Below are 115,343 nucleotides of genomic sequence, written 5' to 3'. Positions count from 1 at the left end.
CGTACGACGCCGCCGACCTGCTCGTGCTCCCGTCGCGTTTCGAGACGTACGGCATGGTGGTCACCGAGGCCCTCGCGCGCGGGATCCCGGTGCTCGGCACGGCGACGGGCGGGCTGCCCGAGGCGCTGGGTCGGGCGCCGGACGGCGAGCTGCCGGGGCTGCTCGTACCGCCCGAGGACCCGCCGGCGCTGGCCGGCGCGCTGCGGCGCTGGCTGGGCGACGCGGCCCTGCGCGACCGGCTCGCCCGCGCCGCCCGGGACCGGCGCGCCACGCTCGTCACCTGGTCGGACACGGCGACCCGGGTGGCCACGGTGCTGGCGGGGGTGGCCGCGTGAGCACCGACGTCCTGCTGCCCTTCGCGGCCTGGCTCGGGCTGCGGGAGGCCGCCGACGCGGCGGCCCGCGACACCGCCCTGGTCGACGCGGTCCGCGAGCGGCTGCCGGCCGGCGGACCCCTCGCGATCCACGACCTGGGCACCGGCACCGGGTCGCTGCTGCGCTGGCTCGCCCCGCGCCTGCCCGGGCCGCAGCACTGGGTCCTGTACGACCGTGATCCGGAGCTGCTCGCCCGGGCCGCCGCCGGCGCCGTCACCTCGGCCGACGGTCTCCCGGTCACCGTGGTGACCCGGTGCACGGACCTCACCCGGCTCACCCCCGCCGACCTGGCCGGCGCGGACCTCGTGACGGCCTCGGCGCTGCTCGACATGCTCACCGCCGAGGAGGTCGACCGGGTCGTGGCGGCCTGCGCCGGCCGTCCGACGCTGTTCATGATCTCGGTGACCGGGCGGGTACGGCTCACCCCGGGCGACCCGCTGGACGCGGAGGTCGCCGCGGCGTTCAACGACCACCAGCGCCGCACGGTCGACGGCCGCCGCCTGCTCGGGCCGGACGCGGTGGACGCGGCAGCGGCCGCCTTCGCCGCGCACGGGGTGCCCGTGCGGGCGGGACGCAGCCCGTGGCGGCTCGGCCCGGAGCAGGCCGAGCTTGCCGCCGAGTGGTTCCGCGGGTGGCTCGGCGCGGCCTGCGAGCAGCGGCCCGACCTGGCCGACCGGACGGCCGGGTACGCGCGGCGCCGGCTCGCCGAGGCGGCGGCCGGCCGGCTCCGGGTGCTCGTCGACCACCGGGACCTGCTCGCCGGGTGAACCGTTCGGGCCCGCCGCCCGTGCCTACGGAGAGAGAACGATCTTTTCGACGGGAGGCCGGGCGGATGGTCTGGGCGTGGGCGCGGGCGCTCGGCGGGATCGGGCTGCTCGGCGTGCTGCTGTGGCAGCTGGGCAGCGGCCCGTTCCTCTCGGGGCTGGCGCTGATCGACGGCCGTGTGGTCGCCGCGGCGCTCGCCATCGGCGCGCTCACCACCGTGTGCGGCGCGTGGCGGTGGAGCCTGGTCGCCGGTGGGCTCGGGGTGCGGCTGCCACTGGGAACGGCGGTGGCGCACTGCTACCGGGCCGTGTTCCTCAACGCGACGCTCCCCGGCGGGGTGCTCGGCGACGTGCACCGGGCGGTGCGGCACGGGCGTGACGCGGGGGACGTCGGTCGGGGCGTCCGGGCGGTGGTGTGGGAGCGCGGCGCCGGTCAGGTCGTGCAGGTGCTCCTCGCGCTGGTGCTGCTCGCGGCGTTCCCGTCGCCGGTGCGGCCGTACCTGCCGGTCGCGGCACTCGTGCTCGTGGCCGTCGGCCTCGGCGCGGCGCTGCTGGCCCGCGCGGTGCCCGACGCCGGCCGGTCCCGCGGGGCGCGGGCGGCGCGGGCGGTGGTGGCCGACGTACGCGCCGGCCTGCTCGCCCGGCGCACCTGGCTGGGCGTCCTGCTCGCCTCGGCCGTGATGGTCGCCGGGCACCTCGCGACGTTCCTGCTCGCGGCGCGTACCGCCGGGGCCACCGCGCCGCTGTCCCGGCTGCTGCCGCTGACCCTGCTCGCCCTGCTGGCGATGGGTCTGCCGCTGAACGTCGCCGGCTTCGGCCCGCGCGAGGGCGTGGCCGCGTGGGCGTTCGGCGCCGCCGGCCTCACCGCCGCGCAGGGGGTGGCGACCGCCACCGTGTACGGCGCGTTGGTGCTCGTGGCGAGCCTGCCGGGCGCCGTCGTGCTGCTCGGTCGGCGGATCCGAGCGCCGCTCGCACGGCGAGAAACGGCCGTGCGTGGTTGAGTGTTCACACGGTGCCGGTACGCGCGGTCGGGCCAGGCCGCGCCGGACGAAGGAGAAGCATGCCCGAAGCACTCCCTGTCGCGACCATCCGCACCCAGGTGACCGTGCCGTTGAAGTTCCCGGACGGGTACGCCACGAGCGCCCGCCTGTTCACCTTCAAGGGGCTGGTGGACGGCCGGGAGCACGTGGCGTTCGGGCTCGGCGACTGGGCCGGCGCGCTCGACCGGTACGCGGCGGGAGGCCCCGCGCCGCTGGTACGCCCGCACAGCGAGTGCCTCACCGGCGACGTCTTCGGCAGCCAGCGCTGCGACTGCGGCCCGCAGTTGCGCGAGGCGGTCGAGCGCATCGCCGAGGCCGGCGGTTTCCTGCTCTACCTGCGGCAGGAGGGCCGGGGGATCGGCCTGTACGCCAAGCTCGACGCGTACGCGCTCCAGGACGCCGGGCTGGACACGTACGAGGCGAACGTGGCACTGGGGCACGGCGAGGACGAGCGGGACTACAGCGCGGCGGCGCAGATGCTCGCCACCCTCGGCGTGACGGGCATCGCGCTGCTCAGCAACAACCCGGAGAAGGCCGTCCAGCTCGACCGGCTGGGCGTGGCGGTGACCGAGCGGGTGCCGACCGGGCTGTATCTCTCCCCGGCCAACGCCGACTACCTGGCCGCCAAGGCCAGCCGCGCGGCGCGTACCCCCGACCTCCCGGCCGTCCGGTGACGGCCCGGCCCGCGCGGCCGTACGTGCTGCTGAGCTGCGCCACCTCCATCGACGGCTACATCGACGACGCCACCGACCAGCGGCTGCTGCTCTCCAACGACGACGACCTCGACCGGATCGACGCCGTACGGGCCAGCTGCGACGCGATCATGGTCGGCGCGGGCACCGTCCGCCGCGACGACCCGCGGCTGCTCGTGCGGTCGGCCCGGCGCCGCGCCGACCGGGCGGAGCGGGGCCTGCCCGCCACGCCCGCGAAGGTGACCATCACGGCCCGCGGCGACCTCGACCCGGCCGCCCGGTTCTTCACGGCGGGGGAGGCGGAGCGGGTCGTGTACTGCGCGACGGGCGCGCTGGAGAAGACCCGGGAGCGGGTCGGCCGCCTGGCCGACGTGGTGGACGCCGGCGAGCCGGTGGACCTCGGCGCCGTGCTGGCCGACCTCGCGGCCCGGGGCGTACGCCGGCTCATGGTGGAGGGCGGCGGGACCGTGCACGCGCAGTTCCTCGCGGCCGGCCTCGCCGACGAGCTGCACCTCGTCGTCGCGCCGTTCTTCGTTGGCGACTGCCGCGCGCCGCGCTTCGTCTCCGACGGCCGGTACCCGTGGCATCCGGGGCGGCGGGCCACCGTCGCGGAGGTCCGCCAGATCGGTGACGTCGTGCTCGTCCGCTACGCCCTCTCCGACCGCTGCGCGGGCTGACCGCCGGGGGCACGCCCTCCTGCCGCGCCACCGGCACGGTGCCCGGTGTCGGACCGGTGTCATAGCCTGTGCGGCGTTGTCCACGGTCGACCGAAGGGTGCCTGCGTGTCCGCCAGCCCGACATTCGTGCCTGATCCGAAGGCCCACCATCCCGCCTGGCCGGCGGCCGGCCCCGCCCCGTCGAGCGGCATCGGGATGGGCCGGAGCGCCCAGGTCGTCACCGGGCTCCTGTTGCTGGTGCCCGCGGTGCTCGCGCTGGTCTGGTCGTACGTGGTGCCGTCGGTCAGCACACTGCTGCACAGCTTCCGCCGCGGTGAGCTGTGGGGCGGCCCGGTCGAGTCGGCCGGCGGCGACAACTACGCGCAGGTGGTGGAGCGGGGTTTCCTCGGCGACCTGGGGTTCGCGCTGCTCCTCGCCCTCGTGCCGCTCCTGCTCGCGCTGCTCGTCGCCCCGCTGCTCGCGCTCGCCGCGCAGCGGGCCGGTCGCGTGCCGCGGCTGGTCGCCCGGGCGCTGCTCGCCCTGCCGCTGGCCGCCTACGCCCCGGTCGCGGTGGGGGTGGCCTGGAGCCTGGACCGGATCGAGGCCGACCGGTCGGCCTGGGAGCAGGCTCCCACGCTGACCGCCGTACGCACGGTCTCGCTGCTGACCGCCGGGCTGGTGATCGCCGTCGGCGCCACCCTCTTCCTGAGCGTGCTGCGCCGCCGCCCGGGTGGCGGCCGCCCGGGCCTGGCGATCCTCTCCGTCGGGGGTGTGCTGGGGCTGGCCGTCGTCGCCACGGCCGTGCAGTCCTGGTCCCTCCAGTGGCCGCTCCTCGCCGGGCGGGACGACCGCAGCGGTCCCGTGGTGCGGATCGTCCGGGAGAGCCTGACGCAGGTGCAGCCCGGGGTCGGCGCCGCGGGCAGCGTGCTGCTGCTGGCTCTGCTGGGGGTGTGCGGCATCCTCGCCGTCCTCCTGCTCGTGGCCACCCGGACCAGGATCGCCTTCACCGGATGGCGCGACCGCGCGGCCGGCGCGGAGGTCGGCGGCCGGAACCCGGTCGCGCTCGGGATGCTGGTGGTGGGGCTGCTGGCGTTCCTCGCCCTGGTGGCCTACGTGTCGGCGCCGTGGTGGCGGACGCTGACGGCCGACGCGCCGCTGCCGTCCGGGGTCAGCACCGGCCGGATCCAGGCCAACACCTGGCTTCCGCCGCTGGTCTCGGCGGTGGTCGGGGTGGCGCTGGCAGCCCTGGCCGGCTTCGCCATCGGTGGCCTGCGCCCGCTGGGCCGGGCCAGCGAGCTGCTCCTGCTGCCGTTCGCGCCGTGGCTGTTCGTCGGTGACGGCCCGCTGGCCGTCGCCCACTTCCTCCGTCTCCGGGACGCCGAGCAGTTCAACACCTTCGCCGGGCTGATCCCGCCGGGCTGGCTCTCCATCCCCGCGCTCGTGGTCTTCACCCTGTTCTTCCGGGGGCAGCGGGAGCGCTGGGAGGCCGGTGGCCGGTTCGCGTCCACCATGCTGCTGCCGGCGTTGCCGATGCTGGCCGGCGCCGGGCTGCTCGGCTGGCTGGTCACGGCGCAGGGCTGGTTGTGGCCTCAGCTGGCCGTCCACGACGTCGCGCACGCGCCGGCGACGTCCCTGGTCGTCCTGCGGGTGACCGCGACCTTCGGCGACGCGGACGCCGCGCGGGGCTTCCTCGCCCAGGTGCTGCCGCTGCCGCTGCTGCTGCTGTTCCTGGCGGCCTTCGTGGCGTTGCAGCTGCTCTACCTGGACCGGCTGGTCGTCCGTGCCGGCGGGGCGGTGGCACCTGGCGCCGCGCCCGACGACCAGCCCGCGCCACGGTGACGTCCGGAGTTCCCGGATACCGGCCGTCCCGGTCGTGCCGGCGGGTGCGCCGCCCGCACGGCCGGCTGGTCAGGGCGACGGCACGACCGCCGGCTGGTCAGGTCGACGCGGCGGCACCGGCCGTCCGCGCGGCCGGCCGTCGGAGCGCGGGTCAGCGCAGCAGCACCGGGCCGGCGTCGATCGGGGTCCGGAACAGGGCGTACGGCTTGCGCCGCCGGTCCTGCCCGCCCTGGTAGGTGGCCTGCCGGTGCAGCTGGTTCGCGGTGACGTAGAGGTGCCGGTCGACGGCGACCGACATGGTGTCCGGCCAGAGCAGCCGAGGGTCGTGCACCAGCGTCTCGAACTGCCCGTCGGGCAGCCGCCGGAAGACGGCGTTGTGCTCGTACGACGTGAGGTAGATCCGCCCGGCGTCGTCGCTCTCCAGGCCGTCGGAGCCGGTGCCCTTGTCGCCCTCGTCGACGACGGAGTCGGCCACCTCCTCGTCGGGCAGCGACGCGTCGGCGAGCGCGTCGGTGGAGACGCTGTACCAGCGGCGGGACGCCAGCGGGCAGTAGTAGAGCCGCGACCCGTCGGCGCTGATGGCGATCCCGTCCGAGCCCATGGCTACCGGCTTCGGCGGGCCGTCCGGCGGCCGTTCCAGCAGGGGCCGTCCCTCGACCATGGGCCGGTACCCGTGCAGTGACTCCGCCTTCGTCGACGGGTGGTCGTGCAGGCGCCGCCAGGAGTGGCCGGAGGCCAGGTCGACGACGATGATGCCGTTCGGGCCGGCGGTGGCCGAGTCGGTGACGTACGCGAGGCCGCCCGTGCCGCGGCGCAGGTCGAACCGCACGTCGTTGAGGTACGTGCTGGGCAGCGCCACCTCCGGCGGGATGGTGATCACCTGCGCGACGTCGTTGGTGTCCAGGTCGACGCGGACCAGCTTCGGCCCGCCCGGTTTCGTGGGCCGGAACATCGGGCTGCCGGTGTCCAGCACCCACAGCCGGTCGGCCGGGTCGACCACCACGGACTGCACCGACACGAACGCCTGCGCGTCGTCGACGCCGCTGGGGGAGTTCCACCGTTCGTCCGGGAACGGCACCTCCCGGCCGTCGCGCAGCTCGACCACGGCGGCCGGCGGCTCGTCACCCCACTGCGGGAAGTTGACGAAGATCCGGCCGCGGTGCGAGACGGTCACGCCGGTGGGCATCGGCCCGGTGAACGTGTGGACCAGTTCCAGCTCGCCGACGGGCTCGTCGCCCACCGGCCCGTTCACACCGCACCGCCACGAGGCCGGACGAGGCTTGCCATGGACGTACCCCCTCGGGTGCTGCCGCGGACCCGGTGGCCGCGACGGACCGCCCGGTGCTTCCCCGCCAGGCCCGCCTGAAACGCCCCCCGTCAGCGGCGGGCGCGCCGCAGCAGCCACAGCAGGGCGCTGAGTAGGAACAGCACCCCGCTGACCGCGAGCCAGCGCAGCAGGAACGGCGTCCGCTCCTGGGCGGTCGCGGCCCGGTAGGTGTCCGCGCCCCAGCCGAGCAGGCCGGGCAGGAAGACCAGGAAGAGCAGCGCGGAGGCGAGCGCCGGCACCCGCACGTGGTTCAGCAGGGCGAGCCGGCGCGGGTCGGGCTCGGTGTCGCCGTCGCCCGCCGGCCGCGTCCGCACGCCCAGCACGCCGCGCAGCGCCCGGTCGGCCGTCGCGTACACCGGGAAGAGCACGAGGTCGTGGACGATCACCGCGCCCACGAACCAGAGCAGCATCCGTCCCCACGTCGCCTCGCCCGACACCCGCAGCGCCACCCAGCCGGTGACGGCGAAGCACAGCAGCAGGACGAGCAGGTGCCGGGGCCCGGCGCCGTACGCGGCCCGCAGCCGGGCGAGCCACCTAGCCATCGGCGCGAAAGTCGATGCCGGACACCCACTTCGTGCAGTGCACGCCGGGCAGCGCCGGGACGATGACCCGGGCTGGGAAGCCGTGGTCGGCCGACAGGTCCGCGCCGTTGACCCGCAGCGCCAGCAGCGAGTCCGGGTCGCGCACCTGGTTGCCCTGGAGCGTGGCCTGCCGGAACAGGCCCGTGCGCTCCAGGGACCGGACGTGCGCCGACGCGGGCTCCGGCACGCCCGCGAGCGCGGCCAGGTCGCGCAGCCGTACGCCGGTCCAGGTCTGCACCGTCGACCAGCCCTCGACGCAGGCGATCGGCAGGCGCGCGGTGTGCTGCGGCATCGCCAGCAGCGCGGCCCGGTCGAGGGTGGCCGTGGTGCCGCCGCCGCGCAGCGTGAGCCGCCAGGCGGCGCCGGTCTCCTCGGGCCGGACTCCGGCCGCCGCCACGCTGCGGTTCACGGGGAAGCCGTTGGGGCCGCCGCCGGGATCCTGTCCGCGCGGCAGCAGCCAGGCGGTGCGGCGCAGCGGGCCGTCGAAGCTCTGCCCGACGGTCAGCGCGGCCAGCAGCAGCGATCCGCCGCCGACCAGGGCGAGAGCGCCGCGCCGGCCGACGGTGGGAGGGCCGGGCCGCGCCGGCACGAGCCCGTCCGGGTCGGGCGGCTCCGGCCGGGTCGCGGCCACGGGGGTACGCAGCTCGGCGCCGGGCGACCGGGACCGCAGCGCCGTGACCAGGCGGGGGAGTTTCAGCACCACGTGGACGACGAGCGCGGCCGTGAACACCCAGGCGCCGAAGTAGTGCGCCGTGTAGAAGTCGAAGCCGAAGACGTACGCGTACTGGATGTTGAGCAGCCCGGTGGCGATCTGGAAGAGGATCCCGCCGACGAGCAGCAGCAGTGAGAGCCGTTCGAGGACCTGTGCCACCGAACGGGCCGGCGGCCAGTCGAAGAGCTTCGGGATCACCGACCAGAGCTTCGCCAGCACCACGGGGACGATCACGATCCCGAGCCCCACGTGCAGCCCCTGGGTGAGTCGGAACAGCCACGCCGGGCGGGTGGGCCAGTCGAAGTACGGCAGGCGCAGCCAGCCGACGTCGGTCGGGAACGCCTGCCCGAACCGGGGCGCGTACGCGGCGTAGTCCAGCAGCCCGGTGACGACGACCAGGGGCAGCGTGACGAGCAGCGCGAGCCCGTACACCGAGGTCAGCCACGGCCCCCGCAGCGGGCTGCGCCATCCCCTGGTGACCGTGTCGGTGCCGGGCGGCCGGTGCCGGTCGAGTGCCCGCCACAGCCGCCGGGGCGCGCCGTAGCGGCCCGTGTCGGCCGGGTCCTGGGTGGACGGGTCGGGCGCGGGCACCGGGTACCTCCTCTGTCGGCCGGCGTCTTCTCGAATCGTGGCCGACCAGGGGCCCCGGCGGCCCGGTTTGCCGCATTACCGAACGCTTACCGCCCCCACCTGGACGATCATGAGGTTGGCGGGGACGGACCGGACGGAACGCCCCGCCAACCTCATGATCGACGGGGCGAGGCGGGGCGAGGCGGGGCGGGGCGCCGGCGGGGCGGAAGCTGTTGCGAACTCCTTACGCGAGGCGCCGTACCGGCTCGGCGGGCGCCCGCGCCGCCTACGGTGACCCGTATGCGGGTACTGGTCACCGGCGCGGCCGGGTTCATCGGATCGCAGGTCGCCGACCTGCTCGCCGACGAGGGGCACGAGGTCGTGGCACTCGACGCGCTGCTGCCGCAGGCGCACGGCGCGGAGCCGCCCGGGTGGGCCCGCCGCCACGACCTGGTCCGCGGGGACGTCCGCGACGCCCGCCTGCTGGACCGACTGCTGCGCGGGGTCGACGCCGTCTGCCACCAGGCCGCCATGGTCGGGCACGGCCTCGACCCGTCCGACGCGCCGGCGTACGCGGGACACAACGACCTCGGCACCGCCGTCCTGCTCGCCGCCATGTACCGGGCCGGCGTGTCCCGCCTCGTGCTCGCCAGCTCGATGGTGGTCTACGGCGAGGGGCGCTACGTCTGCGCCGCTCACGGGGTGGTGCGGCCGTCCCCGCGCCGGGCCGAGGACGTGGCGGCCGGCCGGTACGACCCCACCTGCCCCCGGTGCGGCGACCCGCTCACCCCCGCGCTGGTGCCCGAGGACGCCCCGCTGGAGCCCCGCAGCACGTACGCGGCCACCAAGCTCGCGCAGGAGCACCTGGCCGCCGCGTGGGCCCGGCAGACCGGCGGGGGAGTGTGGGCGCTGCGGTACCACAACGTCTACGGACCACGGATGCCCCGCGACACCCCGTACGCCGGAGTGGCCTCGATCTTCCGGTCCGCGCTCGCCGCGGGCCGGCCGCCCCGGGTGCTGGAGGACGGCCGGCAGCGGCGCGACTTCGTGCACGTCACCGACGTGGCGCGGGCGAACCTGCTGGCCCTCGCGGCGGCCCCGCCCGTGGCGGCGCTGGTGCCCGTGAACGTCTGCTCCGGCGAGCCGCACACCGTCGGCGAGCTGGCGGCGACCCTCGCCGAGGCGATGGGCGGGCCCGCGCCGCTCGTGGTGGGCGGCGCCCGCGCGGCCGACGTGCGGCACGTGGTGGCGGACCCGGGCCGCGCCGCCGACCTGCTCGGCTACACCGCCCGGGTGGCCTTCGCCGACGGCGTGTCGGCCTTCGCCACCGACCCGCTGCGGGAACCCGCGGCGCTCCCCGCCTGACCGCACCGGCCCGCGCGGGCCGGCCCGCGTGCGCCCGGCCCGCGTCCGGGCGACCGGCGTGCCTCCGCCTCGCCGCGGCCGGCGTCCCCGGCCGGGCCGCGCGGCCCGCCCGGCGACCGTCAGGAGACCGTCCAGAGCAGGTGGTTGACGGCGAGCGCCGTGGCCGCCTGCCCGGCCAGCCACCAGCGGCGGGCGCCGGCCGGCAGCAGCGCGGCGGCCACCAGCAGCCAGACGGCGAACGGCAGCCAGATCCGCTCCACCTCCGCCTTGCTGAGCCCGGACAGGTCAGCGCCGGCCACCGCCACGGCGGCGGCCAGCGGCAGCAGGACGACCGGCCCGGCCGCGCGTACCCCGGTGGCCAGCGCCGCCCGGCGCCAGCCGGTGCGCGCCGCGGCCACGACGCCCGACACGGCGCGGCGCAGCGCCGGCCCGAGCACCGGCCCGGCGCAGAGGAGCAGCGCCGCCAGGTTCGCCCAGATCCAGTAGGCGTACGGACGTTCGGCGCCCCAGCCCTGGTAGTAGCGCGCGACGACCAGCTCGTACCCCTCCCACCAGCGGAAGCCGGCGAGCGTGAACGCCGCCGCCACGGCCGCCACCCCGGCCGCGCCGGCCAGCAGCGCCCGCAGCCGGGCCGCCGGGCGCAGCGCGAGCACCGCCAGCGCCAGCACACCGACCAGCACGAACCCGTACGACAGGTAGAGGGCGAAACCGAGCAGCACGCCGCCGAGCAGGGCGGTGACCGGTCCCCGGACGACCAGCAGCGCCAGACCGGCGGCGACCACGCCCGCGAAGATCCCGTCGGCCGACGCGCCCACCCAGACCGCGCCCGGCAGCAGCACCAGGAACGGCACCACCGCCCGGGCGGCGTCCGGCGCGCCGAGGGCCCGCAGGGTGACCGGCACCGACACGGCGACCGTCGCCCCGACCAGCACGCAGGCCAGGCCGGCGACCGTGCCGCCGCCCAGGCCGACCCGGTCCAGCCACACGAACAGCAGCAGCGCGCCGGGCGGGTGGCCGGCCGTGTGGGTGGACCAGGAGTCCGGCTGGAAGTCGAGGATCCGGCCGGTGAACCCGGCCAGCAGCCCCGCGACGTCACCGACCCCCGGCACCTCGTGCAGGTACTCCGCCTGCACGGTCAGGCGTCGGGTGAGGCCCGCCGACCAGCCGTCCACCAGGGCCAGCGACAGGGTCCAGGCGACCGACGCCAGCCAGCCGGCGGCCAGCAGGGCGCCCCACCGGGCGGTGCGTGCCCAGCGGACACCCCACGCGAGCACGACGACCGCGACCAGCAGCGCGGCCGGGGTGCCCCAGCCCGCGTGGGGTCGCCAGGTGGCGTAGAGCGGCGCGGCGTCCGCGTACAGACCCACGCCGCGGGCGTTGAGCACGATCCCGACGCCGACCGCGGCGGCGAGCAGCGCGGCCTCGACCGCGAGCACCACCAGGTCGGCCCGGTCGCGGTGCGCCGGGGTCCGGCCCGGTGCGTCGGCGAGTACGGGTGCGGTGGCCATGACCCTGCGACGGTACGGCGGCACGGGACCCTCCGGTGGGCGAACGGCCACGCCGTCACCGTCCGGTAAGAATCGCCCGTGCGGTAAGCGTTCGGTAAGGACGTTCCGGCCCCGGACGCCCTGGTCGCGTCCTAGCGTCGGCCGTATGCCGACCTGCTTCGACGACGGCGCGCCACCCCGGATCGACGTGGTCCTGCCCTGCCTCGACGAGGCCGCCGCGCTGCCCGGCGTGCTGGCCGCCCTGCCGCCCGGCTACCGGGCCATCGTGGTCGACAACGGCTCCCGGGACGGCTCGCCGGAGGTCGCCGCCCGGCACGGCGCCCGCGTGGTCCACGAACCCCGGCGGGGCTACGGCGCCGCCGTGCACACGGGGCTGGAGGCCGCCCGCACCGACCTGGTCTGCGTGCTCGACGCCGACGGGTCGTTCGACCCGGGCGAGCTGCCGGCGCTGGTGGCGCCGGTGGCGGCGGGGGTCGCCGACCTGGCCGTGGGCCGCCGCCGGCCGGTCGGGGCGGGCGCGTGGCCGTGGCACGCGCGCGCCGGGACCGCCCTGGTCGCCGCACTGCTGCGCCGGCGGGGCGTCCCGCTGCGCGACCTCAGCCCGATCCGGGTGGCCCGCCGCGAGGCGCTGCTCGCCCTCGGCGTCACCGACCGGGCGTTCGGGTACCCGCTGGAACTGCTGGTCCGGGCGGCCGCCGCCGGCTGGCGCATCCACGAGCTCGACGTCCGGTACGCGCCCCGGGCCGCCGGCACCCGCTCGAAGGTCTCCGGGTCCGTCCGGGGCACCCTGCGCGCCACCCGCGACTTCGCCGGCGTGCTGCGCACCGTGGACGGCTCCCGATGACCGTCCTGCTGGTGGCCGCGAAGGCGCCCGTGCCCGGCGCGGTGAAGACCCGGCTCTGCCCGCCGGCCGACCCCGTGCAGGCCGCCCGGATCGCCGCGGCCGCGCTGCGCGACACCCTCGACGCCGTACGGGCCACCCCGGGCGTGACGCCGGTGCTCGCCTGCGCCGGCCGGCTCACCGACGCCGAGGACGCCGCGGGGCTCGTCACGTCCCTGCACGGCTGGACGGTGCTCGCGCAGCGGGGCAGCGGCCTCGGTGACCGGCTCGCCACCGCGTACGCCGAGGTGGCCGCGGCCTTCCCGGACCGCCCCGTGCTCCAGGTCGGCATGGACACGCCACAGGTGACGCCGGCCGCGCTCACCGCCGCCGTACGCCGGCTGGAGCGCGCCGAGGCGGTGCTCGGGGCTGCCCTCGACGGCGGCTGGTGGGCCCTGGGCCTGCGGGACCCGCGCCACGCCGCGGTGCTGCGGACGGTGCCCATGTCGACGCCGCGGACCGGCTGGCTCACCTGGTCGGCCCTGCGTGAGCAGGGGGTGCGCGCCGCGGCGCTGCCGCTGGTGCGCGACGTCGACGAGTGGCCGGACGCGCTCGCCGTGGCCGCCGAGGCGCCCGCGGGACGGTTCGCCCGTCAGGTCGACGCGGTCCGCCGCGCGCTGATCCCCGAGGGGCGGGGGTGAGCGCCGACGGGTTCGCGGCGGCCCTGCTCGGCGGGAGCACCGACGGCCACTGGCTCCTGCACGGCGACGGCGCCCGCCACCGGCTGCCGGTGCGCCGCTGGCACGGCCCGGCCGAGCCGGCCACCGCCGCCGTGGTCGCCCGCTGCACCGGCCCGACCCTCGACCTCGGCTGCGGCCCGGGACGGCTCACCGTGGCCCTGGCCCGCGCCGGGGTCACCGCGGTCGGGGTGGACGTCAGCGCGTACGCCGTCGCCGCCGCCCGCGCCCGCGGCGCCGTGGCGCTGCACCGCGACCTGTTCGACGCCCTGCCGGCGGAGGGGCGCTGGGCGCACGCCGTCCTGCTCGACGGCAACATCGGCATCGGCGGCGACCCGGTGGCCCTGCTCGGCCGCTGCCGGGCGCTGCTGCACGCGGGCGGCACGGTGCTCGTGGAGCTGGAGCCGCCCGGACCGGGGCTGTGGCAGGGACGGGCCCGGGTGGTCTCGCCGCGCCGCCCGGGACGGCCCGCCCTGGGGCCCGCGTTCCGCTGGGCCCGGCTGGACACCCGCGCGGTGCACCCCGTCGCCCACCGGGCCGGGTTCACGGTGCGCGACGTGTTCGGGCGCGACGGCCGCTGGTTCGGCGAACTGGCCGTCGCGGCCACGCCGGCCCCGGCGGCCAGCCGGATCCGGTGACGGCGCCGGCGCACCCGCGCACGCCCCTCGCCCTCACGCCCGTCGACCTCACGCCCCGTCGACCCCGCGCCGGTGCCCGCGTCAGGCGGCGGCCGGCAGGCGCACCACGAAGCGGCAGCCGCCGCCGACGTTCCGCACGTCCACCCGGCCGCCGTGCGCCTCCACCAGCCCCCGGACGATGGCCAGGCCCAGCCCGCCGGAGCCCTCCCCGGTGCGGGGTGTCCGCGCCGGCTCGCCCCGGAAGGCCACGTCGAACAGGTGCGGCAGGTCCTCCTCCGGGATGCCGCCGCAGGTGTCCGCGACGGCCAGCCAGGCGTCGTCCCGGTCCCGGCCCGCGTCGACGTGGACGGTGCCGTCCTCGGGCGTGTAGCGGACGGCGTTGAGCAGCAGGTTGCCCACCACGCGGGCCAGCTCCGGCTCGCTGGCGAGCACGGTCGGCCAGCCCGACTCGGCGGCCACCAGCGTGATGCGGCGGGCGGCGGCCAGCGGCGCGGCGACCGCGAGGGCGTCGGAGACCACCTCGCCGAGCGGCACCGCGGCCGGGGAGAGCCGCAGCGCGCCCGCGTTGATCCGGGACAGCTCGAACAGGTCGTCCACCAGTCGGGTCATCCGGTCGGTCTGCACGCGGATGCGCCGGTGGTACTCGGCGACGGTCGCCGGGTCGTCCACCACCCGGTCCTCCAGGGCCTCGGCCATGGCGCGCAGGCCGGCCAGCGGCGTCCGCAGGTCGTGCGACACCCAGGCGACGAGGTCGCGCCGGCCCTTCTCGATCCGGCGCTCCCGCTCGCGCGCCTGGTCGGCCCAGACCGCGGCGACGGCGAGACGCCGGCCGAAGTACCAGCCGACGGCGAGGCTCACCACGGCCGCGGCGGCCACCGTGAGCAGCACGACCTGGAGGTCGTGCCGGGACAGGAACATGGCCTGGGCGACCACCGCGACGCCCGCCGCCACGGCCGCCACCGTGACCGTCAGCAGCACGCACACGTGGACGGTGATCGACCGGTGCCGCAGCAGCCGCAGCGTGAGCGCGCCGACGGTCCCGACGACGAGCGCGGCCACGAGGGCCATCGCGAAGATCAGCGCGAGGTCACGCATGGCGGGGCTGGTAGCGGTAGCCGACACCCCAGACGGTGAGGATGCGCCGCGGCGCCGCCGGGTCGTCCTCGATCTTCTCCCGGAGGCGCCGCACGTGCACCGTCACCGTGGACTCGTCGCCGAACGTCCAGCCCCACACCCGTTCGAGCAGTTCGGCGCGGCGGAACGCGCGGGCCGGGTGCCGCATCAGGTGGGCCAGCAGGTCGAACTCCCGCAGCGTCAGCGCCAGCTCCCGGCCGTGCAGCCGGGCCACCCGGGGCCCGGTCGCCACCTCCAGGCCGGCGTCGACGAACACCTCCGCCTCCGGTGGCGGCGGCTCGCCGGCCCGGCGCAGCACCGAGCCGACCCGCAGCACCAGCTCCCGCGGCGAGAAGGGTTTGCCGAGGTAGTCGTCGGCGCCCAGTTGCAGGCCGAGCACCCGGTCGGCCTCGTCGCCGCGCGCGGTGAGCATGATGACGGGTACGCCGTCGGGCCGCTCCCGCAGCCGCCGGCACACCTGCAACCCGTCCAGGCCGGGCAGCATCAGGTCCAGCACGACGAGGTGCGGCCGGCGTACGCGCACCGCCTCGAGGGCCGCCAGGCCGTCGCCGACGTGGTCGACCTCGTAGCCGGCGTGCTCCAGGTAGCGGCAGACCACGTCGCTGACCGTCCGGTCGTCGTCCACCACGAGCACCCGCTGACCCACGCGCACCTCCCGGGCCAGCCTAGCGACGCCACCCGCCGGGGGACCGGGGCGAGATGTTGCGGGTTCCTTACGTCCGGCGCCCGGCGGGCGCGTCCCGGGCCGCTGACCGGCCGGTCAGGGCGGCGGTGGCGGCTGCGTACGATGCGGGGTCGGGCATCGTCACGGCGGAGGTATCGGTAGATGGCAGGCCAGCACGAGGGCTTCGCTCTCGGTGTCGACCTCGGTACGTCCAACACGGTGGCGGTGCTCCGCTGGCCCGACGGGCGCACCCGGCCGTTGCTCGTGGACGGTCAGCCGATCCTGCCCTCCGGTGTGTACGCCGACCCGGACGGCGGGCTGCACGCGGGCCTGGACGCCCGGCGGCTCGCCCAGGCCGACCCGGCCCGGTACGAGCCGAACCCGAAGCGGCGCATCGACGAGCCGACCGTACGCCTCGGCGACCGCGACGTCGCGCCCGCGGAGCTGCTCGGTGCGGTGCTGCACGTCGTGGGGCGGGCCGCGGTCGAGGCGGTCGGCTTCCTGCCGCCGGCCGTGGTCACCTGCCCGGCCGCGTGGGACGACTCCCGGCGGCAGGTGCTCGGCGACGCGCTGATGCGCGCCGGCTGGCCGCAGGCCGCCGAGCACACCCTCTCCGGCCCCACACCGCCGGGCACCCGGCTGCTGCGCGAGCCGGTGGCCGCCGCCCGCTACTACACCGAGGTGCTGCGCCGGCCGGTGCCGGTCGGCGGCGCGATCGCCGTGTTCGACTTCGGCGGCGGCACCCTCGACGTCGCCGTGGTCCGCAACGAGGGCGCCGACCCGTGGGGTGACTCCGGCTTCACCGTGATCTCCTGCGGCGGGCTGCCGGACCTCGGTGGCCTCGACGTCGACGCGGCGCTCGTCGCCCGGGTGGGCGAGCTGGTGGCCGACCGGCACCCGCAGCGGTGGGCGCGGCTGACCGCCCCCGCCGACGCGGTGGGGCGCCGCGACGCCATCGCGCTCTGGGAGGCCGTACGCGGCGCGAAGGAGCTGCTCTCGCGCGGCAGCGTGGCGCCGGTGGCGGTGCCCGGGGTGGCCGAGCCGGTGCGGCTGACCCGCGAGGACGTGGAGCACGCCGCCCGGCCCCTGCTGGAACGGGCCGTGTCCGCCGCGCGGGAGGTGATCGCCGAGGCGGGCCTCACGCCCGACCGGCTCGCCGGGCTCTTCCTCGTCGGCGGTTCCTCCCGCATCCCGCTCGTGGCCCGGATGCTCCACGCCGACCTGGGGATCGCGCCCACCGTCCTCGAACAGCCGGAACTTCCGGTGGCCGAGGGCGCGCTGACCGACCTGCCGCTGCGCCGGCGCGACGCGTCACCGTACGCCGTCGCGGCCCCGGCGGCGCCGCCCGGCAGCCCGGCCGCCGGGGCGCAGCAGCCGCCCGGCGCGCCGGCACCGGGCGAGGCGGCACCGGCCGCCGCGCCCGCGCCGGGGACCGCCACGCGGCCGGAGGGCGTCCCGGCGTTCGCCCCGGGCAGCGCCCCGGTGCCCGCCGCCGCGGCCGGTGCGCCCGGCCCGGCCGCCACGCTCCTCGACGCCGGCGTTCCCGGCCCGGGCGCCGGCGTCACCCTGCCGGACGCCGGGACGCCGGGCCGGACCCTCGTCGACGCCGGCCCCACCCTGCCGGGTGCGCCGGCCCCGGCGGGCCCGCCGCCGTCGTACCCGCACGTGGCCCCGCCGCACGCGCCCGCGAGCGCCGCCCCCGGGAGCCCGGCACCGGCGTACGGCCCCGCGAGCGCCGCCCCGGCGAGCCCCGGCCCGGCGTACGCGCCGGCCGGCCCCGCTCCGGCGTACGCGCCGCCGCACGCCCCGGGCGGCCCCCGGCCGGCTTACCCGGGGGCGCGGGCCGGCCGGCGGCGGGCCTGGTGGGTGGCCCTCGGGGCCGTGGTCGCCCTTGCCGGGGTGACCACCGCGGCGGTGCTCTACCTGACCCGGGACCGCTACCCGGGGCTGGAGTTCGACTCGCTCACGGAGGTCGAGCGCCCGGCGGCCGGGGACGAGCGCCCCTCCGGCATGTGGACGGCCGTGCTGAGGGACCGTGCCTACCTGGCGTTCCCCGGCGCCGACCGCCGGCTCGTGGTGACCGCCGTGGAGGCCGGGACGGGAAAGCGGCTGTGGCGCGAGCCGACCGGCGTCACCGCCGCCGACTGGGACCGGCTGGTCGCGGTCCCCGGCGCCGTGGTCGCGTTCGCCGACGCCCCGGGCACCAGCACTCCGCGCGACATGGTGGTGCTGGACGGCGGCTCCGGCACGCAACGCTGGAGCCGTCCCGTCCGCGGCGACGACGAGGTCTACTTCACCGACCGGACGGCGGTCCTGGTGGACCGGACGGAGAAGCGGGTCGTCGGCCTCGACCTGCGCACCGGCCGGGAGGCGTGGAGCCGGCCCAATCCCCGCGACCAGTACGACGGCGCCCGCACCACCGTGCTGCCGGTGCACACCGACGAGGCGGCGGCCGGTCCCGCGTACCTCGACGGTGGGCCGCGCGACCCGTGGCAGGGGGAGGGACGCCGGCTGGTCCAGGTCGGCGCCGACCGCTCCGTGCGGGTGCTCGACATGGACAGCGGGGGGATCGTCGGCCAGCGGGGCAACGTCGCGGACCTCGACGACCTCGTGGTGGCACACGAGGACCGGCTCTACGTGGCCGCCGACGAGGGCGGCTACCAGCTGCTCGCGTACGACCTGACGGCGCTCTCGGCGGAGCCGGTGGTGCTCTACCGCGCCCCCGACGAGCGCCGCCGGCCGAAGGCGCTCGTGGCCTGCGGCGAACACCGGGCCTGCCTGCTGGAGGTGCCCGACGGGAAGGCCGAGGAGACGACCGTGGTGGCGGCGGCCGAGGGGAAGGCCGCGAAGAGCTGGGGCGCGCCGGACGCCACGGTGCTCGTGCCGCTGGGCGAGCGGCTGCTCGTCCGCACCGGCGACTCGTCGGCGACCAGCACCCTGTTCGACGCGACGGGCACGCCGCTGCTGCGCGACCGGCGCGGCGTCGCGGCCCGGCTCGACGCCGGGAACCTGCTGGTCTTCGACAAGCCGCCGAGCACCTTCGAGGACGACCGCAGCCTCGCGGGCGTGTGGGCCGAGAACGGCGAGGTGGCCGCGGAGCTGGGCCAGCTTCCCGGCGTACGCAGCAGCAGCTGCTCCTGGAACACCCGGGTCATCGTCTGCGGCGCCGAGAAGGACTTCGTCATCTACCGTTTCGCACCGGACTGACGCGAGGGCGTGGCCTTTTCGCGCCCGACGTGGCATCGTCACGCCCGGCAGGGGTAGGCGGACGGGTGACGACGGACGCCTTCGAGTTTGTGGATGTGAGTGACCGCGTGAGATGCCCCCTACCGATCCTGGGCGCGGGTCCCGCCGCCGGGAAGGTGACGTTGCCGCCGGAGTCGGTGCGGACGACCGTGGCGACACGGCGGCAGCGCTGGGCGGTGGAGACGATGGCCGTGGCGCCGCACGACCGGGTGCTGGAGATCGGCTGCGGCCGGGGCGCCGCCGTCTCGCTGGTCGCCGAGCGGCTCACGACCGGCACCATCGTCGCGATCGACCGTTCGGCGACGATGGTGCGGCTGGCCACGGAACGCAACGCCGACCACGTCCGCGCCGGCCGGGCCCAGATCCGGCGTGCCGCGTTCGAGTCCGCCGAGCTGCCGGAGCGCCACTTCACCAAGATCTTCGCGGTGAACGTCAACCTGTTCTGGCTGGGCGCGGAGGCCGCGCAGATCGACCGGATGACGACGTTGCTCGCCCCGGGCGGCGCGCTCTACGTGTTCGGCGAGCGCCCCGAGTCCGCGAGCCCGACGGCGATCGTCACCTCGGTCGAGGGCCTGCTGCGCGCGCACGGCTTCGCGACGGCCACCACCGTCGCGCGCAGCGGCGCGGGGCGGGTGCTCACCTGCGTGGCCGGCACGCCGGTGCGGTGACGGGCCGCCCGGCCACCCCGGGCGGGTGGCCGGGCGGGCGCGAGGTCACTCCCGGTCCAGGACGATCAGCTCGGCGTCGTGGTCCGGCGTCCAGGTCACCGGCAGCCCGACGGCGGTGAGGTGGCTGCCGGAGTAGCGGCGCTCGCCGTGTCGGTAGCCCGCGTCGGGGTCGAGGCCGCGCAGGGGCAGCCGTACGGGACGCGACGGCAGGAGCCCCGGGCCGTCGGACCGGCCCGTGTGCCAGGCCAGCACGACGACCCGCCGCCGGTCCGGTGAGGTGTACTGGACGGCGCAGCGGGGCTGGTCCGGCCCGCCGACGAGGTGCACGTCGCCGTGCGTGATGACCTCGCGGACGTCCTTGTAGCGGGCGATCCACCCGGCCGCCTCGGCGCGCTGCTCCGGCGTCCACCGCCGGATGTCCGCGCCGACGCCGAGCACACCGGCCATGGCCAGCACGAACCGGAACGCCAGCGACCGCGGGCGTGGGTCGAACAGCCCCGGCGCGTCGGTCACCCAGGAGCTGAGCAGGTGCGGGGCGTTGGCGTGCAGGAAACCGTACTGGATGGCGAGCCGGTCCAGGGGGCCGGTGTTGTCGCTGGGCCAGAAGATGTCGGCCCGCGCCGCCATGGCCAGGTCGGTGCGGGCGCCGCCGCCGGCGCACGACTCGACGAGCACGTGCGGGTGGTCCCGGCGCAGCCGCTCGTAGATGCGGTGCAGGTTGGTCACGTGCGCCCCGTCGAGGTCGCGCGGCCCGTCCGCGCCGACGCGGCCGGGCTCGGTCCGCGGCCGGTTGAAGTCCCACTTCAGGTACGCGATGTCGTACCGGCGCAGCAGGCCGTCGAGGGTGGAGTGGACGAACTCGGCGACGTCGGGCCGGCCGAGGTCGAGCAGGTACTGGTTGCGGATCGGGGTGAGCGGCCGCCCGTCGACCTGGTACACCCAGTCGGGGTGCTCGGCGTACAGCCGCGACCGGGGGTTGACGCACTCCGGTTCCACCCAGAGCCCGAACCGCAGCCCGAGCGCGCGGATCTCGGCGACGAACGCCTCGAAGCCGTCGGGGAAGCCCGCCGGGTCCGGCGTCCAGTCGCCGAGGCCGGCGGTGTCGTCGTCGCGGCCCACGAACCAGCCGTCGTCGACCACGAACGTCTCCACGCCGAGGTCGGCGGCGATCCGGGCGAGTTCGAGCTGGCTCTTCGCGTCGACCGCGAAGTACGTCGCCTCCCACGAGTTGTAGAGCACCGGCCGCGGGGTGAGCCGGTCCCCGGCGAGGAGCCGCTGGTAGCGGTGCCAGACCCGGGCCAGCCCGTCCAGCCCGTCGGGGCTGTACGCGCCGACCACCTCCGGCAGCGTGAGATCCCCGCCCGGTGGCAGCTCCAGCGGCCCGTCCGGCAGCCGGCGGCCGGCCCGGACCCGGGTCAGCCCGCCCGTGTCGCGCTCCGCGGTGATCTCCCACGAGCCGGTCCACGCGACCGCCACGCTCCACACCGACCCGTCCGGCTCGGCCCGGTCCCGCACGGCCAGCCACGGCACGTGCAGGTGGCCGGGCACCCCCTGGCTGCTGCCGATCGTGAACGCCCCGTGGCCGAGGTCGACGTGGTCGAGCTGGAACTCCTGCGCCCACTGGCCCCACTGGTGGCTGAGCAGCGCGCCGTGCGGCGTCGGCACGCAGAACCCGGCCGAGCCGGCGCGGACCAGCCGCAGCGGCGCCGCGCCGGTGTTGGTGAGCTCCACCCAGCGGCGTACGACGTCGGCGCCGGCCGGCACGGCGTAGCGCAGCACGGCGCGGAGCCCGGTGACCGGATCGTCGAACGTGACGGCGAGCGTTCCGGCGGCCGGGTCGTGCGCCGCGCCGGTGAAGCCGAAGCCCACCCGCCGGTGCCCGGTCGCCGTCTCCACCACCAGGTCGGCGCCGGTGAAGGGGCGGTCGGCGTCGGTGGCGTACTCGACGGGGGCGGCGTCGCCCGCGGTGAGGAACGGCACCGGCCCGTCGTACGCGACGGGGGAGGGCCCGTCGGCGACGCCGTGCGGCCCCCACGCGACGAGTTCCAGCCAGCGCCCGTGCGCCGGCACGGTCACCGTGTACTCGGTGTGCGCGCCGCGCAGCGTCCACCGCCGCGCGTCCCCGCTCACTTGACCGCCCCGATCGCCAGCCCCGAGATGAAGTGCCGCTGGAAGCGCAGGAAGACCGCGACGGTCGGCACCGCCGCGATCACCGTGCCGGCGGCGATCACGTTCCACGAGGAGACGAACTGGCCCTGGAGCGCGAGCAGCGCCGGGGTGACCGGCATCCGGTCGTCGGTGCGCAGCACGGTGATCGCCCACAGCAGGTCGTTGAAGATCCAGGTGAACGACAGCGCCCCGAGGGCGGCCAGCGCCGGCCGGGTCAGCGGCAGCATCACACGGGCGAAGATCTGCGCCGGCCCCGCGCCGTCGATGGTCGCCGCCTCCTGGATCTCGCCGGGCAGGTCCCGCATGAAGCCGTGCAGCACGAACGTGTAGAAGCCGAGCCCGAAGCCGACCTGTACGGCGATCAGCGCCCAGAGCGTGTCGTACAGGCCGGTGAGCTCGCTGAACTTCTGCACGGGGATGAGCAGGATCTGCGGCGGCAGCAGGTTGCCGGCGAGCATCAGCAGCAGGATGGTCCGCCGCCCGGGGATCCGGTAGCGGCTCAGCGCGTACGCGGCGACGGCGGCCAGCCCGAGGCTCAGCAGCACCGACGGGACCGTCACCAGCAGGCTGTTGACCAGCGCGCGCAGCTCGCCGCCGTCGGTCCAGGCCTGCCGGTACGTGTCGAGGGTGAACGAGTGCGGCAGGCTGCCCACGCCGTTGGTGGCGATGTCGTCGAAGCTGCGGACGGACATGACCACGACCCAGAGCACCGGGGCGAGCCAGAGCAGCGAGAGCAGCGTCATCCCGGTGTGGAAGGTGCCGGTGCGCAGCTTGCGGATCACGCTTCCTCCCGGAACGCGCGGACGAGGTAGCCGAGGATGACGGCGAGGGCGAGCACGAAGATCACCACGGCGATGGCCGAGGCGTACCCGAGCCGCAGACTCTGGAAGGCGGCCGAGTACATGTACGTGCTGAGCAGCTCCGACGAGTGGTAGGGGCCGGCACGGGTCAGCGACCACACGATGTCGAACGAGCGCAGCGAGTCGATGACGATGACCGACAGCACGACCGCGTTGACGCCCTTGAGCTGGGGGATCGTCACGCGCCAGAGCCGCTGCCAGCCGTTGGCCCCGTCGACCCGGGCGGCCTCGTGCAGCGCCGGGTCGATGGCCTTGAGCCCGGCCAGGAAGAGCACCATGACGTAGCCGATCTGCCGCCACAGCGCCGGCAGGATCACCGCGTACAGCGCGGTCTGCGGGTCGGCGAGCCAGGCCCGGACGAGGTGCTCCAGTCCGACGGCGCGCAGGATCTGGTCGGCCACGCCGTCGGGCTGGTAGAAGACCCGCCACACCAGCGCGGTCACCACCAGCGAGAAGACGACCGGCGTGAACAGCGCCGCCCGGTAGAAGCCGACCCCGCGCCGTTCGCGTTGCAGCAGCAGCGCCATCCCGAAGCCGCCCACGACGGAGAGTCCGCCGAAGAGCACCAGCCAGATGACCGTGTTGACGAGGGCGCCACGGAAGGTGGCGTCCCCGGCCAGCTCGGCGTAGTTGTCGATGCCGATGAACTCGGGCGGCGTCTGGCCGTCCCAACTGGTCAGCGAGAACCAGAAGCCCTGCAGCGCCGGCCAGAACACCCAGATGCTCTCGACCGCGAAGGGCACCAGCACGAACGCCACCAGCAGCGGCGACAGTCGCTGCGACCGTCGCCGTCGCCGGGGTGTGCCGGCCACCGTGGACGTTTCCGTCCCGGCTGTCTCGGCGATGGTGGACACGCTCACGTCAGCCCTTGAAGACCTTCTCGGCGCCCGCCTGCCACTCGCGCAGGATCGCGTCGATCTGGTCGGGCTTGTCCATGAACTTGGTCAGCGCGGTGTCGGCCGTCGGCTGGAGCGCGTCGCTGGAGTCGCGGTTGAAGAACTGGGTCAGCTCGGCGGCGCTCGCCAGCATCGCCTTGCCCTTGCTCACCAGCGGCGAGTCGGCGGCCTTCGCCTTCGGGTGGACGGGGAGCACGATGCCCGAACTCGACCGGACGTACTCCTCCTGCGCCTCGGCCGTGGTGAAGTACGTGAGCAGCGCCTTCGTGCCGTCGGGGTTGCGGGTCTTGGCGCTGGCGAAGAAGCCGTCGGTGGGCGCCTCCTCGGCGACCGGCACCGCGGGATCGATGATCGGGAAGCGGAAGAAGTCCAGGTCGCCGAGGGCGTCCTTGGGCGCCGCGTCGGCGAAGAACGTGCCGATGAGGAACATGCCGGTCTTGCCGGCCAGCAGCGCGGTGGTCGCCTCCTGGAAGGGGTACGCCTTGCCCTTCGGGTCGAAGTACGGCAGCACCTCGCGCCAGCGGGTGAAGACCGCCTTGACCTTCGGGTCGTCGAAGCGCTGGCGGCCGGCGAGCAGGTCGCGGTGGAACGGGGCGCCGTTGATGCGGATGTTCAGGTAGTCGAACCAGGCGGAGGCCACCCAGGGGGTGTCGCCGAGGCCGATGCCGATCGGGGGGACGCCCTTGCCCTTGAGGGTCTCGCAGAGCGCGAGGAAGTCGGCCCAGGTCTTCGGCTCCTGCACGCCCCACTTCGCGAAGTTGCTCTTGCGGTAGAAGAAGCCCCACCAGTAGTTGGTCATCGGTACGAAGACCTGCTTGCCGGTGGCGTCGGTGGAGAGCGTCCGCAGCGACTGCGGGTACTCGCCGAGCCCCTGCCAGACGTCGGAGACGTCGAGGAGCAGCCCCTTGCTGGCGTAGTCGTTGGCCACCGAGCCCGCGTACCACGTGTACACGTCCGGCGGGTTCGCCGACGTGAGGTAGGTCGGCAGCTGGGTGCGGAAGGTCTCGGAGGCGATGGTGTTGACCGTCGCCGTGCCCTTGCCCTGCTTGTTGAAGGTCTCGATCAGCTTCTCGATCGCCGTCTTGGCCTGCGGCGAGGAGAGGTTGGACTGAAGGGTGACGGCGCCGGAGGAGTCGCCCTTGGCCGGTCCGCTGGCGGAGCTGGCGCACGCGCTCAGAAGCGAACCGGCGCCGAGCGCGCCCAGGCCGGCGAGGCCGAGGTTGCCGAGGAATCGGCGGCGACCGGGATCGAAGTCGGTCACGGGAGGTCCCTTCCTCATCGACACGCCGCCGCGCGGGCTCTGTGTCGGTCCTGTTAACGGTGTGACCAGAAGGTTGCATCCGGCCCGCTCCGGCTGTCAAGATGTATTCGTAATTAATGGTTAAACGACTCCGAGGTGGTCGATGGATCCCCACGCGCGCCGGTTCGACGGCAGGACAGCGGTGGTCACCGGCGCCCACGGGGGGATCGGCGCCGCCGTCGCGCGCCGGCTCGCCGCCGAGGGCGCCCGCGTCGCCCTGCTCGACGTCCGCGATCCCGCGCCGGTCGCCGAGGAGTTGACCGCCGCCGGCGGGCAGGCGCTCGCCGTCGTGGCCGACGTGTCCGACGAGGCGGACTGGGCCGTCGCCGTCGAGGCGGTGCGCGCCCGGCTCGGCCCCGTGGACATCCTCGTCAACAACGCGTACGCCGTCGAGGTGGCGCCCGCGCACCGGACCAGCCGGGCGTCGTGGGACCACCAGCTCGGGGTCAGCCTCACGGGCGCGTTCCTCGGCGTACGGGCCTGTCTGGACGACCTGCTCGCGCGCTCCGGCGCGGTCGTGCTGCTCTCCTCGGTGCACGCGCTGGTCGGGCTGCCGGGCCGGCCGGCGTACGCCGCCGCGAAGGGCGCGCTCGTCGCCCTCGGCCGCCAACTGGCCGTCGAGTACGGGCCGCGGGTGCGGGTCAACAGCGTCCTGCCCGGCCCCATCCTCACCGGCGCCTGGGACGGCATCGGGGAGGAGGACCGCCGCCGCAGCGTCGCCGAGACGGTCGCCAAGCGGTTCGGCACGCCCGAGGAGGTCGCCGCCGCGGTGGCGTTCCTCGCCTCGCCGGACGCCGCGTACGTCACGGGCACGAGCCTCGTGGTGGACGGCGGCTGGACCGCGGTGAAAGCCTCGGCCTGAACAGATCGAGACCGACGAGCGAAGAAGGCGCGAAGAGCATTGGCACAGTACGCAGGCCGTGGCGTCCACGGACAGACCGTCGAGGTGATCGCCCGGCGCATCCTCACCGGCGAGATCGCCGAGGGCGCCACCCTGAACATCGCCGCGCTCCAGGAGGAGCTGGACGTCAGCCTCACGGCCCTCCGCGAGGCGCTCAAGGTGCTCTCCGCGAAGGGCATCGTGGACGCCCGGCAGAAGCGCGGCACCTTCGTACGGCCCCGCGCCGACTGGAACCTGCTCGACGGCGACGTGATCCGCTGGCAGTTCGCCGACGGCGCCGACCCGCTGCTCATCGACCAGCTCCACGAGGTGCGCGGCATCATCGAGCCGGCCGCCGCGCGCCTGGCCGCCGCCCGCGCCACGGCCGAGGACGTGGCGGCCCTCGACGCCGCGCTGGGGGAGATGACCGACGCGCACGGCGATCCGGTCGCCGCCGTCGAGGCCGACCTCGCGTTCCACCGCGCGCTGCTGGCCGCCACCCACAACGAGCTGCTGGTCCGCATGGAGGTGGTGATGAAGACCGGGCTCGCCGAGCGCGACCGGCTGGTCCACGGCCGCGACAGCGACGACGACCCGGTCCCCAGCCACCGCGCCGTGGTCGACGCGATCCGCGCCGGGGACGAGGGCGCGGCCGAGTGCGCCATGCGGGACCTGCTCGCCAAGGCCGTCCGGGACGTGGAGAAGGTCCGCGGCGGGGCGGCGCGGTGAACGCGCGGAGTGAGCTGGCGAGCCCCGCGGTCACCGGCGAAGGCGACGCGGTGCGCGCGCGGACTGCGAGCCCGGCGGTCCCGGACGGGCGGCGGGTCCGGTGAAGATCGCACGGATCGAGACCTTCCTGGTCCCGCCGCGGTGGCTGTTCTGTCGCGTGGAGACGGACACGGGCCTGGTCGGCTGGGGCGAGCCCGTGGTGGAGGGCCGCGCCGAGGTGGTCCGCACGGCGGTCGAGGTGCTCGCCGAGTACCTCCTCGGTGAGGACCCGCTGCGTGTCGAGCAGCACTGGCAGGTGCTCACGAAGGGCGGCTTCTACCGGGGCGGCCCGGTGCTCTCCAGCGCCGTGGCCGGGCTCGACCAGGCACTGTGGGACATCGCCGGGCAGGCGTACGGGGTGCCGGTGCACGCCCTGCTCGGCGGCCCGGTCCGCGACCGGGTCCGCATCTACTCCTGGGTGGGCGGCGACGAGCCCGGTGAGATCGCCGACGCGGCGGCCGCGCAGGTGGCGGCCGGGCTCACCGGGCTGAAGATGAACGCCTCCGGGCAGCTCTCCCCGATCCCCACGCCGGCCGAGATCGACGCGGTGGTCGCCCGGGTGGCCGCCGCCCGGGCGGTGCTCGGCGACGAGCGGGACATCGCGCTGGACTTCCACGGCCGGGCCGGGCTCGCCGCCGTACGCCGCATCCTGCCGGAGCTGGCGCCGCTGCGCCCGTTCTTCGTCGAGGAGCCCCTGCTCCCGGACCAGGCCCACCACCTGCGCGACGTGGTCACCTGCTCGCCGGTGCCGGTCGCCACCGGCGAACGGCTCTACGGCCGGTCGGAGTTCCTCGCGCCGCTGCAGGCCGGCGTGTCGGTGGTGCAGCCGGACCTCTCGCACGCCGGGGGCATCTCCGAGGTACGGCGGATCGCCGCGCTCGCCGAGACGTACGGCGCGCTGCTCGCCCCGCACTGCCCGCTCGGGCCCATCGCGCTCGCGGCGAGCCTCCAGGTGGCCTTCGCGACACCGAACTTCCTCATCCAGGAGCAGAGCATCGGCATCCACTACCACGCCGGCTCGGAGCTGCTGGACTACCTGGTCGACCCGGAGCCGTTCCGGTTCGTGGACGGGCACATCCTCCGGTTCGACCGGCCCGGGCTCGGCATCACCATCGACGAGGCGGCGGTCCGCCGGGCCGGGCAGTCCCCGCACGCCTGGCGCAACCCGGTCTGGCGCCACCCCGACGGCTCCTTCGCCGAATGGTGAGCGCACCGGCGACGCCCGCCGGTGCGGTTCCACCGGGGACGGTGCCGCTGCGGGTGGACGTCGACACGGCGTTGGGCGGGCGCTGGACGAGCCTGCGCGGCGGCGGGAGGGAGTGGCTTTGGCGGGGGCCGGAGCCGGGCCGCGACACCGTGTCGCCGGGCGCGGCGTTCGTGGACGCCGGCGGGCTGGAGGAGTGCGTGCCCACCGTGCGGGGCACGCCCGACCACGGGGACGCCTGGTCCCGGCCGTGGCGCGACACCGGCCCCGGCGAGGCGGTCGTCGAGTGCCCGCGCTTCGCCCTCACCCGCCGGATCGCCGTACGCTCCGGGGCCGTCGTGGCCGACTACCGTCTCGCCGCCGACCCCGGCTACCGGTTCCTCTGGGCGGCGCACGCCCTGCTCGACCTGTCGCCGGCCGCCCGCCTGGACGCGCCCGCCGGCACCCCGACCCGGCTGCACCCGGAGGCCGCCGCGTCGCTGCCGCCCGGGGCGTGGCCGTCGGGACGGCCCTGGCTGACCGGTGACTGGCCGGCGCCGGCCGGGCTGGCGCTGGACGCGCTCGGTCCCGACGACGGCACCGCCGTCGGCGCGGTGCTCGTGGGCTGCTCCCGGGTCCGGGTCGTCGACCCGCCCGACGTGCTGACGTTCGAGCTGGAGTGCGCCGACCAGCCTCGCGGCCTCGGGCTCTGGCGCAACCTGCGGGGCTGGCCCGAGGGCCGCCCCTACCGCAGCGTCGGCGTCGAACCGATGCTCGGCGCGGCCTTCGACCTGGCCGACGCCGGGCCGGACGACGCCGCGACCGTGCCGTCCACCGGGGAGGTCGCCTGGCGGCTGACCGTCTCCGCCCACCGGCCGGCCACCGCACCGGACCGGCCCGCCCCGGGTGTCCCGCCGCGTCACGAGGAGGAGAGATGGAGCTGACCGAGCCGACCGCGTGGAGCGACGACCGGTTGGAGCTGGGCGAGGGAGCCCGCTGGGTGGACGACCGCCTGGTCCTCGTCGACCTGCTCGCCGGGCGGCTGCTCACCACCGACGCCGCGCGCCCCGCGCCGTTGGCCGAGCTGCTGCGGCTGGACGTCCCCCTGGGCGCCGTCGCACCGGTGGCGGGACGGCCGGGGGAGTGGCTCGCCGCGGCCGGCACCGGCGTCGTCCGCCTGACGGCCGACGGTGGGCGGCGGCCGGTCGCCGACCTGGAGGGCGGCCGGAGCGAGCCGGTGCGGATGAACGACGGGGCCGCCGACCCGCGGGGCCGGTTCTGGGTCGGCAGCATGACGTACGCGGGGGTGCCCGGCGGCGGCTCCCTCTACCGGATGGACCCGGGCGCCGCCCCGGTGCCGGTGGTGACCGGGCTGACGATCGCCAACGGTCCCGCGTTCGACGGCGCCGGCGCCACCCTGTACCTCGCCGACACCCCGCGCGGGCACGTCGACCGTTTCACCGTCGACCCCGCCACGGGGGCGCTCGGCGACCGTGCGCCGTTCCTGCGGCTCGACCCCGCCGAGGGCGCACCGGACGGCATGACGGTGGACGCGGAGGACCACCTCTGGGTGGCGCTGTGGGGCGGCGCCGCGGTGCGCCGCTACCGGCCGGACGGCACGCTGGACCGCGAGGTCCGGCTGCCCGCCGCGCAGCCGACGAGCGTCTGCCTCGGCGGGCCGGGCCTGCGCCGGCTGTTCGTGACCACCGCCCGGTACGGCCTGGCCGACCCGGGGCCGCTCGACGGCGCGCTGCTCGCCGTGGACGTGCCGGTCGCCGGACGCCCCGCCGCGCCGGTCGCCGCCGGCTGACCGTGGACGCCCGCGCCGCGTGTCCGGCGGGTGACGCCGCCCCGGGTGACGGCGGTCGCCGCGCCGGCGTCCGCCCGCGGCCGCGACCCGGCCGGACCGTACGATGCGCCCCGTGATTCTTCGGGGTGAGATCCGGGCCGACGCGCCGCTGCTGGTGCTTGCCGTGCAGGAGGAGGCCGCGCATCTCGGCGACGACCTGCCGGTGCTGCTCACCGGCATGGGCAAGGTCAACGCGGCGACCGCGGTGGCGACCGTGCTGGCGTCCGGCCCGAAACCGAGCCTGGTGCTCAACCTCGGCACCGCCGGGGCGCTGCGCCCGGGGTGGGCCGGCCTCCACGAGATCGGCACGGTGCTCCAGCACGACCTCGACACCGAGCTGCTGCGCACCCTCACCGGCCAGGTCTACGGCGCGCCGCTGACCCTCGGCACGCGGACCGCGGTGCTCGCCACCGGCGACACGTTCGTGGCCGACGAGGACGCCCGGGCCCGGCTCGCCCGCCGGGCGGACCTGGTCGACATGGAGGGGTACGCGGTGGCCTGGGCGGCGGCCCGCGCCGGCGTGCCCTGCCGGATGGTCAAGCGGGTCAGCGACGAGGCCGGCGAGGGCGCCGACCGGGCCTGGCGGGACGCCGTCGACGACTGCGCCCGGGACCTCGCCGCCTGGGTGAGACACGAGCTGCCCTGAGCGCCCCGACCCCCGCCACCCCGGCGATCATGAGGTTGGCGGGGGCGACACGCCGGTGCCGCTGCCGCTAACGTCATGATCACGCGGGTGGGAGCCGGGGGTGCGGGCGTGCGGGTACGACGGTTCGGTGGGCGTGGCCTCGCCGACGGGGGACGGGCGCGGTGAGCGGGGGCCGGCTCCTCGCGGTCAGCGACCTGCACGTGCGGTACGCCGACAACCGCGCGATCGTCGACGGGCTGCGCCCCGAGTCCGACGACGACTGGCTGATCGTCGCCGGTGACGTGGCCGAGCGCGTGGCCGACGTCCGCGACACCCTGGCGTCGCTGCGCGACCGGTTCGCCACCGTGGTCTGGGCGCCCGGCAACCACGAGCTGTGGACACTGCGCGACGATCCCGTCCCGCTGCGGGGCGAGGCCCGGTACCGGGCGCTGGTCGACATGTGCCGGGAGGTGGGGGTGCACACTCCCGAGGACGCGTACCCGGTGTGGTCCGGCCCGGGCGGCCCGGTGATCGTGGCACCCCTGTTCGTGCTCTACGACTACTCCTTCCACGCCCCCGGGACGTCCACGAAGGAGGAGTCGCTGCGCCGCGCGTACGACGCCGGGGTGATCTGCACCGACGAGGTGTTGTTGCACCCCGACCCGTACCCGAGCCGGGACGCCTGGTGCGCGGCCCGGGTGGCGTGGACCGAGCGGCGGCTCGCCGCCACCGACCCGACCCTGCCGACCGTGCTGGTCAACCACTTCCCGCTGGTGCGGGAGCCGACCCGGGTGCTGCGCCACCCGGAGTTCGCCCAGTGGTGCGGCACCACGCGCACGGCCGACTGGCACCTGCGCTTCCGCGCGACGGCCGTCGTCTACGGCCACCTGCACATCCCGCGGACGACCTGGCACGACGGCGTCCGCTTCGAGGAGGTGTCGTTGGGCTACCCGCGGGAGTGGCGTCCCCGCGGCACCCCCGCCCTGCCCCGGGTGGTGCTGCCCGCGCCCTGACCGCACCGGGGCTTGTGGACCCCGCCGACCGGGCGGATGCTGGGAACGCATCGACAATCAACGATTGGTAGGAGGTCCGATGCGTCGACTCCCGCTCGTCGTCCTCGTCCTGACCGCCCTGCTCGTCGGCACCCCGGCCGCCGCGCAGGCCCGGCCCGACCCGGCCGCCGCGCAGGCCCGGCCCGACCCGGCCGCCGCGCAGGCCCGGCCCGACCCGGCCGCCGCGGCCCGGATCCTCGCCGAGATCCACACCGCCGGCACGACCTGGGGCCTCGATCCGGCCACCGGCCGCATGACCCTCACCGTCGACGACACCGTCACCGGCCGCGACCTGGCCGCGCTGCGGGACACCGCGGCCCGGGCCGGCGCCGTGCTCCGCCACGAACCCGGGCGCCTCAGCACCCTGATCGCGGGTGGCCAGGCCATCTACGGCGGCGGTGGCCGATGCTCGCTCGGCGCCAACGTACGCAGCGGCACGACCTGGTACTTCGTCACCGCCGGTCACTGCGCCAGCATCGCCGGCACCTGGTACGCCGACCCCGCCGGCGCCACCGTGCTCGGCGTGCGGACCGGCAGCAGCTTCCCCGGCAACGACTACGGCGTGGTGCGCTACACCGGCACCGTCGCCCACCCGAGCGCCGTGTACACCTACCCGGGCCTGCTCACCGTCACCGGCACCGCCAGCGCCACCATCGGCCTGGCGGTCTGCCGCAGCGGGTCCACCACCGGTGTGCGGTGCGGCGTCATCACGGCGTTGAACCAGACCGTCAACTACGCCGAGGGCGCCGTGTACGGCCTCATCCGCACCAACATCTGCGCCGAACCGGGCGACAGCGGCGGCCCGCTCTACGTGGCCGCCACGGGCCGGATCATCGGTCTCCTCTCCGGCGGAAGCGGCAACTGCACCAGCGGCGGCACGAGCTTCTACCAGCCGATCGGCGAGATCCTCGCCGCGTACGGGCTGACCATCCCCTGACGGCGACCGGCCCGGGCGAGCAGGCCCCCTCCCGAGCGGACCCGGTGGAGGGGGCCCTGCCGACGCGGTCGCCTCACGACCCGCCCACGGGCGCCCGGTCGAGGAAGAGCAGCCGCGCGCGCTTGTCCGGCAGGTCGACGAGGGGGCCGAGCCGGAATCCGGTCCGCAGCAGCCGCGCGATCATCTTCTCGTTGCGCGCGTCCGGCTCGGCCACGAGCCGCGACCGGGCCGGGTCGGCCCAGACGAAGTCGAGCAGCGCGCCGAGCAGCCGCCCGGTGAACCCCGGCTCGACCCGCTCCGGCGGGCCCACGAGCAGGTGCAGCCCGAGGTCCCCCGGCCGCACCGGATAGCAGGCGCCGACGGGGTCGGCGGCCGGCTCGTACGTCTGCAGCAGCGCCGCCGGCCGCCCGTCCCGGTGCACGAGGTAGGCGTGGTGCGTCGTGAGCGAGTCCAGGTACGCGTAGATCTCCCGGACCCGCTCCCGGCTGGCGTAGCGCATGCCCCAGAACCGGGCCCGCTCCTGCGTCACCCAGCCGTGCAGCAGGTCGGCGTCGCGGTCCGGGTCGACGGGACGGATGGTGACCCGCCCGAGCCCGGCGACCAGCCGGTCGTCGTGGTGCCGCGCGTCAGCGCCGGCCGGGGTGGCGGCGTCGGCCGGGTCAGTGGACATCGCGCTCCTCGGTGAGCTGGTCCCAGTCGGTGGTCACCGGCAGCAGGTCGCCGGCCAGCCAGGCCGGCGTCTGGTCCCGGTGGTGCGGGTGGCCGGGCACCCCGGCGGCGCCGAACGGCACCACCCAGCGGCTGCGGGAGCGGTCCCCGAGGTCCCACACGAAGCGCGCCGCCGGCCCCCGCAGGCAGTGGTGCGTGACCCCGGGCGTGCTGGAGGTGGCGAGGACGCAGTCGTGGTCACCCGCCAGCGGCGGGCCGGCGCCCTCGTCCGGCCCGGGCAGCGCCCGCCACGGGGCGAGCCGGTGCAGCTCACCCCAGGGCGGCGGACCGTCGGCGTACGCGCCGGCCACCTCCTCGACGGCGGCGCGCACCAGGGCCTCCGGGTCGCCGGCGGGCAGCAGCCCGCAGGCCAGCACCGCCTCCAGCGCGAGGGCCACCCGCGGCGTGAGCGCCAGCCAGGGTTGGAACACCTCGGGGTACGCCGGTGGGTCGGCGAGCGGGGCCAGCGCCGGGTGCGCCGCGACCCGCCGCACCAGGGCGGCCCGGACCAGCGCGTACGCGGCCGCGTCGCGGCTGTCGGCGGCCATCCGGCGATCCCAGCGCAGCAGCCGGTCGCGCAGCGCCGTGGCCGCCGGACCGAGCCCGGTGAGCGCGCCGAGCCGGGCCAGCAGCGGTTCCGCCGCGCCGAGGTGCGTGTCGGTGTGCACCGACGCCATCGCCTCGGCCGTCCAGTCGGATCCGGCGTCGAGCAGCTCGCGGATCCGGTCCGCCCGGTACGGCGGGGCGAACTCGACCCCGAGCGGCGCGGCCAGCTCACGCGCGTTGGCCATCACCGCCCGGCCGCGCACCTCGGCGCGGGGCATCGGGGCGTACCAGCCCCGCCAGGCGTGCTCCCGCACCCAGGCGGGCACCACGCGCAGCCGGTTCGCCGGGTGCCGCAGCGGCACGGCCCCGGCCACCCGGTGCAGCAGCCCACCGGCGGTGTCGGCGGCCTGGAGCACGTTGACCGGCTCGATCCAGTGGTCGACCGCCGCGTCCACGTCGGCCACCGTGCGGGCGCGCAGCAGCGCCGGCAGCGCGGCGAAGCCCAGGTCGGCCCGCACCCGGGGCGGGTGGCGCAGGCTGATTCCCGTCCCGTCGTCCGGGCCGCCGGCGACCACCGGCCCCCGCGCGGTCTCCACGGCCTCGACCTCGACCGGGCCGCCGCCGGCCACCTCCACGACCTCGGTGTGCGCGGCGGCCGGCTCCCAGCCGTCCGGGCCGTACGCCTCCACGGCGCCACCCCGGCGGCGCAACCGCTCGGCGTAGAGGTCCTGGTAGTCGGCCATCGCGTTGGTGATGGCCCAGGCCACGCCGCCGGTGTGCCCGAAGTGGGCGATGCCGGGCACCCCGGGAACGGCCAAGCCGACCACGTCGTACTCGGGGCAGGCCAACCGGATCTGCTGGTACACGCCCGGGTCCTCGATGAACCGGTGCGGGTCACCGGCGAGCAGCGCCGCGCCCGAGGCCGTCCGGTCGCCGGCCAGCAGCCAGCCGTTGCTGCCGGCGGTGGCCGGCGAGTCGGCCTCGAACAGGGAGATCCACCGCTCGCCGAGCCGACCGGCGACGTGCTCCCGCCACAGCTTCGTGGGCACGTTCGCGAAGAGGACGTGGTGGGACAGCCACACGGCCAGCGGCGTCCACGGCTCCCACCGGCCGGGTGCCAGCCCGACGGCGGCGAACTCGGGCGTCCGGGCGGCCCCGGCGGGCAGCCCGGCGTTGACCCCGTCGACGTAGCCGCGTACCCAGGCGGCGGTGGCGGGATCGAGCGCCGCGTAGCAGCGGCGGGCCGTGTCGGCCAACCTCGCCTGCCGCGCGAAGCGGTCCCACCCCACGGCCCCGGCGCCGAGGAACGACGCGCTGGTGCCCTGCGCGCGGTGCCGCTCCACCTCGAGCTGCCACGCCCGGTCGTACGCCGTCACCCGGCCCTGCGCCACCACGAGCGCGTGGGCGTCGGCCGCGCGCAGGTGCGGGACGCCCCACGGGTCGCGGAGGACGCGTACGGTCACGCCGGCCCCGGGGCGAGGGTCGTGGCCCGCCGCCGGGCGGACGGGACGACCAGCGGCGTCCCGGTCTCCGGGTCGTCGATCACCCGGCAGGGCAGCCCGAAGACCTCCGCCACCAGCTCGGCGGTGACCACCTCGCCGGGCGGGCCGGCGGCGACGACCCGGCCGTCGCGCATCGCGATCAGGTGCGTGGCGTACCGGGCGGCGTGGTTCAGGTCGTGCAGCACCGCGACGAGGGTGCGCCCCTGCTCATCGTGCAGCCGGGCGCAGAGGTCGAGGATCTCGATCTGGTGGGCGATGTCGAGGTAGGTGGTCGGCTCGTCGAGCAGCAGCAGCGGCGTCTGCTGGGCCAGGGCCATGGCGAGCCACACCCGCTGGCGCTGCCCACCGGACAGCTCGTCCACCGCCCGGTCGGCGAGGTCGTCGACGCCCGTGGCGGCCATCGACTCCTCGACCACCCGCTCGTCCTCGCGCGACCACTGCCGCAGCAGGCCCTGGTGCGGGTAGCGGCCCCGCGCCACCAGCTCCGACACGGTGATGCCGTCCGGCGCGATGGACGACTGCGGCAGCAACCCGAGCGTGCGGGCCACCTGGCGGGCCGACCGGCGGTGGATGTCCTCGCCGTCGAGCAGCACCGCGCCGGCCGTGGGCTTCAGCATCCGGGACAGCGCCCGCAGCAGCGTCGACTTCCCGCACGCGTTGGGGCCGATGACGACCGTGAACGACCGGTCCGGGACGGCGACGGTCAACCCCTCGGCGATGGTGCGCCGGTCGTAGGCGAGGGTCATCCCGGTGCCGCTCAGGCGGGAGGTGCCGGCCTCCATCAGTGGTGCTCCGTTCTCGTCGTACGTCACCGCGCCGTCGGTGTTCGCGGGGCTCGCAGGCTCACTCCTCGCGCTCACAGCCGCCCGGCCCTTCGTTCCACCGCCAGCAGCCACACCAGGTACGCCCCGCCCACGGCGCCGGTGATCGCGCCCGCCGGGAGCTGGTGGTCGGCGAACACCCGTTGCCCCAGCAGGTCGGCCCCCACGAGCAGGGTGGCGCCCACGCACATCGCGGGGAGCAGGTTCGGCCCGGGGGAGCGGGTGAGTCGCCGGGCGACGTGCGGGGCGGTGAGCGCCACGAACGACACCGGCCCGGCGGCCGCCGCCGCGAAGGCGACCAGCAGCACCGCCGCGCCGAGCAGCACGAGGCGCAGCCGCCGTACGGGGACGCCGAGCGCGGCGGCCGTGTCGTCGCCCATCTCCATCATCCGCAGCGCCGGACCGCAGCCGAGCAGCACCAGCGGGGTGAGCACCGCGAGCACCACGAGCAGCGGGGTGGCGTCGGACCAGCCCCGCCCGTCGAGGCTGCCGGTGAGCCAGAGCACCGCGCGGGCGGCGTCCATCAGCGGGGCCCGGGTGAGCAGGTAGCCGTTGATCCCGGTGAGGATCGCGTTGAGGCCGATGCCGACCAGGACCAGCCGGTAGCCGTGCACGCCGGTGCGGGCGACGAGGGCGTACACGAGCAGGCCGGTGGCCAGCCCGCTGGCCACCGCGGCGCCGGACAGGGCGAGGCTGCTGCCGCCCAGCACGACCACCACGAGCGCGCCGGTCGACGCGCCCTGGGTGAACCCGAGCATGTCGGGGCTGCCCAGCGGGTTGCGCACCAGCGACTGGAAGACCGCGCCGGCCAGCGCCAGGGCCGCGCCGACCAGCAGGGCCGTGACGAGCCGGGGCAGCCGCAGCTCGTGGATGATGAACTCCTCGGCCGGGGTGCCGCCGCCGGTGAGGGTGCGCAGCACGTCGGCCGGGCTCATCGGGTAGTCGCCGCCGGCGACGGCCAGGACGCCGAGGCCGGCGGCGAGCAGGGCGCAGCCGGCGCCGACGACCAGCGCGCGGGGGCGGAACCGCAGGGAGAGCCCGCCCGGGGTACGCAGCACGGTCACGGGCGGGTCACCCTCCTGCGCAGCACCAGCCAGAGGAAGAGCGGGCCACCGAGCACGGCCGTCACCATGCCCACCTGGAGTTCGCCGGGGCGGCCCAGCACCCGGCCCAGCACGTCGGCGCCGAGCAGCAGCACCGGCGACAGCACCGCGCAGTACGGCAGCAGCCAGCGCAGGTCGGGCCCGGTGACGGCGCGCACCAGGTGCGGCACGAGAAGGCCGACGAAGACGATGGGGCCGCAGGCGGCGGTCGCCGCGCCGCAGAGCAGCGTGACCGCCGCGATGACGGCCGCCCGGATCAGCGCCGGACGCGCGCCGAGCGCCCGGGCCGCGTCGTCGCCGAGGGCCAGCGCGTTGAGCGGGCGGGCGGTGGCGAGCGCCACCAGCAGCCCGGCGGCGACGAACGGGGCCACCCGGCGGACGGTCGCCGCGTCGGCGCTGGCCAGCGAGCCGACCGTCCAGAAGCGCAGCCGGTCCAGCGAGGCGGCGTCGAGCAGCATGGCGGCGCTCACGTACGAGTACAGGGTCGCGTTGAGCGCGGCCCCGGCCAGCGCGAGGCGGGCCGGGGTGGCTCCCCGCCCGCCACCGACGGCGTACACGAGCGCGGTGACGGCCGCCGCGCCGAGCAGCGCGAACCACACGTACCCGTTGAGCGCGGTCACGCCGAGCAGCGCCGCCGTGGCCACCGCCGCGGAGGCCCCGGCGTTGATGCCGAGCAGCCCCGGATCGGCGAGGGGGTTGCGGGTGAGCGCCTGCATGACCGCGCCGGCCAGGCCGAGCGCCGTGCCGGCGAGCAGGCCGAGCAGCGTCCGCGGCAGCCGCATCTGGTGGACGACGGCGTACTCGGCCGCGTCGGGGTGCCACAGGCCCGACCAGACGTCGGCGACGGGAAGCTGCTTCGCGCCCACCGCGACGCTGAGCACGGCGACGGCCGCGAGCAGCGCCACCGCGGCGGCGAGGCCGACGCCCCGCAGCGCGGTCCGGCCGCGCCGGGCCGGGGGCGGGGACTCCGCCGCGCCGACACTCGGCGCTGATGACTGGAGGACGGACAGTGTGGGCTCCGGGGTGAGAGAAACGCCGAACGCGACTTGACAGCGATTTAGGTTAGGTTAACCTAACCGCGCTGTCCATGGTCGCTCGACCCCGATGGAAAGACTCCGCCATGCCTGACTCCCTGTCCGCACGTCGCCTCTCCCGTCGTGGCCTCCTGGCCGGCGGGGCCGCCACCTTCGCCCTCCTCATGGCCGGCTGCGGCAGCGACGGCGACTCCGCCAAACCGGACGCGAGCGGAAGCGGGGGGCCCTGGTCGTTCACCGACGACCGCAACGAGAAGGTGAGCGCCGCGAACCGCCCGACCCGCGTCGTCGCCTTCACCGGCACCGCCGCCGCGCTCGTCGACTTCGGACTCGACAAGCAGATCGTCGGCGTGTTCGGGGAGACGAAGCGCGCCGACGGCACGGCCGACCCGCAGGCCGGCGACCTGAACGTGGAGAGCGTGGAGATCCTCGGCAACGTGTGGGGCGAGTTCAGCGTCGAGAAGTACGCGGCCCTGCGCCCCGAGCTGCTCGTCACCCACATGTACGACCCCGGCGCGCTCTGGTACGTGCCGGACGAGAGCAAGGACAAGATCCTTCCGCTGGCGCCCAGCGTGGCGATCACCACGGCCCGCGTGCCGATGACCACGCCGATCGAGCGGTACGCGCAGCTCGCCGAGTCCCTCGGCGCGGACCTGTCGGCGAAGAGGGTCACCGACGCGAGGGCGCGCTTCGAGGCGGCGGCCGAGTCGGTCCGCCAGGCCGTGAAGGCCAACCCGGGCCTCAAGGTGATGGCCGCCTCCGGCAGCCCCGACCTGTTCTACGTCTCCAACCCGAAGGTCAGCACCGACCTCATGTACTTCGCCGAACTCGGCGTCGACATCGTGGTGCCCACCAAGCTCGAGTCGGGCGACTACTTCGAGGCGCTCAGCTGGGAGAACGCCGGCAAGTTCCCCGCCGACCTGATCCTGCTCGACAACCGCAGCACCGCCCTGCAGCCGAAGGACCTCGCCGCCAAGCCCACCTGGGGGCAGCTGCCGGCGGTCAAGGCCAACCAGGTCACGCCGTGGGACGCGGTGCCGCGCTTCTCGTACGCGGGCGCCGCCCCGCTGCTGGAGAACCTGGCGACCGCCATCCGGTCCGCGAAGAAGGTCAGCTGATGGGGACGGCTCTCGCCCTCCAGTACCGCTTCTACACCGCCGAGGTCGCGGGCGTGCGGCGGATCGGCGCCAGCACCATCCGGGTCACCTTCGGCGGACCCGACCTGGCCGGGTTCGCCGGCGGCGGCCGGGACCAGAGCGTCTCGCTGTTCCTGCCGCACCCGGGCCAGGCCGCCCCGGTCGTCCCCGTCGAGGAGGGGGAGGACTGGTTCGGCGCGTACCGCGCGCTCGACCCGGACGTGCGGGCGGTCATGCGCTCGTACACGGTCCGGGCGCAGCGCCCGGAGTCCGCCGAGGTGGACATCGACTTCGTGAGCCACGGCGACACCGGCCCGGCCACCCGCTGGGCCAACCGCGCCCGCCGGGGCGACCGGGTGGTCCTGCTCGGCCCGGCGGTCCCCGAGAACCGCAGCGTCTGCTTCCAGCCGCCGGACGACACCGGGCTGATCCTCCTCGCCGCCGACGAGACCGCGCTGCCGGCGGTCGGCGGCATCCTGGACTGGCTCCCCGCCGGCGCCCGCGTCCGGGCCTTCGTCGAGGTGCCCGACGCCGCCGACATCCAGCGGCTACCCACCGAGGCGCAGGCCGAGGTGAGCTGGATCGTCCGGGGCGCCACCCCGCCCGGCAGCGGCCTGCTGGTCGACGCCGTCCGGGCCGCCCGGCTGCCGGCCGTCCCCACCCCGTACGCCTGGATCGCCGGCGAGTCGTCGATGGTCCGGGCGCTGCGCCGGCACCTCGTGAACGAACGCGGCATCGACCGGCGCCGCGTCACCTTCTCCGGCTACTGGCGCCGCGGCGCCTCGGAGGACGCCCTCCGCGCCGAGGCGTACGCCGTGGCCGCCTGACCACCCCCGCACCGGCCGTGCGGGCAGGCGCCCGCACGGCCACCGTCCCGCCCCGCCGCCGCACCCCGGCGGCCGATGCCGCCTGCCCGGCATCCACCGTCCGCAACCGAGCGTGGAGGACCTGCCCATGAGTCTGTCGGGACGTACCGCCGAGGCCCCGGCGGCCCCACCCGGCCCGTCGGCCGCCCGGGCCCACCTGCTGAACGCCGGAACCGTCGCGCGCTACCGCGCCACCGTCGCCGACGGTGTCGACCGGGTGGCCCGGCGGGTGGCCGGCGCCGACCGGCCGTTCACCGGCGTGGCACCGGGTGAGCTGGCCCCGCGGGTCGCGGGGATCGACCTGGACCGGCCGCTCGGCGACGCCGGCGCGGCCCTCGACGAACTGGAGGACGTCTACCTGCGCGACGCCGTCTGGTTCCACCACCCCCGCTACCTGGCGCACCTGAACTGCCCCGTGGTGATCCCCGCCCTGCTCGGCGAGGCGGTGCTCAGCGCCGTGAACTCGTCGCTGGACACCTGGGACCAGAGCGCCGGCGCCACACTCATCGAGCGGCGGCTCGTCGACTGGACGGCGCAGCGGATCGGGCTCGGCCCCGCCGCCGACGGCGTCTTCACCAGCGGCGGCAGCCAGTCGAACCTCCAGGCGCTGCTGCTGGCCCGGGAGGAGGCCTGCGCGGCCGCGCAGGGCCACGACGCCCGCCGGGACCTGCTGCCCCGGCTGCGCGTGCTCACCTCGACGGCCGGGCACTTCAGCGTCCAGAAGTCGGCGAAGCTGCTCGGGCTGGCGGCGGACGCGGTGGTGACCGTCCCCACCGACGCGCAGCGGCGGATGATCCCGGCCGCGCTGCGCCGCGAACTCGACAGCTGCCGACGCGACGGCTCGGTGGTGATGGCCGTGGTGGCCACCGCCGGCACCACCGACTTCGGCTCGATCGACCCGCTGGACGAGATCGCCGCGATCTGCGCGGCGGCCGGTGTGTGGCTGCACGTCGACGCCGCGTACGGCTGCGGGCTGCTGGTGTCGCCGACCCGCCGGCACCTGCTCGACGGCATCGAGCGGGCCGACTCGGTGACCGTCGACTACCACAAGTCCTTCTTCCAGCCGGTCAGCTCCAGCGCGGTGCTGGTCCGCGACCGGCGGGTGCTGCGCCACGCCACCTACCACGCCGACTACCTCAACCCGGCCCGGATGGTCGAGCAGCGCATCCCCAACCAGGTCGACAAGAGCCTGCAGACCACCCGCCGCTTCGACGCCCTCAAGCTCTGGCTCACCCTGCGCGTCATGGGCCCGGACGCGCTGGGGGCCCTCTTCGACGAGGTGGTGGAGCGGGCCGCCGGCGCCTGGGAGCTGATCAGCGAGGACCCCCGGTTCGAGGTGGTGACCCGCTCGCCGCTGAGCACCGTCGTGTTCCGGTACCTGCCCACCGGCCCGGGCCGGGGCCTGGCCGACGCGGCCAACCTGTACGCGCGGGAGGCGCTGGCCGCCAGCGGCGCCGCGCTGATCGCCGGCACCACCGTGGACGGCCGGCAGTTCCTCAAGTTCACCCTGCTCAACCCCGAGACCACCCTCGACGACGTCGGGCACGTGATCCAGCTCATCGCCGCGCACGCGGGCCGGTACGTGCGCGAGCGGACCGAGCTGGCCTGCCAGGTCGGCTGACCACCGTGATCCCCCGGGAGGGCCGGATGTCCACGCACGACTTCATCGCCATCGGCCTGGGCCCGTACAACCTGGGCCTGGCCTGTCTCACCGCGCCGATCCCCGAACTGGACGGCGTGTTCCTCGAGGCCCGGCCGGGCGTCGACTGGCACCCCGGCATGCTGCTGTCCTCGGCCCGGTTGCAGACGCCGTTCCTGGCCGACCTGGTGAGCCTCGCCGACCCCACCTCGCCGTTCTCGTTCCTCAACTACCTCAAGGAGACCGGCCGGCTCTACCCGTTCTACATCCGGGAGAGCTTCTACCCGCTGCGCAGCGAGTTCAGCGCCTACTGCCGCTGGGCCGCCGCGAAGCTGCCCAACCTGCGGTTCGACCACGAGGTCACGACCGTCGAGTACGACCCGGCGGACGACCGGTACGTCGTGCACGCCCGGGTCGACGGGGGAGAGACGGTCACGTACCGGGCCCGGCACCTGGTGCTCGGCACCGGCACCCCGCCGTACGTCCCGCCCGCCTGCGAGGGGCTGGGCGGCGATCCGGTGCACACGTCGCGCTACCTCGAACACCGGGCGGCGCTGCGGACGAAGCGGAGCATCACGGTGATCGGCAGCGGGCAGAGCGCCGCGGAGATCTACCACGACCTGCTCGGCGACATCGACACGTACGGCTACCAGCTCAACTGGGTGACCCGCTCGCCCCGCTTCTTCCCCCTCGAGTACACCAAGCTCACGCTGGAGATGACCTCACCGGACTACGTGGACTACTTCCACGCGCTGCCGGAGGCGACCCGCTACCGGCTGGAGTCCGAGCAGAAGGGCCTGTTCAAGGGGATCAGCGCCGACCTCGTCGACGACATCTTCGACCTGCTGTACGAGCGCAGCGTGCCCGGCCCCGTGAACACCCGGCTGCTCACCAACACCGAACTGGTCACCGCCGCGCACGACGCGGCCACCGGCACGTACACCCTCGGGCTGCGGCACGTGGAGCAGGAGCGCGACTTCACCCTGCGCACCGAGGCGCTCGTGCTGGCCACCGGCTACCGCTACCGGACCCCGGCGTTCCTGGAGCCGGTGCGGGACCGGATCCGCTGGGACGCGCACGGCCGGTTCGACGTGGCCCGCAACTACAGCATCGACCACACCGGACGGGGCATCTTCCTCCAGAACGCCGGCACCCACACGCACAGCATCACCTCGCCCGACCTGGGCATGGGGCCGTACCGCAACTCGTGGATCATCCGGGAGCTGCTGGGCCGCGAGCACTACCCGATCGAGAAGAGCATCACCTTCCAGGAGTTCGGCGCGCCGGCGGGGGTGGCACCGTGAGCCCGGTCTTCACGAGGCGCGACCCGAGGCTGGGGGAGTTCGCCCTCCGGCCGGTCGACCCGGACGCCGACGCGCGGCTGCTGCACCGGTGGGTGACCCACCCGAAGGCGGTGTTCTGGCTCATGCAGGACGCCGACGTGGCCCAGGTGGCGCGGGAGTACCGCCGCATCGCCGACCACCCGCACCACGACGCGTACCTCGGGCACTGGCGGGGCGAGCCCGCGTTCCTCGCCGAACGCTACGACCCCGCCCACGTCGAACTCGTCGGCCTGTACGAGGCCCGCCCCGGCGACGTGGGCATGCACTTCCTCTGCGCGCCCACCGACGCCCCGGTGCACGGCTTCACCCGCGCCGTGATCACGACGGTCGTGGCCTGGCTCTTCGCCGACCCCGCGACCCGCCGGGTGGTGGTCGAGCCGGACGTCCGCAACACCGCCGTCCACGCGCTGAACGCCGCCGTCGGCTTCGAGGTCGTCGGCACCGTCGCCAAACCCGAGAAGGACGCCCTGTTGAGCATCTGCACCCGCGACCGCTTCCACGCCGCCACCGGCCGCCGCGACCCCGCCGCGCCGGCCTCCCGCACGGACGGAGTGCCCGCGTGAGCACGTTCGACCCCGTCGCCCACCTCACCCCGGCGCACTGGGCGCGCGCCAACCGCCTGCTGGTCCGCAAGGCGCTCGCCGAGTTCGCCCACGAACGGCTGCTCACCCCGCGGCCCGTCGCCGCGCCCGCCGGCGCCGCGCCCGCCGCCGGCGCCCGGTGGTACGCGGTGGCCAGCGACGACGGCGCGGTCACCTACCGCTTCGCGGCCCGGGTGCGGGCCCTCGAACACTGGCAGATCGACGCGGCGAGCATCACCCGCCACCGCGACGGCGGGGAACTCCCGCTGGACGCCGTCGACCTCGTCCTCGACCTGCGCGCGTCGCTCGGGCTCTCCGACCGGGTTCTGCCGGTCTACCTGGAGGAGATCACGTCCACCCTGGCCGGCATCGCCTACAAGCTCGACCGGCCGCCGGTGACCGCGAAGGAACTCGCCGTCGCCGACTTCCAGACCATCGAGACCTTGATGACCGAGGGGCACCCCTGCTTCGTGGCCAACAACGGCCGCCTCGGCTTCGGCATCGACGAGTACCACCGGTACGCGCCGGAGGCGGGCCGGCCGGTGCGGCTCGTCTGGCTCGCGGCCCACCGTGACCACGCGTCGTTCAGCGCCGCCGCGGACCTCGACTACGACACCCTCGTGGCGGGCGAGCTCGGCGCGGAGACCCTGGACCGGTTCGCCGCCGTCATGGCCGGCCTCGGCCTCGACCTCGCCGACTACCTGCTCATCCCCGTCCACCCGTGGCAGTGGCGGCACAAGCTGTCCGTCACCTTCGCCGGCGAGGTGGCCCGACGCCGCCTCGTCCACCTCGGCCCCGGCCCGGACGAGCACCTCGCCCAGCAGTCCGTCCGCACCTTCTTCAACCTCACCGAGCCGCGGCGGCACTACGTCAAGACCGCGCTGTCGGTGCTCAACATGGGCTTCATGCGGGGCCTGTCGGCCGCGTACATGGAGGCGACGCCCGCCATCAACGACTGGCTCGCCGACCTGGTGGCCGGCGACGAGGTGTTCGCCGCCACCGGCATCAGCATCATCCGGGAGCGGGCCGCCGTCGGTTACCGGCACCCGCAGTACGAGGCGGCCACCGACCGCTACTCCCCGTACCGCAAGATGCTCGCCGCGCTGTGGCGGGAGAGCCCCGTGCCGAGCCTGGCGCCGGGCCGGCGGCTGGCCACCATGGCCGCGCTGCTGCACGTCGACCGCGACGGCGGATCCCTCGCCGCGGCCCTGATCGACCGGTCGGGCCTCGCGCCGGAGGTGTGGCTGCGCCGGTACCTGGACGCCTACCTGACTCCGCTGCTGCACGCCTTCTACGCCTACGACCTGGCGCTCATGCCGCACGGCGAGAACGTCATCATGGTGCTCGACGAGCGGGACACGGTCGAGCGGGTCATCTTCAAGGACATCGCCGAGGAGATCGTCGTGATGAGCGCCGACCGCCCGCTGCCCCCGGCGGTCGAGCGGATCCGGGCCGACGTGCCGGAGGAGATGAAGCTGTTGTCCATCTTCACCGACGTGGTGGACTGCTTCCTGCGGCACCTCGCCGCGATCCTCGACGAGGTGGGCACGCTCGGCGAGGAGTCCTTCTGGCGTACGGTGGCCGCCTGCGCGGCCGACTACCTGGCGAGCGTCCCGCACCTGGCCGAGCGCGCCCGCCGGTACGACCTGTTCGCCCCCGAGTTCGCGCTGTCCTGTCTCAACCGTCTCCAGTTGCGCGACAACCAGCAGATGGTGGACCTCGCCGACCCGTCGGCGGCGCTCCAGCTCGTCGGCACGCTGGCCAACCCGCTCGCGCCGTACGCGCCGGGGCGGTGAGGCGGCCGTCCATGATCCACCCAAACGCGGCCCGGTGGCGGCCACCGCGTTGAATGGCGGGCATGATCCTGCTGCGCACCCTGACCCTGATCGCCGCGACGGTGACCACCGGGCTGATGGCCGGCCTGTTCGCCGCCTTCGCCTACTCCGTCATGCCCGGCCTGGCCCGGGCCGACGACCGGACCCTGGTCGTGGCGATGCAGCGCATCAACGAGTCCATCCTGAACGGCTGGTTCTTCGTCTGCTTCTTCGGCGCGTTGGTGTTCACGGGCGCGGCCGCCGCGCTGCACCTGGGCGGCGCGTGGACGCCCGTGCTGCCGTGGATCGTCGCGGCGCTGCTGCTCTACGTGGTCGTCCTGGTGGTCACCATGGCCGTCAACGTGCCGCTCAACGAGGCGCTCGCCCGGGCCGGCGACCCCGACCGGCTCACCGACCTCCCGGCGGTGCGGGACCGGTTCGCCCCCGCCTGGATCCGGTGGAACCTGGTGCGGGCGTTCGCCTCGACGGCCGCGTTCGCGCTGCTCACCTGGGCCCTGGTAGCGCACGGTAGGGTCGCCGGCTGACCGACTCGCCGCCCCGGGCGCCAGCGCCGCCGCCCGGCCCGCCGCCCCCGTCGCCCGGCCCGCCGCCCGCTCCATCGCGGTCGGCCGGCGCCGCCGCACGGCGGCCACCGGCGGCCCGTACGGCGGCGAGGGCGAACGTGACCCGGGTCAGCCCGAGGGCGCCCGCCAGCACGGCGGCGGCCACCGCCGCGTGACCGGCGTCCGGCGCCCACAGCAGCACCGTGCCCAGCCCGCCCAGGTACGCGGGCAGCCCCCACAGCACGGCGCCGGCCAGGGCGGCGCAGCCGACCGCCCAGACGGCGGCCGTGACCAGCGCCCGGACGACCGGTGGCGGCCCGTCGCGGCGCCGGCGCACGCCGCGTACGACGGTCATGGCGATCACGACGAGGAGCAGGCCGGCGACGCCGAACAACGCGGGGGCCACCGCGAGCAGCATGCCGTCCTCCGCCGCCGGCGCGGGTGGCGCGCCGAGCAGGATCCGCACGAGGTCGAAGCCGGCGGAGACGAGCGCCGGGTCGGCCGCCGGATGGTAGAGGTTGGCCAGCACGATCACGGCCAGGTCCGTGCCGGGGACGAGCACCAGGTGCGTGAAGTAGCCGGGGGTGGCGCCCGCGTGCCACACCAGCCGCGTCCCGCCGACGTCGTCCAGCGTGCTCTCCCGCCAGCCGAGGGCGTACCGGCCGCCGCCGGCGGTGACCTGACCCTGGTGCATCCGCGCGACGCCGGCGGGCGACAACACCCGCGCCGACCCGTACCGGCCGTCGTCGAGCTGGGCGATCGCGAAGTGGCCGAGATCGGTGAGGCTGGCGGCCAGGTAGCCGTACGGGACGCCGGAGGTGTCGTACGGCGGGTCGAAGCGTTGCGGCCGGCCGAGGTAGCGGCGGTGCCCGGCGGGTAGCCCCACCCGCTCCGCCTCGTCGGCCGTGGCGGCCGCCTGCCGCATCAGCAACGGGTCGAGCACCGCCCGGTGGAGCTGCTCGGCGAACGTGCGGCCGGTGACCGCCTCGACGATCGCGCCGAGCACCAGGTAGTTCCCGTCGCTGTACCGGTGCTGGCCGCCCGGCGGCCCGGCCAGCGGCACGTCGGCGAGGTCCCGCACCGACCGGGCCAGCCCGCCCGGGCTGTTGTCGAAACGGTCCGTGAGGCCCCTCGTGGCCACCTCGGGGAGCCCGCTCGTGTGGGTGAGCAGGTGCCGGACGGTCACCCGCCCACTCGTCGTCTCGTCACCGAGGCGCAGCCACGGCAGGTACGCGCGGGCCGGTGCGTCGAGGTCGACCGATCCGGCCTCGGCGAGCTGCAGCACCGCGAGCGCGGTGAACGGCTTGCTCACCGACCCGAGCAGGAAGGGGGTCCGCGGTGTCACCGGTGTCCCGTCGCCGGTGACGCCGAGCGTGTGCTCCTGCACGACCCGGTCGCCGCGTACGACGGCCACCGCGGGGCCCGGGATGTGGTTGGCGTCCCGGTAGCGGTCCAGGTACGCGCGCACCCGGGCGGTGTCGTCGGCGGCGGCGTACGCCGGCGGGCCGCCGGCCGGGACCAGGCAGGCGGCCGCGGCGACGAGGGCCGCCGCGCGGCGGAGCCGCTGTGCCGGGCGCCTCACGGCCGCGCTCATCCGATCTGGCTGAGCAGGCGCTCGAGTTCGGTGAGGCGCTCCCGGACCCGGCCGAGTTCGGCCTGGGTGGCCTGGACGTCCGACCGCAGCCCCTTCAGCTCCGCCACGGTCTGCCGGGAGTCCTCGGCCAGCCGGGCCTGCGTCTCGCCGGCCTGCTCGGCGAGACCCCGGTAGTGCGCCTCCCGGGCGGCGGAGTGCCGGGCCCGGTAGACGCCCAGCGCCACGAACGCCGTGATCGCCACCAGGGCGATCACCATCACGGTCGACGTGATGATCCCGACCTGGGCGATGTCGTCGCTTGCTGCCGTCATCACTTCTCGTCCTTTCCGGAGCCACCGGCTTCCAATGTCGGCACGGCCGCTGCGACCGTCGCGGGTGTCAGGGAGAGCGCGAAGGGCACGACCTCGAACCACTTCACGGAGCTGCCGTCGGGCGCCGTCTCGAGGGTGCCGACGACCAGTCCGGCCGCCTCCAGGCGTTGCAGGTGCATGTAGAGCAGAGGCCGGTTCATCTGGAGGCGGCGCGCCAGTTCGCTCACGTAGCTGCGGCCCTCGGCGAGCGCGGCGACGATCCGCAGCCGATGCGGGCTCGCGAGCGCGGCGAGCACGGCGAGCAGCTGCGTGCCGGTCGGCGGCGCGGCGTCCATTCGTCAGCCCTCCCGGTGTCAGTTATCTCTGACACCCCCCTGTCAGAAGATGCTGACACCCTGGGCGCGGAGGTGTCAAGGCGGGGACGACGACGTCGCGTCAGTCCCGGGCGAGGTCGGTGAGTTCCTGGTGCAGCAGGTCGGCCAGGTCGGTGTGCCGCTCCGGATGGCTGTCGGGGGTCATGCCGCGGCTGGGCATCTCCACGACCATCAGCAGGTAGAGGTACATCCGGTAGAGGCTGAGCCGGCGGGCCGCCGCGGCGTCGAGGTCGAGCGGCGCGGCGCTGCGGTAGCCGCGCAGCACCGGGTGATCGGGCTCGTCCTCCACCTTGCGCAGCAGCAGCGGCGAGACGAGGTCCATGAGCGGGTCGCCGTAGAGGAACCGTTCGCCGTCCACCAGGCCCGTGAGCCGTAGCCGCCCGTCGGGACCCGGGGCGGCGAGCACGTTGCCGTCCCACCCGTCGAAGTGCAGCAGCGCCGGCCGCCGTACCGCGTCCAGCGCCGGGGCGTGCCGCCCGACCAGCGCGCGGATCCACTCGGGTGCGGCCGGTAGCCGGACGTCCCAGTCGGCGGCGTCGGCGAGCAGCGCGTCCACCATGGCGCCGAACGCCTCCCGCCACGTCGCCCCGGACGGTCGGTGGGCGTCGTCGTAGCCGAACCGGGCACCGGTCACCGTGTGCAGGGCGGCGAGCGCCACGCCGCTGTCGAACCGTGCCGGTCCGTCGTCCACCCCGCCGTCGGCGGCCAGGTCGGCCAGGGACCGGCCGGGCAGCAGGCCCATCACGAGCCACTCGCCGTACGCCGGGTCGGCGCCGTGGTGCAGCAGCGGCGGCACCGGCACTCGCGGCGCGTGGGCGGCGACCAGCCGGAAGTAGCGGGCCTCCGCCGCGCAGAGGTCGCGCTCGTACCGGAGCAGCCGCGCGTCCGGCGGGGGCGCGACCTTCAGCACCGCCTCGCGGCCGTCGTCGAGGCGTACCCACCACACGGCGGCGAACCCGCCCCCACCGAGCGGTCCGCAGTCGGCCACCGCCGGCCCCGGACCGAACGAGGCGCGGACCAGCCGGGCCACCTCGTCGGGCGTGAGCCGGCGCTGGGTCGGGCTGTGGGCGCTCACCGGGGGCCGTCCGGGCGCGCCGGCGCGGGCATGATCACGTGCTGCGGCACAGGGCCACCGTAGACGCCGCCCGGCGCTCGCGTGGTCCCGCGATCGGTCGGTGTTCGGGCACCCGCGCGACCGACGAAACCCACCCGGCCGCCGGCGGCCCACCCGACCGACGAGGCCCACCCGGCGGAGGGCCGGGCGGCGCGGGAGGGCAGGATGGTGCGGGCCCGACACCCCCGACCGCCCGCGGAGCCCCGATGTTCACGCTGCCGCTCACCACCGACCTCGAGATGCGCCCGCTGGAACCGTGGCGGGCCGAGGAGTTCCTCACCCACCTCGACCGCGCCCGGGAGCACATCAGCCCGTGGGTGTCACCGTCCTTCGTGGCCACCGACCTCGAGTCGGCCCGTGCCGTCCTCCAGCGGTACGCCGACCGGTGGGCCCGCGACGCCGGCGGCATCTGGGGGCTGTGGTGGCGCGGCGACCTCGTCGGCGGGGTCATGTTCGTCTCGTTCGACGTCGCGCTCGGGGTGTGCGAGGTGGGCTGCTGGCTGGAGCCCGCCGCGGAGGGGCACGGCCTGGTGTTCCCGGCCGCGCGGCGGCTCATCGACTGGGCCGTGCGCGAGCGCGGCATCCACCGGGTGGAGTGGCGGACCAACGCGGCCAACGTGCGCAGCATCGCGCTCGCGCGCCGGTTGGGCCTGCGTCACGACGGTACGCTCCGCGAGGTCTACCCCGGCCCGTCCGGGCGGATCGACCTCGAGGTCTGGTCGGTGCTCGCCCCCGAGTGGCGGGCGGCGGTGCCGGCCGGGCCGCCCGGGGCGTCCGCCTGAGCCGCCGCTCAGGGCAGCGCCCTCAGGAAGGGGCCGTGGCTGAGCCGGAACTCCCAGGCGTAGTAGCGGTCCCAGTTGATCGACCAGGTCATGAGGCCGCGGAACGCGGGGTTGGTGCCGCTGCGGGGGACGTAGGCGCCGCAGCTCTGGCCGCGTACGAGGCAGTTCACGGCCGCCTGCACGCCGGCCGGGGCCAGGTAGCCGTTGCCGGCGCTCGGTGAGGACGGCGCGCCGAAGGCCACCTGGTCCTCCCGGAGCGGCGGGAAGACGGCGGAGGTGTTGCCGGCGACGGGGAAGCCGGCGAGCAGCATGTCGGTCATCGCCACGTGGAAGTCGGCGTTGCCCATCGTGTGGTACTGGTTGTCGAGCCCCATGATCGGGCCGGAGTTGTAGTCCTGCACGTGCAGCACGGTGATGTCGTCGCGCAGGGCGTGGATCACCGGCAGGTACGACCCGGCGCGCGGGTCCTGCCCGCCCCACGGGCCCGGGCCGTAGAACTGGTAGCCGAGCTGGACGAAGAACGTCTCCGGCGCCATGGTCAGGACGAAGCCCGCGCCGTAGCGCTGCTTCAGGGTGCGGATGGCCGCGATCAGGTTGACGACCACCGGCGTGGTCGGGTTGCGGAAGTCGGTGTCGCCGGCGTTCAGGTAGAGCGAGTGCCCCTCGAAGTCGATGTCGAGGCCGTCGAGCCCGTAGCGGTCGATGATGGCCGAGACGGAGCGGACGAAGGTGTCGCGGGCGGCGGTGGTGGTGAGCTGCACCTGGCCGTTCTGTCCACCGATGGAGAGCAGTACCTTCCTGCCCTGCTGCTGCTTCGCGCGGATCGCCGCGACGAACTCGGCCTCGGTCTCCACCCCGGGGCACTCGCTGGCGGGGCAGAGCGCGAAGCGGATGTCACCGGAGGTCGGTGAGGTGGGCTCGCCGAAGGCGAGGTTGATGATGTCCCAGTCCGACGGTACGTCGGCCATCCGCAGGTAGCCCGAGCCGTTGGCGAAGGTGGCGTGCAGGTAGCCGATCAGCGCGTGGCGGGGCAGCCCGCCGGGCGGCGGGGTGGTCGGGGGAGGGGTCGTCGGCGGGGGCGTCGTGGGCGGGGGCGTCGTGGTCGGCGGGGTGGTCGGTGTGCCGCCGCCGCAGGGCGCGCCGTTGAGCGTGCAGTCGGTGGGGGAGCCGGAGCCGGTGGCCAGGAAGCCGAAGGTGACCGACGCCCCGGGCGCGACGGTGCCGTTCCACGACCGGTTCGTGAAGGTGTGGCGCTGCCCGGAGCTGCTCACCGTGGCGTCCCAGTAGGAGCCGAGCGTGGTGCCGGCGGGCAGGGTGAAGGCGACCTGCCAGCCGGTGAGGGTGGCGGGGCCGTCGTTGGTGATGGTGTACCTCCCCTCCCACCCGGTGCCCCAGTCGGCGGTCTTCACGAACGTGGCGGTCGGGCCGGCGGCCTGCGCGGGCGCGGCGACGGCGAGGGTGACGGCGGCGGCGGTGGCGAGCGCGGCCGCGGCGGCCAGCAGCGTACGGGCATGACGACGCATCCGGACCTCCCGGTACGAGGGCCGTCGGATCGACGGATGCACAATTATTAGGATTGTTAACTGTAGATGTCCAGGGCTCCGGGCTCCCCGTTCTGTCGCACCCCGGCGGCACCATGCATCCATGGCTGTCCCCGCCTCCACCCCTCGTTCCGACCAGCCGCGCACCCTGCCGCTGCGCGAGGTGCGCACCCGGCTCACCCAGCTCGTCGCCCTCGCCGAGCTGACCGACACCGTCACCGTGGTGACCCGCGACGGCGACCCGCGTCCCGTCGCCGCCATCGTGCCGGCCGGCGCCGCCCGCACGATGGCGCAGACCCGGGCCGACGCCGACCGGCTCGCCGCCGTCACCAGCGGTTGGGCCCGCCGCCTCGACGAGCTGCGCCGCCAGAGCGGCAGACGGCACGCCGCCGAGCTGGGCACGCTTCGCGCCGCGTTGGCGCAGGCGTGGGCCGAACTCGACCGGCGGGCCGCGCCGGGCGGCGACCCGGCCCTGGCCCGGCTCCGCGCCGCCCACGCCGACCTGCTCGCCGACTGAGCCCGCCGCCGGTGTCCCCGGCGGTCGGCCGTGGGCCGGCGTCCTCCGGCGGTCCCGCGGGTCAGCCGGTGGCCGGGTACGCGTGGGTCTCGGCCGCCTTCACGGCCGCCCACACCTCCTGCCCGGGGGTCAGGTGGAGCTGCGCGGCGGCGGCCGGCGTGACGTCCGCGGCCACGGCGATCGGCCCGTCCAGGCGCACCCGCAGGTAGTCGCCGTGCCGTTGCACCCCGCTCACCGTGGCCGGCCAGGCGTTGCGCGCGCTGCCGTCGGGGCGGGCCGGGTGCACGACCACCGCGGCCGGCCGGAACGCCACGTACGCCTCGCCGGTGACCCGGTCGGCGACGGTCAGGTGCAGTCCGTCGGCCACGCGTACCCGGTCGCCGTCGGCCCGGCCCCGGTAGAGGTTCAGGCCGACGAGCCGGGCCACGTAGTCGGTGCGTGGCCGGGCGGTGACGCTCTCGGCGTCGCCCTCCTGCACCACCCGGCCACCCTCCACGATGACCAGCCGGTCGGCCAGCGCCAGCGCGTCCAGCGGGTCGTGGGTGACCAGCAGGGTCGCACCGGCGTGCGCGGCGAGGTGCCGGTGCAGCTCCGCCCGCGTCTCCAACCGGGTCCGCGCGTCCAGCGCCGCGAGCGGCTCGTCCAGCAGCAGCAGCGACGGCGCCACGGCGAGCGCCCGGGCCAGGGCGACGCGCTGCGCCTGCCCGCCGGAGAGCTGCCGGGGCCGCCGGTGCTCGTGCCCGGCCAGCCCGACCCGGCGCAGCCACTCCCGGGCGGTGTCGCGAGCCGCCCGCCGGTCGGCGCCGCGCCGCCGCGGCCCGAAGGCCACGTTCTCCAGGGCCGTCAGGTGCGGGAACAGGAGGTAGTCCTGGAAGACCACGCCGACCGGGCGCCGTTCGGTGGGCACCCAGCTGCCCCGCGCCGGCCGGTCGAGATCCGTGCCGGCCAGGGTGACGTGCCCGTCGGTGAGCGGTTGCAGGCCGGCGAGCGCCCGCAACGCCGTGGTCTTGCCGGCGCCGTTCGGGCCGAGCAGCGCGACCACCTCGCCGGCGGCCACCCGCAGCGGCACGTCGAGCCGGAAGGCTCCCCGGTCGACCACGAGCCGGGCGTCGAGCAGCGCGGCGGTCACGGCGCACTGATCCAGCGGTCGCGCAGCGCCGCGAGGATGGTGACGGAGACGGCCAGCAGCACGACGCTGAGCACGATGGCGGCCTCGAGGTCGGTCTCCAGCGCCAGGTAGACGGCGAGTGGCATCGTCTGCGTCCGGCCGGGGTAGTTGCCGGCGAACGTGATGGTGGCGCCGAACTCGCCGAGCGCCCGCGCCCAGCACAGCACCGCGCCGGCGGCGAGGCCCGGCGCGACCAGCGGGAGCGTGACACGGGTGAAGGTCGTCCACCGGCCGGCGCCCAGGGTGGCCGCCGCCTCCTCGTAGCGCGGGTCGGCGGCCCGCAGCGCCCCCTCGACGGCGATCACGAGGAACGGCATCGCCACGAACGCCTCCGCGAGCACCACCCCGGCGGTGGTGAACGGCAGGGTGATCCCGAACGTCGCGTCGAGCCAGCCGCCGAGCAGCCCCCGGCGCCCGAAGACGAGCAGCAGCGCGACCCCGCCGACCACCGGCGGCAGCACCAGGGGCACGGTGACCAGGGCGCGGACGATCCGCCGGCCGGGGAACTCGACGCGGGCGAGCAGCCACGCCAGGGGGACGCCGAGCAGCAGGCAGAGGCCGGTGGCCAGCGTCGCCGTCTGCAACGACAGCCGCAGCGCCGTCAACGCGCCCGGCTCGGTGAGGCGCTGCGGCAGGGTGGACCACGGCGTACGGACGAGCAGTCCACCCAGCGGCAGGACGAGGAAGAGCAGGCCGAGCGCGGCGGGGAGCAGCAGCGGCAGGGGGATCCGGGTGCGCCGCGAGGGCGTACGCCGGACGGCCGGCGCGGCGGGCGGGGCGTCGCGGGTCGCGGTCACGGCGTCTGGAAACCCGCCCCGGTGAGCACGGCCCGGCCGGCGTCGGAGCGGACGTACGCGACGAAGGCCCGCGCGCCGGCCGGGTTCGGCGCGTCCGCGAGGGCGACGATCGGGTAGTCGTTGACGGCGCGGGCCGACTCGGGGAACTCGACGGCGCTGACGTCGTCGTCGGCCGCCGCCGCGTCGGTGCGGTAGACGAGTGCCGCGTCGACCTCGCCGAGCCGTACCTTGGCGAGGGCGCCCTTCACGTCCTGTTCGAGGGTGACCGGGGTCAGGTCCACCGACGCGGCGTCCAGGGCCGTCCGCGCGGCCGCCCCGCACGGCACCTGCTCGGCGCAGACCGCCACCGCCGTTCCGGGCCGCGTCAGGTCGGCGAGGCCGCGGATCCCCCTGGGGTTGCCCCGGGCCACCGCGATCACCAACTGGTTGCGGGCGAAGACGCTCGGCGTGCCGTCGGCGTTGCCGGCGTCGGTGACGGTCGCCATGTTCCGGGGCGCGGCCGCGGCGAACACGTCGGCCGGCGCGCCCTCGTTGATCTGGGTGGCGAGGCCGGAACTGCCACCGAAGTTGAACACGACCGTGGTGCCCGGGTTGGCGGCCTCGAAGTCATCGCCGATACGGGTGAAGGACTCGGTCAGCGACGCCGCGGCGAAGACCGTCACGGTGCCGGAGGTCCCGGACCCGCCGCCGCCCGGGCTGTCGCCACCGCCGCAACCGCTCGCCGCCACGGCGACCGCCAGCGCGGTGGCCACCGTCGCGCGGACCCGTGCCCGCCTCACGCGCCGGCCCTGCCCCGCGCTCCGGCCGCCGGGGCGGCCCGCTCGACCACGACCGTGGTCGACTTGATGACCGCGACGGCCACCGACCCGACCTGGAGATCCAGCTCGTCGGCCGCCTCCCGGCTCATGAGCGACACGATCCGGAACGGCCCGGCCTGGATGTCGACCTGCGCCATCACCGTGTCCTTCACGACGTTGACCACGATGCCGCGCAGCCGGTTGCGGGCCGACGAGGACTCGGCGCCCTCGGCCGGGTCCGCGCCCTGACCGCGGGCGAAGGCGGCCAGGTCGACACCGGCGATCACGCGGTGCCCGTGCTCGTCGCGGCCGGCCGGCAACCGGCCGGCGTCGATCCACCGGCGGACCGTGTCCGCGCTGACGCCGAGCAGTTCGGCGGCCTCCCCGATCCGGAACGATCCCACGGGAGCACCCTAGCCTCCGCAGCTGCGGAGGCCAAGGGGCCGACTTCCTCGCAGATGCGAGGTGCGATGGCGACACGATGCCGCAACTGCGAATCGCGTAGGCCCGCCGTCCTTGCCAGCGCAGGGACGGCGGGCGTGCGCATCAGCAGTTGCGCAGTTCGGGCGACTGGTTGAGCAGCTGGCCCCGGGGCGAGACGAAGTCGCGGTAGGCCGCCGAGTCGACGGCCGCCGGGCGGAACGCGGCCACCCGGTGGCAGTTCTGGAAGGCCAGTCGCACGCCGAAGTGCCGCTCCAGGCCGCCGCGGATGGCGTCGCTCGCGAGCGCCCGGAGCAACTGGCCGCGCTCGGCCTCGGTCGGCGGGGGCAGCGCGTCGTCGGCGTGCTCGGCCCCGGTGGCGTCGAGTTCGGCGACCACGCGGCTCACGGTCTGCCAGGCGTACGGCAGCGAATCGCGGACGCACGCGACGAAGTCGGCGTCGTCGACCGGGCCCCGCTGGGCGGTGTCGAGCAGGGCCGGTGGGACGGTGAGGGACATGGTCATCCTCCATTCGAAACGACAACCGTTTCCAATAACGGTCGTGGTCCGAGCACAGCACGATGGAGGAGGACGGTCAACCGCCCGTCGGCGCGCCGGCCCGGGACACGCCGACGCGCCGGCCGGGCGGGGCCGGTGCGACCGACGGGCGGGGCAGCGTCGACCGACGGGTAGCGGCGTCGACCGACGGGTAGCGGTGCCGACCGGCGGACGGGCGGTGGCACGCGCGGCGGGTAGCGGTGCCGACCGGCGGACGGGCGGTGGCACGCGCGGCGGCAACGACCGGCCGTGAGGCAGGAGGCCGGCAGCGGTGGATCCCCGGCGCCGGCGGTGGCGGGACGCGGTCAGGACCGGCGCGTACGACCCTTGAGGTGTCGGCCCATCTCCCGGGCGATCTCGCGGTTGGCGTCGCGCTCGGCGAGCGCCTGGCGCTTGTCGTACGAGCGGCGGCCCCGCGCCAGCGCCAGCTCGACCTTGGCCCAGCCGTTCTCGAAGTACATCGACAGGGGCACCAGCGTGATGCCGCCCTCGCGGGTCTTCGCGAGGATCCGCTCGATCTCCACGCGGTGCAGCAGCAGCTTCCGGGTGCGCCGCGGCTGGTGGTTGGTCCAGCTGCCGAAGCCGTACTCGGCGATGTGCAGCCCGTACAGCATGATTTCGCCGTTGCGCTCCTGGGCGAACGCGTCGACCAGCGACGCGCGTCCCTCCCGCAGCGACTTGACCTCGGTGCCCACCAGCACGATGCCGGCCTCGTACGTCTTGAGGATCGTGTAGTCGTGCCGCGCCTTCTTGTTCGAGGCGATCAGCTGGCGCGACGGCTGCCGGGAGGCGTTCACCCGGCGAAGGATATCCGCGCCCCGCCCTTTCCCCCGCGATCTTGCACTTTCGGTCCCTGTTCTGCGCCGTTACGCCCGAAACGCCGGGGCAGAAACTGCAAGATCGCGGGGAGATCGGCCGCGGGGGTCCGGGGTCATAGGGTTGTGGCCACCTTGGTCAGGACGGGGAGCAGCGCCGCTGCGGCCGGGGCGCGGTGCCGGTGGGCCACCGTGGCCGCGTACACCCGCCGCGCCGGCGCGTCGTCGGGGTGCAGCCGCAGCAGGGCGAGGTCCGCCGGGGCGGCCCGGACGGCCAGGGCGGGCACGAGCGCGACGCCCAGCCCGGCCGCCACGCAGCCCAGCTTCCCGGTCCAGTCGGCGGAGACGATGTCGATGCGGGGCCGGAAACCCGGCGGCATGGCGGCCCGCATCAACGGGTCGGCCCCGTCCGCCGACCCGGCGATGAAGCACTCGCCGGCCAGCTCGGCCAACCGGACCGTGTCGCGGCCGGCCAGTGGATGCCGCCGGGGCACCGCGACGAGCAGACGTTCGTCGAGCAGGTGGTGCAGGTCGAACCGCTCGGCGTCGAGCGGCTGGTCCGGGGGTGCGCTCACCACGGCGACGTCCGCGTCACCGGCGAGCAGCCGCTCCAGCAGGGCCGGCGTACGCCCCTCCACGAGTGAGAGGCCGACCTGGGGGTGCGCGGCCCGGAACGCCGCCAGGGCGCGGGGGACCAGCGCGGCCACCGCGGTCGGGAAGGCGCCCACCCGCAGCCGCCCGCCACCCAGCCCGCGCAGCGCGTCCAACTCGCGGCGGGCCGTGGTGAGCCGGTCGAGGACGGCCTCGACGTGGGGGAGGAGCCGCCGCCCCTCCTCGGTGAGCGCCACGCCCCGCGGCAACCGGTCGAAGAGCACCACCCCGAACTCCGCCTCGAGCGCCGCGATCTGCCGGGACACCGCCGACTGGGTGTAGCGCAGCTCGCGGGCGGCCCCCGTGATGGATCCGTGCCGGACGACGGTGCGCAGCACGTCGAGCGCCTCGATCTGCATGCCGCGACGATAGCCGCTGCCATGCGGCACACGCATGCCAGCCATGAACATCATTCACTGGTCGCATCGCGCGGAGCGGCATAGCGTTCCGGGCATGCTGAAGATCGCCGTACTCGGCGCCGGACGGATGGGCGCGTCCATCGCCCGCCGCCTGCTCGCCGCCGGGCACCCGGTGACGGTCTGGAACCGCACGGCCGCCCGTACCGACCCCCTGCGGGCGGCCGGTGGGCAGGTGGCCGACTCGCCCGCCGAGGCCGTCGCCGGAGCCGACGTCACCGTCACGATGCTGGCCGATCCGGCCGCCGTCGACGCCGTCCTGTTCGGACCGGGCGGCGCCGCCCCGGGCCTCGCCCCGGGCGCCTGCCTCGTCGAGATGTCCACCATCGGACCGGAGGCCGTCCGGGCCGTGGCCGGCCGGCTCCCCGACGGTGTGGACCTCGTGGACGCCCCGGTGGCCGGGAGCGTGTCGGCCGCGGCGGCCGGACGCCTGCGGGTGTACGCGGGCGGCCCGGCCGCGGCCGTCGCGCGGGTCCGCCCGGTGCTGGAGGCGCTCGGCGCCGTACGGCACCTGGGCCCCACCGGCAGCGGGGCGGCCGCCAAGCTCGTGCTCAACGCCGCGCTGCTGATCGGGGTCGCCGGGGTCGCCGACGCGCTCGCCGTGGCGGGGGCCGTCGGGATCGACCGGGACAGCGCCCTGGACCTGCTCGGCGGCGGTCCGCTCGGCGCCGCCGTCGCCCGGGCCACCAGCGCGGACGCCGACTTCCCGATCACGCTGGCCGACAAGGACCTGGGCCTCGTCCTCACCGCGCTGGCCGGCGCTCCCGCGCCCCTGGTCCACGCCGCCCGGGCGGCCCTGGCCGCCGCACCCGACCCGACCGCCGACATCGCCACCCTGACCAACGGAGAACTCCTGTGAGACCCACCCTCGACAACCCCCGCACCGTCGCCGCGCCCTTCGGCGACCGGTTCGCCCACGTGGCCCGGCTCGACGTCGGCGGCGGCGCGCTGCTCCTCCTCGCCGGGCAGGTCGGCGTCGACGACGACGGCCACGTGGTCGCGCCGGGCGACGTCGTCGCGCAGTCCGAACGGATCTTCGAGATCGTCGGCGGCGTGCTCGCCGGGCACGGGGCGAGCCTCGCCGACGTGCTGCACATCCGCAGCTTCCTCACCGACCTCGACGACCTGCCCGGGTACGCGGCCGTCCGGCGCCGGCTCTTCACGGCCACGCCACCACCGGCCAGCACCACCGTCGAGGTGAGCCGGCTCTTCCTGCCCGGGGCGGTGATCGAGGTCGAGGTCACCGCCGCTGTGCCGGCGGCGCGCTGACCCGGCCGGTGCGGGGCTACGGCCGGCCGGTGTCGGCCTGGAGCCGGTCGGCCAGTTCCCGCACGGCGGCCACGAACCGCGCGTCGGTCTCGTTCGGCCAGTGCCCGAGGATCTGCGGGGGCACGCTGTCGCTCGGTGGGACGACCACGTCGGGCGGGTCGATCTCCCGCCGGTCCACCATCGCCGCCGGGTCGTCGGCCGGCGCCGGGTCGTCCTGCCGCCGGGGCGAGAAGATCCAGCCGCCGATCTGGTCGGTCTCCCGCCAGATGTTGATCCATCGCCAGCCCACCCGCCGCCCCACCTCCCGCAGGGTCTCCTCGCCGACGTACGCGGGAAAGAGCGGCCCGTAGAGCCGACGCAGCGGCGAGCCGTAGGTGAGCAGGGCGACCCGGTCGGTCACCTCGGGCGGGAGCTGGAGCACGGTCGCGGCGAGCAGCACCGAGCCGTGGCTGTGCCCGGAGAGCAGGACGCGGTCGCCCCGCCCGGTCAGGTAGGTGATCCGCCGGGCCAGCTCGGGCACGGCCCGTTCGGCGTAGCAGGGCGGGGCGAACGGGTGGGCCGAGCGGGGCCAGAACGTGCCGAGGTCCCAGATGACGCCGACGTAGCGGCGGAACTCGGCGGTCCGGTACGCGAAGATGCCGCCGACGACCAGGCCGAGGAGGAGGCCGGCGATCACCCAGCTGCCCACGCCGACGAGGAAGTTCACCAGGTCGCCCGGCACGCCGATGTAGCCCTGGACGAGGTCCGCCGGGTAGTGCCCCATGAAGCCGAAGGCGCTGGTGGCCAGGCCGAGCCCGACGAGGGACGCGTACACCACCGTGAGCGACTCCAGCCGCTCGGTGAACCGGGCCCGGGCGATCGCACGCTCGACCTGGCGCAGCCGGTCGTTCGCCTCGGGCGGGGCGTCGGGGAAGTCCCGGGCGACGATGGCGGCGGCGTCGCGGAACCGACTCCGACCCGAGACGACGGTGACCAGACCGGCGACGACCAGCGTGCCGACCACCGCCAGCACGAACCCGAAGATGGCCCACATGTACGCCACCGGCGGACTCATCAGGAGCTGACCCGGGGTGGGCTGGTTCCGGTTGAGCAGGTCCGCGACCCGGTACACCAGCTCGGCGGAGAACGCCACCGCGAGACCCGTGGCGATGGCCGCGACCGCCGGGGCGCCACGCCCGCGCGGCGGGACGCCCCGCACTCGACGCTGGCGCAGCACGAGCAGCCCGATGGCGGCCAGCAGCACCGTCTGGGTGATGAAGATCGAGGCGACCGTCTCCCCGTACCCGGGCATCCCGACGCCCGGCGGCCACGGCGCGGGGTCGACGAGGACGACCACCACGACCAGGACGGTCAACCCGCACGCCACCGTGCGCAGGCTGCGGGTGAGCCGGTCCACCCGCGCGCCGGGCTCGGCCTCGTCGATCATGCGATGGGCGCAGACCAACGCCACGCAGACGAGCAGGAGCGCTCCCACGACCAGGGCCAGCACCTGCGCGGCGACGGACGAGCCGGGTCGGGCCCGGGCGGCGAGCAGAGTCGCGTCCAGCGTGGCGAACGCCGTCGCGACGTGGATCGACCGCAGTCTGCCCACGATCGGTGCGGTGTCCCACTGGCCCACGGCACTCAGCTCCTGCACGCTGACCCGGGCCGCCAGCGGCGACCGGAAGGCGGTGAAGGGGCGGCCGGGCCGGGCGCCGAGCCACCACAGCAGGCCGATGGCGGCCGCCGGGACGACGCTGAGCACCGCGAGGCGCTGTCCCGTCGGCCGCTCGCCCAGCCAGGAGAGCCAGTCCCGGTTGCTGACGCACCGCGGGACGGCCATGCACTGCCAGGCGACCAGGTCCAGGGCGACTCCGACGATGGAGAGCACGTAGAGCACGGTCAGCGTGAGCCCGAGCACCCGGCACAGCGCCTTCATGGCGGCGTGGGAGCGGGGGGTGTCCGGGCGCATCCAGACCGCCACGTTGCAGAGCATGAACGGCAGCAGGAACACCAGCGACAACGTCCGTACCGCCGTGCCCGAGGGCAGGTCGCTCCAGCGGTACGCCTCCAGCGTCACCCCGGCCGGGCCGGCGGTGTCGGGATAGCCGGGACGCGGGCGGAAGAAGCCGCCGTTGCGGTCACCGGCGACCTGGTGGGCGTGCGGCCGTCCCAGGACCTGCTCGGCACCCGCCCCGGAGACCCCGTGCACGCGCAGCTCGACGACATCGCCGGACGCCGCCGGCCCGCTCGACGGCGCTGGCGTCTCCGACATCGGCCCCCCGAGGTGTCTACGGCAGCCCGGCCCGGGCGTCCGGCCACCGCCGGCGCCCGGCCCGGGTTACCCGGAGGAACGCCCGCCAACCGTCGCGGCGGCGGGATCCGCCCCGGCGGTCGTGGTGCCGGTGTGTGTGCGCCGCCCGGGGAGGTGGTTTCATGGGCGCCATGGCGAACCCGGTGATCCTGACCGTCGACGACGACCCGGTGGTCTCGCGGGCGGTGGCCCGCGACCTGCGTCGGCGGTACGGCGAGCGGTACCGGGTGGTCCGCGCCGGTTCCGGCCCCGAGGCGCTCGACGCGCTGCGCGAGATCAAACTGCGCGGCGAGCGGGTGGCGCTGCTGCTGGCCGACCACCGGATGCCCGGCATGACGGGGATCGAGTTCCTCGAGGCGGCCATGGACCTGTTCCCCGCCGCCCGCCGCGTGCTGCTCACCGCGTACGCCGACACCGACGCCGCCATCGAGGCGATCAACGTGGTCGACCTCGACCACTACCTGCTCAAGCCGTGGCACCCGCCGGAGGAGAAGCTCTACCCGGTCGTGGACGGCCTGCTGGAGGCGTGGGCGGAGACGCCGGACGCGGCCCTGACCGAGATCCGGGTCGTCGGGCACCGCTGGTCGGCACCCTCCTTCAAGGTCCGCGACTTCCTGGCCCGCAACCTCGTCCCGTACCGCTGGCTGCTCACCGACGATCCCGAGGGCGCCCGGCTGCTCGCCGCCGCGGGCGCCACCGAGGCGGACGTGCCGCTCGTGGTGACCGCCGAGGGCAAGACCCTCGTCGCCCCGACCACCGCCGAGCTGGCCGGCGTGGTGGGGCTCACCGTGGAGCCGGCCACCGACTTCTACGACGTGGTGGTGGTCGGCGGCGGCCCGGCCGGCCTCGGCTCGGCCGTGTACGCGGCCTCCGAGGGCCTGCGCACGGTGCTCGTGGAGCGCCGCGCCACCGGGGGGCAGGCCGGCCAGAGCAGCCGCATCGAGAACTACCTGGGCTTCCCCGACGGCCTCTCCGGCGCCCAGCTCACCGACCGGGCGCGGCGGCAGGCGCTGAAGTTCGGCGCCGAGCTGCTGAGCACCCGCGAGGTGGTGGGCCTGCGGGAGGCCGGTGGGGCCCGGCTGCTGAGCTTCGACGACGGTGTCGAGATCGCCGCGCACACCGTGGTGCTCGCCACCGGCGTCTCCTACCGGGTGCTCGACGCCCCCGGCGTCGCCGACTTCACCGGGCGCGGCGTCTTCTACGGCGCCGTCTCCACCGAGGCGCCGAGCTGCGTCGACCAGGAGGTCTACATCGTCGGCGGGGCGAACTCCGCCGGTCAGGCGGCCGTGTACTTCGCCCGGTACGCCGCCCGGGTGCACCTGCTGGTCCGGGGCCCCGACCTGACGGCCTCGATGTCGCGCTACCTGATCGACCAGATCGAGCGCAGCGACCGGATCACCGTCCACGCGCACACGCAGGTGGTCGGCGCGGCCGGCGGGGACCACCTGGAGCAGCTCACGCTCTGCAACGGGCGTACGGGCGAGCGGCGCACCGTCGACACGTCCTGGCTGTTCGTCTTCATCGGCGCCGAGCCGCGAACCGACTGGCTGGACGGCGTGCTGGTGCGTGACGGGCGGGGCTTCATCGTCACCGGGCCCGACCTGGTGGTCGACGGGAAGCGGCCGTCCGGCTGGTCGCTGTCGCGGGACCCCTACCACCTGGAGACCAGCCTCCCGGGGGTGTTCGCCGCCGGCGACGTCCGCTCCCAGTCGGTGAAGCGGGTGGCCTCCGCCGTCGGCGAGGGGGCGATGGCCGTCTCGCTCGTGCACCGCTACCTGGAGGCCCAGTGACCACCCCCGGCGACCGGCTGACGCCGGAGCAGCTGCGCACCCTGTTCCTCTTCGAGGCGCTCGACGCCGACCAGCTGGCCTGGCTGGCGGAGACCGGCCGGGTGGAGCAGCGCGCCGCGGACACCGTGGTGTTCGGCGAGGGGGAGCCCGCCACGTGCTTCTTCGTCCTGCTCTCCGGCACGGTGACCCTCAGCCGGCGGGTGCAGGGCGCCGAACTGGAACTCGCCCGCACCGACCAGCGCGGCGTCTACGGCGGCGCCACCGAGGCGTACCTCGACGTCGACACCCAGCGGGTCTACCGCAACACGATGCGGGCGATCACCGAGGCGGAGTTCTTCGTGCTCCCCGCCGAGGACTTCGCGGAGGCCGTCCGGTCCTGGTTCCCGATGGCGATGCACCTGCTGGACGGCCTGTTCATCGGCATGCGCAACACGCAGACCATCGTCGGTGAGCGGGAGCGGCTGCTCGCCCTCGGCTCGCTGTCGGCGGGTCTGACCCACGAGCTGAACAACCCGGCCGCCGCGGCGGTGCGGGCCACGTCGGTGCTGCGCGACCGGGTGGCCGCCATGCGGAGCAAGCTCGCGGCGATCGCCGACGGCCGGCTGGACGGCAGCGCCCTGCACCGCCTGGTCGAGTTGCAGGAGGAGGCGGTGGCCCGGGTGGCGGCCGCGCCGAAGCTCAGCCCGATGGCCGCGTCCGACGCCGAGGACGCGCTGAGCGACTGGCTCGACGAGCACGGTGTCCGCGGGGGCTGGGACCTGGCGCCGATCCTCGTCGGGGGCGGCGCGGACACCGAGTGGCTGGGTCGCGTGCGGGCGTCCGTCGGCCCCGCCGACCTGGAGACGGCCATCCGCTGGCTCACCTACACGGTCGAGACCGAGCTGCTCATGCGGGAGATCGGGGAGGCGGTCACCCGCATCTCCGGCCTGGTCGGCGCGGCCAAGCAGTACTCCCAGCTGGACCGCGCGCCGTTCCAGGTGGTCGACGTCCACGACCTGCTCGACGCCACGCTCGTCATGTTCAAGGCCAAGATCCCCGCCGGGGTCACGCTCGTCAAGGAGTACGACCGGAGCCTGCCGCACGTCCCCGCGTACGCGGCCGAACTCAACCAGGTCTGGACGAACCTCATCGACAACGCCCTCGCCGCGATGGGGGAGAAGGGCACGCTGACCGTCCGCACCGGACGCGACGGTGACCTGGTCGCCGTGGAGATCGCCGACACCGGGTCCGGGATCCCGCCGGAGGTGCGGCCCCGCATCTTCGAGCCGTTCTTCACCACCAAGCCGGTGGGCAGCGGCACGGGCCTCGGGCTGGACATCTCGTACCGGATCGTCGTCCACAAGCACCACGGCGACATCCGGGTGCACAGCGAGCCGGGTGACACGGTGTTCCGGGTGCTGCTGCCGCTGAACCCCGTGCGGCCGCCCGCGCCGGACCCGCTCCCCAGGCCCTGAACCGGCGCGTTCGAGGGCGTCCGCCGCCGCGGGCCGACGCGGTCGCGGGCGGGTCGCCGTCGGCGCTCCCGGACACGGTCGGCGCGGGCGCACGCCACGCCGGTGACCGGCTGACGCGGTCCCGTAGCAGACCGTAGGCTCCCGGCGATGCCGCTCGCCGCAGGAGGCGCCCGTGGAGTCCGTCGCCCGCCAACGTCCCCCGTCCGACGGTGGCGCCGCCGAGCGGCCGCCGGACGACGCGTCCGTGCTGCTGCCCGAACTGGAGGACGCCTCCTGGATGCACCACGCCCGGGAGTTCGCGCACACGAGCTTCTGGGCGGTGGCGCGCCGACTGCCCCGACTGGTCCGCGAGGCGGTGGCGCTGGCCTGGGCCACCAACCGGCGGGACACGGCCACGTCGATCGGGCTGAACGTGCTCGCCGGGGTGCTCACCACCTTCGGCCTGCTCGCGACCACCGGCGTGCTGCGCGAACTCTTCGCGGCCGGGCCGACCCCCGACCGGGTCCGGGCCGCGCTGCCCGCGCTCGTGGTGGCCGCCGCCGCCGTCTCCGCCCGGGGCGGGCTGATGATCGCGGCCGGGTGGGCGCAGGCCCGCCTCACCCCGCAGATCAACTACGCGGTGGAGTTGCGGCTGTTCGAGACGACGACCGCCGTCGACCTGGCGGCCTTCGACGACGCCGGTTTCGCCGAGGAGATGGACCGCGCCCGTGAGCGGGGCATGACCGAGGCCGCCTTCATCGTCGACCACACCGTGAACCTGGTGACCGGCCTCGTCGGCCTGCTCGCGACCGCGGCCGCGGTGGCGATCATCCAGCCCGTCCTGCTGCCGTGCCTGCTGCTGGCCGCCGTGCCGGAGGCGGTCACCGCGGTCCGCATCGCCCGACGCCGGTACCTCGCCATGCTCGCCCGGATCAACCGGCGCCGTCGCATGTGGATGCTCGCCCGGCTCATGGCCAACCGGCAGACCGCCGCCGAGGTGCGCGCGTACCAGATGCGGGAGTTCCTGCTCGGCGAGTACCGCGCGATGATGGCCGTCGAGACCCGCGCGGAGCTGCGGCTGGTCCGGTCCCAGACGAGCACGCGGGTGGTCGGCGCGAGCGTCGCCGGGCTGGCCACCTTCGGCGTGTACGCCGTCCTCGGCGCGCTGCTGCTCGGCGGTCTGGTGGCGCTGGCCGCCGCGGCCACCGCCCTGCTCGCCCTCCAGTCGGCCCGCACCAGTCTGGGGGTGGCCGTCCTCGCCACCAACTCGCTCTACGAGGACGCCCTCTACTACCAGGACTACCGCGACTTCCTGGAACGCGCCCGCGCCCGGGTGTCCACCGGCGGCGCCGGCGCCGTGGAGGGCTTCGACACCATCGAGCTGGACGGGGTGAGCCTGCGCTACGCCGACACCGACCGCCCGGCGGTCGACGAGGTGAGTCTCACGGTCCGCCGCGGCGAGGTGGTGGCCCTGGTCGGGGAGAACGGCTCGGGCAAGACGACCCTCGCCAAGCTCGTGGCCGGGCTGTACCGGCCCAGCGGCGGCGTCATCCGGTGGGACGGCGTGGACACCGCCGAGCTGGATCCCCGGGCCCTCGCCGCCCATGTCGCCGTGATGAGCCAGGACTGGTGGAAGTTCCCGTTCACGGCCGCGCAGAACATCCGCATCGGCCGGTACGACCGGGACTCCGCCGCGGCGGGGCCCAGCGTGCAGGACGCGGCCCGCTCCGCCGCGGCCCACGAGATGATCCTCGGGCTGCCCCACGGCTACGAGACCCTGCTCGACCGCGAGTTCAAGAACGGGCAGGACCTGTCCGGCGGGCAGTGGCAGCGGCTCGTGGCCGCCCGTGGCCTCTACCGGGACGCGGCCCTGCTGATCTGCGACGAGCCGTCCGCCGCGCTCGACGCGCGGGCCGAGCACGCCCTGTTCCAGCACCTGCGGCGCCGGCCCGACCGGGCCGTCGTGCTGATCACGCACCGCCTCGCGAACGTCCGCCACGCCGACCGGATCTTCGTCATGGACCAGGGGAGGCTCGTCCAGCAGGGCACCCACGACGAGCTGATGGCCGCCGGGGGCCTCTACCGGGAGCTGTTCGACCTCCAGGCGGCCGGGTACCTCGACCGGGCCGAGGCCGAGGGGGACACCGCGACGACCCGGTGACGGGCGCCCGGTTCGCGGCGCGCCCGCTCGGTGCCCGAGGTCATGATCGTGCTCGATGTCGGATGTGGTGGTCTCCGACGCAGCGGGATGCCACCACATCCACGTTCGAGCGTGACCGTGCGCGTTCCGGCCGTGCCCGGCGGGCCCCGTGGCGCGTCAGCGGGCCGCGGCCAGGAAGTCGGCCAGCACGCGGGTGTGCGTGTCGAAGGCCAGCTCGACCGGTTCGGTCAGCACCAGCCACTCCGTCGCCTCGTCGGTGGGCGCCGAGGGCGGCAGGTCCTCCGCCGGCCGCTCCGGCAGCACGCCGAAGACCATCATCGTGCCGCCCGCGGGCGCGCTGTGCACCGCGAAGAGGCTCGCGTCCTCGGCCGCCGCGAGCAGGCCCGTCTCCTCCCGCAGCTCCCGGACCAGCGCCTGGTTCCACTCCTCGCCGTACTCGATGAAGCCGCCGGGCAGGGCGAGGAGTCCGCGCGCCGGCTCGATGTCGCGCCGTACGACCACCACGCCGATCCCGGCGGCGGTGCGCACCGGCAACACCGCGACGGCGACCGGCAGGGGGTTGCGCCAGACGGTCTGCCCGCAGATCGGGCAGACGCGCGGCCAGCCGGCCGCCGCCGGGTAGGCGGCTCCGCAGAACGAGCAATGGGAGTACGGCGCTCCGGTCATGCCGCAGCACGTTACCCGCGCCCGAGCGGGTGCGCGTTCCGCCCGGCAGCGCGTGCCCGGGCCGGAGCATGCGGGGGCGGCACGCGCGCGGGGCGGCACGCATGCGCGGGCTGCTCGCGTGCGGGGGCAGCACGCGTGCGCGGCTGGCACGCGTGCGCGGGTGACGGCCCGGCGGGATCGCGTCCGGGCGGGCGTGCACTCCGCCGGCCCCGGGGCGGTTCAGGCCGGTGCGCCGGTGTAGAACTGCGTGCACCGCTCGGCGGCGGCGCGTGCCGCGTCCGGGTCGGTGCCGGCCGCGATGCTCGCCTCGCCCCAGCGCTCGCTGGCCAGCGCCATGAACCGCCGTCCCTCCTCGGAGGCCATCCAGGCCTCGGCGTCCTCCGGGCGGATGCCGGCGCCGTCGGAGGCGAAGTGCGAGGCGAGGCCGAGCAGGGCGCCGTCCCAGCCGACGCCGACGGCGCCCGGGCCGAACTGCGCCCACATGTCGTCGTCGACGTGCGCGACGTGCTCCAGCTCGAAGCGGGTCCGGTCGCCGTCGACCGCGGAGAGGCGGACCTCGATCCAACTCACCATGCCGCCCATCTCCCAGGTGGCGGAGAAGCTGTGCGGTGGGTCGCAGCTCTCGACGGTGCCGCCGGCGTTGCCCTCCAGCTGGTAGCGGCCACCCAGCTTCAGCTCGCCGCTGATCGGCAGGAACCAGCGGGGGATCCGCTCGGCGCTCGTGCAGGCGTCCCAGACGTCCTCGATCGGGGCGTCGTACGTCTGGCTGATGGTGCTCACGCGGGCCTCGCCGGCCTCCAGCGTGCGGGTGCCGACCTGGCGCCGGACGGCGTTGATCTGGGCGGTGACGTCGATCATGGCTCTCTCCTGTCGTCGGGGACGTCGGCGGGCTGCTCGCCGGGCCGGTCGTCGTGGGGGTCGGCGGCCTGCGCGCGCAGCCGCCGTTCGCGCTTGCCGCGGGCGAGTTCGGTGGCCAGCGCCGCGAGTGGTGGTGTCCAGAACCGGCGGAAGGTGTCGAGCCACCGGTCCACGTCGCGCAGCGGCCGCGGGTCGACGGCGTAGAGCCGCCGGGTGCCCTCCGGCCGGACGGTCGCGAAACCGTTGTCCCGCAGCACCTTCAGGTGCTGGGACACGGCGGGCTGCGAGATCCCGAACTCGCGTTGGATCACCGCGCCGATCGCGCCGGCGGTCGTCTCGCCCTCGGCGAGCAGTTCGAGGATCCGGCGCCGGACCGGATCACCCAGGACGTCGAAGGCGTGCACCCGCCAGTTATATCAGGGTGAGCTTAATTAAGCGAACTCTGAAACGCCGAGGAGCTTGTCGAGGCGGATCGGCATGTTCGTCGTGCCCCGGGGCGTCGAGCACCGCCCGTCGTCGGTCGCGGGCGCCTCGATCCTGATGTTCGAGCCCACCGGCACGTCGTCGGTCGGTGACCGGCACGACGAGATCCCGGACCACGTCGACGCCACCACCGGCCACCCCCTGTCCTGACCCCCTCCTGTCGATCATGAGGTTGGCGGGGACGATTGTCCGGGTCGTCCCCGCCAACCTCATGATCGACGCGGGCGGCGGCGGCGCTCGGCGATCACCGCCGCGAGCCGGCCGGGAGGGGTGGGCGGCGCGAGCGGGTCAGCGTCGCCACTTCTGGTTGGGGCCGCCCGTGCAGTCCCAGATCTGCAGCCGCGTGCCGTCGGCGGAACTCACCCCGGTCGCGTCGAGGCACTTGTTGGCCTGCGGATTGACGATGTCGCCGGCAGCCGTGAAGACCCACCGTTGGGCGCCGCTGCCGTTGCAGTCCCAGAGCTGGACCGGGGTGCCGTTGGCGGTGCCGCCGCCGGACACGTCGAGGCACTTGCCCAGCGCCCGCACCGAGCCGTCACCGGCCCAGGTCCAGCGCTGCGCGGCGGTGCCGTTGCACGTCCAGAGCTGTACGGGGGTGCCGTTGGCGGTGTTCGCGCCGGCCACGTCCACGCACTTGCCGCCGTAGCCGACGATCGGGGCGCCGCTGCCGCCCCCGCCGGTGTCCCACGCCTGCACCCGGACGTAGTCGACCACCATCGTCTGCGGGAAGACCGTGCTGCCGTCGGGGGAGCCGGGCCAGTTGCCGCCCACGGCCACATTCATGATCATGAAGAACGGGTGGTCGAAGACCCACCGGTTGCCCCGCAGGTCGGCCGGGGTCTTGCGGGAGTACTGCACGCCGTCCAGGTACCAGGTGACCGAGTCCGGCGCCCAGTCGACGGCGTACGTGTGGAAGGCGTCGGCGAGCGCCTGCCCGCCGGGCAGCGACGTCTGCCCGGTGACCGCGTTGCCGCCGGAGTACCCCGGCCCGTGCAGCGTGCCGTGCACGGTGGACGGCTCCCGCCCGACGTTCTCCATGATGTCGATCTCGCCCCGGTCGGGCCAGGTGTTGCTGCTGGTGCCGAGCATCCAGAACGCCGGCCAGAGCCCCTGGCCGCGGGGGATCTTGATGCGGGCCTCGAACCGGCCGTACGCCTGGGCGAACGTGCCGGCGGTCAGCAGGCGGGCCGAGGTGTACTGGCAGCTGCCGTACCAGCAGGTGTAGTTGGCCGGGTTCTCGCGCCGGGCGGTGATGACCAGGTTGCCGTTGCCGTCCAGTGCCGCGTTGCGGGTGCTGTTCGTGTAGTACTGGAGCTCGTTGTTGCCCCAGCCGCCGCCGCCGATGTCGTAGCGCCACTTCGCGGGGTCCGGTGGGGAGCCGGCGGGGCCGTTGAAGTCGTCGACCCAGGTCACCGCGCCGGGCGCCGCGGCGGCGGGGGTCTCGGTGGTCGCGGTGAGCGCGACGCTGAGCCCCACGCCGGCGAGCGCGAGCGCGGCGATGGCACGGATTCTGCGCACGGGAAACCTCCCTGCGGTCTCGGGGGTCCGGTCCTCGCTCCGCCCGACGAACCGGTGCCGGACGGGCAACTGTGAGAAACCGGAGAATAGATTGAAAACAATCTATTGAGAGTGGTCGGCGGTGTCAAGAGAGCGCTCTCCGGCCTCGTGGCGCCGTGCGCGGGCGCGGACCCGCCGGCCGTACGCCCGCCCGGCGCGACCCGGCCGTACGCCCGCCCGGCGCGACCCGGCCGGGCCCCGGCCGGCGGTCAGGACCGTCGGCCGGGGGCGAGCCACCGCAGCGGCCCGGCGCGCAGGCCCTCGCTCGTGAGCGCGTGATAGACGATCATGACGATGATGAGGACCAGCCCGAGCACGGGGTGGACGAACCAGCCGAGCAGCCCGCTCAGCCCGTAGAGGATCAGGCCGGTGACGGGGCGAGGGCGCTGGTCGCGGATGTGCTCGGGGTCGACGTCGGTGGCCCGCAGCGCCGGGTGACGGTGCAGGTAGGTGAAGAACGCGAGCCAGGGCGCGGACATGAGGGCGGCGGCCAGCGCGTACAACGCCACCGCGGCCCTGCGGTCGGCCGTGTCCCCGTCGGTGAAGGCGGAGGCCAGCACCGCGGTCGGGAACGGGATGATGACGGCGCCGAAGAGGATGGCGAGGTTGATCCAGCTCAGCGCCAGCGTGGTCCCGCGGATCAGGCGCAGCAGCGCGTGGTGGTTCAACCAGATCACGCCGATGTACACGAAGGACATCACGAACGCCAGGTACGCCGGCCCCTCGTGGCTCAGCCCGGCCAGCAGGCCGCCCTCGTGGTACTCGGGGACCCGCAACTCGATGACCAGCAGGGGGTGATGACGATGGCGAACACGCCGTCGCTGAACGCCTTCATGCGGTCGGTCTCCGACATCCGGCTCCCGTCGTCCGGCTCTGCGAGCCCCTCGTCTGTCGCGGCCATTGCCGCAGGCTAACCGTCCACCGCCCGACGGTGGGGACCCTTCGCCCGGACCCGCCGTGAGCGGACCGGGCCGCGAGACCCGGCCGCGGGCGGACCGGGCGCGTGCGGACCGGCCGCGTGCGGACCGGCCGCGAGACCCGGCCGCGTGCGGACCGGGCCGCGGACACGCCCGGTTCGGGCCCCGGGTGCCGCCCGGCGCGGCACCCGGGGATCCCGGGCCCCGTCGGCCCGCTCAGGCCACCGGCGCGGCGGCGCCGGCCGCGCCGGCCAGCCGCTGGTGGGCGCGGATCAGCTCGGCGTAGCGGTGCCCGCTCGCCTTCATCGTCCGCCGCTGGGTGGCGTAGTCCACGTGCACCAGGCCGAAGCGCTTGTCGTAGCCGTAGGCCCACTCGAAGTTGTCCAGCAGCGACCAGACGAAGTACCCGGCCAGCGGGACACCCCGGGCCACCGCCGCGGCGCAGGCGGCCAGGTGCTCCTCCAGGTGGTCGGTGCGCTCCTTGTCCTCGACCGTGCCGTCGGGCGTGACCGCGTCCGGCCACGCCGAGCCGCTCTCGGTCACGATGATCCTCCCGGGCCGGTACTCCTCGCTGACCGCGACGAGCAACCGTTCCAGCCCGGGCGGATACACCTCCCAGCCCATGGCCGTCTCGACGGCGCCGGGCACCGGCACCTGCCGGGCGTACGGCGGCGGCCCGGCCGGGTCGTCCACCACCACCTGCCGGAAGTAGTAGTTCACGCCGAGGAAGTCGGTCGGCGTGGCGATGACGGCGAGGTCGTCGCCGCGTACCGGCGGCTCGACGCCGTACGTGGCGACCATGTCGGCGGGGTAGCCGCGTCCGTGCACCGGGTCCAGCCACCAGCGGTTCACGTGCCCGTCCATCCGGCGGGCCGCCGCGACGTCCTCGGGCCGGTCGCTGGCGGGCTCGATCGGGCTGAGGTTGAGCACCAGCCCGATCGACGCCGGCCGCGCGGCGTTGGCGCGCACGGCCCGGGTGGCGAGGCCGTGCCCGAGCAGCGTGTGGTGCGAGGTGCGCACCGCCCGGCCGAGGTCCCGCTCGCCGGGGGCCATCGTGCCCTCCAGGTGCCCGATCCACGAGACGCAGAGCGGTTCGTTGACCGTGCACCAGTCGGTCACCCGGTCGCCGAGCCGGGCGGCGACGACCGCCGCGTAGTCGGCGAACGCCTCGGCGGTGGCGCGTTCCGGCCAGCCGCCCCGGTCCTGCAGGGCCTGCGGCAGGTCCCAGTGGTAGAGCGTCACGAACGGGCGGATCCCGTCGGCGAGCAGCCGGTCGACCAGCCGGTCGTAGAAGTCCAGCCCGGCGGCGTTGACCTGCCCGACGCCCTCGGGCAGCACCCGCGGCCAGGCCACCGAGAACCGGTACGCGTCGACCCCGAGCCGGCGCAGCAGCGCCACGTCCTCCGGCCAGCGGTGGTAGTGGTCGCAGGCGACCGCGCCGGTGTCGCCGTTGTCGACGGCGCCGGGGGTCGCCGAGAAGGTGTCCCAGATGGACGGGGCGCGGCCGTCGACGTCGACGGCGCCCTCGATCTGGTACGCCGCGGTGGCGACACCCCAGAGGAAGTCGGGCGGCAGCTTGGACAGGTCCGGCACGGGTCGGTTCTCCTCTGCGGTGGATCGAATCACTTGACGGCGCCGGCGGTGAGGCCGGCGACGAAGTAGCGTTGCAGCGCCAGGAAGCCGGCGACGACGGGCACGCTCACCACCAGCGAGGCGGCCATCACCTGGTTCCAGTAGACGTTGAACTGGGTCGAGTAGCCCTGGAGGCCGACGGCCAGGGTGCGGCTGCCCTCGTCGGTCATCACGGAGGCGAACAGCACCTCGCCCCAGGCGGTCATGAACGCGTACACGGTCACCGCGACCACGCCCGGCACGGCGGCCGGCAGGATCACCTGGAACAGGGTGCGCAGCGGGCCGGCGCCGTCGACCTGGGCCGCCTCGTCGAGGCCGCGCGGGATCGAGTCGAAGTAGCCGACCAGCATCCAGATCGAGAACGGCAGCGAGAACGTCAGGTACGTGATGACCAGGCCCAGGCGGCTCGCGTACAGCTCGATGCCGGTGGTGTTGCCGAGGTTGACGTAGATGAGGAACAGCGGCAGCAGGAAGAGGATGCCGGGGAACATCTGCGTCGACAGGACGGTCACCGAGAAGACGCCTCGGCCGCGGAAGCGGTAGCGGCTCACGGCGAACGCCGCGAAGATGGCCACGGCCACCGAGCAGACCGCGGCGATGCTCGACACCACGAGGCTGTTGACCAGGTACCGGGCCAGCGGCACGGTGCTCCACATGTCGACGAACGGTTGCAGCGTCGGCCGGCTCGGCCACCACGTGAAGCCGTTCTGCACGTCCTGCAACGGCTTCGCGGCCGAGGTGACCATCACGTAGAGCGGGATGACGACGAAGAGGGCGAGCAGGGTCAGCACGATCCGCCGGCCCCAGCGCTCGCCGGCGGTCTCACGCATGGTCCCTCCGGCGGTTGGTGATCAGCAGGTAGCCGGCCGAGACGACCAGCAGGAACAGCAGCAGGGCCACGGACATCGCCGAACCGGACCCGAAGTCCCAGGTCTTGAACGAGCTGCGGTAGATGTGGATGGAGATGAGGTCGGCCTGCTCGGGCGCGGAGCCGCCGAAGAGGACGTACGGCGTGTTGAAGTCGTTGAACGTCCACAGGAACAGCACCAGCAGCAGGACGAGGTTGACCGGTCGCAGCAGGGGCAGGGTGACCGAGCGCAGCCGCCGCCAGAAGCCCGCGCCGTCGATCGCGGACGCCTCGTACAGCTCGTCGGGGACGTTCTGGAGGCCGGCCATCAGGCACAGGAACGCGAACGGCCAGTTGCGCCAGACGGAGACGACCAGCAGCGACCAGAAGCTGTTGCCGCCGATCAGCCAGAACGGCCTGTCGTCGAGCAGCCCGAGCTGGTCGACCAGGACGTGGTTGACCAGGCCGGTGTCCCGCTGGAGCAGGAAGCTCCAGGTGATGACCGCGGTGTAGACCGGCAGGGCGTACGGGGTGAGGAAGAGCGCCCGCAGGACCGCCCGCCCCCGGAACGGGCGTTGCAGGACGACGGCGCCGGCCATGCCGAGCAGCCAGGCCAGCCCCACCGACAGCAGCGTGTAGGCGAGGGTGACCCAGAACGAGTGCAGCAGCTCGCGCCCCGCCGCGGTGTGGATGTCGAGCGTCGCCCGGTAGTTGTCCAGCCCGATGAAGGGGGCGGTGGACCAGTCCCGGATGTGGAACTGGGTCAGCTCCAGCAGGCTCATCCAGGCGCCGACGGCCATCGGGACGACGTGGACGGCCAGCTCCAGCACGATGGCCGGGACGAGCAGAAGGTACGGCAGGAGTGGGCGCCGGGGACGGCGCCGCCGGGCGGGCTCCGGTGTCCCGGCCCGGGCGTCGCGCCGGTCGGGGCGGGCCGCGCCCGGCGCGGTGGTGCTGGTTGCCATCAGGGTCCTCTCGCCAGGTGGTGGCCGTGGCAGTGCCCTGCCACGGCCACCGGTGACGCCGGGGTCAGCGCATCTTCTGCTGCGCGTCGCTCAACTTCTTCTTCACCGACTCCTCGGTGACCGGGCGGCCGCTGGCCGCGTCGGCGAACAGTTCCTTGATGGCCGTGCCGACGAGGGTCTCGAACGTGCTCTCGTCGGGCACCTGCGGCAGCGGGGCCGCGGTGGTGGACAGCGTCTCCTGGAGCACCTTCTGCTCCGGCGCGCTGAACGCCGGGTCGGTGCCGGCGGTCTTCACGGCGGGCAGCGAGCCGTACGTCTTGTTGAGGATCGTCTGCTCCTCGTCGCTGGTCATGAACTTCACGAAGCTCAGCGCGCCGTCACGGTTCTTGGTGTGCTTGAAGATCGCCATGTTGATCCCGGCGACCATGCTGTTGACCTTCTTGCCGCCGGGCGGCGGGCTGGCCAGGAACGGCACCGGGGCCACGCCGTACGCGTCGGCGGCCATGTTCTGCGTCTTGAGGTTCGACCCGGCGGCCTGCCAGAGCAGCATGGCGGCCTTGCCGTTGGCGAAGTCGGAGACCGACTGGTTCTGCGCGTACTCGGCGTTGCTCGGGTTCGTGATCTTGTCGGTGGCCATGAAGTCGACGTAGCGCTTGACGGCCGCCACGTTCTGCGGCGTGTCGAAGGTCGGCTTGCCCGACGAGTCGAACCACTCGCCGCCGTACTGCTGGCTGAACGTGAACGCGTGGTGGGCGTTCTCCGACGGGTTCGCCCCCTCGATGGCGAGCCCCCACTTCCCGCCGGTGCTCAGCTTCCTGCCGTACTCGGCGAGCTGCTCCCAGGTGGTCGGCGGGGCGGTGATGCCGGCGTCGGCGAACGCCTTCTTGTTGTAGTAGAGCGCGTACGCGAGGCTGTAGAGCGGCACGGCGGCCGGCGGCTTGCCGGGGGCGCCGGCCGCGGCGAGCGCGGCGGGGACGAAGCGGTCCTTGCCGCCGACGGCCTGGAGCGTGGCGTCGTCGAACTCGACCAGCGCGCCGGTCGCCTGCAGCGACGCGGACCAGGTGTTGCCGATGTTGACCACGTCCGGGCCCTGCCCGGAGGTGGCCGCGGCGAGCAGCCGGTTGAGCAGGTCCGACCAGGGTACGACCTCCAGGTTGACCTTGATGCCGGTCTGCTTCTCGAACTTGTCGAGTTCGGGCTGGAGGATGGCCTTGTCGGCCTCCAGGCTGGCGCCCTGGTTGCTGGCCCAGTAGGTGAGGGTCTTGCCGGACCCGCCGGCGTCGTCGCCGGAGCCGCCGCAGGCGGTCAGCGAGGCCGCCGCCAGGACGGCGGCGGCGAGTATCCCGAGGTGTCGTCTCGTCGACACGATCAGCCCTTCCGGTGCAGTGGTGGGGGCCCGCCGGAGCCCGTCGTGACGCGTGGGGGGGACGGGCGGCCGGCCGGTGCGGACGGGTTCCCGGGCCGCGTCGATGTGTCGACGCTCACCGGGAGTTACATCACGGCTTAATTAATGCCGTCATTAAAGTGGTCTGCGAGTGGGTCGTCAAGCGTGGGGCACGTACAGTCGCCTCGGGCGACCGACGGGATCGAGGTGACGAGTGGAGCTGGTGCGAGCCACCAACCGCAGCGTCCGGCTGCGCAACCGGGCGGCCCTGCTCACGAAGCTCTTCCTCGACGGCCCGCTGACCCGGCAGGACCTCGTCCGCAGCACCGGGCTCAGCCAGCCGGCGGTCAGCAACGTGGTGAGCGACCTCATCGAGGAGGGCCTGGTGGCCGAGGCCGGCGCCGCCGAGTCCGACGGCGGCCGGCCCAGCATGATGCTCCGCATGGCGCCCCGCTTCGCCTTCGTCGTCGGGGTGGACGTCGGCGAGACCCGGGTCCGGGTCGAACTCTTCGACTTCGCCATGACGCTGCTGGCCAGCGTCGAGTACCCGCTGGACCCGGCCCGCACCGAGCCGGCCGAGGTGGCCGGCCACGTCCTCACGGGGATCGACGCGGTCACCGGCGAGGCCGGGGTCGCCCCCGCCGACGTGCTCGGCGTCGGCATCGGCGTCTCCGGGGTGGTCACCCAGGGGGAGCACGCCGTGGTCGACGCGCAGGCCCTCGGCTGGGACCGGGTGCCGCTGGAACAGCTCATCGCCACCGGCACCGACCTGCCGCTGCACATCGACAACGGCGCCAAGACCCTCGGCCAGGCCGAGATGTGGTTCGGCGCGGGCCGCGGCGCCCGGCACGCCGTCTTCGCCCTCGTCGGCTCGGGCGTCGGCGCGGCCGTCGTGACCGGCGGCGTCACCTACCGCGGCGCGTCCAGCAGCGCGGGGGAGTGGGGGCACACCACCCTGGTGTACGGGGGCCGGCCCTGCCGCTGCGGCGCCCGCGGCTGCCTGGAGGCGTACGTGGGCGCGGAGGCGATCATCGACCGGTACCGGGAGGCGCGGGGCGGGCGCCCGGTGCCGGGCGAGGACGAGGAGTCCCAGCTCACCGCCCTGCTGGACGCGGCGGCCACCACCGAGACGGCCCGCCGGGTGCTCGACGAGACGGCCGCGTACCTCGGCGCCGGGGTGGCCAACCTCATCAACCTGTTCAACCCGGAGCGGGTGGTGCTGGGCGGCTGGGCGGCGATGGCGCTCGGCGACCTGCTCCCGGCGATCCGCGACGCGGCCGGCCGGCAGGCGCTGCGCCAGCCGTACGAGCAGGCCTCGATCGAGCTGTGCCGGCTGGGCGTGGACGCCGTGGCGCTGGGCGCCGCCACCCTCCCGATCGCACGCTTCCTCGCCGACGGCGGCCTCCGCCGCTGACCGTCTCCCGGGCGGACCGAGTTGGTCACAGGGGACCTTCGGGATAAATAACAGCGTTATAGATCGATGTCTTGACGCCGTCGCAACCCCGCCGTAACACTCCTACGAGAGCGCTCTCGCGATCCGCGGCGCCGTCCCCGGCGGTTCCACTCCGGCGTCCGCGGTCCGGCTCGACCCTTCCCCCTTCCCGTCGCGCCCGGCGTCCGCAGCCCCCTACCGACAGGCAAAGTCATGACATCTCATGCTTTATCCGTACGCCGGACTCCCCACCGGCGGCGCCGCATGCTCCTCGGGCTCGCCGTGGCCCTCGTGGCGGCCCTCACCCCGGCGGTCGCCGCGCCCCCGGCGCAGGCCGCACCCACCCTGCTCTCGCAGGGCCGCCCGGCGACCGCGTCCTCCACCGAGAACGCCGCGACCCCGGCCTCCGCGGCCGTCGACGGCAACAGCGCCACCCGCTGGTCCAGCGCCTTCGGCGATCCCCAGTGGATCCAGGTCGACCTGGGCGCCCGGGCCACCATCACCCAGGTGACGCTGGCGTGGGAGGCCGCCTACGCCCGCTCCTTCCAGATCCAGACCTCCGACGACGGTGCCACCTGGACCACCGTCCACAGCACCGGCGCGGGCACCGGCGGCACCCAGACCATCGCCGTCACCGGGGCCGGCCGCTACGTGCGGATGTACGGCACCACGCGGGCCACGGCGTACGGCTACTCGCTGTGGGAGTTCCAGGTCTACGGGGAGACCGGCGGCACCACGCCGACCTGCGGCAGCGCCAACGCCGCCCAGGGGCGGCCGGCCACGGCGTCCTCCACCGAGAACGCGGGCCTGCCCGCCTCGGCGGCCGTCGACGGCGACAGCGGCACCCGCTGGGCCAGCGCCGCCGCCGACCCGCAGTGGCTCCGCGTCGACCTCGGCAGCACCCGGTCGATCTGCCGGGTCGTGCTCGCCTGGGAGGCCGCGTACGCCCGGGCCTTCCAGATCCAGACCTCGACCGACGGCAACGCCTGGACCACCGTCTACAGCACGACCACCGGCACCGGCGGCACCCAGAGCCTGACCGTGAACGGCAGCGGCCGCTACGTGCGGATGTACGGCACCGCGCGGGGCACCGGCTACGGATACTCGCTCTGGGAGTTCCAGGTCAACACCACCGACAGCGGCGGCGACCCGTCCATCCCGCCCACCGACCCGCGCAACCCGAACCTCGGGCCGAACACGTTCGTCTTCGACCCGGGCACGCCGACCGCGACCATCCAGAGCCGGCTGGACAGCCTCTTCGCCCAGCAGGAGGAGAACCAGTTCGGCCCGCAGCGGTACGCGGTGCTGTTCAAGCCCGGCACCTACACGGCCGACGTCAACCTCGGCTTCTTCACCCAGGTCGCCGGCCTCGGCATGAGCCCCGACGACGTGAACCTCAACGGGCACGTGCGGGTCGAGGCGTTCTGGATGAACGGCAACGCCACCCAGAACTTCTGGCGCGCCGCGGAGAACCTGTCGGTGACCCTGCCGGCCGGGGTGACCGTGGAGCGCTGGGCGGTCTCGCAGGCGGCGCCCTACCGCCGGATGCACCTGCGCGGCGGGCAGAACCAGATCCAGCTCTGGAACGGCGGCGACGGCTGGTCCAGCGGCGGGCTGATGGCCGACACCCGCATCGACGGCCTCGTCGTCTCCGGCTCCCAGCAGCAGTGGTACTCGCGCAACAGCGAGTTCGGCAACGGCTGGACCGGCTCGGTGTGGAACATGGTCTTCCAGGGCGTGGTCGGCGCGCCCCCGCCGCACTTCCCGAACCCGTCCCACACCGTCATCCCACAGACCCCCGTGGTGCGGGAGAAGCCGTTCCTCTACGTCGACGGCACCGGCGAGTACCGGGTCTTCGTGCCGGCCCTGCGCGCCAACTCCACCGGCACCACCTGGTACGGCAAGACCCCGGCCGGGTCGTCGATCTCCCTGTCGCAGTTCTACGTCGTCCAGCCCGGCACGAGCGCGGCCACCATCAACGCGGCGCTCGCCCAGGGACGGCACCTGCTGTTCACCCCCGGCGTGCACCACGTCACCGAGCCGATCCGGGTCGACCGTCCGGACACGGTGATCCTCGGCCTCGGCCTGGCCACCATCCAGGCCGACAACGGCACCGTGGCCATGCGCGTGGCCGACGTGGACGGCGTGAAGGTCGCCGGGATCATGTTCGAGGCCGGCACGACGAACTCGCCGGTCCTCATGGAGGTCGGCCCGCCCGGGTCGTCGGCGAACCACGCCGCGAACCCGACCTCGCTGCACGACGTGTTCTTCCGCATCGGCGGGCCGCACGTCGGCAAGGCCACCACCACGTTGACCGTGAACAGCGACAACGTCATCGGCGACCACATGTGGCTGTGGCGGGCCGACCACGCGGCGGCCGGCGTGCCGACCGGGTGGACGCTGAACACCGCCGACACCGGGCTCACCGTCAACGGCGACGACGTCACCATGTACGGCCTCTTCGTCGAGCACTACCAGCGGTACCAGACGGTCTGGAACGGCAACGGCGGGCGGACGTACTTCTACCAGAACGAGATGCCGTACGACCCGCCGAACCAGGCCGCCTGGATGAACGGCGCGACCCGGGGCTACGCCGCGTACAAGGTGGGCGACGGCGTGACCAGCCACCAGGGCTGGGGCATGGGCAGCTACTGCTACTTCAACGTCAACCCGGCCGTGGTCGCCGAGCGGGCCTTCGAGGTGCCCACCACCCCGAACGTGCGGTTCACCAACCTGGTGACCGTCTCCCTGGGCGGGGTCGGCACCATCAACCGGGTGATCAACAACACCGGCGGCACCGCGAACGCCGCCAACCAGCAGGTGTACCTCACCGCGTACCCGTAGGGGCGCGACCGCCCTCGACGGGCCCGGCCGGGATCCGCCCGGCCGGGCCCGCCCGCGCGTCCGGACGGCGCCGCCAACCGGGGGGCCACCTGCGCGGTGACCGTTCGGTCTGACGCTGTGTCACCAAGTCGACACACTCGTTGCGATCGATTTCCGCGATCGATGTGCTGTCCGCGACGCCGTCGGTGAACGGCCATCCCCTTCGGAACGAGGTGGCTCATGGTGGCCCTCCGGCGTACGACCGCCGCACTGCTCGCGGCCCTGCTCACGGTGACCTTCGCTCTGGTGTGGACGGCGCCGCCGGCCCACGCCGACGAGGCCTGGGAGACCGCCCTCAAGGGACTGATGAACCGCACGGCCACCTGGGCCGAGGGTGGCCTGTCCCGGATCGGGGCGCTCGCCCAGCCGCTTCCCCTGCTCGACGCCAGCCCCGGCGCGCTGGTCCAGGCCGACGAGCTGGCCCGCACCGCCGCCGACGCCCTCGCCGACGACCTGACACGCGACGTCGACCTCGGCGGAGGCACCCGGCTGACCAGCACCGTCACCGAGGAGGGCGGGGACCACCTGCTCGACGTCCTGCTCACCACGAAACGCCAGATCGCCGAGGAGGACCTCGCGGTCGCCGGGGTGACCGTGGCCGACGCCGTCGACGTCACCGGCTGGGCCACCCTGCACCTGCGGGCCCGGCACACCGCGGGCGGGGAGACCTACCTGGTGCGCGACGGCGACGCGCCGCGCATCGACATCGACGCCGTGGCCCGCTTCCGCGGCGACCTCGACGAGGCCACCGCCTCCGTCGGCATCCTCGGCGTCACCCTGACCGGCGGCAGCACCCTCGAGGCCTGGACCCACCTGAAGGTCACCCTCACCGACCCGAACGGCGACGGCCGCCTCGCCTTCGACACCCCGTCCGGCGCCGGCACCGGCGAGCTCGGGGCCGCCGGCTCCCTCGCCGGGCTGGCCCAGGTGGCGCTCGACAACTCCGGCGGCGGGCGGATCTCCGACACCGAGACCGAGCCCGGCCCCGGTTCGCTGCACGCCGTGGTGAAGCTCGGCGCCGCCACCTCCGGCGTGCCCGTCGCCCTGCCGCCGATCGCGGCGACCGTGACCGTCGACTGGAACGACATCTCCGTCGGCACCCCGACCGTCACCACCACCGGCCTGGACGAGACCATCGGCCGGTTCCGCAGCATGAGCCCGCTCGACCTGGCCACCGGGCTGGCCCAGCTCGCCACCCTCATCGGCGGCGTGCAGCAGAGCGGGCCGGCCGGCAACCTCGACCTGCCCTTCCTGCGCGGCACCGTCGCCGACGCGGTGAAGGTGAACGAGAAGATCGTCGCGTTCCTCCGCGAGCACGTGCACCCGCGCCCCGAGGACCCGCACTTCCAGCCCGGCGTCGACGACCCGGCCAAGGCGGGCCAGCCGAAGTTCGAGTCCATCCAGGAGCTGTTCACGCTGCTCGCCGCCGAGGGCCTGCCCGTCGACGGCGTCTCGTTCGCCGACGACAAGCTGGTGTTCCGGGTGAAGCTGGAGCACGAGGCCACGGCCGAGGTGCCGCTCGACCCCGGCGCACCCTCCGTCTCCGGCCGCGGGGCGACCTTCACGGCCAACGGCTTCCGCGTCGACGGCAACCGGTTCACCCCCGGCGGCCTCGTCGGCCAGCGCGTGGTCGCCGGCACGTCCGCGGGCACCGTGCAGAGCAACACGGCCGACACCGTCACGCTGGCGGAGAACTGGATCGGCGGGCAGCCGGCCGCCGACAGCGCGTGGGTGGTCAGCGGCTCCAGCCCGCACACCGGCGCCGTCGAACTCGGCAGCGCCTTCAGCAAGACCGTCGGCGGCAAGCAGGTCGGCCTGCGGGCCGCCAACGCCCAGGCCAGCTTCGCGACGGTCACGCCGCGCTACACGGCCGCCGTCACCCTGGTGCTCGACCTGCGCGACCTGGGCGACCCGGCCGCCAACGCCGACCGGATCCTGCTGCGCACCGATCCCGCCACCCCGCTCTTCGCCGCCGACTTCCCGATCAGCACGGCCGTCGACTTCCACGCCACCGCCGGGTTCCTCAAGGTCAAGCTGGGCGGCAACCTCGCCGTGGGGCCGGCCGCAGCCGGGCAGCGCATGATCGAGGTGCGGTTCAAGCAGGCGCGGGACATCAGCCTCGGTGACCTGTTCACCCAGCTCAAGGACGACCCCACGGGCCTGTTCGCGGCCAGCCACTCGGTGCGGACCACCGGCCGGGTCGAGGTGAGCGTGCCCGGCGCCACCGGGGCGCTGGGCGACGGCGTCGGGGTGGACGTGAGCTGGACCGCCGGCGGCCAGCCCAGCGTCGACACCTCGGAGCTGGACGGCCTCTTCGCGCTCGACTTCAACCCGGACGACCCCAAGGCCCTCTTCGCCCTGGTGGTGGAGGCGCTCCGGCTCGTCAACGCCGCGCTCGGCGCGCCCGCGGCCGGCACGGGCCCGCTGGACACCGAGATCCCGCTGCTCGGGCGCTCCGCCCGGGAACTGCTCGGCAGCGACGAGAGCGGCGTGGGCGCCGGCGTCTCGTACACCACCGACGGCAGCACGTTCCTGCTGAAGGACACCACCCGCGACGAGGGCAGCGGCTTCGCCCCGACGCTCGCCGACCGGGCCGTGGTGATCGGCAGCAAGGCGTACCGGGTGCTGGAGCGGGTCGACGGGCAGACCCTGCGGATCGACCCCGCCGGTACGCCCACCCCCGCCGACGGCACCGCGTACGCCCTCCGGCCGGAGCTGGCCGACGCGGTGGACCGGCTGCTGGCCGCGCCGCCGGACACCCTCCAGGACGCGCTCGACGTGCTCAACAAGGCCATCGGCGAGGGTAGCGGGATCGCGTTCACGCTCGACGAGCGGGCCGGCGGGCCGTACCTGCGGCTCGGGCTGGACTGGAAGCGCGGCTTCCAGACGGGCGGGCCGCTGACCTTCGGCTGGGACGGCGCCCGCGAGCTGGTGAGCCTGGACACCTCCGGCGCGTACACGGTCGACGTCGACGCGCGGGCGCAGCTCGGCCTGCTGCTGCCGCTGCGCGCCGACGGCGTGCCCCTGCTGGACCGGACGTCGTCGGCGAACGTGACGGTGAACGGCGCCGTCACCGACCTGGCGGTGGCCGCCCGGGTCGGCCCCCTCGCGCTCGACCTCGGCACGGAGGACGACCCCGGCACCGTACGCACCAACCTCAGCTTCGGCCTCGGCGGGCTCGCCGCGGACGGGCCGATCTCCGGTCTGCTCGGCGTCACCCCGAGCGTCACCACCGCCGGCACCGACTGCGGCGACGGCGTCGGTGGCGAGGACACGCCCGTCTGCGCCCGCGCGCCCGTCTCCGTGGAGGGCTGCGACCCGGGCGGCGCGGACAACCAGCTCTCCCTCGAACTCGGCCTGGACCTCGCGGCGCAGACCACGACGCCGGACCTGAGCGCCTGCTTCGAGAACCTGTCGCTGAAGCTCACCGACTTCAACGTCGGCATCGACGGCTACCTCGCCAAGGTCGAGGAGGCGTTGCGGCTGGCCAGCTTCGACGGCAAGCTCCCGCTGGTCGGCGACGACCTGCAACAGGGACAGCGGTTCATCGCCGACCTGCGCGCCGAGGTGAAGGCCGCCATCGGGCCGGTGCTGGCCGACGCGACCCTCGACCGGGCCGGCGTGCAGGCCGCCCTGGACGCGGCGTTGGCCGAGGTGGCGCCGGGGGCGACGAGCACGGTCACCTGCCGCGCCAACGCCGACACCTGCGGTCCCGAGGACTTCCAGTCGGTACGCATCACCCTCACCGCGAGCCGGGGCGCGCCGGACCCGCAGCAGGGCTGCACGGGCGACGGCTGCCTCGGCGTGGACGTGCCGCTGGACCTGGGCGTCCCCGGCCTGTCGCTGAAGGCGGAGAAGGGCGCCACCGACGGCATCAAGGCCCGGCTGGGCTGGAAGCTGCGACTGGACCTGGTGCTCGACCGGGACGAGGGCTTCCACGTCGCCACGCACTCCGGCGACGGGGCGCCGGAACTGGCCATCGGCGCGTCCTTCGACATGCCGTCCGACCTGGCGGCGCAGCTCGCGTTCATCCGGGTCAACGCGCAGAAGCAGGGCACCGACCCGCTGGTCAGCGCGTACTTCGCCATCGACCTCAAGGGTTCGCCGGGGGAGCAGAGCTGCTTCGGTGACCTCCCGGCGGGGCAGTGCGTGGCCGACCCGGACGCCAAGCTGACCCTGGCCGAGTTCGGCGACCTCGGTTCGCTCGTCGCCACCGACCTCACCGCCAAGGTGAAGATCGACTGGAAGCTCGCGGCGAAGGTCGACGCGGGCGGCGAGGCCGCCTCGGCGATGCCCGGCATCAGTGCCCGCTTCGGGCTGAGCTGGCAGCTCACCCACCAGCGCGGGGCGCTCACGGCGGCGGGGGACAACCCCGACCACGGGCTGCGGATCACGTTCACCGACATCGCGCTGGACGCGGGCGCGTTCTTCGACAAGATCCTCAAGCCGGTGGTCGAGCAGCTCAAGGCGGTCACCGGGCCGTTGCAGCCGGTCATCGACACGTTGTACGCGCCGATCCCCGTCCTCTCCGACCTGTCGAAGGCCACCGGCGGGCCGGACATCACCCTGGTCTGGCTGGCCAAACAGTTCAGCACCCTCAACGACGGGCCGGACCTGGAGTTCGTGGACACCATCCGCGCCGTCGTCACGTTCGTCAACCGGATCCCGGACTGCGACGCGGGCTGCTCCATCCCGCTGGGCCAGTTCCTGGTCAACCCGGAGAAGGCGTTGACCACGGAGGTCTCGCCGGCCTCGGCGGAGACCCTGATCGACCGGGCCGACGAGTTCACCCAGGCCAAGTCCCCCGACGAGGTCAAGGCGGCGGTCGACACAGCCGCCGGTGAGGACGGCGAGAAGATCTTCGCCAAGGGCGGCGACGGCAAGTCCACCGCCGACAAGATCGGCTTCACCTTCCCGGTCTTCGACAACCCGGGCTCGCTCTTCGGGCTGCTCATGGGCCAGGACGTCGAGCTGGTCGGCTTCGACTCCGGGCCGCTCACCCTCGGGTTCAGCTGGCGGCAGTCGTTCGGCCCGGTCTACGCGCCGCCGCCCGTCATGATCACCCTGGCCGGCAGCGCCTCGGTGACCGCCCGGTTCATCGCCGGCCTGGACACCGCCGGCATCCGGCACGCCATCGAAGCGGCCTCCGACGGCACCGCGGTCGACGCCGTGAAGCTGCTCGACGGTCTGTACTTCAAGACCGCCGACAGCAACGGCAACGCCGTCCCGGTGGTCACCCTGCGCGGCGAGATCGCCGCCGGCGCCCAGGTCAACGTCCTGTTCCTCAAGGCCGGGATCGAGGGCGGCATCCGGCTGACCGTCGGGTTCAGCTGGAACGACCCGAACAACGACGGCAAGTTCCGCACCAGCGAGTTCCTCCAGGCGCTGCTGGTCAACCCGATCTGCCTGTTCACCACGAGCGGCGCGCTGTCGGTGTTCCTCAAGGTCTACATCACCATCGACCTGGTCCTGTTCTCCAAGACGTTCGACTTCACCCTGGTCGACGCGACCCTGCTGGACTTCCGGGCACAACCGGACTGCTCACCGCCACCACCGGAACTCGGCGGCACCGTGGGCGACACGCTCGTGGTCTTCGCCGGCAAGTTCGGCACGAAGGACCAGCGCGGCCACGACGCGTGGGACAACGGCGGCGACACCTACGCCGGCGACGTCGTCAAGGTGTACGCGCTGCACTACGCCGACGCCGGCCAGGAGGGCGCCACCGACGACTTCGACGGCTTCGCGGTCGAGGCGCTCGGCCGCCGGCAGGAGTTCCTGGACCCGGGGCTGACCCGCGTGGTCGTCGACGGCCGCGGCTACCAGGTCGCCGACGCGGGCAAGACCGCCATGTCGGTGCTGCTGCTCGGCGACGGCGACACCAGCGGCGACGGCAGGAGGACGTCGGCGTTCGACCGGACGGCCGTCGTGCTCGGCTCGGACGGCCGGGACCAGATCCGCACCGGCACCGGCCCGGCCTACGTCGACGGGCGCGGCGGCGACGACGTCATCGTCACCGCCGAGGCGCCCGGCGTGGTCAGCCGCGTGGCCGGCGGCCCCGGCGCGGACACCGTGACCACCGGCGACGGCGACAACGTGGTGGCCGGCGACAGCGGGCTCGGCGGCGCCAACCGGCCGCCGACGGTCGTGCACACGTCGGTGGGCGACAAGACCCTCACCGGGCTGGTCGACTGGACGACGCTGACCGAGCCGACCGCCTCGACCGGCGGCGCGGCCGACCACGTCACCGTCGGGCACGGTGCGAACACCGTCTACGGCAACGGCGGCGACGACGTGCTCGGCGTACGCGCCGACGACCGGCCCAGCGGAAGCAACCTGCTGGTCGGCGGCCCGGGCGGGGACACCATCAACGGCGGCCGGGGTGACGACACCATCCACACGTTCGACACCACGGTGCCGGCCGGCGTGGACGAGAACGGCACCGGCGACGCCGGGCTCACCAACCAGGTGGACACCGGCAGCGGTCAGGACGTCGTGCACGGCAGCGCCGGCACCGACCTGGTCGTCTCCCACTCCGCCAACGGCCAGACCGGCCGGCTCTACGGCTACGGCGCCGACGACGTCCTCATCGGCGGGTACGGCACCGACGAGGTGTTCGGCGGCCCCGGCGACGACCACGTGATCGCCGAACCGTCCGAGGTCGGCCCGGCCGGCGACGACGACGGGTACGGCCGCTTCCGCGAGGTGGTGCACACGCCGTTGCCGACCGGGGTCCAGTCGCAGACCAAGCTGCTGGTCGGCGGCGCGGGCCGGGACCACGTGATCGGCGGCGACGGCGGCGCGGTCGTCTTCGGCGACCGGCACCTGCCCGACGAGACCTGCGGTGACGCCACCCTCGCCGACGGCCAGCCGGCCCCGTCCGACCAGGGCGACCGGGACCTCATCCTCGGCGGCGCCGGGGTGGACCGGGTCGCGGCCGGCGGCGGCGACGACCGCACCGACCTGGGCGGCGGGGACGACCTCGCCTGCGGCCAGCTCGGCAACGACACCCTGCACCTGGGCGCCGGCGCGGACCGGGCGTGGGGCGCGGACGGGGTGGACCAGCTGCACGGCGACGGCGACGACGACCTGCTCTTCGGCAACGCCGGCGACGACGGGCTCCACGGCGGCGACGGCGTGGACACCGTCGAGGGCAACGCGGGCGACGACCAGCTCTTCGGCGGGCCGGCCGGCGACGTCCTCTACGGCGGCGGACGGGTCGCCGGCGCGGGCGACGGGCAGGACCGGATCTACGGCGAGGACGGGCCGGACCGCATCGTCGGCGACAACGGCAGCGCCCGCGTCGGCGACGTCGGGCCGTACCCGCTGGACCTGGCCGGTGACGAGCCCGGTGCGGGCGCCGGTGACGTCATCTCCGGCGGCCCGGACGACGACGTGGCGTACGGCGGCCTCGGCGGCGACCGGGTCGACGGCGACGGCGGCCACGACCAGCTGGAGGGCAACAACGGCGCGGACGTGGTGCACGGCAACGCCGGGCGCGACGAGATCGTGGGCGGCTCCAGCCAGGAGGCGGCCGCGGGCACCGGCCGGCCGGACGCCGGGGACCAGCTGTACGGCGACGCCGACGAGGACCTGATCGCCGGCGACAACGCCCGCTTCGTCCCGGCGGACGCCGACGCGACCCGGGTCACCCAGGGCAGGGCCGGGCCACCCCGCAGGGTCACCCTGCTCGACCTCGGGTTCGACCCGGCCGCCGGCACCAGCGGCGGGGACCTAATCTCCGGCGGCGCGGCCGACGACGTGATCTTCGGCCAGGGCGACGCCGACCGGGTGCACGCCGGCGGCGGCGCGGACTTCGCCGAGGGCGGCCCGGGCTCCGACTGGGTCGAGGGCAACTACGGCGACGACGACCTCGTCGGCGGGTCGAGCACCGCGTACGACGGCTCCGGCGCGGCCACCACGGGCCAGCCGGACACCGCGGACGCCGTGTTCGGCGGCCCGGGCTCGGACGCGGTGATCGGCGACAACGGCGCCGTCCTGCGACCGCTGCCCGGCGAGACCCCGACCGCGGCGACCGTCCGCCTCGGCTCCGGCGGCGCGCCGTTCGGGCCGCGGATCGTGGTGCTGCTCGACCGGGCGGCGGCCGACACCGCCCGGCACGGTGGCGACCACCTCAGCGGCGGCGACGGCGTCGACACCCTCTGGGGCCAGGACGGCGACGACGCGCTGACCGGCGACGGCGGCGGCGACTACCTGGAGGGCAACGGCGGCGCCGACGTGCTGCGCGGTGACTCCGCGCTCGGCGCGGCCGGCCACGCCACGGTCACCCCGCTGCCGGACGCCGGCTGGCCGGGCTCCCCGTCGGCGGCCGAGGACCTGACCGGGCCGGGCGAGCCGGCCGGGCAGGACGACCTGATCGGCGGCAGCGCGGCGCCCGGCTTCCGGGACACCGGTGACGTCGTCGAGGGCAACGGCGCCGCGGACGTGCTGCTCGGCGACAACGGCTCGTTGCTGCGCACGGTCGTCACGACCGACGGGCAGCCGGCCGAGCGGGTGTACAGCGAGCGGTACCCGGCCGGCGCGGTGCCGGCGGACGCCACCCGCTCCCGCACCCACGACCCGGCGCTGCCCGGGCCGTCCACCCGGTTCTGCACCACGGCCCAGGCCACGTGCGAGCCGGCCGGGGCGTACGGGGCGGACCAGCTCTTCGGCGACGCCGGCGACGACGGGATCTGGGGCCAGGACGGCGACGACCTGATCCGGGGCGGTGCCGGCGACGACGACCTCTTCGGTGAGCTGGGCGCCGACACCCTGTACGGCGACGACGGCCGGGACGCGATCCTCGGCGATCGCGGCGGCGTGGTGAACCAGTACCTGAACGCCGACGACGTGGCGGCGCTCGGGTTCACGGTGACGCTGTCGTCCCCGCCGCAGGAGACGTACACCGGGTTCCGGGCCGGCGACTACGACCGGCGCGTGGACCTGCGGCACGACACCGACGGCGACGCCTGGATCGGTGGGTCCACGTCGGAGTCCATGCCGCACGACGGGCTCACGGCCGGTGGCGACGACCGGATCCGCGGCGGCGCGGGCGCGGACAACATCCACGCCGGCTTCGGTGACGACGTGGCCAACGGCGACAGCGGCGGCGACCAGCTCTTCGGGGCCGACGGTGCGGACGTGCTCTGGGGCGGCAGGGGCTGCGACCCGGTGCTGGACGCGACCGAGCCGCAGTGCCAGGTGAACGGGGCGTTCAGCGCCGCCGCCCGGGGTGACCACGACCAGTACGTGGACCACCTCTTCGGCGGCGCCGGCGCGACCGGCGGCCCGGCGGTGGACGCCGTCCTCGGCTCCGACCTGCTGGACTTCCGCCCGCGCGGCGCGTACCCGGACGACTGCGCGGCCGGTGCCTGGCCGGTGACCAACGGCGGCGTCACCGTCGACCCGTGCCTCTGGTTCGAGATGACCGGGCTGGACGACGGCGAGGTGGCCGACAACCAGCACCACCACGGCACCGATTGGATCTACGGCGGCTGGGACCGGGACGTGCTGCAGGGCGACGTGACGAAGAACGGGCCGAACAACGGTGACCGGCTCATCGACTGGAACGGCGCCTACAACCTCTTCACCCACTGCAACTCGGCCTACGGCGGCTTCAACGACGTCCGCCAGCACAGCCCGGCCATGCAGAACTTCCTGAGCCGGGTCGCCTGGGGCTCGGGCGCCGGGCGGGACGCGTCGGACGCCACGACCGCCGGCACGTCGGCGTTCGTGGAACTGGCCCTCGTGTACCCGAAGGACAACCGCGACCACGGCGCCGGCCCGGCGTACCCCGGCACGCCGGGGCACTTCGACCAGCCGTCCTGCACCGACTGACCGCACCGGCACGTCGCGGCCCGGACCCCCGCAGCGGGGGTCCGGGCCGCGCGGTGTTTGGCCGCGCGGCCGATGGGAAACCCCCCGCGCCGGCTGCGCGGCGCCCGGCGCGCCGCCCGACGAACGGACGCCGAAACGGATGTCGTACCGTCCGACGATCGCCACCGCGGTGCCCGACCTCGCCACGCTGACCCTCGGCGTGGAGGAGGAGTTCCTGCTGCTGGACCCGGCGACGGGGGAGAACCTGCCGGTGGCCCAGCGGGTGCTCACGGCGCTGCGCGGGCCGGCGCGGGACCAGAGCCGGCAGGAGTTCCGGCACAGCATGGTCGAGATGGTCACCCCGGTGAGCACCGAGCTGACCGAGCTGCGCGCGCACCTGGTGGCGCTGCGGCGCGCCGCGGCCACGGCGGCCGAGGCGGCCGGCGCCCGGCTGGTCGCCGTGGGCGCCACCCCCATGCACGAGCCGCACCGGACGGTGCCGGACAAACCGCGCTACCACGCCATGTCGCGGCGGTACGGGCCGGTGGCGCACGACCCGGCCGTCTGCGGCTGCCACGTGCACGTCGGTGTGCCGGACCGCGAGCTGGCCGTCCAGGTGTGCAACCACCTGCGGCCGTGGCTGCCCGTGGTGCACGCCATCGCCACCAACTCACCGCTGCACGACTGCCACGACACCGGGCACGCCAGTTGGCGCTCCATGCAGCTGGAACGCTGGCCCAGCCTCGGCCCGACCCCGTACTTCGCGTCGGCCGACGACTACGACCGGACGGTGCAGGAGCTGATCGCCGCCGGCGTGATGCTCGACGACGCGATGGTCTACTGGTACGCGCGGCCGTCCGCGGCGTACCCGACGGTGGAGATCCGGGTCGGGGACGTCTGCCCGACCGTCGACGACACCGTGCTGGTGGCCGCGCTGCTGCGGGCCCTCGTGGCCACCGTCCTCGACGACGCCCGCGCCGGGGTGCCCGCCGCGCCCATCCGCGACTGCCTCGTCTCCGCGGCCCACTGGCGGGCCGCGCACGAGGGCCTGGAGGGCGACCTGATCGACCTGCGGGGCGGTGGCGCCCGGCCGGCCTGGGAGCTGGTCGACGAACTGTTCGCCACGGTGTCGCCGGCGCTGGTCCGCCACGGCGACCTCGGGTACGTGCTGGACCAGCTGACCCGGCTGCGCGCGGAGGGCACCGGTGCCACCCGGCAGCGCCGGATCCTCGACGAGACGTGTGACCTGCGCGCCGTGCTCGCCCAACTGACCGCCTGGACGGTCGCGGGCTGAGCCGTGCCGCCCGGCGCCTGGACGGTCGCCGGCTGAGCCGTGCCGCCCGGCGCCTGGACGGTCGCGGGCTGAGCCGTGCCGCCGGCGCCCGGCCGTCAGCGCACGCCGTGCGTCTGGAGCCAGAGTTCCAGCAGGCCCAGCTGCCAGAGCTTGTTGCTGCCGGCGGCGGCCTCGGCGCTGTCCGGCTCGGTGAGGAGCCCCGCCACGTACTCGGGGCGGAACAGGGCACGCTCGCGGGCCTCGGGCGCCTGCAACGCCTCGACCACCAGCTCCCGCACCGGCCCGTCGACGTTGCGCAGCGCCGGCACCGGGAAGTATCCCTTCGGCCGGTCGATGACCTCGGCCGGCAGCACCTCCCGGGCCACCTCCTTGAGCACCCCCTTGCCGCCCTGGGCGACCTTGTGCTCGGGTGGGCAGCGGGCCGCGAGGGCCACGAGGTCCTGGTCGAGGAACGGCGTGCGCACCTCCAGCCCCCACGCCATGCTCATGCTGTCCACCCGCTTGACCGGGTCGTCGGGCAGCATCAGGTGGGTGTCCAGCCGCAGCACCGCGTCCAGCGCCGTCTGCGCCCCGGGCGCGGCCAGGTGCTCGTCGAGCAGGTCGCGGCTGGCGTCGCGGTCCAGCGCGTACGCCGGGCCGACGACGCGGTTCAGCTCGGCGTGGTCGCGGTCGAAGAACGCCTCCGTGAACACCGGTCCGGCGGCCTCCCGGGACGCCCCGGCCAGCGGCTGGTGGTAGCCGTAGCCGGCGAACACCTCGTCGGCGCCCTGCCCGGACTGGGCCACCTTGACGTGCCGGGCCACCTGCTCGGAGAGGAGGTGGAAGGCGACGACGTCGTGGCTGCCCATCGGCTCGGTCATGGCCAGCACGGTGCGCCGTACGGCCGGCACGAGGTCGTCGTCGGCGAGCCGGATCCGCTGGTGGTCGGTGTCGAAGGCCCGCGCGACGAGGTCCGAGTAGGTGAACTCGTCGCCGGCCTCCTCGCCCCGGCTGTCGAAGCCGATGCTGAACGTCCGCAGGTGCTCCTGCCCGGCCTCGGCGAGCAGCGCCACGATGAGGCTGGAGTCGAGCCCGCCGGAGAGCAGGACGCCGACCGGCACGTCGGCGACGAGCCGCCGGCGTACGGCGGTGCGCAGCGCGTCCCCGACGGCGGCCTGCCAGTCCCGGGCGTCCATGCCGGCGTCGGCCGGGTCGCGCGCGTAGTCGGGCTGCCAGTACACCTCGTCGCGGCGGCGCCCGTCGGCCTCGACGATCCGCATGGTGGCCGGTGGCAGCTTGCGGATCCCGCGCAGGACCGTCCGGGGCGCCGGCACGATCGAGTGCCAGGAGAGGTAGTGGTGCAGCGCCACGGGGTCGATGCCGGTGTCCACGTCGCCCGCGCCCAGCAGCGCCGGCAGGGTGGACGCGAACCGGAGCCGCCCCGGCGTCTCGGCGAGGTAGAGCGGCTTGATGCCGAGCCGGTCGCGGACCAGCACCAGCCGCCGCCGCGCCCGGTCGACCAGCCCGATGGCGAACATGCCGACCAGGTGGTCGACGAACCGTTCACCCCAGTGCGCGTACGCCACCAGGATCACCTCGGTGTCGCTGGTGGAGTGGAAGGTGTGGCCGGCCTCCCGCAGTTCCTCGCGCAGCTGGGGATAGTTGTAGATGCAGCCGTTGAAGACGAGGGCGAGGCCCAGGTCCTCGCGCACCATGGGCTGGGCGCCGGCGTCGGACAGGTCGATGATGGTCAGCCGGCGGTGCCCGAGGGTCACCCACCCGTCGCGCCACAGCCCTTCGCCGTCCGGGCCGCGTGAGCGCAGCGCCTCGGTCATCCGGGTCACCGCCGCGTCATCGGGGGTCGACCCGTCGAACCGGGCCTCCCCGGCGATACCGCACATCAGCGACGGCCGCCGGTCTCACGGCTGAGCAGGCGTACCACGCGGCCCTCCCGTCGGCCCACACCGTCCCGTTCATCGGACGCGCACGGCTACCCGGCCCGTCGGTGGTCAAACCCGGGCCGCACGGGGGTGGGGTCAGCCGCGCAGCGTGCGCAGGATGCGGGCGAGCTGCTCCCGGTCGGCCGGGTCGAGGTCCGCGAAGAACCGGTCGGCCTCGGCCTGCCGGGCGGCCCGGATGGCGGCGCCGGTGCGTACGCCCTCCGGGGTGAGCGCCACCAGCGTGGCGCGCCGGTCGTTCGGGTCGGGACGGCGTTCGGCCAGTCCGCGCCGTTCCAGGTCGTCGACCACCTCGGTGGCCGAGCGGGGGGCGATGCGCAGGTGCTCGGCGAGCGCGCCGGGGCGCAGCACCCCGTGGCGGGCCAGGACGCCGAGCGCCCGGGCCTGGCTGGGCGTGACGTCCCACGGCGCGAGCGCCTCCCGGGTGCGTTGCCGCAGCTGCCGGGCCACCCCCCAGAACGCCTCGGCCAGGGTCTCGTCGTCGCCGTGCGCCTCATTCACCGGAATACGGTAACAGCCAGTACGGTTGTTCCCTCATGATGAGGTAACCTCAGAATCGATCCCCGTCGGAAGGTGCCCGCTCTTGGAACCCACCCCCACCGGCCGCGACCGCGGCCCCCGTACCGTCAGCGCCGAGGAGAAGGCGCAGGCCCGGCAGGTGTCGCTGCGGCGCATCGCCGGACTCTTCGCCCCGCACCGGGCCGCGCTCGCCACCGTGACCGCGATCATCGTGGCCTCGTCGGTCCTCGCGATGGCCTCGCCGTTCCTGCTCCGACACGTCATCGACCGGGCCCTGCCCGAGCGCGACCTGACCCTGCTCGTCTGGCTGGTGGTCGGGATGGTGGCGGTGGCCGCGGTCACCGCCGTGCTCGGCGTGCTGCAGACCTGGATCTCGACCCGGGTCGGTCAGGAGGTCATGCACCGCCTGCGCACCGACGTGTTCACCCACCTGCAACGCCAGTCGCTGAACTTCTTCACGCGCACCCGCACGGGCGAGGTGCAGTCCCGGATCACCAACGACATCGGCGGCATGCAGTCGGTGGTGACCTCCACCGCCACGTCGATCGCCGCCAACCTCACGACGGTGGTGGCCACCGTGGTGGCCATGGTCGCGCTCTCCTGGCGGCTGTCCCTGGTCTCGCTGCTCATCCTCCCGCCGGCCGTGTGGCTGACCCGCCGGGTCGCCCGGCTGCGTCGGGAGGTCACGGCCCGCCGCCAGCGCGAACTCGCCGACCTCAACGTCACCGTCGAGGAGGGCCTGTCGATCAGCGGCGTGCAGCTCGCCAAGACGCTCGGCACCGCGCCGGCGCTGATCGAGCGGTTCACCGCCTCCTCCTCCCGCCTGGTCGACCTGGAGCTGCGCAGCGAACTCGCCGGCCGCTGGCGGATGGCCTCGATGAGCGTCGTGTTCGCCGCCGTCCCGGCGCTCATCTACCTCGGCGCCGGCCTGCCCGGCACCGCCGGCAGTCTCAGCATCGGCACCCTCGTCGCGTTCACCACGCTGCAGAACGGGCTGTTCCGCCCGCTGATGCAGCTGCTCAACGTGGGTGTCTCGCTGACCTCGTCGCTCGCGCTCTTCGCCCGGATCTTCGAGTACCTGGACCTGCCGGTCGAGGTGGCCGAGCCCGCGCGGCCGGTCCGGATCGACCCGCGCCGCGTCCGCGGTCACCTGCGCCTGGAGGAGGTCACCTACCGCTACCCGGGCAGTGACACGGCGGCCGTCGCCGGGGTCACCCTCGACGTGCCCGCCGGCACCGGGCTGGCCCTGGTCGGCGAGACAGGATCGGGCAAGAGCACCCTCGCCGCCCTGGTCGGCCGGCTGCACGACCCGACGAGCGGCCGGATCACCATCGACGGCGTCGACCTGCGCGACCTGCGCCTGGCCGACCTCGCCGCCATCGTCGGGGTGGTGAGCCAGGAGACCTACCTGCTGCACACCACGGTGCGGGAGAACCTGCGCTACGCCCGGCCGGACGCCACCGACGCGGAGATCGAGGCCGCGGCCCGCGCCGCCCACATCCACGACGTGATCGTGGGCCTGCCCGACGGGTACGACACGGTCGTCGGGTCGCGGGGCCACCGCTTCTCGGGCGGCGAGAAGCAGCGGCTGGCCATCGCCCGTACGCTGCTGCGCGACCCGCGCGTGCTGATCCTCGACGAGGCCACCAGCGCGCTCGACACCGAGACCGAGCGGGCCGTGCAACGGGCGTTCGACGCCCTCGCGGAGGGGCGGACGACCATCACGATCGCCCACCGGCTCTCCACCGTGCGCGGCGCGGACCAGATCGCCGTCCTCGACCACGGCCGGATCGTCGAGCGGGGCACCCACGACAGCCTCATGGGCCGCAACGGCCGGTACGCCGCCCTGGCCGCCTGAGGTGGCCGCCGACGACGGTGGCCGCGGGGGAGGACCCGCGGCCACCACCGTTGCGAGGTGCGTTCAGTTCCTGCGCAGGTGCGCCAGCGCACCGCTCCAGGCGATGACCTGGTCGAGCATGGTGTGGAGGGCGCCCTCGTGGCCGGGGTTCGGCTTGAAGACGCTGTAGTTCTCGAAGTCGTGCATGAGCGACAGCGCGACCTGGGCCCGCACGTCGGCCATCTGCAGCTCGCCGGCGATGAGCCGCAGGTGCTCCACGGCGCGGGCGCCGCCCACGGAGCCGTAGCTCACGAAGCCGACGGCCTTGTTGTTCCACTCGGCGTAGAGGTAGTCGATGGCGTTCTTCAGGGCGCCCGAGGTCGAGTGGTTGTACTCGGGGGTGACGATCACGAACCCGTCGTACGAGGCGATCGTCTCGGCCCAGCGCTTGGTGTGCGGCTGGGCGTACTGCCCGTACGACGGCGGGATCGCCTCGTCGAGGTGGGGCAGCGGGTGGTCGAGCAGGTCGATGAGCTCGAACTCGGCGTCCGAGCGCTGCTTGGCGAGCTCGAGGACCCAACGGGCGACGGCCTCGCCGTTACGGCCGGGTCGCGTGCTGCCGAGGATGATGCCGATCCTGGTCATGCGTGTGGTGCCTCTCCAGAAGTGGTGCCTGACGCGGACACGCTAGACAACGTTTGCTTCGTCAAGCAATTATTCGGGCTATGGGCACCGTCACAGCGGCGGGGGAGGGCCGGGCGGCGGCGCAACTAGCATGGATGCATGTCCGTCACGCCCCCGGAGCACCTGCGGCCCCTCGACGCCGACGAGGAGGCCGTGGTCCGCGCCCTGTTCCGGGTCGTCTACCTCCTGCCCCGGGCGATCGACACGGACATGGTGTGTGACCGCCAGCTGCCGCTCACCGAGTACCTCGCGCTCATGCACCTGTCCGAGGCCCCCGGCCGGCAGATGCGGATGAGCGAGCTGGCCGCCGCCTGCCGCCTCTCGCTCAGCGGCATGACGCGCACCATCAGCCGACTGGAGGGCCAGGGCCTGGTGCGACGGGTGCGCAGCGAGGAGGACGCGCGGGGGTGGAACGCCGTCCTCACCGACGCCGGCTTCGCCCGTCTCGAAGAGTCCTGGCCGAGTCACCTGGCCAGCGTCCGACGGCGGTTCCTCGACCACTTCGAGGGCATCGACCTCGCCCGCCTGGCCCGGGCCCTGGAACGGGTCGGGACGTCGGCGGACCGGGGCGAGCCCCCCGGCTGTCCCTCGTAACCGTCTCAGAACTGTCGCTAAACCGTCTCGTTATTGGTTGCCGACTCGTCCAGGTAGCGGTAGACGGTGGCCCGGGAGACGCCCAGGGTGGTGGCTATCGCGTCCACCGAGTGGGTGCCCGCCTCGTGCATGCGCCGGGCCGCCGCGATCTGCTCGCGGCCCAGCGCGCGGGGCCGGCCGGGCCGTCGCCGTGGAGTGGGCGCGCCCCCTCCGGCCGCCGCGATCCGCCCGGCCGCGCCGGTCCCCGCGGCGCCGGTGACCGTGGCGCCGGTGCGCGGCGCCGGGCCGGTGCTCGCCACGGCGTCCGCGACCGTCGCGGCGTCGGTGGCCGTCGCGGCGTCGGTGGCCGGCGTGGCCAGCAGCCGGCGTACGCCGTCGAGCATGTCGGCGCGGAGCACCTCGTCGGGCACGTCGGCGAAGAACACGACCGGGTCGCTGCACATGGCCACGGCCTGCACGGCCCGGACCCGTGCCCGGCGCCCGGCCTCCGGCCCGGCGATGAGGTGGTTGGCGCGCATGGCGATCCGCATCAGACGGTGGAACGTGTCGCCGCGGGTGATCAGGGCGATGTCGTGGAACAGCATGCCGAGCGGGCGACGGTGGGTCAGCATCGTGTCGACCCAGCCCTCCAGCACCGCCTGGCGGGCCTGCTCGGTCGGCAGGCGCTCGGCGGCGTCCAGCAGCCGCTCCAGGTCGGCCAGGAGCGGCTCGACGAGGGCGGTGAGCAGATGCTCCTTGGTCGGGAAGTGGTAGAGGATGGCGGCCTTGGTCAACCGCAGCCGCTCCGCGATCTGACGCAGCGGGGTGCGCTGGTAGCCGTGCTCGGCGAAGAGGTCGAGCGCGGCGCGCAGGATCCGCGACCGGGTGTCGTCCGCGGGTTCGGCGGTCATGCCGGCAAGCCTAGTCGCCCGTCCTGACCGGTGGCCGGGGTCACCGTTGATCTGACTGACCGCCGGTCAGTACAGTGGAGGCGTCGATGTCTCATCCGTCCGGCTTCACGCGTCACCCCCGGGAGGGGCCATGGCCGTCATCGCGATCGACAACCTGGTCAAGACCTTCGGCGCCGTCCGCGCGCTCGACGGGCTCGACCTGCGGGTGGAACCGGGGGAGGTGCACGGCTTCCTCGGCCCCAACGGCGCCGGGAAGTCCACCACCATCCGGATCCTGCTCGGGCTGCTGCGCCGCGACTCCGGCGAGGTGCGGGTGCTCGGCGCCGACCCCTGGCGCGACGCGGTGCGGCTGCACCGGCGGCTGGCGTACGTGCCGGGCGACGTGAGTCTCTGGCCGAACCTGTCCGGGGGCGAGGCGATCGACCTGTTCGGGCAGCTCCGCGGCGGCCTGGACCGGCGTCGCCGCGACGAGCTGCTGGAGCGCTTCGACCTCGACCCCACCCGCACCTGCCGCACGTACTCCAAGGGCAACCGGCAGAAGGTCGCCATCGTGGCGGCGTTCGCCTCCGACGTCGAGCTGTACGTGCTCGACGAGCCGACCTCCGGCCTCGACCCCCTCATGGAGGCCGTGTTCCAGGACGAGGTCCGGCGGATCAAGCGGGAGGGCGGCACCGTGCTGCTCTCCAGCCACGTGCTCGCCGAGGTCGAGGCCCTCTGCGACCGGGTCAGCATCATCCGCGAGGGGCGCAGTGTCGAGTCCGGCACCCTCGCCGAGCTTCGTCACCTCACCCGCACCGCGGTGACCGTCGAGACCGCCCGCCCGCTGACCGGGCTCGAGGCGCTGCCCGGCGTGCACGCCGTCCGCGACGTCGACGGACGCACCCACCTGGAGGTCGAACCGGCGCACCTCGACGAGCTGCTCGGGCACCTCGTGCGCTTCGGCGTGCGGGCGCTGACCAGCGCCCCACCCACCCTGGAGGAGCTGTTCCTGCGGCACTACGGCGCCGACGCCGCCGACGGGCACGCGACGGCCGGCGCCGCGTCCTCCGAGTCCCGGGCGGCCCTGCGATGAGCGCGTTCGCCGGCACCGGCCGGCTGACCCGCCTGGTCCTGCGCCGCGACCGCGTCCGGCTCGGCATCTGGCTGATCGGCACGCCCCTGCTGGGGTACGCGCTGGCCGCCAGCGTGTCCGGCGTCTACCCGGACGACGCGGCACGCCACGGCTACGCCACCACATCGGCGTCCAGCCTCGTCGCCCGCGCGTTCAACGGCCCGATAGCCGGCGCGGACCTCGGCGCCGTGGTGGTCGCCGAGACGTACGTGACGCTCGCGGTGACCGTCGCGCTGCTCAGCACGTTCGCGGTCGTGCGGCACACCCGCCAGAACGAGGAGACCGGCCGCGCCGAACTCCTCGGCGCCTCCGTGGTCGGCCGGTACGCGCTGCTCACCGCCGCGCTGCTGGTCGTCGTCGGGGTGAACGTGCTGTCCGCCGCCCTGCTAGCGCTCGCCCTCGCCGGCACGGGCCTGCCGGTGGCCGGCTGCGTCGCGGCGGCCGCCGCGATCGGCGGTGTGGGCCTCGCGTTCACCGGCGTCGCCGCGGTCACCGCCCAGATCACCGTCACCTCCCGCGGCGCCAACGCGCTCGCCGCCGCCTCCGTGGGCCTCGCGTTCCTCCTGCGCGCCGCGGGCGACGTCTTCGGCGACGTGAACGCCGACGGCACCCGGGTGGACAGCGCCTGGCCGTCCTGGCTCTCCCCGCTCGGGTGGGGCAACCAGGTGCGGGCCTTCGGTGGCGAGCAGTGGTGGACCCTCGCCCTGCCGGTGGCGCTGCTGGTCGTCGCGGTCGCGGTCGCGTACGCCCTGGCGGAGCGGCGCGACCTCGGCGCCGGCCTCGTCGCGCCGCGCCGCGGGCCGGCGCGCGCCCCGGCGTCGCTGCTGAGCCCCGCCGGGCTGGCCTGGCGGTTGCAGCGCGGCGCGCTGCTCGGCTGGGCCGTCGGCGTGGGCGTCGTCGGCTTCTGCATGGGCGTGGCCGCCGACGAGTTCAACACCATGATCGCGGAGAACCCGGCGGCCGCCGAGGCCATCGCCGCCATGGGTGGCGGCGCGAACCTCGTCGACGCCTACCTCGCCGCGATGCTCGCGCTGTTCGCGCTCACCATCGGGGCGTACGTCGTGCAGGCCCTGCTGCGGGTCCGCGCCGACGAGAGCGACGGGATCCTCGAAGCGGTCCTCGCCACCGCGGTGAGCCGCGGCCGCTGGCTGGGCACGCAGGTCGCCGCCGCGGTGCTCGGCGCGCTCGCCCTGCTGCTGCTCGCCGGGGCCACGACCGGCCTCGGTTACGGCATCGTCTCCGGCGACGTGCTCGGGGAGACGGTGGTGCTGGGCGGCGCCGCGGCGCTGCGCCTGCCGGCCCTGCTCGTGGTGGCCGGGGTGGTGACGGCGCTGTTCGGGCTGCTGCCCCGTTGGTCGGTGGTGCTGTCCTGGACGGCCCTGCTGGCGTTCCTGCTGCTCGGGCAGCTCGGCGCCGTGCTGGATCTGCCGCAGGCCGCGCTCGACGTCTCGCCGTTCACCCACGTCCCGTCCGTGCCCGCGGTCGACCCGACCGTGCTGCCGCTCGCGGTGCTCGTGGCGGTGGCGGCGGTGCTCGTCGCGGCGGGCGTGGCCGCGTTCCGCCACCGCGACGTGCCGAGCTGACCCGGCGCCCGCGCGTGCGGGTGCCGGGCGCCGGGCCGCGATTCCGTATCGGTGTGGATCAAAGCCGAGAACGGACGCGGCCCGGCGGACGAATGGCAGCGAAAATGGTCGACAGAAAGAAGATCGTCTCTGTTTCGGCGCTACCCATTGGTAATGATTGACCGGTTCGTGATCTCGCCGTGACCCTGTCCTCACCAGTTCCCCTGGGAGGAGGCGGGATGAGGTTACGGCACGTGACCGCCGTGGTGGCTGCCACGGCCCTGGTGGGGCTCGCGGCTGTTCCGGTGCAGGCCCAGGTGCTCGACCGACCATCGACTCGGGTCGACGTCAAGGTCAAGGGGGTGCCGACGCCGAAGCAGTTCTTCGGCTTCGAGATGGGCGACGAGGGCAAGCTCGCCGACTTCGGCAGCGTCAAGCGCTACTTCACGCTCGTCGCGGACCGCTCGGACGAGGTCGAGTACCAGGTCGTGGACCGGACGACACTCGGCAACGAGTTCCCGGTGCTGCTCCTGAGCAGCAGACACAATCTCAAGCGGATCGACCAGATCCTCGACATCAACAAGCGCCTGTCCGACCCGCGGGTCATGCGCGCCGAGGCGAGCCGGGCGCGCATGCCGATGGACGAGTACGCGAGGCAGCTCGCCGCGAAGAGCCGGCCCGTCTACTACATCGAGGCGACGATCCACTCGACCGAGGTCGGCGCCACCCAGTCCCTCGTCGACGTGGTGCACCGCCTGGCGACGGAGAACTCCGAGTTCACCCGGCAGGTCCTCGACAACCTGGTCCTGCTCGTCGTCCCGTCCCAGAACCCGGACGGACAGCACCTGGTGGTCGACCACTTCAACAAGACGGCGGGCACCGATTTCAACCGGACCTATCCCGATCTGTACCACCACTACGCCGGGCACGACAACAACCGGGACTGGTTCATGATGACCCAGAAGGAGTCGCGGACCCGGGTCCGGCTGGAGCAGAAGTACCGACCGGTCGCCCAGCACTACATGCACCAGGCGGGAGTGAACTCGCCGCGGATCTGGTCGCCGCCGTGGGACGAGCCGATGTCCGAGACGTTGGACCCCATCGTCGTCTCCGCCTCCAATTCCCTCGGCCAGCAGACCCAGCGCGACCTCGTGGCGGAGGGCAAGAAGGGCTCGAAGTGGAATGACGCGTACGGCATTCTCTGGAACGCCGACGTCATCGGCCACAGCCCGTTCCTCGGCACGTCGACCTGGCTGACCGAAATCGCGTCGGTCCGGGATCTCGCGTACACCTACACGTCCGACACCGTCCTGGAGCCCGCCGACAAGACGTTGCGCTCCGTGATGCCGTACGACCGCAAGACCTGGTCGCTCAAGCAGATCGTGGAGTACGGGTCCTCGGCGGCGTACTCCGGCATGAAGACGGTGTCCGGCGACCCCACGTCGTGGCTCTACAACAACCTCTACCTGTCGAACCGCAACAGTGAGACGTGGAACGGCGGCCCGTACGCGTACGTCGTCCCGGCGGACCAGCGCGACCCGTACGCCCTCTACGACATGCTGAAGATCTTCGACCTCGGTCAGGTGGAGATCGACCGGGCCACGAAGCCGTTCACCGCGGGCGGCAGGACGTACCCGCAGGGCTCCTACATCCTCCGGACGAACCAGCCGATGGGCCGGTGGGTCGACCAACTCCTTCGGATCGACACGTACCCGGACAGCGCGCGCAAGTGCGCCGAGTGCCCGCTGATCATGCCGTACAGCGAGACGACCGACAACCTCGCCCTCCTCATGGGCGTCGACGTCGACGCCGTGGCGGAGCCCTTCGGGGCCGTCACGACCCGGATCCGGGGCGTCGAGCCGGTGCGGCAGCCGATGCCGGCCCACCCCGGCCAGACGGGCGCCTACGTCCTCAGCCCCACCTCGTACGGCCTCAGCCAGGTCATCGCCGACCTGCAGGACGCGGCCGTGCCGACGTACCGCGCCAAGGCGGGCATCCGCGTCGACGGCCGGACCCTGCCCGCCGGTGCGCTGCTCGTACCCGCGAAGGACCCGAAGGCGCGCCAGGTGCTGACCAGGGCCAGCCAGGAGACCGGCCTGCCGGTGTACGCCACCCGGACCGTGCCGAAGGTCGACGCGATCAAGCTGAAGGACAAGACCCGGGTGGGTCTGATCCGCGGGGCCAACAACATGCCCGGCGGGTGGATGATGTGGATGTTCGACCAGATCGGCGTGAACTACCAGGTCGTCAGCGCCGACGACTACGCCGACCTCAGCGGCCGGTACGACACCATCGTGCTCGCCCCGGGCATCTCGGCGAACACCATCACCCGCGGTCTCGACCCCGCGAAGAACCCCGCCGAGTTCCACTGGGCCCGGGGCGTACCCGACGGGCTCGACAAGCTGAAGCAGTTCGTGAACGCCGGCGGCAACCTCGTCGCGCTCGGCAGCGCGTCCACCACCGCCGCCACGTCGCTCGGCCTGCCCGTCCGGAACGTCACGCCCACCGACCGGAGCGCGTTCAACGTGCCCGGCGCGCTGCTGGAGCAGCGCTACGACCCGGACGTGCCCGCGGCCTGGGGAATGCCCGAGTCGTGGCCGACCTGGTTCAACAACGACGCGGCCTTCACCGTGACCGGCGACGCGCGGGTGGCCGCCACGTACCCGGACAAGGACGACCTGCTCGTGAGCGGCTACGCCCACGGCAGCGCCGCCATCGGCGGGGCCACGAACATCGCCACCTTCGAGGTGGGCGAGGGCGAGGCCACCATCGCCGGCGGCCACATCACCTTCCGCACCTGGCCTCGCGCCGCCTGGACGGTGGTCACGAACGCCATGTACAACGGCGCGGGGCAGGACGTCGGCGCCGGACAACTCGCCGGCCTCTTCCGGTAGGGCCGGCCGGTCCGGACCGGCCGGGTCGACCACCGGCCTGGACGACCACGTCGGCTGCGGTGCCACCCAGGCGCCGCAGCCGACGTTCCGGTCGCGCGGGATCTGGCGATCCTGGCCGTCGCTGCGGCCCCGCTCCCCGAGCCGGGATGCTCGCGCGGCCCCGTTTCGGGATGCTCGCGCGGCCCCGTTTCGGGATGCTCGCGCGGCCCCGTTTGTGCGGCATCGGCGCGGGTAGGCGTCGGCGGTGGTGGGCGCAGGGTCCGCCATCGTCGCCCGGAAGGGGTCGGTCGTGATCGGTGCCGTGCAGATCCTCGCCATCGGCTACAGGCAGGACGACCTGCCCCAGGAGATCGGGCAGCAGATCAACCTGCTCCGATCCAGTGACGCCGTCCGGCTGCTCGACGTCTACGCCATCAGCAGGGCCAGGGACCGCACCATCACCGAACATGCGATCGACGGGGTCAGCGACTGGGACGGAGAACTCATCCGGAGGATGTTGCGAACGGCCGGCGCTAGCCGGGTTCTCAACTCCTACACGACGGATTCCTCCGGCTTCCTCGTGCAGGGAACCCCCATCCCGGATCCCAAGGTCAGCCTCCCGCCGGGCAGCAATCTGGTCCTTCTGCTCATCGAGCACCTGTGGGCGCTCCCGTTGGAAGACGCGATGAGACATGGCTCCGCCTATCCGCTGGCGGGCGGCTGGGCGGGCCGGGAGGTCCTCGAGGACGCCGGCCTCACCATGAAGGACACCGCTCGCTGAACGGCTCCCCGTTTTTGTGCAGGAGACTTCAGCTCGTGGTCGTCTCGTACCGCGGTCGACCCGTGGTGCGGTAGGTCTGGATCGTCATACCCCGCGGGGTGGACCGCAGGTCGACCAGTTCCAGTCCCACGTCCGGGCCAGCGGTGGGGAAGAGCCGCGTGCCCTGGCCGACGATCACGGGATAGGTGAGCAGGACGATCTCGTCGACCAGCCGGCGGTGGAGCAGCCAGCGGACCAGGGTGCCACTGCCCCACACCTGCAGTTCACCGTCCGGCTCGGCGCGCAGCTCACCGATGGCGGCCGCCACGTCGCCGGACAGGACTGTCGTGTTCGCCCATCGCGGGTCGGTGAGCGTGGTCGAGGCGACATACTTGGGTCGCGCGTTCAACGCCTCTCCCACGGGGTTTCCGGGATCCATGCCCGCTCCCCAGGAGGCGGCGAAGATCTCGTAGGTCCGCCGGCCGAAGAGGAACGCGTCCGCGCGCTGGAACGCGTGGCCGATGAACGCCGACGCCTCGTCGTCGAGGAGCGGCGGGGCCCACCCGAAGCGCGTGAATCCGCCGGCGCCCTCCCCGCTCGGCCCGCCGCGCTCGCGATGCGTCCCCGCATCGATCCGTCGATGTCCCTGCGTCACCCCGTCGAGGGAGACGTTCGTGACGGTCGTCAGTTTCATCGTCACCGCTCCTGTAGCGCTCGGGTCCTGGGCCAGCATGAGGCACGGCGGCGATCACCGCCGGTACGCCACAGCCCGGGAACCGGTGCCCCTCCAGAACCGGTCGGCGTCGGCATCGGCGGCATCCGCGACTGCCCCCGGAGGATCTCCGGGGGCAGTCGGTGGTGTTCGCAGGTCACCACTCTGCCCGGCGGCCGGTCAGAGGGTGACGACGGCGTCCTCGGCGAAGGTGAACAGGCCGGCGTCGAACGTGATGGTTTTGAGCTTCGTGCCCTTCGGCACGTCGAAGTAGACGTTCGCCTTCACCGAGTTGCCCGGGTTGATCTCATCGAGGAAGCCCTTGGCGTCGTCGTTGCCGTAGATGGCGGCTTCCCCGTCGACGTCGTACTCCCGGCCGGAGGCGTCCTGCGCCGTGATGGTGCCGTCGGCGTGGAACAGGTGGGCGCTCTTGGTGACGTTCTTGACGGTCACGCTGACTCGACAGAAGGTGCCCTGTGCCTTGTGGTTGAAGTAGCTGCTGCCGACCTGGGTGATGCCGCACTTCACGCCGTTGACGGTGAACTCGAAGTCGCCACCGCGGACCTTGTCGCCGACGCCGAAGGTCTTCGGCTTCGCCGGCGCCGGGGCAGCGGTGGTCTTCGCCGGTGTCGGCGCCGCCGAGCTCGTTGTCGGGGCTGCAGCCGCCGCGCTCGGGGCCGCCGCGCTTGGTGCGGAGGTGCTGGGATCGGCGGCGGGGATCTCCTTGCTGGCGGAGACACCATCGTTCTTCTTGTCCTCGCTGACCAGGCCGAGCACCAGAGGTCCGCCGCAGCACAGCAGCACGAACACGCCGACACCGATGAGGGTCGGAAGCACCCAGGCGGGACGCTTCTTGGCGTTGGGAGGCGGCGGGTACTGCCCGGGAGGCGGCGGGGGATACTGCCCGCTTGCCGGCGGTGGGTACTGGCCGGGTGCCGGCGGCGGGTACTGGCCGCCCGGAACCTGCGGGAACTGGGCAGTCGGCGGCACCGACTGCTGGCCGGGCTGGTTCTGGGCAGGATCGTAGGGGGTCGTCATCGGTGTGGAGGTCTCCCAGCTCTGGTGTCGCGCTGCCCCGTACTGAGCGCAGTGCCATCGACGCTCTCACGAGCTTCCCGCAGACGCCCTCCACCGGCGGTGTTGACACAAGCGACGGTTGCCTCGGGAAACAGTCGATCGACTGACCCGCTGTCCGACGATAAGTCACCCGTCGGTCACTCTCTGGCCATGGTGCTTCGGGTGCGGAGGCTCCGCGTCAGGGTCGGGATCATCACCGCCGCAGGGACGAGGTGCAGCCCGAGGAGGGCCGTGGCGGTGGCGGTGTTCGCCCCCGAGATGAGGGGCGGGACCAGCGAGATCGCGGTCAGCGTCACTGCCGTCCACAGGAACCGGTCGGCGGGGCGCCCGCTCCAACGGAAGAGGGCGACGGCGATGACGACGCCCACGACCGAGAAGAAGCCGGTCACCACGGCGAACCCGGGCAACGGGATCGCCTGCCCGCCGTCGGGGATCTCGAAGTCGACACCCATGGCCTGGGCGAGCGCGGCGGCGAGGGTGGTGGCCACCATCGCCGCGAGCGTGGCGAGCACGCCGATGCCGGCGAGCCCGCGGAGGCGGTGACTGGTCGGGACCGATGTCAGACCTGCGACGTCCCCGGTGTCATCCACGCTGTTCATGTCGTTCCTCCGTCAATCGGTAGCTGGGGGTCCTGGGGGTGACGATGCGCACCTTCGCTGTGCGGCGGTCGGGGTTCCGCAGGGCCCGGACGCCGGTGCCGCGGAGCCAGAACCCGGCGTCGCGTCCGAGGACCGGCCCGGGTTCGCCGTCCCGCAGCTCCAGCTGCACCCGTCCCCGGGTGACGACGCCGAACGCGTCGGACCACTGCGCGGCGACCACCGCGACCCGCTCGCCGCCGCGCAGCGCGAGCGTCCACACCGGCACTACTCGGTGCCGTCCGCCGGCAGGCGCTCCGGCAGCCCGATGCGCGGGAACTGGTCGTCGTGGAACGTGATGATCTCGGTGATCGTCCCGCCGCTGATCCGCAGGACGTCGATGGTCAGCGGCAGGTACGCGCCCTCCTGCTTGCGCCACAGGTAGAAGGCGACGGCGGGCTGCCGGTTCACCGAGGTCTGGACGGCGCGCAGGCGCCCCAGGTCCTCGAAGCCGTCGTTGACCCAGTCGTTCACCACGGCGTCGCGGCCGACGCGCAGGCCCGGCGTGGGCGGCATCGAGCAGCGGACGTCGTCGCGCAGCAGTGCGGCGAGCCCGTCGATGTCCGTGGCCACGCTGGCGTCGGTGTAGCGACGTACCAGCTCACGCGTCCCGGCGTCCCCCTCGCCGCCGGTCCAGTCCTGCCGCTCGGCGGGCAGGTGCTCCCGCATGCCGGCACGGGCCCGTTGCAGCGCGCTGTTCACGGAGTTGACGGAGACCCCGAGGAGTTCCGCGACGTCCTTCGCCGGCCAGCCGAGCACGTCCCGCAGGATGAGCACGGCCCGCGGGCGCGGCGCGAGGTGCTGGACCGCGACGAGGTACGCCAGCTCGATCGTCTCCCGCGCGACGGCGACGGTCTCCGGCTCGTCCGCGTCGCCCGCGGGCAGCTCGTCGAGGAGCCGGTCCGGGTAGGGCTGCAGCCACCGCACCTCGCCGCCGGTCGCGGGCTCCGGGCGGCACTTGGCGAGCAGGTCGAGGCAGGCGTTGGTGGCGATCCGGTACAACCAGGCCCGGAACGTCGACCGTCCCTCGAAGGTCTCCCGCCGCCGCCAGGCACGCAGGAAGGTCTCCTGCACGGTGTCCTCGGCGTCCTCGAACGACCCGAGCATCCGGTAGCAGTGCACGTGCAGCTCCCGCCGGTGCCGCTCCGCCAGCCCCGAGAACGCCGCCTCGTCGACCTCGCCCAGACCGCTCACGCCCAGCTCCTCCAGCCGCGTGTCCGCGTTCATCACGTCATCCTTCCGCCTCGTCGTGGCCTGTCGTAGGTATGACGGGTACGGGCGCGACAACTCATCACCAGGGCCGTGCCGGAGTCGGCGGCAGGCTTTGACCTCGGCTTGAGCATCTGCGCGTGGCGCGGCGCTGGTGACCGACACCGGGCTCAACCATGAGGGGCACGGTGGCCCCGGCTTCGTCCCGGCGGCTCGCCGGAACAGGTCAGCTCGCCACACAGCGGACGCGACGTCCCGCGCGCCCCGGACGGAGGGCGCCAGCCAGGCAGCAGGTTCTAGGATCCTCGCATGCAGGAGGGCCGGTGGACGACGATCACCCCGTCGCAGTTCACGCACGAGCGGGAGGCGCTGGCGCACGTCCAGGCGTTGCTGCCGGACAGGGAGCCGTACCGCGCCTGGTCGAACTTCACCTTCACGGCACAGACCGGTCACCCGTACGAGGTGGACCTCCTGGTGGCAGGCCCGGGCGGGCTCTACCTCATCGAGATCAAGAGCCTGACGGGGCGGCTGGTCTCCAGCGGCTCCAACTGGATCCTCTCCAACCCGAGCGGCACGCGAACCTTCGACAACCCGCTGCATCTGGCGGACGCCAAGGCCAAGAGGCTGAAGTCCCTGCTCCAGATCGCCGCCGACCAGCGGAAGGGACAGAAGGTCAAAATCCCGTTCGTCCAGGCGGCGGTGTTCCTGTCCAAGCCGGGCCTGCACGTCGCGCTCTCCGAGCACCACCTGCACGGCGTCTACGGGCCTGAACCGGCCTCCGGGCACCAGCCCGGCCCGCTACCCACCATCCGCTCGCTGCTGGAGCGCCCTCCGCTGGATGAGCGCCACCGCGTCACGAAGGAGCTGTCCGCGGCCCTGCCCGACCTGCTGCACACCGTCGGTATCGCGCGCAGCCGGAAGCACTACCAGGTCGGCTCGTGGGAGTTGGAGCCGCGACCGTTCGACCTCGGCCCCACCTGGCAGGACCACCACGCCCGCCACCGCGACCTCGAACGCGAGCACCGGCGCATCCGCATCTACCTCGTCGAGCGCAACGCAGTGCAGGCCGAACGAGCGAGCATCGAGCGCGCCGCAAAGCGCGAGATGATGGTGCTGCACGGCATCAACCACCCCGGCATCGTCCGGGTCGACTCGATGGAGTCGCACGAGGCCGGACCCGCGCTGATCTTCCGCCACGATCCCCGCGCGATGCGGCTCGACCACTACATGGCCCAGTACGGCGACAGGCTCGACCCCCTGAGCCGCCTCGCGATGATCCGCCAGCTCGCGGAAGCCGTCGCGTACGCCCACGGGCGTCACCTGCATCACCGCGCCCTCTCCGCCCGCAGCGTCCTCGTCACGCCCGGGCCCAGGCGGCGTGGCGGCAGCGAGGAGGAGGCGTGGCTGGTCCCGCAGTTGCAGATCAGCGACTGGCAGACCGCCACCCGCGCGGCCGATTCGGCGGGCGGCAGCAGCGGTGACCCGGTCACGCTCTCGTCCCACGCGGCGGCGCACATCGAGCTCTCCGCCGAGGCGTACCTCGCGCCGGAGCTGACCGCGCCCCGCCCGGACCCGGTGGCGATGGACGTCTTCGGGCTGGGCGCACTGGCGTACCTGATCCTCACCGGCCAGCCGCCGGCGGCGAAGCGCCAGGAGTTGCTGTCGCGGATCGCCCGCGACAACGGCCTGCGGCCCTCGTCGGCGGCCGACGGCATCACCGAGTTCGCCGACGAGATGGTCCAGGCCGCGACGGCCCCGGTGCCGACGCAGCGCCTCACCACCGTCAGCGAGTTCGTCGAGATGCTCGAAGAGGTCGAGAACGAACTCACCGCTCCGCCGCCGGCCTCCGTGCATCCCGAGGAGCCGGAACCGGAGGAGAGCGACCCGCTCGAAGCCCGCGGCGGCGACCTGGTCGGCGAATGGAGAATCAAGAAGCGGCTGGGCACCGGCTCGACCTGCCGGGCCTTCCTCGCCCACAACGAGCGCACCGGCAAGGACGAGGTGCTCAAGGTCGGCCTCTCCGACGAGAAGGGCGCCCGGCTGGCCCATGAGGCGCGGGTGCTCCGGCCGCTCACCGATTCGCGCGTGATCCGGCTCGCCCGGCCCGAACCGCTGCAGATCGCCAACCGTACGGTGATCGTCCTCGAGCACGCCGGCGAGCTGACCCTGGCCCGCAAGCTGCGCGACGACGGCCGGCTCACGGTCGATGAGCTGGAGACCTACAGCGACTACCTGTTCGGCGCGCTGGACTACCTGGAGGGCGAGGGCGTCTACCACCGCGACATCAAGCCGGACAACATCGCCATCCGGGTACGCCCGAACCGCACCCGCCAGCTCGTTCTCTTCGACTTCTCCCTGGCCGGGGTCTCCGTCAAGGAACTCACCGCCGGCACCCCGCGTTATCTCGACCCGTTCCTCGGCACCGCCAGCCGCCAGGTCTACGACAAGCACGCTGAGTGGTACGCCCTCGCCGTCACCCTGCACGAGATGGCGTCCGGTGAACTGCCGATCTGGGGTGACGGCGGCACGGAACCGCAGCTCACCGACGGCCCGCCCGTGCTGGCCGTCGAGGCGTTCGACCCGGCGATCCGCGACGGCCTGGTGGAGTTCTTCCACCAGGCGCTGCACCGCGACCACCGCCGCCGGTTCGCCGCACTGAAGGACATGCGCGACGCCTGGCAGCAGGTGTTCCGCCGCTCCGACGCCAGCGCGCCGGTCGGCACCGACCATCCGGAGATCGAGGCGGACGAGCCGGACGAGCAGGCCGCCGCGAAGGCGCGTGAGGAGGCGGCGGCCAAGGCCACCCGCGCCACGGCCCTGGAGGCCGCCGGGCTCACCCCGCGCGCGGTCTCCGCCGCCCACCGGCTCGACGCCACCACCGTCGGCGAGTTGCTCACCGTCGCCAACAAGCTCGCCCACCTGCCCGGCCTCGGCGCCAAGACACGGCAGGAGCTGCAGCGCCGGGTCAAGGAGTGGCGCACCCGGCTGGGGGAGCGCGAGACCATTCCCACCTCGGCCGCCGCCCGCAAAGAGGCCACCGCCGAGGTGGCCACCGAGACCACCGCCGTCGGCGGCGACACCGATCTGGTACGCGTCGGCCTCGACGCCATCGCCACGCTCCTCATCCCGTCGAGTCGCAACCCGAAGGACGTGGAAGGGACACGGCTGCTGCTGCACCTGCCCGACTCCTCCGGCGCGCTACCGGACCTGCCGCTGTGGCCGCAGCACCCGCTCGTCGCCAAGCGCCTGGACGTCACGCCGGCGCGCATCGCGCAGATCCTCGGCAAACAACGCAAGCGCTGGCACGGCCTGCCCGTGGTCCGCAGCGTGCGTACCCAGATCATCGAGCTGCTGCGCGACGGCGGGCGGGTGATGGGCGTCGCCGAGCTGGCCGCGGCGCTGCTCGTCAGCCGCGGGTCGGTGCGCACCGGGGACGAGCTGCGGCTCGCCGTGGCGGTCGCCGCCGTCCGCGCCGCCGTCGAGATCGACGCGCTGGAGGAGGAGCCCCGGCTGCTGCTGCGCCGGCACGCCCGCGGCGACATCGACGGGAAGCCGCACCCGCGCGGCGACCGCCTGCTCGTGGCCCTCGAGGCGGGGGAGGACGACGCCCCCGACACCCCGGCCGCGCCGGCGCTGCTCGACTACGCCGACGCGCTCGGCAAGGCCGCCGACAAGCTCGCGGCCAGCGAGGTGCTGCCCAGCGCGGCGACCGTGCTGCGTACCCTCGCGGCGGTGACCGCGCCCGGCGGCGCGGCCGACGTCATCGACGAGCGGCGTCGGGTGCTGCTCGCCGCGGCCGCCTCCGAACGGGCCGCGGCGACCGCGCGGTTGGAGCTGTACCCGCGTGACCTCGACCCGGTACGCGCCCTGCGGCTCGCGCAGGCCGGCGTGGTACCCCCGGCGACGACCCCCGAGGGGCGGCGCGGGCTGACCCCGGAGCAGGTCGTCCAGCGGGTGGAGGCGCGGTTCCCGGAGCTGGCGCCGCTGCCGTCGCGCCCGAAGCTGGACCGACTGCTCGCCGAGGCCGGCTTCGATCTGCGCTGGGACCGCGACCGGTATGTGCCGCCACCCCGCAACGCCTCGTCGTCGATGTCGATCATCCAGCGCCGCCCGTCGGCGACGAGCGCGCCGAGCCGGTGGGCGGCCGAGTCGCCGGAGCTGGCGGCGGCGATGCGGGCCGAGGAGCGGCTGACCGGCGCCAGGTCCGCGGGCGGGTTCCGGGCGCTGACGGTACGCCTCAACCGGTACGTGCCGGCGCGGGAAGAGCTGGTCCGGCGCTTCGACGCCCGGCCGGTCAACGTGGCGGCGGTGTTCCTGCGGGAGCTGCGTGGCCTGGTCGACGCCCGCCCGAAGCCCACGTGGGAGACGGTGCTGGGTGCGGACATCGCCGAGCCGGGCTCGCGGGGCGCCATCAAGCTGGGCGAGTACGTCGAGCAGGCGTGGGACCTCGCCGTTCCGGCGCTGCGGGCGGCGCTGTCGCCCGGTGAAGGACCGGTGCTGCTGCACGACGCGGCGGTGCTGGCGCGGTACCGGGCGATGGAGCGGCTCTACGAGCTGGCCGACGCGGCACGCGGCGGCGCGGGGGACGTGTGGTTGCTCTGCCCGACCGAGGACCCGGGGATGCTGCCCAAGCTGGACGGTGCCGTGGTGCGGGTGGGCGACAACGAGTGGATCGCCCTGCCCGACGCCTGGGTCGTCAACGCCCACCGCAGCGCCGTGGCCGCGTCCTGACCCCGTGGATCAATCAGCTGAGCCCGGAGGAACGACCCAGGCGGTTGGCTGGCCGGTGATCGCCGTGATCATGTCGAAGTCGCCGTCATAGTGCAGCACCGTGGCGTCGTGGCGTTCGGCGGTGGCGGCGATCAGGAGGTCTGCCATCGACAGGGCTCGGTGGTTGCCCTTGTGGAGCGCCTGGACCTGGACGTCGATCGCCCGGTCCCAGATCTCGTCCGGCATGGCCAGCCAGCGGAAGCCGCCCAGCAGCCAACGGGCGCGCTGCGCCTCCTTGGCCGTACGGGCGCTGTGGATCACCTCGATCTCGACCACGCCGCACACCGCCAGTAGCCCCCGGTCGGACAACTCATCGAGCACGGGTGCGACGGCGGGCTTGGGCCACCGGGCGAGCGCCGACTTGTCGAGGAGGTAGAGCTCTCGGCTCACGCCGCGTCCGGCTTGGCCGTGCCCGTTCCACCGGTCAGGTCCGGAAGACCGCCGGTCTTGAGCCAGTCGGCGAACTCGCGCCGCTTCTCCCGGTTGACCACGGCCTCGAGAGCCGCGTTGACCGTCGCCTTCTTCGTCGTGGTGCCGAGGATCTTCGCGGCTTCCGCGAGCAGGTCGTCGTCTACGTCCAGGATCGTTCGCGACACCGTGCGACCTCCTTCTGTTGGCAGCCGATCAGCGCCGATGATATCAGGGAAGCTTGTTCTTGATATCACCCTCGGGCCACGCCTGGTCCGCCTCGACGAGGCCCACGGCGAGGCACCGGCATCTTGTGTGGTTTGACGGCTCCGATCGGTGATGCAGGAAGCGGACGAGTGGGTCCGGGCCAGCGGACTCTTTCCAGGCCAGGTTGCTCGGGCTCATCATGTTTGGCATGCAGCGCTTCGCCGATGATGACGCCGGATACCTGAGCTGGCTCTCCCGCAACCCAGACGGATATGTCGTGAACGCCAATCGCAACCCCAGCCCCGGCTACCTGATCTTGCATCGGGCCACATGTAGGACGATCGCGGAAGGTCCGGCGAACGGTGGTAGATGGACGATGGACTACATCAAGGTCTGTGGCAACCGTGCCGAACTTGAGCGCTGGGCACAGAACGTGGTCGGCGGCCCGCTGAAGCCCTGCGTGCACTGCGAATAGTGCCCCGAGCCGTGCAAGCTGACGTTTGACCGCCTCTGGGTTGTGGCCTGCAAGCCAGGTGAACGCCGGTCGGCTCCTGCCGAATCGGCACGCGGTCGTACGGGGGCCGTACTCTCCGCTCGAAGCCGCGAGGCGTATGGCGAATGGAGGCAGAGGTGACGCAGCAGCGTGGGTACTGGCGGGAAGGCGGCGAGCGGATCAGTGCTCGGGAAGCATGGGATATCTGGGCACGCCACGCCTACGGCATTCTGGTCGATGTCGCCCAGACGTACCACTCGACGATCACCTACGGCGAGCTCCGCGACCGACTCTTCGCTGCCTCCGGCATCCGGACCTCGGCTCTGCTTCAGAATTGGATCGGAGAGGTGCTCAACCGAGTGATCCACGAGTCGCGCCGCCGTGGTGACCCGCCGCTGTCGGCGCTCGTCGTCCGGACGGAGGACGGGATGGTGGGCGGGGGGTACGACGAGGTGCTTCGGGTCACTGGCGAGCCACCAGCGGAAGACGAGATGGCGCGGGAGGAGCATGCTGCCGGCTCCCGACTGGCCTGCTACCACCACTTCGGGGCATCGTTACCGCCAGATGGAGGGGTGCCAGCGCTGGCACCGAAGCTGCAGGCAGCCGTCAATCGCCGTCGCGCTCAGACCCCGCCGCCCCGCCGGCCGGTCTGCCCCACCTGCTTCGTCCAGCTTCCCGTGAGCGGCACGTGTGACTCCTGTTGACCCTTGTGCTCCGCCTTCTTGAGGTCTACGAGCCGCTCACCGCGCTTATGGGCGGCCGGCGTAGCTCGCCATAGCAGATCCGGCGGCGTGATGGGGGCTGTGCACAGCGGGGGCGGGTGTCCACAGGTGGGGCGCTCGTGGTTGCCGATCCACTGGCGGGCGGACACGGTCGTCGGCGTGAATCCTGTGCTGACGGAGCTGGTCGAGCGACGCGGCGGACTGGTGACTCGGACGGCGGCCGTCCAGGTGGTGCCGGAGTGGACCCTGGAGCGGGCGTGTCGCGGCGGGACGCTGGTGCGCGTCCTGCCCGAGGTGTACGTGGCGGCGCACCTGCTGGGTCAACGGTCCGTGACCGCCCCGCTCGTCGGTCGACTCGACCCGGCCCTCGGCAACCGCGCGGTCCTCGCCTGGGCCGACGGGCGCGCTGCGCTCAGTCACCTCAGCGCGCTCGCCGTGTGGGGACTGCACCGGCAGGCGGCCGGCGACCTGCTGCACCTGAGCGTGCCGGCCGGCGTCGGCCTCCGCAGCCGGCCCGGAGTGGCGGTGCACCGACGGCGGACCTTCCTGCTGCAGCCGCCGTACGTCGTGCGCCGGCAGGGCATGGCGGTGACCCGACTCGAACGGGCCCTCGTCGACTCGTGGCCGCTGCTGCCGCCCGGTGAGCGGCGGGCACCCGTGATCCGGGCCGTCAACAACCGGCTTTCCACGCCGCAGCGTCTGATGTCCGCGCTGGAGGCGGCGCCGAAGCTCGCGGATCGGGGCGTGTTCCGGACGCTGCTGACCCAGCTCGCCGAGGGCTGCCGCAGCCCGCTCGAGATCTGGGGGCACGAGCGGGTCTTCACCGGCCCGGGAATGCCGCTGTTCCGACGACAGGTTCCCGTCCGGATCGGCACGCGCAACGTCTACCTCGACCTCTACGCCGAGATCGAGCGCGTCAACATCGAACTCGACGGCGCCACGACCCACGGCGACCCGCGTCAACGCGAGGTCGACCTGCGCCGGGACGCGCAGCTCGCCGCTCTCGGCATCCTCGTCGTTCGCTTCACCCACCGCCGACTGACCCGCGAGCCGGAGGCCGTACGCCGGGAGACGCTCGCCATCCTCGCCCGTCGGCGGGCACCCTCCTCCTGATCGGTGGCCGGTGTACCGCGCTCTTCTGCTGTTCGGTGGCCGGTGTGCCGTGCCCTCCCTTGGTTGCGTCCACGGAAGTGGTGTACGACTTGCCCGTGATGGGCGTGTTGGGTAGATAGGAGACGGCCACCGCGCGATCCTTCGAGACGGCTAAGCCCAGTGAAGGAGAGTGATGCGCGATGGCCGCA

The 115,343-nt window shown here is 74.4% G+C and carries 97 protein-coding genes (1 of these 97 running past the window's edge); 49 read left to right on the top strand and 48 right to left on the bottom strand.

The annotated features are described in order from the left end of the window. The 6 genes from D7I43_RS00485 to D7I43_RS00460 all read left to right on the top strand — a co-directional run. Positions 1 to 335: the end of a glycosyltransferase family 4 protein gene (locus D7I43_RS00485; RefSeq protein WP_120326675.1), read on the top strand. It extends 700 nt beyond the left edge of the window; only the last 335 of its 1,035 coding nucleotides appear in the window; the start codon falls outside the window, past its left edge; the stop codon is at positions 333 to 335. Further along, the gene (locus tag D7I43_RS00480; protein ID WP_120326337.1) at positions 332 to 1,141 is read left to right on the top strand and encodes a class I SAM-dependent methyltransferase; all 810 of its coding nucleotides are present in this window, start codon (positions 332 to 334) and stop codon (positions 1,139 to 1,141) included. The genes D7I43_RS00485 and D7I43_RS00480 overlap by 4 nt, the downstream gene beginning before the upstream one ends. 65 nt (positions 1,142 to 1,206) lie before the next feature. Next, positions 1,207 to 2,139, top strand: coding sequence for a lysylphosphatidylglycerol synthase transmembrane domain-containing protein (locus tag D7I43_RS00475; RefSeq protein ID WP_120326336.1), 933 nt, complete (start codon positions 1,207 to 1,209; stop codon positions 2,137 to 2,139). Positions 2,140 to 2,198: 59 nt separating this feature from the next. Then, positions 2,199 to 2,852 carry a GTP cyclohydrolase II gene (locus D7I43_RS00470; protein WP_120326335.1) on the top strand — a complete coding sequence of 218 codons (654 nt, stop codon included), beginning with the start codon at positions 2,199 to 2,201 and terminating at the stop codon, positions 2,850 to 2,852. After that, complete coding sequence (locus D7I43_RS00465) at positions 2,849 to 3,547, top strand: RibD family protein (protein ID WP_120326334.1); 699 nt, start codon at positions 2,849 to 2,851, stop codon at positions 3,545 to 3,547. Before D7I43_RS00470 ends, D7I43_RS00465 begins: the two co-directional genes overlap by 4 nt. 126 nt (positions 3,548 to 3,673) lie before the next feature. Then, the gene (locus tag D7I43_RS00460; RefSeq protein ID WP_147427216.1) at positions 3,674 to 5,365 is read left to right on the top strand and encodes a sugar ABC transporter permease; all 1,692 of its coding nucleotides are present in this window, start codon (positions 3,674 to 3,676) and stop codon (positions 5,363 to 5,365) included. Between the two features lie 151 nt (positions 5,366 to 5,516). Here D7I43_RS00460 and D7I43_RS00455 read toward each other — a convergent pair whose 3' ends face one another. From D7I43_RS00455 to D7I43_RS00445, 3 genes are all read right to left on the bottom strand, one after another. After that, complete coding sequence (locus D7I43_RS00455) at positions 5,517 to 6,605, bottom strand: major royal jelly family protein (protein WP_240032723.1); 1,089 nt, start codon at positions 6,603 to 6,605, stop codon at positions 5,517 to 5,519. A 137-nt stretch (positions 6,606 to 6,742) separates the two neighbouring features. Next, on the bottom strand, positions 6,743 to 7,234 hold the full coding sequence (locus D7I43_RS00450) for a hypothetical protein (protein ID WP_120326332.1): 492 nt from the start codon (positions 7,232 to 7,234) through the stop codon (positions 6,743 to 6,745). Then, positions 7,227 to 8,576: a molybdopterin-dependent oxidoreductase gene (locus D7I43_RS00445; protein ID WP_120326331.1), complete on the bottom strand. Its 1,350-nt coding sequence runs from the start codon at positions 8,574 to 8,576 to the stop codon at positions 7,227 to 7,229. The genes D7I43_RS00450 and D7I43_RS00445 overlap by 8 nt, the downstream gene beginning before the upstream one ends. A gap of 279 nt (positions 8,577 to 8,855) precedes the next feature. Here D7I43_RS00445 and D7I43_RS00435 point away from each other — a divergent pair, with 279 nt between their 5' ends. Next, the gene (locus D7I43_RS00435) at positions 8,856 to 9,920 is read left to right on the top strand and encodes an NAD-dependent epimerase/dehydratase family protein (protein WP_120326329.1); all 1,065 of its coding nucleotides are present in this window, start codon (positions 8,856 to 8,858) and stop codon (positions 9,918 to 9,920) included. A 119-nt stretch (positions 9,921 to 10,039) separates the two neighbouring features. Here the strand turns inward: D7I43_RS00435 and D7I43_RS00430 are convergent, their stop codons facing one another. After that, positions 10,040 to 11,428 (bottom strand): hypothetical protein, encoded by a 1,389-nt coding sequence (locus D7I43_RS00430; protein ID WP_120326328.1) that lies wholly within the window; start codon positions 11,426 to 11,428, stop codon positions 10,040 to 10,042. Positions 11,429 to 11,573: 145 nt separating this feature from the next. On the opposite strand from D7I43_RS00430, the gene D7I43_RS00425 reads away from it, so the two are divergent. Genes D7I43_RS00425 through D7I43_RS00415 form a run of 3 tightly spaced genes read left to right on the top strand, consistent with a single transcriptional unit; the run spans position 11,574 to position 13,623 of the window. Then, the gene (locus D7I43_RS00425; protein WP_120326327.1) at positions 11,574 to 12,272 is read left to right on the top strand and encodes a glycosyltransferase family 2 protein; all 699 of its coding nucleotides are present in this window, start codon (positions 11,574 to 11,576) and stop codon (positions 12,270 to 12,272) included. Further along, positions 12,269 to 12,949 carry a TIGR04282 family arsenosugar biosynthesis glycosyltransferase gene (locus D7I43_RS00420; RefSeq protein ID WP_120326326.1) on the top strand — a complete coding sequence of 227 codons (681 nt, stop codon included), beginning with the start codon at positions 12,269 to 12,271 and terminating at the stop codon, positions 12,947 to 12,949. The genes D7I43_RS00425 and D7I43_RS00420 overlap by 4 nt, the downstream gene beginning before the upstream one ends. After that, positions 12,946 to 13,623, top strand: a complete 678-nt coding sequence (locus D7I43_RS00415; protein WP_120326325.1) for a class I SAM-dependent methyltransferase — start codon at positions 12,946 to 12,948, stop codon at positions 13,621 to 13,623. Before D7I43_RS00420 ends, D7I43_RS00415 begins: the two co-directional genes overlap by 4 nt. Before the next feature lie 81 nt (positions 13,624 to 13,704). Here the strand turns inward: D7I43_RS00415 and D7I43_RS00410 are convergent, their stop codons facing one another. Next, the gene (locus D7I43_RS00410) at positions 13,705 to 14,718 is read right to left on the bottom strand and encodes a sensor histidine kinase (RefSeq protein ID WP_120326324.1); all 1,014 of its coding nucleotides are present in this window, start codon (positions 14,716 to 14,718) and stop codon (positions 13,705 to 13,707) included. Continuing rightward, positions 14,711 to 15,403: a response regulator transcription factor gene (locus tag D7I43_RS00405; protein WP_120326323.1), complete on the bottom strand. Its 693-nt coding sequence runs from the start codon at positions 15,401 to 15,403 to the stop codon at positions 14,711 to 14,713. Before D7I43_RS00405 ends, D7I43_RS00410 begins: the two co-directional genes overlap by 8 nt. A gap of 180 nt (positions 15,404 to 15,583) precedes the next feature. Between D7I43_RS00405 and D7I43_RS00400 the strand changes: the two genes are divergently transcribed. Together D7I43_RS00400 and D7I43_RS00395 are read left to right on the top strand one after the other, a co-directional pair. Further along, on the top strand, positions 15,584 to 18,628 hold the full coding sequence (locus tag D7I43_RS00400; RefSeq protein WP_120326322.1) for an Hsp70 family protein: 3,045 nt from the start codon (positions 15,584 to 15,586) through the stop codon (positions 18,626 to 18,628). A 107-nt stretch (positions 18,629 to 18,735) separates the two neighbouring features. Continuing rightward, positions 18,736 to 19,335 carry a class I SAM-dependent methyltransferase gene (locus tag D7I43_RS00395; RefSeq protein ID WP_147427215.1) on the top strand — a complete coding sequence of 200 codons (600 nt, stop codon included), beginning with the start codon at positions 18,736 to 18,738 and terminating at the stop codon, positions 19,333 to 19,335. A gap of 45 nt (positions 19,336 to 19,380) precedes the next feature. On the opposite strand, the gene D7I43_RS00390 is transcribed toward D7I43_RS00395, so the two are convergent. From D7I43_RS00390 to D7I43_RS00375, 4 genes are read right to left on the bottom strand one after another with little or no spacing between them, the layout of a single operon-like run. Next, on the bottom strand, positions 19,381 to 21,465 hold the full coding sequence (locus tag D7I43_RS00390) for an alpha-galactosidase (RefSeq protein WP_120326320.1): 2,085 nt from the start codon (positions 21,463 to 21,465) through the stop codon (positions 19,381 to 19,383). After that, positions 21,462 to 22,286, bottom strand: a complete 825-nt coding sequence (locus D7I43_RS00385; protein WP_240032722.1) for a carbohydrate ABC transporter permease — start codon at positions 22,284 to 22,286, stop codon at positions 21,462 to 21,464. The genes D7I43_RS00390 and D7I43_RS00385 overlap by 4 nt, the downstream gene beginning before the upstream one ends. After that, the gene (locus D7I43_RS00380) at positions 22,283 to 23,224 is read right to left on the bottom strand and encodes a carbohydrate ABC transporter permease (RefSeq protein ID WP_240032721.1); all 942 of its coding nucleotides are present in this window, start codon (positions 23,222 to 23,224) and stop codon (positions 22,283 to 22,285) included. Before D7I43_RS00380 ends, D7I43_RS00385 begins: the two co-directional genes overlap by 4 nt. Before the next feature lies 1 nt (position 23,225). Beyond that, positions 23,226 to 24,521: an ABC transporter substrate-binding protein gene (locus D7I43_RS00375; RefSeq protein ID WP_120326319.1), complete on the bottom strand. Its 1,296-nt coding sequence runs from the start codon at positions 24,519 to 24,521 to the stop codon at positions 23,226 to 23,228. Positions 24,522 to 24,663: 142 nt separating this feature from the next. On the opposite strand from D7I43_RS00375, the gene D7I43_RS00370 reads away from it, so the two are divergent. The 8 genes from D7I43_RS00370 to D7I43_RS00335 all read left to right on the top strand — a co-directional run bounded on the left by D7I43_RS00370 (position 24,664) and on the right by D7I43_RS00335 (position 31,854). Then, entirely contained in the window at positions 24,664 to 25,422 is a 759-nt protein-coding gene (locus D7I43_RS00370; protein WP_120326318.1) for an SDR family NAD(P)-dependent oxidoreductase, read from the top strand. A gap of 39 nt (positions 25,423 to 25,461) precedes the next feature. Continuing rightward, complete coding sequence (locus D7I43_RS00365; protein ID WP_120326317.1) at positions 25,462 to 26,169, top strand: FadR/GntR family transcriptional regulator; 708 nt, start codon at positions 25,462 to 25,464, stop codon at positions 26,167 to 26,169. A gap of 100 nt (positions 26,170 to 26,269) precedes the next feature. Further along, positions 26,270 to 27,415, top strand: coding sequence for a galactonate dehydratase (gene dgoD / locus D7I43_RS00360; RefSeq protein ID WP_120326316.1), 1,146 nt, complete (start codon positions 26,270 to 26,272; stop codon positions 27,413 to 27,415). Then, positions 27,409 to 28,335 (top strand): hypothetical protein, encoded by a 927-nt coding sequence (locus D7I43_RS00355; protein WP_204985110.1) that lies wholly within the window; start codon positions 27,409 to 27,411, stop codon positions 28,333 to 28,335. The genes dgoD and D7I43_RS00355 overlap by 7 nt, the downstream gene beginning before the upstream one ends. Then, positions 28,326 to 29,201 (top strand): SMP-30/gluconolactonase/LRE family protein, encoded by an 876-nt coding sequence (locus D7I43_RS00350; protein ID WP_120326315.1) that lies wholly within the window; start codon positions 28,326 to 28,328, stop codon positions 29,199 to 29,201. Before D7I43_RS00355 ends, D7I43_RS00350 begins: the two co-directional genes overlap by 10 nt. A 112-nt stretch (positions 29,202 to 29,313) precedes the next feature. Then, positions 29,314 to 29,886 carry a nucleosidase gene (locus D7I43_RS00345; RefSeq protein WP_240032720.1) on the top strand — a complete coding sequence of 191 codons (573 nt, stop codon included), beginning with the start codon at positions 29,314 to 29,316 and terminating at the stop codon, positions 29,884 to 29,886. Between the two features lie 161 nt (positions 29,887 to 30,047). After that, positions 30,048 to 30,878, top strand: coding sequence for a metallophosphoesterase family protein (locus tag D7I43_RS00340; RefSeq protein ID WP_120326313.1), 831 nt, complete (start codon positions 30,048 to 30,050; stop codon positions 30,876 to 30,878). Between the two features lie 79 nt (positions 30,879 to 30,957). Then, the gene (locus D7I43_RS00335) at positions 30,958 to 31,854 is read left to right on the top strand and encodes a S1 family peptidase (RefSeq protein WP_120326312.1); all 897 of its coding nucleotides are present in this window, start codon (positions 30,958 to 30,960) and stop codon (positions 31,852 to 31,854) included. A gap of 73 nt (positions 31,855 to 31,927) precedes the next feature. Here the strand turns inward: D7I43_RS00335 and D7I43_RS00330 are convergent, their stop codons facing one another. The 5 genes from D7I43_RS00330 to D7I43_RS00310 all read right to left on the bottom strand — a co-directional run bounded on the left by D7I43_RS00330 (position 31,928) and on the right by D7I43_RS00310 (position 37,439). Continuing rightward, complete coding sequence (locus D7I43_RS00330) at positions 31,928 to 32,524, bottom strand: GNAT family N-acetyltransferase (RefSeq protein WP_120326311.1); 597 nt, start codon at positions 32,522 to 32,524, stop codon at positions 31,928 to 31,930. Further along, positions 32,514 to 34,571, bottom strand: a complete 2,058-nt coding sequence (locus D7I43_RS00325) for a penicillin acylase family protein (protein ID WP_120326310.1) — start codon at positions 34,569 to 34,571, stop codon at positions 32,514 to 32,516. Before D7I43_RS00325 ends, D7I43_RS00330 begins: the two co-directional genes overlap by 11 nt. Beyond that, complete coding sequence (locus tag D7I43_RS00320; RefSeq protein WP_204985127.1) at positions 34,568 to 35,356, bottom strand: ABC transporter ATP-binding protein; 789 nt, start codon at positions 35,354 to 35,356, stop codon at positions 34,568 to 34,570. Before D7I43_RS00320 ends, D7I43_RS00325 begins: the two co-directional genes overlap by 4 nt. A 110-nt stretch (positions 35,357 to 35,466) precedes the next feature. Then, positions 35,467 to 36,495 carry a FecCD family ABC transporter permease gene (locus D7I43_RS00315; protein ID WP_120326309.1) on the bottom strand — a complete coding sequence of 343 codons (1,029 nt, stop codon included), beginning with the start codon at positions 36,493 to 36,495 and terminating at the stop codon, positions 35,467 to 35,469. Further along, positions 36,492 to 37,439, bottom strand: a complete 948-nt coding sequence (locus D7I43_RS00310; RefSeq protein WP_120326308.1) for a FecCD family ABC transporter permease — start codon at positions 37,437 to 37,439, stop codon at positions 36,492 to 36,494. The genes D7I43_RS00315 and D7I43_RS00310 overlap by 4 nt, the downstream gene beginning before the upstream one ends. A gap of 215 nt (positions 37,440 to 37,654) precedes the next feature. On the opposite strand from D7I43_RS00310, the gene D7I43_RS00305 reads away from it, so the two are divergent. The 7 genes from D7I43_RS00305 to D7I43_RS00275 all read left to right on the top strand — a co-directional run bounded on the left by D7I43_RS00305 (position 37,655) and on the right by D7I43_RS00275 (position 45,492). Next, a complete protein-coding gene (locus tag D7I43_RS00305) occupies positions 37,655 to 38,686 on the top strand; it encodes an ABC transporter substrate-binding protein (RefSeq protein WP_120326307.1) in 1,032 nt (343 codons plus the stop codon). Next, positions 38,686 to 39,531, top strand: a complete 846-nt coding sequence (locus D7I43_RS00300; protein WP_120326306.1) for a siderophore-interacting protein — start codon at positions 38,686 to 38,688, stop codon at positions 39,529 to 39,531. The genes D7I43_RS00305 and D7I43_RS00300 overlap by 1 nt, the downstream gene beginning before the upstream one ends. 127 nt (positions 39,532 to 39,658) lie before the next feature. After that, positions 39,659 to 41,191, top strand: coding sequence for a pyridoxal phosphate-dependent decarboxylase family protein (locus D7I43_RS00295; RefSeq protein ID WP_120326305.1), 1,533 nt, complete (start codon positions 39,659 to 39,661; stop codon positions 41,189 to 41,191). A gap of 26 nt (positions 41,192 to 41,217) precedes the next feature. Next, a complete protein-coding gene (locus tag D7I43_RS00290; protein ID WP_120326670.1) occupies positions 41,218 to 42,513 on the top strand; it encodes a lysine N(6)-hydroxylase/L-ornithine N(5)-oxygenase family protein in 1,296 nt (431 codons plus the stop codon). Continuing rightward, positions 42,510 to 43,115: a GNAT family N-acetyltransferase gene (locus D7I43_RS00285; protein WP_120326304.1), complete on the top strand. Its 606-nt coding sequence runs from the start codon at positions 42,510 to 42,512 to the stop codon at positions 43,113 to 43,115. The genes D7I43_RS00290 and D7I43_RS00285 overlap by 4 nt, the downstream gene beginning before the upstream one ends. Then, a complete protein-coding gene (locus D7I43_RS00280; RefSeq protein ID WP_120326303.1) occupies positions 43,112 to 44,929 on the top strand; it encodes an IucA/IucC family protein in 1,818 nt (605 codons plus the stop codon). Before D7I43_RS00285 ends, D7I43_RS00280 begins: the two co-directional genes overlap by 4 nt. A 62-nt stretch (positions 44,930 to 44,991) precedes the next feature. Then, entirely contained in the window at positions 44,992 to 45,492 is a 501-nt protein-coding gene (locus D7I43_RS00275) for an anthrone oxygenase family protein (RefSeq protein ID WP_192902032.1), read from the top strand. Here D7I43_RS00275 and D7I43_RS00270 read toward each other — a convergent pair. From D7I43_RS00270 to D7I43_RS00255, 4 genes are all read right to left on the bottom strand, one after another. Then, on the bottom strand, positions 45,452 to 47,092 hold the full coding sequence (locus tag D7I43_RS00270; protein ID WP_158610053.1) for a serine hydrolase domain-containing protein: 1,641 nt from the start codon (positions 47,090 to 47,092) through the stop codon (positions 45,452 to 45,454). The two genes, D7I43_RS00275 and D7I43_RS00270, sit on opposite strands and share 41 nt — an antisense overlap. 8 nt (positions 47,093 to 47,100) lie before the next feature. Next, entirely contained in the window at positions 47,101 to 47,415 is a 315-nt protein-coding gene (locus tag D7I43_RS00265; protein WP_120326300.1) for a hypothetical protein, read from the bottom strand. Further along, positions 47,415 to 47,750, bottom strand: coding sequence for an ArsR/SmtB family transcription factor (locus D7I43_RS00260; RefSeq protein ID WP_120326299.1), 336 nt, complete (start codon positions 47,748 to 47,750; stop codon positions 47,415 to 47,417). Before D7I43_RS00260 ends, D7I43_RS00265 begins: the two co-directional genes overlap by 1 nt. 100 nt (positions 47,751 to 47,850) lie before the next feature. Beyond that, positions 47,851 to 48,864 carry a phosphotransferase family protein gene (locus D7I43_RS00255; protein WP_120326298.1) on the bottom strand — a complete coding sequence of 338 codons (1,014 nt, stop codon included), beginning with the start codon at positions 48,862 to 48,864 and terminating at the stop codon, positions 47,851 to 47,853. Between the two features lie 245 nt (positions 48,865 to 49,109). Between D7I43_RS00255 and D7I43_RS00250 the strand changes: the two genes are divergently transcribed. Then, complete coding sequence (locus D7I43_RS00250; RefSeq protein WP_120326297.1) at positions 49,110 to 49,685, top strand: GNAT family N-acetyltransferase; 576 nt, start codon at positions 49,110 to 49,112, stop codon at positions 49,683 to 49,685. Positions 49,686 to 49,693: 8 nt separating this feature from the next. On the opposite strand, the gene D7I43_RS00245 is transcribed toward D7I43_RS00250, so the two are convergent. Continuing rightward, the gene (locus D7I43_RS00245) at positions 49,694 to 51,208 is read right to left on the bottom strand and encodes a chitinase (RefSeq protein ID WP_120326296.1); all 1,515 of its coding nucleotides are present in this window, start codon (positions 51,206 to 51,208) and stop codon (positions 49,694 to 49,696) included. Between the two features lie 121 nt (positions 51,209 to 51,329). Here D7I43_RS00245 and D7I43_RS00240 point away from each other — a divergent pair, with 121 nt between their 5' ends. Continuing rightward, the gene (locus D7I43_RS00240) at positions 51,330 to 51,743 is read left to right on the top strand and encodes a type II toxin-antitoxin system Phd/YefM family antitoxin (protein ID WP_120326295.1); all 414 of its coding nucleotides are present in this window, start codon (positions 51,330 to 51,332) and stop codon (positions 51,741 to 51,743) included. A 61-nt stretch (positions 51,744 to 51,804) separates the two neighbouring features. Here the strand turns inward: D7I43_RS00240 and D7I43_RS00235 are convergent, their stop codons facing one another. From D7I43_RS00235 to D7I43_RS33995, 7 genes are all read right to left on the bottom strand, one after another. Beyond that, positions 51,805 to 52,872 (bottom strand): ABC transporter ATP-binding protein, encoded by a 1,068-nt coding sequence (locus tag D7I43_RS00235; RefSeq protein WP_120326294.1) that lies wholly within the window; start codon positions 52,870 to 52,872, stop codon positions 51,805 to 51,807. Next, on the bottom strand, positions 52,869 to 53,708 hold the full coding sequence (locus tag D7I43_RS00230; protein WP_120326293.1) for an ABC transporter permease: 840 nt from the start codon (positions 53,706 to 53,708) through the stop codon (positions 52,869 to 52,871). Before D7I43_RS00230 ends, D7I43_RS00235 begins: the two co-directional genes overlap by 4 nt. After that, positions 53,705 to 54,487, bottom strand: coding sequence for a molybdate ABC transporter substrate-binding protein (gene modA / locus D7I43_RS00225; RefSeq protein ID WP_120326292.1), 783 nt, complete (start codon positions 54,485 to 54,487; stop codon positions 53,705 to 53,707). Before modA ends, D7I43_RS00230 begins: the two co-directional genes overlap by 4 nt. Beyond that, the gene (locus D7I43_RS00220) at positions 54,484 to 54,909 is read right to left on the bottom strand and encodes a TOBE domain-containing protein (protein ID WP_120326291.1); all 426 of its coding nucleotides are present in this window, start codon (positions 54,907 to 54,909) and stop codon (positions 54,484 to 54,486) included. The genes modA and D7I43_RS00220 overlap by 4 nt, the downstream gene beginning before the upstream one ends. A gap of 142 nt (positions 54,910 to 55,051) precedes the next feature. Next, positions 55,052 to 55,444: an SCO5389 family protein gene (locus tag D7I43_RS00215; protein WP_120326290.1), complete on the bottom strand. Its 393-nt coding sequence runs from the start codon at positions 55,442 to 55,444 to the stop codon at positions 55,052 to 55,054. 344 nt (positions 55,445 to 55,788) lie between these two features. Next, a complete protein-coding gene (gene smpB / locus D7I43_RS00210; RefSeq protein ID WP_120326289.1) occupies positions 55,789 to 56,280 on the bottom strand; it encodes an SsrA-binding protein SmpB in 492 nt (163 codons plus the stop codon). A 134-nt stretch (positions 56,281 to 56,414) separates the two neighbouring features. Continuing rightward, complete coding sequence (locus tag D7I43_RS33995; protein ID WP_120326288.1) at positions 56,415 to 57,308, bottom strand: LysR family transcriptional regulator; 894 nt, start codon at positions 57,306 to 57,308, stop codon at positions 56,415 to 56,417. A gap of 94 nt (positions 57,309 to 57,402) precedes the next feature. Here D7I43_RS33995 and D7I43_RS00200 point away from each other — a divergent pair, with 94 nt between their 5' ends. Then, positions 57,403 to 58,224 (top strand): NAD(P)-dependent oxidoreductase, encoded by an 822-nt coding sequence (locus tag D7I43_RS00200; RefSeq protein ID WP_204985109.1) that lies wholly within the window; start codon positions 57,403 to 57,405, stop codon positions 58,222 to 58,224. After that, positions 58,221 to 58,634, top strand: coding sequence for a RidA family protein (locus tag D7I43_RS00195; protein WP_120326286.1), 414 nt, complete (start codon positions 58,221 to 58,223; stop codon positions 58,632 to 58,634). Before D7I43_RS00200 ends, D7I43_RS00195 begins: the two co-directional genes overlap by 4 nt. A 16-nt stretch (positions 58,635 to 58,650) precedes the next feature. Here the strand turns inward: D7I43_RS00195 and D7I43_RS00190 are convergent, their stop codons facing one another. Continuing rightward, a complete protein-coding gene (locus D7I43_RS00190; protein WP_120326285.1) occupies positions 58,651 to 60,888 on the bottom strand; it encodes a hypothetical protein in 2,238 nt (745 codons plus the stop codon). Positions 60,889 to 61,049: 161 nt separating this feature from the next. On the opposite strand from D7I43_RS00190, the gene D7I43_RS00185 reads away from it, so the two are divergent. The 3 genes from D7I43_RS00185 (at position 61,050) to D7I43_RS00175 (ending at position 66,311) form a co-directional block, all read left to right on the top strand. Beyond that, positions 61,050 to 62,717, top strand: a complete 1,668-nt coding sequence (locus D7I43_RS00185; protein WP_240032719.1) for an NAD(P)/FAD-dependent oxidoreductase — start codon at positions 61,050 to 61,052, stop codon at positions 62,715 to 62,717. Then, positions 62,714 to 64,171, top strand: a complete 1,458-nt coding sequence (locus tag D7I43_RS00180) for an ATP-binding protein (protein WP_120326284.1) — start codon at positions 62,714 to 62,716, stop codon at positions 64,169 to 64,171. The genes D7I43_RS00185 and D7I43_RS00180 overlap by 4 nt, the downstream gene beginning before the upstream one ends. 172 nt (positions 64,172 to 64,343) lie before the next feature. After that, on the top strand, positions 64,344 to 66,311 hold the full coding sequence (locus D7I43_RS00175; protein WP_396844168.1) for an ABC transporter ATP-binding protein: 1,968 nt from the start codon (positions 64,344 to 64,346) through the stop codon (positions 66,309 to 66,311). A gap of 156 nt (positions 66,312 to 66,467) precedes the next feature. Here the strand turns inward: D7I43_RS00175 and D7I43_RS00170 are convergent, their stop codons facing one another. From D7I43_RS00170 to D7I43_RS00160, 3 genes are all read right to left on the bottom strand, one after another. Continuing rightward, a complete protein-coding gene (locus D7I43_RS00170; RefSeq protein WP_120326283.1) occupies positions 66,468 to 66,977 on the bottom strand; it encodes an NUDIX domain-containing protein in 510 nt (169 codons plus the stop codon). A gap of 219 nt (positions 66,978 to 67,196) precedes the next feature. Continuing rightward, positions 67,197 to 67,835 (bottom strand): SRPBCC family protein, encoded by a 639-nt coding sequence (locus D7I43_RS00165; protein ID WP_120326282.1) that lies wholly within the window; start codon positions 67,833 to 67,835, stop codon positions 67,197 to 67,199. Continuing rightward, positions 67,832 to 68,239: an ArsR/SmtB family transcription factor gene (locus D7I43_RS00160; RefSeq protein ID WP_120326281.1), complete on the bottom strand. Its 408-nt coding sequence runs from the start codon at positions 68,237 to 68,239 to the stop codon at positions 67,832 to 67,834. Before D7I43_RS00160 ends, D7I43_RS00165 begins: the two co-directional genes overlap by 4 nt. A gap of 73 nt (positions 68,240 to 68,312) precedes the next feature. Between D7I43_RS00160 and D7I43_RS00155 the strand changes: the two genes are divergently transcribed. Then, positions 68,313 to 68,468, top strand: coding sequence for a cupin domain-containing protein (locus D7I43_RS00155; RefSeq protein WP_240032718.1), 156 nt, complete (start codon positions 68,313 to 68,315; stop codon positions 68,466 to 68,468). A gap of 138 nt (positions 68,469 to 68,606) precedes the next feature. Here the strand turns inward: D7I43_RS00155 and D7I43_RS00150 are convergent, their stop codons facing one another. The 6 genes from D7I43_RS00150 to D7I43_RS00125 form a co-directional block, all read right to left on the bottom strand. After that, a complete protein-coding gene (locus tag D7I43_RS00150) occupies positions 68,607 to 69,836 on the bottom strand; it encodes a glycoside hydrolase family 16 protein (RefSeq protein ID WP_120326280.1) in 1,230 nt (409 codons plus the stop codon). Between the two features lie 248 nt (positions 69,837 to 70,084). After that, on the bottom strand, positions 70,085 to 70,657 hold the full coding sequence (locus D7I43_RS00145) for a TMEM175 family protein (RefSeq protein WP_275670801.1): 573 nt from the start codon (positions 70,655 to 70,657) through the stop codon (positions 70,085 to 70,087). 351 nt (positions 70,658 to 71,008) lie between these two features. Further along, positions 71,009 to 72,385, bottom strand: a complete 1,377-nt coding sequence (locus D7I43_RS00140) for a GH1 family beta-glucosidase (protein ID WP_120326278.1) — start codon at positions 72,383 to 72,385, stop codon at positions 71,009 to 71,011. A 29-nt stretch (positions 72,386 to 72,414) separates the two neighbouring features. Beyond that, a complete protein-coding gene (locus tag D7I43_RS00135; protein ID WP_120326277.1) occupies positions 72,415 to 73,254 on the bottom strand; it encodes a carbohydrate ABC transporter permease in 840 nt (279 codons plus the stop codon). Further along, positions 73,247 to 74,236 carry a carbohydrate ABC transporter permease gene (locus tag D7I43_RS00130; protein ID WP_120326276.1) on the bottom strand — a complete coding sequence of 330 codons (990 nt, stop codon included), beginning with the start codon at positions 74,234 to 74,236 and terminating at the stop codon, positions 73,247 to 73,249. The genes D7I43_RS00135 and D7I43_RS00130 overlap by 8 nt, the downstream gene beginning before the upstream one ends. Positions 74,237 to 74,300: 64 nt before the next feature. Further along, complete coding sequence (locus D7I43_RS00125; protein ID WP_120326275.1) at positions 74,301 to 75,602, bottom strand: ABC transporter substrate-binding protein; 1,302 nt, start codon at positions 75,600 to 75,602, stop codon at positions 74,301 to 74,303. 232 nt (positions 75,603 to 75,834) lie between these two features. Here D7I43_RS00125 and D7I43_RS00120 point away from each other — a divergent pair, with 232 nt between their 5' ends. The 4 genes from D7I43_RS00120 (at position 75,835) to D7I43_RS00105 (ending at position 91,042) form a co-directional block, all read left to right on the top strand. Beyond that, positions 75,835 to 77,034: an ROK family transcriptional regulator gene (locus D7I43_RS00120; RefSeq protein WP_120326274.1), complete on the top strand. Its 1,200-nt coding sequence runs from the start codon at positions 75,835 to 75,837 to the stop codon at positions 77,032 to 77,034. 282 nt (positions 77,035 to 77,316) lie between these two features. Next, positions 77,317 to 79,896, top strand: a complete 2,580-nt coding sequence (locus D7I43_RS00115; protein WP_240032717.1) for a discoidin domain-containing protein — start codon at positions 77,317 to 77,319, stop codon at positions 79,894 to 79,896. A 219-nt stretch (positions 79,897 to 80,115) separates the two neighbouring features. After that, on the top strand, positions 80,116 to 89,769 hold the full coding sequence (locus tag D7I43_RS00110; RefSeq protein WP_120326272.1) for a calcium-binding protein: 9,654 nt from the start codon (positions 80,116 to 80,118) through the stop codon (positions 89,767 to 89,769). A gap of 139 nt (positions 89,770 to 89,908) precedes the next feature. Further along, positions 89,909 to 91,042, top strand: coding sequence for a carboxylate-amine ligase (locus tag D7I43_RS00105; RefSeq protein WP_120326271.1), 1,134 nt, complete (start codon positions 89,909 to 89,911; stop codon positions 91,040 to 91,042). Between the two features lie 95 nt (positions 91,043 to 91,137). Here the strand turns inward: D7I43_RS00105 and D7I43_RS00100 are convergent, their stop codons facing one another. Continuing rightward, positions 91,138 to 92,922, bottom strand: coding sequence for an N-acetylglutaminylglutamine amidotransferase (locus D7I43_RS00100; RefSeq protein ID WP_120326270.1), 1,785 nt, complete (start codon positions 92,920 to 92,922; stop codon positions 91,138 to 91,140). 135 nt (positions 92,923 to 93,057) lie between these two features. Then, on the bottom strand, positions 93,058 to 93,480 hold the full coding sequence (locus D7I43_RS00095; RefSeq protein ID WP_120326269.1) for a MarR family winged helix-turn-helix transcriptional regulator: 423 nt from the start codon (positions 93,478 to 93,480) through the stop codon (positions 93,058 to 93,060). A gap of 82 nt (positions 93,481 to 93,562) precedes the next feature. Here D7I43_RS00095 and D7I43_RS00090 point away from each other — a divergent pair, with 82 nt between their 5' ends. Next, positions 93,563 to 95,356: an ABC transporter ATP-binding protein gene (locus D7I43_RS00090; RefSeq protein WP_120326268.1), complete on the top strand. Its 1,794-nt coding sequence runs from the start codon at positions 93,563 to 93,565 to the stop codon at positions 95,354 to 95,356. Between the two features lie 63 nt (positions 95,357 to 95,419). Here the strand turns inward: D7I43_RS00090 and D7I43_RS00085 are convergent, their stop codons facing one another. Beyond that, positions 95,420 to 95,980 (bottom strand): NADPH-dependent FMN reductase, encoded by a 561-nt coding sequence (locus D7I43_RS00085; protein ID WP_120326267.1) that lies wholly within the window; start codon positions 95,978 to 95,980, stop codon positions 95,420 to 95,422. Positions 95,981 to 96,118: 138 nt separating this feature from the next. Between D7I43_RS00085 and D7I43_RS00080 the strand changes: the two genes are divergently transcribed. Next, positions 96,119 to 96,613 carry a MarR family winged helix-turn-helix transcriptional regulator gene (locus tag D7I43_RS00080; RefSeq protein ID WP_120326266.1) on the top strand — a complete coding sequence of 165 codons (495 nt, stop codon included), beginning with the start codon at positions 96,119 to 96,121 and terminating at the stop codon, positions 96,611 to 96,613. 17 nt (positions 96,614 to 96,630) lie between these two features. Here D7I43_RS00080 and D7I43_RS00075 read toward each other — a convergent pair whose 3' ends face one another. Then, positions 96,631 to 97,503, bottom strand: a complete 873-nt coding sequence (locus D7I43_RS00075) for a TetR family transcriptional regulator (protein WP_120326265.1) — start codon at positions 97,501 to 97,503, stop codon at positions 96,631 to 96,633. A 130-nt stretch (positions 97,504 to 97,633) separates the two neighbouring features. Here D7I43_RS00075 and D7I43_RS00070 point away from each other — a divergent pair, with 130 nt between their 5' ends. The 4 genes from D7I43_RS00070 to D7I43_RS00055 all read left to right on the top strand — a co-directional run bounded on the left by D7I43_RS00070 (position 97,634) and on the right by D7I43_RS00055 (position 103,830). Continuing rightward, a complete protein-coding gene (locus tag D7I43_RS00070) occupies positions 97,634 to 98,575 on the top strand; it encodes an ABC transporter ATP-binding protein (RefSeq protein ID WP_120326264.1) in 942 nt (313 codons plus the stop codon). Beyond that, entirely contained in the window at positions 98,572 to 100,197 is a 1,626-nt protein-coding gene (locus D7I43_RS00065; RefSeq protein ID WP_120326263.1) for an ABC transporter permease, read from the top strand. The genes D7I43_RS00070 and D7I43_RS00065 overlap by 4 nt, the downstream gene beginning before the upstream one ends. A 218-nt stretch (positions 100,198 to 100,415) precedes the next feature. After that, positions 100,416 to 103,070 carry a M14 family zinc carboxypeptidase gene (locus tag D7I43_RS00060; RefSeq protein ID WP_120326262.1) on the top strand — a complete coding sequence of 885 codons (2,655 nt, stop codon included), beginning with the start codon at positions 100,416 to 100,418 and terminating at the stop codon, positions 103,068 to 103,070. A 289-nt stretch (positions 103,071 to 103,359) separates the two neighbouring features. Continuing rightward, entirely contained in the window at positions 103,360 to 103,830 is a 471-nt protein-coding gene (locus D7I43_RS00055) for a hypothetical protein (RefSeq protein ID WP_147427214.1), read from the top strand. Between the two features lie 28 nt (positions 103,831 to 103,858). Here D7I43_RS00055 and D7I43_RS00050 read toward each other — a convergent pair whose 3' ends face one another. The 5 genes from D7I43_RS00050 to D7I43_RS00035 form a co-directional block, all read right to left on the bottom strand. Continuing rightward, on the bottom strand, positions 103,859 to 104,503 hold the full coding sequence (locus D7I43_RS00050; protein ID WP_120326667.1) for a dihydrofolate reductase family protein: 645 nt from the start codon (positions 104,501 to 104,503) through the stop codon (positions 103,859 to 103,861). Positions 104,504 to 104,701: 198 nt separating this feature from the next. Further along, positions 104,702 to 105,559 (bottom strand): DUF4352 domain-containing protein, encoded by an 858-nt coding sequence (locus tag D7I43_RS00045; protein WP_120326260.1) that lies wholly within the window; start codon positions 105,557 to 105,559, stop codon positions 104,702 to 104,704. Between the two features lie 176 nt (positions 105,560 to 105,735). Continuing rightward, on the bottom strand, positions 105,736 to 106,197 hold the full coding sequence (locus tag D7I43_RS32960) for a DUF6069 family protein (protein ID WP_192902031.1): 462 nt from the start codon (positions 106,195 to 106,197) through the stop codon (positions 105,736 to 105,738). Next, positions 106,181 to 106,456 (bottom strand): hypothetical protein, encoded by a 276-nt coding sequence (locus tag D7I43_RS32955; RefSeq protein WP_192902030.1) that lies wholly within the window; start codon positions 106,454 to 106,456, stop codon positions 106,181 to 106,183. The genes D7I43_RS32960 and D7I43_RS32955 overlap by 17 nt, the downstream gene beginning before the upstream one ends. Positions 106,457 to 106,461: 5 nt before the next feature. Continuing rightward, on the bottom strand, positions 106,462 to 107,460 hold the full coding sequence (locus D7I43_RS00035; RefSeq protein ID WP_120326259.1) for an RNA polymerase subunit sigma-70: 999 nt from the start codon (positions 107,458 to 107,460) through the stop codon (positions 106,462 to 106,464). A 291-nt stretch (positions 107,461 to 107,751) separates the two neighbouring features. Between D7I43_RS00035 and pglW the strand changes: the two genes are divergently transcribed. After that, entirely contained in the window at positions 107,752 to 112,173 is a 4,422-nt protein-coding gene (pglW, locus tag D7I43_RS00030) for a BREX system serine/threonine kinase PglW (RefSeq protein WP_120326258.1), read from the top strand. A 9-nt stretch (positions 112,174 to 112,182) separates the two neighbouring features. Here the strand turns inward: pglW and D7I43_RS00025 are convergent, their stop codons facing one another. Both D7I43_RS00025 and D7I43_RS00020 read right to left on the bottom strand, forming a co-directional pair. Next, positions 112,183 to 112,602 carry a PIN domain nuclease gene (locus tag D7I43_RS00025; RefSeq protein WP_120326257.1) on the bottom strand — a complete coding sequence of 140 codons (420 nt, stop codon included), beginning with the start codon at positions 112,600 to 112,602 and terminating at the stop codon, positions 112,183 to 112,185. Then, complete coding sequence (locus tag D7I43_RS00020) at positions 112,599 to 112,808, bottom strand: type II toxin-antitoxin system VapB family antitoxin (RefSeq protein ID WP_120326256.1); 210 nt, start codon at positions 112,806 to 112,808, stop codon at positions 112,599 to 112,601. The genes D7I43_RS00025 and D7I43_RS00020 overlap by 4 nt, the downstream gene beginning before the upstream one ends. A gap of 227 nt (positions 112,809 to 113,035) precedes the next feature. Here D7I43_RS00020 and D7I43_RS00015 point away from each other — a divergent pair, with 227 nt between their 5' ends. The 3 genes from D7I43_RS00015 (at position 113,036) to D7I43_RS00005 (ending at position 115,155) form a co-directional block, all read left to right on the top strand. Then, positions 113,036 to 113,302 (top strand): hypothetical protein, encoded by a 267-nt coding sequence (locus tag D7I43_RS00015; RefSeq protein WP_120326666.1) that lies wholly within the window; start codon positions 113,036 to 113,038, stop codon positions 113,300 to 113,302. Positions 113,303 to 113,457: 155 nt separating this feature from the next. After that, on the top strand, positions 113,458 to 114,024 hold the full coding sequence (locus D7I43_RS00010; RefSeq protein WP_204985108.1) for a hypothetical protein: 567 nt from the start codon (positions 113,458 to 113,460) through the stop codon (positions 114,022 to 114,024). Between the two features lie 177 nt (positions 114,025 to 114,201). After that, positions 114,202 to 115,155, top strand: coding sequence for an endonuclease domain-containing protein (locus D7I43_RS00005; RefSeq protein ID WP_120326664.1), 954 nt, complete (start codon positions 114,202 to 114,204; stop codon positions 115,153 to 115,155). Positions 115,156 to 115,343: the final 188 nt, after the last annotated feature.

The sequence above is a fragment of the Micromonospora globbae genome (assembly GCF_003610785.1).
GTDB classification, from domain to species: Bacteria; Actinomycetota; Actinomycetes; order Mycobacteriales; family Micromonosporaceae; genus Micromonospora; species Micromonospora globbae.
This window is presented reverse-complemented; position numbering and strand designations above follow the sequence as displayed.

What these genes read in the sequence shown, in the direction of transcription:
- D7I43_RS00350 (WP_120326315.1), top strand. Translation starts at nt 28,326, where the DNA reads ATGGAGCTGACCGAGCCGACCGCGTGGAGCGACGACCGGTTGGAGCTG.
- D7I43_RS00370 (WP_120326318.1), top strand. Translation starts at nt 24,664, where the DNA reads ATGGATCCCCACGCGCGCCGGTTCGACGGCAGGACAGCGGTGGTCACC.
- D7I43_RS00015 (WP_120326666.1), top strand. Translation starts at nt 113,036, where the DNA reads ATGCAGCGCTTCGCCGATGATGACGCCGGATACCTGAGCTGGCTCTCC.
- D7I43_RS00200 (WP_204985109.1), top strand. Translation starts at nt 57,403, where the DNA reads ATGCTGAAGATCGCCGTACTCGGCGCCGGACGGATGGGCGCGTCCATC.
- D7I43_RS00320 (WP_204985127.1), bottom strand. Translation starts at nt 35,356, where the DNA reads ATGACCCTCGCCTACGACCGGCGCACCATCGCCGAGGGGTTGACCGTC.
- D7I43_RS00420 (WP_120326326.1), top strand. Translation starts at nt 12,269, where the DNA reads ATGACCGTCCTGCTGGTGGCCGCGAAGGCGCCCGTGCCCGGCGCGGTG.
- D7I43_RS00155 (WP_240032718.1), top strand. Translation starts at nt 68,313, where the DNA reads ATGTTCGTCGTGCCCCGGGGCGTCGAGCACCGCCCGTCGTCGGTCGCG.
- D7I43_RS00080 (WP_120326266.1), top strand. Translation starts at nt 96,119, where the DNA reads ATGTCCGTCACGCCCCCGGAGCACCTGCGGCCCCTCGACGCCGACGAG.
- D7I43_RS00165 (WP_120326282.1), bottom strand. Translation starts at nt 67,835, where the DNA reads ATGATCGACGTCACCGCCCAGATCAACGCCGTCCGGCGCCAGGTCGGC.
- D7I43_RS00295 (WP_120326305.1), top strand. Translation starts at nt 39,659, where the DNA reads ATGAGTCTGTCGGGACGTACCGCCGAGGCCCCGGCGGCCCCACCCGGC.
- D7I43_RS00045 (WP_120326260.1), bottom strand. Translation starts at nt 105,559, where the DNA reads ATGACGACCCCCTACGATCCTGCCCAGAACCAGCCCGGCCAGCAGTCG.
- D7I43_RS00275 (WP_192902032.1), top strand. Translation starts at nt 44,992, where the DNA reads ATGATCCTGCTGCGCACCCTGACCCTGATCGCCGCGACGGTGACCACC.
- D7I43_RS00335 (WP_120326312.1), top strand. Translation starts at nt 30,958, where the DNA reads ATGCGTCGACTCCCGCTCGTCGTCCTCGTCCTGACCGCCCTGCTCGTC.
- D7I43_RS00105 (WP_120326271.1), top strand. Translation starts at nt 89,909, where the DNA reads ATGTCGTACCGTCCGACGATCGCCACCGCGGTGCCCGACCTCGCCACG.
- D7I43_RS00475 (WP_120326336.1), top strand. Translation starts at nt 1,207, where the DNA reads ATGGTCTGGGCGTGGGCGCGGGCGCTCGGCGGGATCGGGCTGCTCGGC.
- D7I43_RS00130 (WP_120326276.1), bottom strand. Translation starts at nt 74,236, where the DNA reads ATGGCAACCAGCACCACCGCGCCGGGCGCGGCCCGCCCCGACCGGCGC.
- D7I43_RS00170 (WP_120326283.1), bottom strand. Translation starts at nt 66,977, where the DNA reads ATGACCGGAGCGCCGTACTCCCATTGCTCGTTCTGCGGAGCCGCCTAC.
- D7I43_RS00470 (WP_120326335.1), top strand. Translation starts at nt 2,199, where the DNA reads ATGCCCGAAGCACTCCCTGTCGCGACCATCCGCACCCAGGTGACCGTG.
- D7I43_RS00190 (WP_120326285.1), bottom strand. Translation starts at nt 60,888, where the DNA reads ATGTCGGAGACGCCAGCGCCGTCGAGCGGGCCGGCGGCGTCCGGCGAT.
- D7I43_RS00400 (WP_120326322.1), top strand. Translation starts at nt 15,584, where the DNA reads ATGGCAGGCCAGCACGAGGGCTTCGCTCTCGGTGTCGACCTCGGTACG.
- D7I43_RS00135 (WP_120326277.1), bottom strand. Translation starts at nt 73,254, where the DNA reads ATGCGTGAGACCGCCGGCGAGCGCTGGGGCCGGCGGATCGTGCTGACC.
- D7I43_RS00215 (WP_120326290.1), bottom strand. Translation starts at nt 55,444, where the DNA reads ATGTCCCTCACCGTCCCACCGGCCCTGCTCGACACCGCCCAGCGGGGC.
- D7I43_RS00410 (WP_120326324.1), bottom strand. Translation starts at nt 14,718, where the DNA reads ATGCGTGACCTCGCGCTGATCTTCGCGATGGCCCTCGTGGCCGCGCTC.
- D7I43_RS00115 (WP_240032717.1), top strand. Translation starts at nt 77,317, where the DNA reads ATGCTCCTCGGGCTCGCCGTGGCCCTCGTGGCGGCCCTCACCCCGGCG.
- D7I43_RS00070 (WP_120326264.1), top strand. Translation starts at nt 97,634, where the DNA reads ATGGCCGTCATCGCGATCGACAACCTGGTCAAGACCTTCGGCGCCGTC.
- pglW (WP_120326258.1), top strand. Translation starts at nt 107,752, where the DNA reads ATGCAGGAGGGCCGGTGGACGACGATCACCCCGTCGCAGTTCACGCAC.
- D7I43_RS00425 (WP_120326327.1), top strand. Translation starts at nt 11,574, where the DNA reads ATGCCGACCTGCTTCGACGACGGCGCGCCACCCCGGATCGACGTGGTC.
- D7I43_RS00450 (WP_120326332.1), bottom strand. Translation starts at nt 7,234, where the DNA reads ATGGCTAGGTGGCTCGCCCGGCTGCGGGCCGCGTACGGCGCCGGGCCC.
- D7I43_RS00330 (WP_120326311.1), bottom strand. Translation starts at nt 32,524, where the DNA reads ATGTCCACTGACCCGGCCGACGCCGCCACCCCGGCCGGCGCTGACGCG.
- D7I43_RS00305 (WP_120326307.1), top strand. Translation starts at nt 37,655, where the DNA reads ATGCCTGACTCCCTGTCCGCACGTCGCCTCTCCCGTCGTGGCCTCCTG.
- D7I43_RS00430 (WP_120326328.1), bottom strand. Translation starts at nt 11,428, where the DNA reads ATGGCCACCGCACCCGTACTCGCCGACGCACCGGGCCGGACCCCGGCG.
- D7I43_RS00250 (WP_120326297.1), top strand. Translation starts at nt 49,110, where the DNA reads ATGTTCACGCTGCCGCTCACCACCGACCTCGAGATGCGCCCGCTGGAA.
- D7I43_RS33995 (WP_120326288.1), bottom strand. Translation starts at nt 57,308, where the DNA reads ATGCAGATCGAGGCGCTCGACGTGCTGCGCACCGTCGTCCGGCACGGA.
- D7I43_RS00290 (WP_120326670.1), top strand. Translation starts at nt 41,218, where the DNA reads ATGTCCACGCACGACTTCATCGCCATCGGCCTGGGCCCGTACAACCTG.
- D7I43_RS00355 (WP_204985110.1), top strand. Translation starts at nt 27,409, where the DNA reads ATGGTGAGCGCACCGGCGACGCCCGCCGGTGCGGTTCCACCGGGGACG.
- D7I43_RS00185 (WP_240032719.1), top strand. Translation starts at nt 61,050, where the DNA reads ATGGGCGCCATGGCGAACCCGGTGATCCTGACCGTCGACGACGACCCG.
- D7I43_RS00075 (WP_120326265.1), bottom strand. Translation starts at nt 97,503, where the DNA reads ATGACCGCCGAACCCGCGGACGACACCCGGTCGCGGATCCTGCGCGCC.
- D7I43_RS00050 (WP_120326667.1), bottom strand. Translation starts at nt 104,503, where the DNA reads ATGAAACTGACGACCGTCACGAACGTCTCCCTCGACGGGGTGACGCAG.
- D7I43_RS00240 (WP_120326295.1), top strand. Translation starts at nt 51,330, where the DNA reads ATGGCTGTCCCCGCCTCCACCCCTCGTTCCGACCAGCCGCGCACCCTG.
- D7I43_RS00065 (WP_120326263.1), top strand. Translation starts at nt 98,572, where the DNA reads ATGAGCGCGTTCGCCGGCACCGGCCGGCTGACCCGCCTGGTCCTGCGC.
- D7I43_RS00110 (WP_120326272.1), top strand. Translation starts at nt 80,116, where the DNA reads ATGGTGGCCCTCCGGCGTACGACCGCCGCACTGCTCGCGGCCCTGCTC.
- D7I43_RS00085 (WP_120326267.1), bottom strand. Translation starts at nt 95,980, where the DNA reads ATGACCAGGATCGGCATCATCCTCGGCAGCACGCGACCCGGCCGTAAC.
- D7I43_RS00060 (WP_120326262.1), top strand. Translation starts at nt 100,416, where the DNA reads ATGAGGTTACGGCACGTGACCGCCGTGGTGGCTGCCACGGCCCTGGTG.
- D7I43_RS00035 (WP_120326259.1), bottom strand. Translation starts at nt 107,460, where the DNA reads ATGAACGCGGACACGCGGCTGGAGGAGCTGGGCGTGAGCGGTCTGGGC.
- D7I43_RS00265 (WP_120326300.1), bottom strand. Translation starts at nt 47,415, where the DNA reads ATGACGGCAGCAAGCGACGACATCGCCCAGGTCGGGATCATCACGTCG.
- D7I43_RS00300 (WP_120326306.1), top strand. Translation starts at nt 38,686, where the DNA reads ATGGGGACGGCTCTCGCCCTCCAGTACCGCTTCTACACCGCCGAGGTC.
- D7I43_RS00260 (WP_120326299.1), bottom strand. Translation starts at nt 47,750, where the DNA reads ATGGACGCCGCGCCGCCGACCGGCACGCAGCTGCTCGCCGTGCTCGCC.
- D7I43_RS00245 (WP_120326296.1), bottom strand. Translation starts at nt 51,208, where the DNA reads ATGCGTCGTCATGCCCGTACGCTGCTGGCCGCCGCGGCCGCGCTCGCC.
- D7I43_RS00100 (WP_120326270.1), bottom strand. Translation starts at nt 92,922, where the DNA reads ATGTGCGGTATCGCCGGGGAGGCCCGGTTCGACGGGTCGACCCCCGAT.
- D7I43_RS32960 (WP_192902031.1), bottom strand. Translation starts at nt 106,197, where the DNA reads ATGAACAGCGTGGATGACACCGGGGACGTCGCAGGTCTGACATCGGTC.
- D7I43_RS00435 (WP_120326329.1), top strand. Translation starts at nt 8,856, where the DNA reads ATGCGGGTACTGGTCACCGGCGCGGCCGGGTTCATCGGATCGCAGGTC.